The sequence below is a fragment of the Citrobacter sp. FDAARGOS_156 genome (assembly GCF_001559235.2).
GTDB classification, from domain to species: domain Bacteria; phylum Pseudomonadota; class Gammaproteobacteria; order Enterobacterales; family Enterobacteriaceae; genus Citrobacter; species Citrobacter youngae.
Genome location: NZ_CP014030.2, coordinates 57672 through 173014 on the forward strand (window position 1 = coordinate 57672; position 115343 = coordinate 173014).

117 protein-coding genes, 1 tRNA gene and 2 other RNA genes (2 of these 120 cut by a window edge) are annotated in these 115343 nt (G+C 51.7%); 62 read left to right on the forward strand and 58 right to left on the reverse strand.

Annotated elements, in window-relative coordinates:
• The 13 genes from AL515_RS00240 to AL515_RS00305 form a co-directional block, all read right to left on the reverse strand.
• Nucleotides 1–534: the beginning of a sigma-54 interaction domain-containing protein gene (locus AL515_RS00240; protein WP_061066785.1), read on the reverse strand. It extends 669 nt beyond the left edge of the window; the window shows 534 of its 1203 coding nt (coding positions 1–534); the start codon lies at nt 532–534; its stop codon lies off the left edge, out of view.
• A gap of 176 nt (nt 535–710) precedes the next feature.
• Nucleotides 711–1715, reverse strand: coding sequence for a dipeptide ABC transporter ATP-binding subunit DppF (gene dppF / locus AL515_RS00245; protein WP_048213649.1), 1005 nt, complete (start codon nt 1713–1715; stop codon nt 711–713).
• On the reverse strand, nt 1712–2695 hold the full coding sequence (gene dppD, locus AL515_RS00250) for a dipeptide ABC transporter ATP-binding protein (protein ID WP_005133837.1): 984 nt from the start codon (nt 2693–2695) through the stop codon (nt 1712–1714). The genes dppF and dppD overlap by 4 nt, the downstream gene beginning before the upstream one ends.
• Before the next feature lie 10 nt (nt 2696–2705).
• Entirely contained in the window at nt 2706–3608 is a 903-nt protein-coding gene (gene dppC / locus AL515_RS00255) for a dipeptide ABC transporter permease DppC (RefSeq protein WP_061066786.1), read from the reverse strand.
• 9 nt (nt 3609–3617) lie between these two features.
• Entirely contained in the window at nt 3618–4637 is a 1020-nt protein-coding gene (gene dppB / locus AL515_RS00260; protein WP_003837733.1) for a dipeptide ABC transporter permease DppB, read from the reverse strand.
• A gap of 166 nt (nt 4638–4803) precedes the next feature.
• Complete coding sequence (gene dppA / locus AL515_RS00270; RefSeq protein ID WP_048213650.1) at nt 4804–6411, reverse strand: dipeptide ABC transporter periplasmic-binding protein DppA; 1608 nt, start codon at nt 6409–6411, stop codon at nt 4804–4806.
• The gene (locus AL515_RS23585; protein ID WP_162873164.1) at nt 6326–6562 is read right to left on the reverse strand and encodes a hypothetical protein; all 237 of its coding nucleotides are present in this window, start codon (nt 6560–6562) and stop codon (nt 6326–6328) included. The genes dppA and AL515_RS23585 overlap by 86 nt, the downstream gene beginning before the upstream one ends.
• 591 nt (nt 6563–7153) lie before the next feature.
• Nucleotides 7154–7286: non-coding RNA, RtT sRNA (locus AL515_RS00280), on the reverse strand.
• Nucleotides 7287–7320: 34 nt separating this feature from the next.
• A non-coding RNA gene (locus tag AL515_RS00285) (RtT sRNA) lies at nt 7321–7453 on the reverse strand.
• A gap of 34 nt (nt 7454–7487) precedes the next feature.
• Nucleotides 7488–7564 (reverse strand) — tRNA-Pro (locus AL515_RS00290).
• Nucleotides 7565–7654: 90 nt separating this feature from the next.
• Complete coding sequence (eptB, locus tag AL515_RS00295) at nt 7655–9346, reverse strand: kdo(2)-lipid A phosphoethanolamine 7''-transferase (RefSeq protein ID WP_048213652.1); 1692 nt, start codon at nt 9344–9346, stop codon at nt 7655–7657.
• A 209-nt stretch (nt 9347–9555) separates the two neighbouring features.
• Nucleotides 9556–10758, reverse strand: a complete 1203-nt coding sequence (locus AL515_RS00300) for an L-lactate MFS transporter (protein WP_048213653.1) — start codon at nt 10756–10758, stop codon at nt 9556–9558.
• Between the two features lie 251 nt (nt 10759–11009).
• Nucleotides 11010–11711 (reverse strand): autotransporter outer membrane beta-barrel domain-containing protein, encoded by a 702-nt coding sequence (locus tag AL515_RS00305; protein ID WP_048213654.1) that lies wholly within the window; start codon nt 11709–11711, stop codon nt 11010–11012.
• Nucleotides 11712–11870: 159 nt separating this feature from the next.
• Here AL515_RS00305 and tag point away from each other — a divergent pair, with 159 nt between their 5' ends.
• Complete coding sequence (gene tag / locus AL515_RS00310; RefSeq protein WP_061066787.1) at nt 11871–12440, forward strand: DNA-3-methyladenine glycosylase I; 570 nt, start codon at nt 11871–11873, stop codon at nt 12438–12440.
• The gene (locus AL515_RS00315) at nt 12430–12870 is read left to right on the forward strand and encodes an N-acetyltransferase (RefSeq protein WP_048213656.1); all 441 of its coding nucleotides are present in this window, start codon (nt 12430–12432) and stop codon (nt 12868–12870) included. The genes tag and AL515_RS00315 overlap by 11 nt, the downstream gene beginning before the upstream one ends.
• Here the strand turns inward: AL515_RS00315 and AL515_RS00320 are convergent.
• Nucleotides 12839–15172, reverse strand: coding sequence for a molybdopterin guanine dinucleotide-containing S/N-oxide reductase (locus tag AL515_RS00320; RefSeq protein WP_105242123.1), 2334 nt, complete (start codon nt 15170–15172; stop codon nt 12839–12841). The genes AL515_RS00315 and AL515_RS00320 overlap by 32 nt on opposite strands.
• Before the next feature lie 159 nt (nt 15173–15331).
• Here AL515_RS00320 and AL515_RS00325 point away from each other — a divergent pair, with 159 nt between their 5' ends.
• The 6 genes from AL515_RS00325 to ghrB all read left to right on the forward strand — a co-directional run bounded on the left by AL515_RS00325 (nt 15332) and on the right by ghrB (nt 21292).
• On the forward strand, nt 15332–15994 hold the full coding sequence (locus AL515_RS00325) for an OmpA family lipoprotein (RefSeq protein ID WP_046670997.1): 663 nt from the start codon (nt 15332–15334) through the stop codon (nt 15992–15994).
• A 141-nt stretch (nt 15995–16135) separates the two neighbouring features.
• Nucleotides 16136–17152, forward strand: a complete 1017-nt coding sequence (locus AL515_RS00330; RefSeq protein WP_005133828.1) for a LacI family DNA-binding transcriptional regulator — start codon at nt 16136–16138, stop codon at nt 17150–17152.
• A gap of 100 nt (nt 17153–17252) precedes the next feature.
• A complete protein-coding gene (locus tag AL515_RS00335) occupies nt 17253–18002 on the forward strand; it encodes a sugar phosphate isomerase/epimerase family protein (protein ID WP_061066788.1) in 750 nt (249 codons plus the stop codon).
• Nucleotides 18003–18005: 3 nt separating this feature from the next.
• Nucleotides 18006–18944 (forward strand): sugar kinase, encoded by a 939-nt coding sequence (locus AL515_RS00340; RefSeq protein ID WP_061066789.1) that lies wholly within the window; start codon nt 18006–18008, stop codon nt 18942–18944.
• Nucleotides 18945–19014: 70 nt separating this feature from the next.
• On the forward strand, nt 19015–20295 hold the full coding sequence (locus AL515_RS00345) for an MFS transporter (RefSeq protein ID WP_040231622.1): 1281 nt from the start codon (nt 19015–19017) through the stop codon (nt 20293–20295).
• Between the two features lie 22 nt (nt 20296–20317).
• Nucleotides 20318–21292 (forward strand): glyoxylate/hydroxypyruvate reductase GhrB, encoded by a 975-nt coding sequence (gene ghrB, locus AL515_RS00350; RefSeq protein WP_048213662.1) that lies wholly within the window; start codon nt 20318–20320, stop codon nt 21290–21292.
• 61 nt (nt 21293–21353) lie between these two features.
• Here the strand turns inward: ghrB and AL515_RS00355 are convergent, their stop codons facing one another.
• Nucleotides 21354–22064, reverse strand: a complete 711-nt coding sequence (locus tag AL515_RS00355; protein ID WP_048213663.1) for a DUF3053 domain-containing protein — start codon at nt 22062–22064, stop codon at nt 21354–21356.
• Between the two features lie 380 nt (nt 22065–22444).
• Here AL515_RS00355 and AL515_RS00360 point away from each other — a divergent pair, with 380 nt between their 5' ends.
• The 3 genes from AL515_RS00360 (at nt 22445) to cueP (ending at nt 23953) form a co-directional block, all read left to right on the forward strand.
• Nucleotides 22445–22735, forward strand: coding sequence for an HTH-type transcriptional regulator (locus AL515_RS00360; protein ID WP_048213664.1), 291 nt, complete (start codon nt 22445–22447; stop codon nt 22733–22735).
• A 278-nt stretch (nt 22736–23013) separates the two neighbouring features.
• Complete coding sequence (gene cspE, locus AL515_RS00365) at nt 23014–23226, forward strand: transcription antiterminator/RNA stability regulator CspE (RefSeq protein ID WP_000014594.1); 213 nt, start codon at nt 23014–23016, stop codon at nt 23224–23226.
• A 187-nt stretch (nt 23227–23413) separates the two neighbouring features.
• Nucleotides 23414–23953, forward strand: coding sequence for a copper-binding periplasmic metallochaperone CueP (gene cueP / locus AL515_RS00370; RefSeq protein ID WP_061066790.1), 540 nt, complete (start codon nt 23414–23416; stop codon nt 23951–23953).
• Nucleotides 23954–24066: 113 nt separating this feature from the next.
• On the opposite strand, the gene glyS is transcribed toward cueP, so the two are convergent.
• From glyS to AL515_RS00385, 3 genes are all read right to left on the reverse strand, one after another.
• On the reverse strand, nt 24067–26136 hold the full coding sequence (gene glyS / locus AL515_RS00375; RefSeq protein ID WP_061066791.1) for a glycine--tRNA ligase subunit beta: 2070 nt from the start codon (nt 26134–26136) through the stop codon (nt 24067–24069).
• Between the two features lie 9 nt (nt 26137–26145).
• Nucleotides 26146–27057: a glycine--tRNA ligase subunit alpha gene (gene glyQ / locus AL515_RS00380; protein WP_001168551.1), complete on the reverse strand. Its 912-nt coding sequence runs from the start codon at nt 27055–27057 to the stop codon at nt 26146–26148.
• Nucleotides 27058–27152: 95 nt separating this feature from the next.
• Complete coding sequence (locus AL515_RS00385) at nt 27153–27461, reverse strand: YsaB family lipoprotein (RefSeq protein ID WP_061066792.1); 309 nt, start codon at nt 27459–27461, stop codon at nt 27153–27155.
• A gap of 171 nt (nt 27462–27632) precedes the next feature.
• Here AL515_RS00385 and AL515_RS00390 point away from each other — a divergent pair, with 171 nt between their 5' ends.
• Entirely contained in the window at nt 27633–28628 is a 996-nt protein-coding gene (locus AL515_RS00390) for an acyltransferase (RefSeq protein WP_061068777.1), read from the forward strand.
• Nucleotides 28629–28669: 41 nt separating this feature from the next.
• Here AL515_RS00390 and yiaA read toward each other — a convergent pair whose 3' ends face one another.
• The 4 genes from yiaA to xylA form a co-directional block, all read right to left on the reverse strand.
• Complete coding sequence (yiaA, locus tag AL515_RS00395; RefSeq protein WP_061066793.1) at nt 28670–29107, reverse strand: inner membrane protein YiaA; 438 nt, start codon at nt 29105–29107, stop codon at nt 28670–28672.
• Nucleotides 29108–29476, reverse strand: a complete 369-nt coding sequence (gene yiaB, locus AL515_RS00400; protein WP_061066794.1) for an inner membrane protein YiaB — start codon at nt 29474–29476, stop codon at nt 29108–29110.
• 167 nt (nt 29477–29643) lie between these two features.
• Entirely contained in the window at nt 29644–31098 is a 1455-nt protein-coding gene (gene xylB / locus AL515_RS00405) for a xylulokinase (protein ID WP_061066795.1), read from the reverse strand.
• Between the two features lie 72 nt (nt 31099–31170).
• A complete protein-coding gene (gene xylA, locus AL515_RS00410) occupies nt 31171–32493 on the reverse strand; it encodes a xylose isomerase (protein WP_048213670.1) in 1323 nt (440 codons plus the stop codon).
• 359 nt (nt 32494–32852) lie between these two features.
• On the opposite strand from xylA, the gene xylR reads away from it, so the two are divergent.
• On the forward strand, nt 32853–34031 hold the full coding sequence (xylR, locus tag AL515_RS00420; RefSeq protein ID WP_061066796.1) for a D-xylose utilization transcriptional activator XylR: 1179 nt from the start codon (nt 32853–32855) through the stop codon (nt 34029–34031).
• A gap of 90 nt (nt 34032–34121) precedes the next feature.
• On the opposite strand, the gene AL515_RS00425 is transcribed toward xylR, so the two are convergent.
• Complete coding sequence (locus AL515_RS00425; RefSeq protein WP_061066797.1) at nt 34122–34946, reverse strand: protein bax; 825 nt, start codon at nt 34944–34946, stop codon at nt 34122–34124.
• A 316-nt stretch (nt 34947–35262) separates the two neighbouring features.
• On the opposite strand from AL515_RS00425, the gene malS reads away from it, so the two are divergent.
• Nucleotides 35263–37293: an alpha-amylase gene (gene malS, locus AL515_RS00430; RefSeq protein ID WP_061066798.1), complete on the forward strand. Its 2031-nt coding sequence runs from the start codon at nt 35263–35265 to the stop codon at nt 37291–37293.
• Nucleotides 37294–37469: 176 nt separating this feature from the next.
• Entirely contained in the window at nt 37470–38720 is a 1251-nt protein-coding gene (gene avtA, locus AL515_RS00435) for a valine--pyruvate transaminase (protein ID WP_061066799.1), read from the forward strand.
• A gap of 35 nt (nt 38721–38755) precedes the next feature.
• On the opposite strand, the gene AL515_RS00440 is transcribed toward avtA, so the two are convergent.
• Nucleotides 38756–39229, reverse strand: coding sequence for a 4Fe-4S dicluster domain-containing protein (locus AL515_RS00440; RefSeq protein WP_061066800.1), 474 nt, complete (start codon nt 39227–39229; stop codon nt 38756–38758).
• A 117-nt stretch (nt 39230–39346) separates the two neighbouring features.
• On the reverse strand, nt 39347–40162 hold the full coding sequence (gene yiaJ / locus AL515_RS00445) for an IclR family transcriptional regulator YiaJ (RefSeq protein ID WP_048213806.1): 816 nt from the start codon (nt 40160–40162) through the stop codon (nt 39347–39349).
• 217 nt (nt 40163–40379) lie between these two features.
• On the opposite strand from yiaJ, the gene yiaK reads away from it, so the two are divergent.
• From yiaK to araD, 8 genes are all read left to right on the forward strand, one after another.
• Nucleotides 40380–41378 (forward strand): 3-dehydro-L-gulonate 2-dehydrogenase, encoded by a 999-nt coding sequence (gene yiaK, locus AL515_RS00450; protein WP_061066801.1) that lies wholly within the window; start codon nt 40380–40382, stop codon nt 41376–41378.
• An 11-nt stretch (nt 41379–41389) separates the two neighbouring features.
• Nucleotides 41390–41854: a YhcH/YjgK/YiaL family protein gene (locus AL515_RS00455; RefSeq protein ID WP_061066802.1), complete on the forward strand. Its 465-nt coding sequence runs from the start codon at nt 41390–41392 to the stop codon at nt 41852–41854.
• A 13-nt stretch (nt 41855–41867) separates the two neighbouring features.
• Nucleotides 41868–42800 carry a DUF4862 family protein gene (locus AL515_RS00460; RefSeq protein WP_061066803.1) on the forward strand — a complete coding sequence of 311 codons (933 nt, stop codon included), beginning with the start codon at nt 41868–41870 and terminating at the stop codon, nt 42798–42800.
• A 31-nt stretch (nt 42801–42831) separates the two neighbouring features.
• Nucleotides 42832–44151, forward strand: coding sequence for an MFS transporter (locus AL515_RS00465; protein ID WP_003837687.1), 1320 nt, complete (start codon nt 42832–42834; stop codon nt 44149–44151).
• A 97-nt stretch (nt 44152–44248) separates the two neighbouring features.
• Nucleotides 44249–45751 carry an FGGY-family carbohydrate kinase gene (locus tag AL515_RS00470; RefSeq protein WP_061066804.1) on the forward strand — a complete coding sequence of 501 codons (1503 nt, stop codon included), beginning with the start codon at nt 44249–44251 and terminating at the stop codon, nt 45749–45751.
• Complete coding sequence (gene ulaD / locus AL515_RS00475; protein ID WP_061066805.1) at nt 45751–46413, forward strand: 3-keto-L-gulonate-6-phosphate decarboxylase UlaD; 663 nt, start codon at nt 45751–45753, stop codon at nt 46411–46413. Before AL515_RS00470 ends, ulaD begins: the two co-directional genes overlap by 1 nt.
• Nucleotides 46406–47266 carry an L-ribulose-5-phosphate 3-epimerase gene (locus AL515_RS00480; RefSeq protein WP_061066806.1) on the forward strand — a complete coding sequence of 287 codons (861 nt, stop codon included), beginning with the start codon at nt 46406–46408 and terminating at the stop codon, nt 47264–47266. Before ulaD ends, AL515_RS00480 begins: the two co-directional genes overlap by 8 nt.
• Entirely contained in the window at nt 47260–47955 is a 696-nt protein-coding gene (gene araD, locus AL515_RS00485; protein ID WP_061066807.1) for an L-ribulose-5-phosphate 4-epimerase, read from the forward strand. Before AL515_RS00480 ends, araD begins: the two co-directional genes overlap by 7 nt.
• A 4-nt stretch (nt 47956–47959) precedes the next feature.
• On the opposite strand, the gene AL515_RS00490 is transcribed toward araD, so the two are convergent.
• A complete protein-coding gene (locus tag AL515_RS00490; RefSeq protein WP_061066808.1) occupies nt 47960–48775 on the reverse strand; it encodes a helix-turn-helix domain-containing protein in 816 nt (271 codons plus the stop codon).
• 251 nt (nt 48776–49026) lie between these two features.
• Between AL515_RS00490 and AL515_RS00495 the strand changes: the two genes are divergently transcribed.
• Nucleotides 49027–50427: an MFS transporter gene (locus tag AL515_RS00495; protein ID WP_061066809.1), complete on the forward strand. Its 1401-nt coding sequence runs from the start codon at nt 49027–49029 to the stop codon at nt 50425–50427.
• A 10-nt stretch (nt 50428–50437) separates the two neighbouring features.
• Nucleotides 50438–52393, forward strand: coding sequence for a glycoside hydrolase family 127 protein (locus tag AL515_RS00500; RefSeq protein WP_061066810.1), 1956 nt, complete (start codon nt 50438–50440; stop codon nt 52391–52393).
• A gap of 92 nt (nt 52394–52485) precedes the next feature.
• Here the strand turns inward: AL515_RS00500 and AL515_RS00505 are convergent, their stop codons facing one another.
• A complete protein-coding gene (locus AL515_RS00505; protein WP_061066811.1) occupies nt 52486–53226 on the reverse strand; it encodes a MipA/OmpV family protein in 741 nt (246 codons plus the stop codon).
• 121 nt (nt 53227–53347) lie between these two features.
• Here AL515_RS00505 and AL515_RS00510 point away from each other — a divergent pair, with 121 nt between their 5' ends.
• Complete coding sequence (locus AL515_RS00510) at nt 53348–54292, forward strand: LysR family transcriptional regulator (protein ID WP_048213686.1); 945 nt, start codon at nt 53348–53350, stop codon at nt 54290–54292.
• A gap of 25 nt (nt 54293–54317) precedes the next feature.
• Here the strand turns inward: AL515_RS00510 and AL515_RS00515 are convergent, their stop codons facing one another.
• The 9 genes from AL515_RS00515 to AL515_RS00555 form a co-directional block, all read right to left on the reverse strand.
• On the reverse strand, nt 54318–55454 hold the full coding sequence (locus AL515_RS00515; protein ID WP_061066812.1) for an HlyD family secretion protein: 1137 nt from the start codon (nt 55452–55454) through the stop codon (nt 54318–54320).
• Between the two features lie 5 nt (nt 55455–55459).
• Nucleotides 55460–55783 carry a DUF3302 domain-containing protein gene (locus tag AL515_RS00520; protein WP_061066813.1) on the reverse strand — a complete coding sequence of 108 codons (324 nt, stop codon included), beginning with the start codon at nt 55781–55783 and terminating at the stop codon, nt 55460–55462.
• A 184-nt stretch (nt 55784–55967) separates the two neighbouring features.
• The gene (aldB, locus tag AL515_RS00525; RefSeq protein WP_061066814.1) at nt 55968–57506 is read right to left on the reverse strand and encodes an aldehyde dehydrogenase AldB; all 1539 of its coding nucleotides are present in this window, start codon (nt 57504–57506) and stop codon (nt 55968–55970) included.
• A gap of 92 nt (nt 57507–57598) precedes the next feature.
• Nucleotides 57599–58750: an L-threonine dehydrogenase gene (yiaY, locus tag AL515_RS00530; protein ID WP_061066815.1), complete on the reverse strand. Its 1152-nt coding sequence runs from the start codon at nt 58748–58750 to the stop codon at nt 57599–57601.
• A gap of 188 nt (nt 58751–58938) precedes the next feature.
• On the reverse strand, nt 58939–60783 hold the full coding sequence (gene selB / locus AL515_RS00535) for a selenocysteine-specific translation elongation factor (protein WP_061066816.1): 1845 nt from the start codon (nt 60781–60783) through the stop codon (nt 58939–58941).
• On the reverse strand, nt 60780–62171 hold the full coding sequence (selA, locus tag AL515_RS00540) for an L-seryl-tRNA(Sec) selenium transferase (RefSeq protein ID WP_061066817.1): 1392 nt from the start codon (nt 62169–62171) through the stop codon (nt 60780–60782). Before selA ends, selB begins: the two co-directional genes overlap by 4 nt.
• A gap of 98 nt (nt 62172–62269) precedes the next feature.
• Entirely contained in the window at nt 62270–62878 is a 609-nt protein-coding gene (locus AL515_RS00545; protein WP_061066818.1) for a glutathione S-transferase, read from the reverse strand.
• A gap of 98 nt (nt 62879–62976) precedes the next feature.
• Nucleotides 62977–64113: an HlyD family secretion protein gene (locus tag AL515_RS00550; RefSeq protein ID WP_048213694.1), complete on the reverse strand. Its 1137-nt coding sequence runs from the start codon at nt 64111–64113 to the stop codon at nt 62977–62979.
• 2 nt (nt 64114–64115) lie between these two features.
• Nucleotides 64116–64478: a DUF3302 domain-containing protein gene (locus tag AL515_RS00555; RefSeq protein WP_061066819.1), complete on the reverse strand. Its 363-nt coding sequence runs from the start codon at nt 64476–64478 to the stop codon at nt 64116–64118.
• Nucleotides 64479–65011: 533 nt separating this feature from the next.
• On the opposite strand from AL515_RS00555, the gene mtlA reads away from it, so the two are divergent.
• The 3 genes from mtlA to mtlR all read left to right on the forward strand — a co-directional run bounded on the left by mtlA (nt 65012) and on the right by mtlR (nt 68884).
• Complete coding sequence (gene mtlA / locus AL515_RS00560) at nt 65012–66928, forward strand: PTS mannitol transporter subunit IICBA (protein WP_061066820.1); 1917 nt, start codon at nt 65012–65014, stop codon at nt 66926–66928.
• Between the two features lie 220 nt (nt 66929–67148).
• Nucleotides 67149–68297 (forward strand): mannitol-1-phosphate 5-dehydrogenase, encoded by a 1149-nt coding sequence (mtlD, locus tag AL515_RS00565; RefSeq protein ID WP_061066821.1) that lies wholly within the window; start codon nt 67149–67151, stop codon nt 68295–68297.
• Nucleotides 68294–68884 carry a mannitol operon repressor MtlR gene (gene mtlR / locus AL515_RS00570; protein ID WP_048213698.1) on the forward strand — a complete coding sequence of 197 codons (591 nt, stop codon included), beginning with the start codon at nt 68294–68296 and terminating at the stop codon, nt 68882–68884. The genes mtlD and mtlR overlap by 4 nt, the downstream gene beginning before the upstream one ends.
• 12 nt (nt 68885–68896) lie before the next feature.
• On the opposite strand, the gene AL515_RS00575 is transcribed toward mtlR, so the two are convergent.
• Entirely contained in the window at nt 68897–69103 is a 207-nt protein-coding gene (locus AL515_RS00575; RefSeq protein ID WP_048213699.1) for a hypothetical protein, read from the reverse strand.
• Between the two features lie 292 nt (nt 69104–69395).
• Between AL515_RS00575 and AL515_RS00580 the strand changes: the two genes are divergently transcribed.
• From AL515_RS00580 to trmL, 5 genes are all read left to right on the forward strand, one after another.
• On the forward strand, nt 69396–69758 hold the full coding sequence (locus AL515_RS00580; RefSeq protein WP_048213700.1) for a YibL family ribosome-associated protein: 363 nt from the start codon (nt 69396–69398) through the stop codon (nt 69756–69758).
• Between the two features lie 262 nt (nt 69759–70020).
• Nucleotides 70021–71676: an L-lactate permease gene (lldP, locus tag AL515_RS00585; protein WP_061066822.1), complete on the forward strand. Its 1656-nt coding sequence runs from the start codon at nt 70021–70023 to the stop codon at nt 71674–71676.
• Complete coding sequence (lldR, locus tag AL515_RS00590; protein WP_048213701.1) at nt 71673–72449, forward strand: transcriptional regulator LldR; 777 nt, start codon at nt 71673–71675, stop codon at nt 72447–72449. Before lldP ends, lldR begins: the two co-directional genes overlap by 4 nt.
• Complete coding sequence (lldD, locus tag AL515_RS00595; protein ID WP_061066823.1) at nt 72446–73636, forward strand: FMN-dependent L-lactate dehydrogenase LldD; 1191 nt, start codon at nt 72446–72448, stop codon at nt 73634–73636. Before lldR ends, lldD begins: the two co-directional genes overlap by 4 nt.
• Before the next feature lie 49 nt (nt 73637–73685).
• The gene (trmL, locus tag AL515_RS00600; RefSeq protein ID WP_048213704.1) at nt 73686–74159 is read left to right on the forward strand and encodes a tRNA (uridine(34)/cytosine(34)/5-carboxymethylaminomethyluridine(34)-2'-O)-methyltransferase TrmL; all 474 of its coding nucleotides are present in this window, start codon (nt 73686–73688) and stop codon (nt 74157–74159) included.
• A 181-nt stretch (nt 74160–74340) separates the two neighbouring features.
• On the opposite strand, the gene cysE is transcribed toward trmL, so the two are convergent.
• The 5 genes from cysE to AL515_RS00630 form a co-directional block, all read right to left on the reverse strand.
• On the reverse strand, nt 74341–75162 hold the full coding sequence (cysE, locus tag AL515_RS00610; RefSeq protein WP_003024160.1) for a serine O-acetyltransferase: 822 nt from the start codon (nt 75160–75162) through the stop codon (nt 74341–74343).
• 78 nt (nt 75163–75240) lie between these two features.
• A complete protein-coding gene (gpsA, locus tag AL515_RS00615; RefSeq protein ID WP_061066824.1) occupies nt 75241–76260 on the reverse strand; it encodes an NAD(P)H-dependent glycerol-3-phosphate dehydrogenase in 1020 nt (339 codons plus the stop codon).
• Nucleotides 76260–76727: a protein-export chaperone SecB gene (gene secB / locus AL515_RS00620; protein ID WP_003024155.1), complete on the reverse strand. Its 468-nt coding sequence runs from the start codon at nt 76725–76727 to the stop codon at nt 76260–76262. The genes gpsA and secB overlap by 1 nt, the downstream gene beginning before the upstream one ends.
• A 47-nt stretch (nt 76728–76774) precedes the next feature.
• Nucleotides 76775–77026 (reverse strand): glutaredoxin 3, encoded by a 252-nt coding sequence (grxC, locus tag AL515_RS00625; RefSeq protein WP_003024152.1) that lies wholly within the window; start codon nt 77024–77026, stop codon nt 76775–76777.
• Between the two features lie 51 nt (nt 77027–77077).
• Nucleotides 77078–77509, reverse strand: a complete 432-nt coding sequence (locus tag AL515_RS00630; RefSeq protein ID WP_005120473.1) for a rhodanese-like domain-containing protein — start codon at nt 77507–77509, stop codon at nt 77078–77080.
• Between the two features lie 249 nt (nt 77510–77758).
• On the opposite strand from AL515_RS00630, the gene gpmM reads away from it, so the two are divergent.
• Genes gpmM through AL515_RS00645 form a run of 3 tightly spaced genes read left to right on the forward strand, consistent with a single transcriptional unit; the run spans nt 77759 to nt 81571 of the window.
• Nucleotides 77759–79303: a 2,3-bisphosphoglycerate-independent phosphoglycerate mutase gene (gpmM, locus tag AL515_RS00635; protein ID WP_061068778.1), complete on the forward strand. Its 1545-nt coding sequence runs from the start codon at nt 77759–77761 to the stop codon at nt 79301–79303.
• Between the two features lie 33 nt (nt 79304–79336).
• Nucleotides 79337–80596, forward strand: coding sequence for a murein hydrolase activator EnvC (envC, locus tag AL515_RS00640; RefSeq protein ID WP_231591591.1), 1260 nt, complete (start codon nt 79337–79339; stop codon nt 80594–80596).
• Nucleotides 80597–80599: 3 nt separating this feature from the next.
• Nucleotides 80600–81571, forward strand: a complete 972-nt coding sequence (locus tag AL515_RS00645) for a divergent polysaccharide deacetylase family protein (protein ID WP_061066825.1) — start codon at nt 80600–80602, stop codon at nt 81569–81571.
• Here AL515_RS00645 and AL515_RS00650 read toward each other — a convergent pair.
• A complete protein-coding gene (locus AL515_RS00650) occupies nt 81558–82592 on the reverse strand; it encodes a glycosyltransferase (RefSeq protein ID WP_048213707.1) in 1035 nt (344 codons plus the stop codon). The two genes, AL515_RS00645 and AL515_RS00650, sit on opposite strands and share 14 nt — an antisense overlap.
• A gap of 251 nt (nt 82593–82843) precedes the next feature.
• Here AL515_RS00650 and rfaY point away from each other — a divergent pair, with 251 nt between their 5' ends.
• A complete protein-coding gene (rfaY, locus tag AL515_RS00655; protein ID WP_061066826.1) occupies nt 82844–83530 on the forward strand; it encodes a lipopolysaccharide core heptose(II) kinase RfaY in 687 nt (228 codons plus the stop codon).
• A 67-nt stretch (nt 83531–83597) separates the two neighbouring features.
• Here the strand turns inward: rfaY and tdh are convergent, their stop codons facing one another.
• From tdh to AL515_RS00670, 3 genes are all read right to left on the reverse strand, one after another.
• Nucleotides 83598–84623, reverse strand: coding sequence for an L-threonine 3-dehydrogenase (gene tdh / locus AL515_RS00660; RefSeq protein WP_005120462.1), 1026 nt, complete (start codon nt 84621–84623; stop codon nt 83598–83600).
• Between the two features lie 9 nt (nt 84624–84632).
• Entirely contained in the window at nt 84633–85829 is a 1197-nt protein-coding gene (kbl, locus tag AL515_RS00665; protein WP_061066827.1) for a glycine C-acetyltransferase, read from the reverse strand.
• Between the two features lie 153 nt (nt 85830–85982).
• Nucleotides 85983–87134, reverse strand: coding sequence for a glycosyltransferase (locus AL515_RS00670; RefSeq protein ID WP_061066828.1), 1152 nt, complete (start codon nt 87132–87134; stop codon nt 85983–85985).
• Nucleotides 87135–87437: 303 nt separating this feature from the next.
• On the opposite strand from AL515_RS00670, the gene rfaD reads away from it, so the two are divergent.
• Genes rfaD through rfaC form a run of 3 tightly spaced genes read left to right on the forward strand, consistent with a single transcriptional unit; the run spans nt 87438 to nt 90392 of the window.
• The gene (gene rfaD / locus AL515_RS00675) at nt 87438–88370 is read left to right on the forward strand and encodes an ADP-glyceromanno-heptose 6-epimerase (RefSeq protein ID WP_003827312.1); all 933 of its coding nucleotides are present in this window, start codon (nt 87438–87440) and stop codon (nt 88368–88370) included.
• Nucleotides 88371–88382: 12 nt separating this feature from the next.
• Entirely contained in the window at nt 88383–89429 is a 1047-nt protein-coding gene (rfaF, locus tag AL515_RS00680; protein WP_048213711.1) for an ADP-heptose--LPS heptosyltransferase RfaF, read from the forward strand.
• A 3-nt stretch (nt 89430–89432) separates the two neighbouring features.
• Nucleotides 89433–90392 carry a lipopolysaccharide heptosyltransferase RfaC gene (gene rfaC / locus AL515_RS00685; protein ID WP_061066829.1) on the forward strand — a complete coding sequence of 320 codons (960 nt, stop codon included), beginning with the start codon at nt 89433–89435 and terminating at the stop codon, nt 90390–90392.
• A gap of 128 nt (nt 90393–90520) precedes the next feature.
• Here rfaC and AL515_RS00690 read toward each other — a convergent pair whose 3' ends face one another.
• The 5 genes from AL515_RS00690 to AL515_RS00710 all read right to left on the reverse strand — a co-directional run bounded on the left by AL515_RS00690 (nt 90521) and on the right by AL515_RS00710 (nt 95890).
• Nucleotides 90521–91291, reverse strand: coding sequence for a glycosyltransferase family 25 protein (locus AL515_RS00690; RefSeq protein WP_048213713.1), 771 nt, complete (start codon nt 91289–91291; stop codon nt 90521–90523).
• 127 nt (nt 91292–91418) lie between these two features.
• On the reverse strand, nt 91419–92216 hold the full coding sequence (gene rfaP / locus AL515_RS00695; protein WP_048213714.1) for a lipopolysaccharide core heptose(I) kinase RfaP: 798 nt from the start codon (nt 92214–92216) through the stop codon (nt 91419–91421).
• Nucleotides 92209–93333: a glycosyltransferase family 4 protein gene (locus AL515_RS00700; RefSeq protein ID WP_061066830.1), complete on the reverse strand. Its 1125-nt coding sequence runs from the start codon at nt 93331–93333 to the stop codon at nt 92209–92211. Before AL515_RS00700 ends, rfaP begins: the two co-directional genes overlap by 8 nt.
• A 21-nt stretch (nt 93334–93354) precedes the next feature.
• Nucleotides 93355–94359, reverse strand: a complete 1005-nt coding sequence (rfaQ, locus tag AL515_RS00705) for a lipopolysaccharide core heptosyltransferase RfaQ (RefSeq protein ID WP_061068779.1) — start codon at nt 94357–94359, stop codon at nt 93355–93357.
• A gap of 280 nt (nt 94360–94639) precedes the next feature.
• The gene (locus AL515_RS00710) at nt 94640–95890 is read right to left on the reverse strand and encodes an O-antigen ligase family protein (protein WP_061066831.1); all 1251 of its coding nucleotides are present in this window, start codon (nt 95888–95890) and stop codon (nt 94640–94642) included.
• A gap of 310 nt (nt 95891–96200) precedes the next feature.
• Here AL515_RS00710 and AL515_RS00715 point away from each other — a divergent pair, with 310 nt between their 5' ends.
• From AL515_RS00715 to coaD, 3 genes are all read left to right on the forward strand, one after another.
• Entirely contained in the window at nt 96201–97190 is a 990-nt protein-coding gene (locus AL515_RS00715; protein WP_053065239.1) for a glycosyltransferase, read from the forward strand.
• A 245-nt stretch (nt 97191–97435) separates the two neighbouring features.
• Nucleotides 97436–98713, forward strand: coding sequence for a lipid IV(A) 3-deoxy-D-manno-octulosonic acid transferase (waaA, locus tag AL515_RS00720; protein WP_048213717.1), 1278 nt, complete (start codon nt 97436–97438; stop codon nt 98711–98713).
• Between the two features lie 8 nt (nt 98714–98721).
• Nucleotides 98722–99201, forward strand: coding sequence for a pantetheine-phosphate adenylyltransferase (gene coaD, locus AL515_RS00725; protein ID WP_048213718.1), 480 nt, complete (start codon nt 98722–98724; stop codon nt 99199–99201).
• A 49-nt stretch (nt 99202–99250) separates the two neighbouring features.
• Here the strand turns inward: coaD and mutM are convergent, their stop codons facing one another.
• The 4 genes from mutM to radC form a co-directional block, all read right to left on the reverse strand.
• Complete coding sequence (mutM, locus tag AL515_RS00730) at nt 99251–100060, reverse strand: bifunctional DNA-formamidopyrimidine glycosylase/DNA-(apurinic or apyrimidinic site) lyase (protein ID WP_061066832.1); 810 nt, start codon at nt 100058–100060, stop codon at nt 99251–99253.
• A gap of 98 nt (nt 100061–100158) precedes the next feature.
• Entirely contained in the window at nt 100159–100326 is a 168-nt protein-coding gene (rpmG, locus tag AL515_RS00735) for a 50S ribosomal protein L33 (protein ID WP_003024094.1), read from the reverse strand.
• A 22-nt stretch (nt 100327–100348) separates the two neighbouring features.
• Nucleotides 100349–100585 carry a 50S ribosomal protein L28 gene (gene rpmB / locus AL515_RS00740; RefSeq protein ID WP_002436699.1) on the reverse strand — a complete coding sequence of 79 codons (237 nt, stop codon included), beginning with the start codon at nt 100583–100585 and terminating at the stop codon, nt 100349–100351.
• 218 nt (nt 100586–100803) lie between these two features.
• The gene (radC, locus tag AL515_RS00745) at nt 100804–101469 is read right to left on the reverse strand and encodes a RadC family protein (RefSeq protein ID WP_061066833.1); all 666 of its coding nucleotides are present in this window, start codon (nt 101467–101469) and stop codon (nt 100804–100806) included.
• 171 nt (nt 101470–101640) lie between these two features.
• Here radC and coaBC point away from each other — a divergent pair, with 171 nt between their 5' ends.
• From coaBC to slmA, 3 genes are all read left to right on the forward strand, one after another.
• On the forward strand, nt 101641–102861 hold the full coding sequence (coaBC, locus tag AL515_RS00750; RefSeq protein WP_101742527.1) for a bifunctional phosphopantothenoylcysteine decarboxylase/phosphopantothenate--cysteine ligase CoaBC: 1221 nt from the start codon (nt 101641–101643) through the stop codon (nt 102859–102861).
• A complete protein-coding gene (gene dut, locus AL515_RS00755) occupies nt 102839–103297 on the forward strand; it encodes a dUTP diphosphatase (RefSeq protein ID WP_061066835.1) in 459 nt (152 codons plus the stop codon). The genes coaBC and dut overlap by 23 nt, the downstream gene beginning before the upstream one ends.
• A 116-nt stretch (nt 103298–103413) precedes the next feature.
• Nucleotides 103414–104010 carry a nucleoid occlusion factor SlmA gene (slmA, locus tag AL515_RS00765; RefSeq protein ID WP_048213722.1) on the forward strand — a complete coding sequence of 199 codons (597 nt, stop codon included), beginning with the start codon at nt 103414–103416 and terminating at the stop codon, nt 104008–104010.
• Nucleotides 104011–104092: 82 nt separating this feature from the next.
• Here the strand turns inward: slmA and pyrE are convergent, their stop codons facing one another.
• Complete coding sequence (gene pyrE / locus AL515_RS00770) at nt 104093–104734, reverse strand: orotate phosphoribosyltransferase (protein ID WP_061066836.1); 642 nt, start codon at nt 104732–104734, stop codon at nt 104093–104095.
• A 65-nt stretch (nt 104735–104799) separates the two neighbouring features.
• Nucleotides 104800–105516, reverse strand: a complete 717-nt coding sequence (rph, locus tag AL515_RS00775) for a ribonuclease PH (RefSeq protein ID WP_003024054.1) — start codon at nt 105514–105516, stop codon at nt 104800–104802.
• A 125-nt stretch (nt 105517–105641) separates the two neighbouring features.
• On the opposite strand from rph, the gene AL515_RS00785 reads away from it, so the two are divergent.
• The 7 genes from AL515_RS00785 to AL515_RS00815 all read left to right on the forward strand — a co-directional run bounded on the left by AL515_RS00785 (nt 105642) and on the right by AL515_RS00815 (nt 110770).
• Nucleotides 105642–106505 (forward strand): YicC/YloC family endoribonuclease, encoded by an 864-nt coding sequence (locus AL515_RS00785; RefSeq protein WP_003024052.1) that lies wholly within the window; start codon nt 105642–105644, stop codon nt 106503–106505.
• 189 nt (nt 106506–106694) lie between these two features.
• Complete coding sequence (locus AL515_RS00790) at nt 106695–107954, forward strand: tyrosine-type recombinase/integrase (protein WP_061068780.1); 1260 nt, start codon at nt 106695–106697, stop codon at nt 107952–107954.
• Nucleotides 107955–108048: 94 nt separating this feature from the next.
• The gene (locus tag AL515_RS00795) at nt 108049–109014 is read left to right on the forward strand and encodes a hypothetical protein (protein ID WP_061066837.1); all 966 of its coding nucleotides are present in this window, start codon (nt 108049–108051) and stop codon (nt 109012–109014) included.
• Between the two features lie 87 nt (nt 109015–109101).
• Entirely contained in the window at nt 109102–109308 is a 207-nt protein-coding gene (locus AL515_RS00800) for a helix-turn-helix transcriptional regulator (protein WP_061066838.1), read from the forward strand.
• Nucleotides 109308–109742, forward strand: a complete 435-nt coding sequence (locus tag AL515_RS00805) for a hypothetical protein (protein WP_061066839.1) — start codon at nt 109308–109310, stop codon at nt 109740–109742. Before AL515_RS00800 ends, AL515_RS00805 begins: the two co-directional genes overlap by 1 nt.
• A gap of 13 nt (nt 109743–109755) precedes the next feature.
• Nucleotides 109756–110598 carry an antA/AntB antirepressor family protein gene (locus AL515_RS00810; RefSeq protein ID WP_061066840.1) on the forward strand — a complete coding sequence of 281 codons (843 nt, stop codon included), beginning with the start codon at nt 109756–109758 and terminating at the stop codon, nt 110596–110598.
• Nucleotides 110591–110770, forward strand: a complete 180-nt coding sequence (locus AL515_RS00815; RefSeq protein WP_061066841.1) for a DUF4222 domain-containing protein — start codon at nt 110591–110593, stop codon at nt 110768–110770. Before AL515_RS00810 ends, AL515_RS00815 begins: the two co-directional genes overlap by 8 nt.
• A 427-nt stretch (nt 110771–111197) precedes the next feature.
• Here AL515_RS00815 and AL515_RS00825 read toward each other — a convergent pair whose 3' ends face one another.
• Nucleotides 111198–111380, reverse strand: coding sequence for a YlcI/YnfO family protein (locus tag AL515_RS00825; protein WP_071887300.1), 183 nt, complete (start codon nt 111378–111380; stop codon nt 111198–111200).
• Between the two features lie 151 nt (nt 111381–111531).
• Between AL515_RS00825 and AL515_RS00830 the strand changes: the two genes are divergently transcribed.
• The 8 genes in view from AL515_RS00830 to AL515_RS00865 are tightly spaced (at most 9 nt apart) and all read left to right on the forward strand, a layout consistent with a single transcriptional unit that may run on beyond the window.
• Nucleotides 111532–111747, forward strand: coding sequence for a host cell division inhibitor Icd-like protein (locus AL515_RS00830; protein WP_061068781.1), 216 nt, complete (start codon nt 111532–111534; stop codon nt 111745–111747).
• Entirely contained in the window at nt 111744–112010 is a 267-nt protein-coding gene (locus AL515_RS00835; protein ID WP_061066842.1) for a hypothetical protein, read from the forward strand. Before AL515_RS00830 ends, AL515_RS00835 begins: the two co-directional genes overlap by 4 nt.
• Nucleotides 112007–112207 (forward strand): hypothetical protein, encoded by a 201-nt coding sequence (locus tag AL515_RS00840; protein WP_061066843.1) that lies wholly within the window; start codon nt 112007–112009, stop codon nt 112205–112207. Before AL515_RS00835 ends, AL515_RS00840 begins: the two co-directional genes overlap by 4 nt.
• On the forward strand, nt 112204–112404 hold the full coding sequence (locus tag AL515_RS00845; RefSeq protein WP_061066844.1) for a hypothetical protein: 201 nt from the start codon (nt 112204–112206) through the stop codon (nt 112402–112404). The genes AL515_RS00840 and AL515_RS00845 overlap by 4 nt, the downstream gene beginning before the upstream one ends.
• A complete protein-coding gene (locus tag AL515_RS00850) occupies nt 112401–113012 on the forward strand; it encodes a hypothetical protein (RefSeq protein WP_061066845.1) in 612 nt (203 codons plus the stop codon). The genes AL515_RS00845 and AL515_RS00850 overlap by 4 nt, the downstream gene beginning before the upstream one ends.
• Entirely contained in the window at nt 113012–113614 is a 603-nt protein-coding gene (locus AL515_RS00855; RefSeq protein ID WP_061066846.1) for a hypothetical protein, read from the forward strand. Before AL515_RS00850 ends, AL515_RS00855 begins: the two co-directional genes overlap by 1 nt.
• A 9-nt stretch (nt 113615–113623) precedes the next feature.
• Nucleotides 113624–113968: a hypothetical protein gene (locus AL515_RS00860; protein WP_061066847.1), complete on the forward strand. Its 345-nt coding sequence runs from the start codon at nt 113624–113626 to the stop codon at nt 113966–113968.
• Nucleotides 113961–115343: the 5' end (the start) of a TOPRIM and DUF927 domain-containing protein gene (locus AL515_RS00865; protein ID WP_061066848.1), read on the forward strand. Its footprint extends 1431 nt past the window's final position; only the first 1383 of its 2814 coding nucleotides appear in the window; it begins with the start codon at nt 113961–113963; its stop codon lies beyond the right edge, outside the window. The genes AL515_RS00860 and AL515_RS00865 overlap by 8 nt, the downstream gene beginning before the upstream one ends.

Genomic DNA, 115343 nt, shown 5'->3' on the forward strand with positions numbered 1-115343 from the left:
TTTACCTTTACAGTCTGCGCCGCTAAAAGCCCCTTTCTCATAGCCAAAGAATTCACTCTCCATAAGCGACTCAGGTAGCGCAGAGCAGTTAACCGGAATAAACGGATAAAAACGCCGCTGACCGGAATTATGGATAGCCCGGGCCAGCAATTCTTTGCCAGTGCCCGTATCACCACGGATCAGAACGGTATATTTGCTGTCAGCAATTTTTATCGCCTTTTCGATAAGCGCGTGCATGCTCTGGCTGCTGCAAATAATGTCAGAGAAATAGCGCGGGCGTTCCGGCTCAGACATCGACAACTCGCTTATCTCTTCACACAGGTAAGCGACGTTAATAATATCGGCGCGTCGGCTTAAACAGGATTGCACGCAGGAAATATCCTGTAACTGGCGACACCAGGATTTAATCAGGATCCGTCCAGGTGTGACTTTCATGGAGATGATATTGATATCACAACAGGAAAATTCCTTCAGGACATCCTCAACCATCGACAGACGATCAATTGTTTTAATATCCCAGCGTATCGTGACCACATTTGCTCCTGGTAGTTAGCAACTGCGAAGTAGATATTTCTGTGCCGTCCAAAAATCTGACTATATTCTAGACACTATGGAATAATGTTCTGCCAATGGACTCACATTGTGGGAGTAAAAACGAATTATAAAAAAACCGGAGCACAAGGCTCCGGTTATCGGGTCATAACCCACGTTTATTGCTGTGGGTTTTCGTCCTGGTCAACGGCGAAACAGGCTACCAGTTGACCACCATAGTCTTTTAACTGTGGCTGAAGCTGAGTACACGGACCAAAGCGACGACGGCAACGGGCGTTGAACGCACAGCCCGGTGGCGGATTCAGCGGGCTTGGCAGCTCACCAGTCAGCTTGATACGCTCGCGGCGATCGTCCGGGTTCAGGCGCGGCGTTGCGGAAAGCAGCGCCTGAGTGTACGGATGACGTGGATTATTGAAGATCTGATCCTTGGTTCCTTTTTCCACGCAGCGGCCCAAATACATCACCATCACTTCATCAGCAATGTGCTCTACCACCGACAGGTCGTGCGAGATAAAGACGTAGGACAGCCCCAGTTCCTGCTGCAAGTCCATCATCAGGTTCAGCACCTGCGCACGTACGGAAACGTCCAGCGCCGAGACCGGTTCGTCGGCAATCACCACATCCGGGTCAAGCATCAAACCGCGGGCAATGGCGATACGCTGACGCTGACCGCCGGAGAACATATGCGGATAGCGGTCGTAGTGCTCGGTTTTCAGTCCCACTTTCGCCATCATCGCCAACGCTTTTTCACGACGCTCCTCTTTGCTGAGCGTCGAGTTGATCAGCAACGGCTCTTCCAGAATCTGCCCAACTTTCTTACGTGGGTTCAGGGAACCGTAGGGGTTCTGGAATACTATCTGGATTTTCTGCCGACGCAGCTTCTGCGCATGCGGGTCGTGCTTGAGTAAATCCTGTCCCTGGTAATACAGCTCACCGCCGGTCGGGATTTCAATCATCGTCAGCAGACGGCCAAGGGTGGATTTCCCACAGCCCGACTCACCGACCACCGCCAGCGTTTTACCGCGCTCCAGAGTAAAGGAAACACCATCCAGCGCTTTCACCAGGCGTTCCGGGGCGAACATGCCCTTTTTCACCGGGTAGTGTTTTTTCAGGTCAATGGCCTGCAACAGCGGCTGTTGCGCGGCGGCCTTTTGCGTACTCATAGCCCAGGCCTCCCGGCATCATCAAGTGGGTAGTGGCATTTCGACTGACGACCGCCTTCCAGCAGGTTCAGTTCAGGTTCTTCAGCGCGGCATTTGTCGGTCGCATAGGGGCAGCGCGGGTTCAACAGACAACCGTTCGGGCGGTCATATTTCCCTGGCACCACGCCCGGCAGTGAGGCCAGGCGCGCTTTATCCTGTGCAAACTCCGGCAACGCACGTAGCAATGCCTGGGTATACGGATGACGCGGCGCGCGGAAGATATCCTGTGCGGCCCCGGTTTCCACGACCTGCCCGGCGTACATCACGATGATTTTGTGCGCGGCTTCGGCCACCAGCGCCAGATCGTGGGTAATCAAGACCAGCGCCATGTTCTCTTTTTGCTGCAATTCCAGCAGTAGCTCGATGATCTGCGCCTGAATGGTCACATCCAGCGCCGTTGTCGGTTCATCGGCAATCAGCAGCTTCGGACGACAGGCAATCGCCATCGCGATCATCACGCGCTGGCTCATCCCACCGGACAACTGGTGCGGATAGACATCCAGGCGCGAGGCCGGATCGGGGATCCCCACCAGCGTCAGCAGGTCAATCGCCCGCTGAATACGCGTTTTTTTATTGCCGCCCTGGTGCACCTTGATGGCTTCCATAATCTGGTAGCCGACGGTGTAGCAGGGGTTAAGGCTGGTCATCGGGTCCTGGAAGATCATTGCCACTTCCGCACCCACCAGTTGGCGACGCTCTTTCTCAGAGATGCGCTTCAGGTCGCGACCATTAAACTCCAGATTTTCGGCCATAACGCGGCCTGGGTAGTCAATCAACCCCATAATCGCCAGCGAGCTGACGGACTTACCAGAACCAGATTCCCCAACAATGCCAACCACTTCACCCTGGTTCACACTGTAGCTAATGCGGTCCACGGCGCGGAATTCGGAACCTACGTCGCCGAAGTGCACCGATAATTTATCTACATTTAATAACGCCATCTCGAACCTCTTACTGCTTCAGTTTGGGATCGAGCGCGTCACGCAGACCGTCACCCATCAGGTTAAATGCCAGCACCGTCAACAGGATCGCCAGCCCCGGGAAGGTCACGACCCACCAGGCGCTTTGAGCGAACTGCAGCACGTCAGAGAGCATGGTGCCCCACTCTGGCGTCGGCGGCTGTGCGCCCATCCCCAGAAAGCCGAGGGCAGCCATATCGAGAATGGCGTTAGAGAAGCCAAGCGACGCCTGAACAATCAGCGGCGCAAGACAGTTAGGCAGAATATTGACGAACATCTGGCGCATCGCACCGGCTCCGGCCACGCGGGATGCGGTGACATAGTCGCGGTTCACCTCCACCAGTACGGCGGCACGCGTCAGACGCACATAGTGCGGCAATGCCACGAACGTCAGCGCCAGCGCGGCGTTGCCAATCGAGGGACCAAATACCGCCACCAGCACCAGCGCCAGTAACAGGCTCGGCAGCGCCAGCATGATATCAACCACGCGCATGATGACGTTATCGACAATCCCGCCAAAGTAACCGGCGATAAGCCCGAGAACCACGCCCATCAGCAGGGAAAGCACCACCACCAGACAGCCAACCAACAGCGACAGACGCGCCCCGTACATCAGGCGGGACAGCACATCGCGGCCCACATCATCAGTACCAAGCAGGTGCGCCATGGAACCGCCTTCCTGCCATGCCGGCGGAGCCAGCAGCGTATCGCGGAACTGGTCTGCCGGGTTGTACGGCGCGAGAACGTTGGCAAAGACCGCAATCAGGATCATCACCACCACGTACACCAGCCCAACGACCGCGCCTTTGTTGCGTTTAAAATAGTGCCAGAACTCCTGCAGCGGGGTCATGGGCACCGGTGCAGCAATAACTTTATTTTCAGTAACCTGTGACATGATGGCCCCTTACTTCTTATGCCGAATACGCGGGTTCACCACGCCGTACAGCAGGTCTACCAGCAGGTTGACGAGGATAATCATCGTCGCGACCAGCAGTACCCCACCCTGCACTACCGGATAATCACGGCGTTGCAGCGCATCTATCAGCCAGCGTCCCAGACCCGGCCACGAGAAGATAGTCTCGGTCAGGATCGCCCCTGCCAGCAGCGTGCCGACCTGCAGGCCGATAACGGTGACAACCGGCAGCATCGCGTTACGCAGAGCATGAATGATGATGACGCGCATGCGGGTCAAACCTTTAGCGCGCGCGGTGCGGATGTAATCCTCACCCAACACTTCCAGCATCGATGAACGGGTCATACGCACAATGACCGCCAGAGGTATAGTGCCCAGCACCATTGCCGGCAGAACCATATGCGCCAGCGCATCGATGAAGTTGCCCTCTTCACCCCAGATGGCGGTGTCGATCAGCATAAAACCGGTCAGCGGATTGGAATCATCAAGGAATACCATGTCGCTCACCCGCCCAGAAACTGGCGTCAGGTTCCACTGCACGGAAACCAGCATGATCAGCATCATGCCCCACCAGAAGATCGGCATGGAGTAACCGGTCAGCGCCAGGCCAACGGCGGTATGATCGAAAATGGAGCCGCGCTTAACGGCAGCAAGAACACCCACCGGGATACCTACTGCGACGGCGAAAATCATCGCGCAGACGCCGAGTTCCAGCGTCGCTTTGAAGCGAGGCACGAACTCTTCCCACACCGGTAAGCGGCTTTTCAGCGAGATACCTAAATCACCATGCATAACCCCCCAGATATAGTGGAGGTACTGCTGCCACATCGGCTTATCCAGACCGAGTTCAGCCAACAGTTGAGCATGACGCTCAGGGGAGATCCCACGTTCACCCGCCATGATCATAACCGGATCGCCGGGGATCATATGGACGAAGGCAAAGGTGAGAAGAGTGATACCGATAAACGTGGGGATGACGAGTCCCAAACGTCGGAGAATGAACTGCAACATAACCCGGATTCTCTCTAATGACGCACGGCCTGGAACCGTGAGTCTGTATTGCTCACAAATCTTATCCCACGCAAACTGCATCGTGGGTAAAGCATTACGCCGGATGGCGCTGCGCTTATCCGGCCTACACAATACCGGGGCGCAGCGCTTCCTTGATTGCTTTTAATTATTCGACAGAGACGTTTTCGAAGTGGTGTTTGCCTAATGGATCAACCACATAGCCTTTCACTTCTTTACGCACTGGTTCGTACACGGTGGAGTGAGCAACAATCAGAGCCGGAGCCTGGTCGTGCATAACAACCTGAGCTTGCTTGTACAGTTCAATACGTTTGTTGTGATCGTCGGTCGCACGCGCCGGTTGGATCAGGTCTTCAAACGGTTTGTAGCACCAGCGAGAGTAGTTAGAACCGTCTTTCGCTGCCGCACAGCTGAACAGGGTGGCGAAGAAGTTGTCCGGATCCCCGTTGTCACCGGTCCAACCCATCATCACCGCCTGATGCTCACCCGCTTTGGCGCGTTTCAGATACTCGCCCCACTCGTAGGTCACAATCTTGGCCTGAACGCCAATTTTCGCCCAGTCAGCCTGAACCATTTCCGCCATACGACGGGCGTTCGGGTTATATGGACGCTGTACCGGCATAGCCCACAGCTCAACGGTAAAGCCTTTGTCCTGACCGGCTTCCTTCAGCAGTGCTTTGGCTTTCTCAGGATCGTAGGTGTAATCTTTAATGTCGTCGTTATAGCCCCACATGGTCGGTGGGATCAGGTTTTTCGCGGCAACGCCAGCTCCCTGATAAACCGCTTTAATGATCGCGTCTTTGTTGACCGCGTAGGTCAGCGCCTGACGGACTTTCACGTCATCAAACGGTTTCTTCTCGGTGTTGAAAGAGAGGTAGCCAACGTTCAGACCGGCCTGCTCCATCAGATTGATGTTTTTATCCTGCTTCATGCGCGCGATGTCTGCCGGGTTCGGGTACGGCATCACCTGGCACTCGTTCTTCTGCAACTTGGCATAACGCACGGAAGCGTCAGGCGTAATGGAGAAGACCAGACGGTCGATCTGCGGCTTAGTGCCCCAGTAACCTTCGAATGCTTTATACAGAATACGGGAGTCTTTCTGGTACTGCTGCAGCTGGAACGGACCGGTACCGATTGGGTTCAGATCCACTTTCTCCGGGGAACCGGCTTTCAGCATGTTGTCCGCATATTCTTTGGAAAGAATAGAAGCGAAGTCCATCGCCAGGTCAGCCAGGAACGGTGCTTCCGGGCGAGTCAGCACGAACTGAACGGTTTTATCATCCACCTTTTTCACTTCGGAGATCAGATCCGGCAGGCCCATCCCTTCGAAGTATTCATAGCTGCCGCCAGAAACTTTGTGGTACGGGTTCTGGGCATTTTTCTGACGATCGAAAGAGAACACCACGTCATCGGCGTTGAAATCGCGCGTCGGTTTGAAATCTTTGTTGTCCTGCCACTTCACGCCAGGGCGAAGGTGGAAGGTATAGGTTTTACCGTCTTCGCTGATTTCCCACTTCTCAGCAAGTCCCGGGATCACTTCAGTTGTGCCGGTTTTGAACTCGACCAGGCGGTTATAGATCGGCACGGAGCTGGCATCATAGGTGGTACCAGAGGTGAAAAGCTGCGGGTTAAAGCCTTCAGGAGATCCTTCTGAACAATAAACCAGAGTTTTAGCCTGTACGCTTGCTGCGACGGTCATAGCCACCAGGCTCAGACCAAGCTTCAGCATCCCTGACTTCTTCAAGGAAATACTCATTCTTCTGCTCCAAATGTGATGTTTGTTGTTTTACCCTTTGCAGTGGGTTTGCACCGCCTGGCCTTTTTTGTTTTTTACCCGGCCGGGTCGGCGTTAAGAGGATGGGGATTCCGTTCACATAAGCGACTGAGTTGCAGCGCGGATTCTCCATGAAATGCCCCTCATGCCCTACAATCTGTCAACAGAATGTGAAAACGTCAATACAGGTAACCGCGATTTACACCAACGGTGAGAATTGGCAAACAAAGATTAAAAAAAGTGCAGGCGGGTATTTTCAGCAGGGAAATTTGTGCTACGCGCACTATGCCAGAATAAATATCTTCATATTCAGAAACATTTGGTGATTAACATTTATGCAAATTATGAAAATTTTCTCAACACATGCTGCATATCTGAGCGATTAATACCATGAACGTTAAAACGCACAGCGGAAAATGCTGGGTTCAGCCATAAGTAACGCAAAAAAAGATTCAAGCAAATATAAAAAAAGGCAATGGAATATGTCACAGAATCGTTAACAGTCAGTGGGAAGTGGTGCACAATTTTTGCAGATGAAATGAAGGTCAAAGGTGGGGTTGGAATAACACCATACACGCCGGGATGAAACTGAGCCTGTAGGCCGGATAAGGCGTCTGCGCCGCCATCCGGCGATGTCAAAATGCTGCAATGTTTTGCCTGATGGCCTGCGCTTATCAGGCCTACAAAGCAAAAAAAACCTGCTCGCTGAGCAGGGTTTTGAATTTGGTCGATGATAGAGGATTACTCGCCACTACGTGGCTCGCCCTACGGGCCGTTGCTGGCGCAACGTTCTCTCGCTACGCTCGAGTCGAACCTCTTACCCCCGGAGGTTCTCATCCTCGTGGATTCCGGAAAGCAAAAAGCCCGCTCAAAGAGCGGGCTTTTCTAATTTGGTCGGTGATAGAGGATTACTCGCCACTACGTGGCTCGCCCTACGGGCCGTTGCTGACGCAACGTTCTCTCGCTACGCTCGAGTCGAACCTCTTGCCCCCGGAGGTTCTCATCCTCGTGGATCCCGGAAAGCAAAAAGCCCGCTCAAAGAGCGGGCTTTTCTAATTTGGTCGGTGATAGAGGATTCGAACCTCCGACCCCTTCGTCCCGAACGAAGTGCGCTACCAGGCTGCGCCAATCACCGAATGCGGGGCGCATCTTACTGCTCAGCTGCGCGCCCGTCAATCCCTTAGTATCAAAATGCCATTCGATCGGCGAGAAAGTCAGCAGCCCATTACTGGGTTACAATCTTCTTGTCGTCCGGGACATGACACCAGTTGTTATTCTCATTTATACCGCCGTTTGGCGAGGTATATCCAAGGCAACCGAGAATGGTGTCGTACAGTTCAACATGGCGACGCGGAATCTTCATATCAGCCTCCTGCTTAAGGTGGGCGAAGGCTTTTGCATGATCGGGGTCTTCCAGATACTTATCAGACATCCACACCATCATAGGAACGCGGAACTGCTCTGGCGGTGCCATTTTACGTGGCGTACCGTGCAGATGCTCACGCTCGTTGATCGATTCACCGTGATCGGCAGCATAGAACACAATCGCTTTCTTATCGCGCAGCTGGTCAAACACTTTGGTGATAAAGTGGTCAACATAGGTTACCGAGTTATCAAATGAGTTAATCATCTGCGCTTTCGAACAACCGCTATCAACATTGACACACTCCGGCTTCCACTGGGCGTACTCACGGGTATAGCGCTGCGTGTAGTTAAAGTGCGAACCTTTGGTATGCAGGATAATCAGGTGTTTACCATTATCGTCCGGTTTGATTGATTGCTGCATCTCAGAGATCAGCAGCATATCGTCAACCGTTTTGCCACGGTTACGCGGCTCAGCGCCAATCTGCTCACGATAGGCAATGTTCTCCGCCATCGTGTTGCTGTAAAACCACATCTCACTTTGCATCGCGTAGAGATCGGTATTAAAACCTAGCTGGCTGAGTACGGAAAAGACGTTTTGTTCTTTCAGCGTACGCTGCGGGTTATCGCTCGCCCCACCTTCACGAACAAACATGCAGCGTAGCGAAAGTTTGGTTGCCGTATCACACGAATATCCGCGGAACGCGGCCAGGTTTTTTTCCTGAGCCAGCCTTGGCGTAGTATTTCTCTCGTAGCCAAAAATGCCCATATGATCCCAGCGGGTCGTTTCGCCGATAATAAACACGACGTAGGTATCATCAATATTCTTGGGGGCAACGTAGGTAAATTTCTTCGCCGGATTCATCAACGAATTGTTATCTGAAGATTCATCCACCTGCGCCCAGGCATACAGACCCAGCGCGGACAGCCAGTTTGAAGGCAAATATGAATTTGCCACTACGCCACCGTAGCTGGGCAAATCAATACCCGTTTCCCGTTCAACTGATTTTTGCTGTATTCCAAGTAAACGAATCGGCGCCCACACCATCAAGCCAGCCAGCAGAACAACGGCCACACTACGCCATCTCATACCTGGCGTACGTATTTGTTTTAGCAGGGTATAGCGGCAACGGTTACTCCAGATAAGCAGCAGCGGCAAAATGCTGACCGACACCAGCCACACGATAAAATGCCAGCCCACAACTTCCTTTGATAAATCAATATCGGTTGTCATGACCGAGGCAATAATGCCGTAGCCAATGACCACATTCAGGAAGGTCATGTAATAGCTGGCACCAGCGGAACACAGCACCACCAAGGTAGCCAGTACGCGCCAGGCCCGCCGACCAAACAGAGACAGAAGACGAAGTAAAAAGAAGGTAACCAGCACGGTGCCGGCCAATTCAACAACCGCAGAGATTCCTTTCAACGCGGTAAATTCCTGCACATAGCTGCCGAAGCGGCGATAAAAAACTGCGCAGTTCATAAACAGACCGATATAGATCGCAAGCAAGAAGCTAAGCTTTTGCTGCGTCATCGATTTAATGTATCTCATGCAAAAAAACCCTGGGAATCGGGATAAAAACACCCTGTGAAGTGGTCAATCGACCAAACAGGGGAAAATGCGACAACAGCAGAGATGAAATGTCTACGGGCGCGGCTAAGTAGACCACAGGAGGGGAGAAAAGTGCTTATGGTGAATGCAAACGGCGCATATATTTTTGTAAATATATGCGCCGGGTATTAATCAGACCGCTAATAGATTCAGGCGTGAGCCTCAGTAAATACGCTACGTTGCGGCTGGCGAATGGTGGTAGAAAGCGCCAGCGAGATGATTAACAGCGCAAAGATAACGCAGAAGGTGACATAGAACCCACCAAACAGTGAAGCGATAATCGAACCACAAATACTGCCGATACCAAAGCCAAGATAGATAACACCGTAGTTTTTCGCCAGGTTATTCAGGCCGAAGAACTCACTCACCAGTGACGGGAAGACCGTAATGGTGCCACCGAAGTTGAAGGCAACACAGGCAATGGCTGCGAAGAATGTCACTTCATTCAGCGGGGCAAAAAGCAGCGCCGCCATGCCCACCAGCGAAACAACCTGACCAATGGTGATAACGCGAATACGGGAAATTTTGTCGGACAGAATACCCAGAACCAGACGGCCTGACAGGTTCGCGATAGAAATAACGGTTACCGCATTCGCCGCTGTTGCCACATCCATTTTTGCCAGGCTTTGGGCGATATCTTTCGCGACACCAATCACGTAAAGCCCGCTCATGCACGCCGTCAGGAACATCACTGCCAGCATCCAGTACTGTGGTTTACGCATGGATTGTGCCAGCGTGTAGTCATTCTCTACCACGCCATTTACGGCTTTAACTTCCTGGTTTGGCGCATCTTTCATCAGCGTGGAGCCAAAGACAATCATCACCAGTACGATCGCGCCCCAAATCATAAAGGTCTTTTCCAGACCCACAGTGCTCAGCAGTTGGCTGTCGATAAATTTAAAACCAAGGCTACCCAGGCCGTAAGAACCGATCGCAAAGGCGGAAATCAGCCCTTTACGCTCAGGGAACCATTTTACACAGTTGGACAGGGTTAACAGGTAGCCTGCGCCATCCGCCAGACCAACCAACACACCGGCACTCAGCCACAGCATAATCAGGCTGTCAGAATGCGCGGTTAAGAAGAAGCCCACACCCAGTAAGATACCCGATGCCATGGTGACGCGTTTCACACCGAAACGTTCCTGAAGCTTCCCGGCGACGGAAGAAGAGATCGCCAGACCCAGACTCAGCAAACCAAAGGAAAATGCAACCTGACTCACCGGCGCATCAAGCTTAGAAGAGAGCGCACCGTTAAACAGGCTCCAGGTATAAACAGAACCTAATGCAAATTGGGTAATGATGGTGCCGATCAGTGTCAGCCACCGGGTACGCTGATAATCAGAAGTTTTCATGGCAGTCTTCCTGCATAAACAAAATGGGAAATTCTCTGCCGACAACCATACCGAAGTGCTTTTATGACCAGGAGAAAACGGCATGAAATGCCATCAGGACGGAATGAAATGCCTGGATTGCGGAATGAATGACGAGACAAAAAGTCGGGTTACTGAATTTTATTGCCGGAGTTAGTGCACGCTATCGCTGGAATGCGTGTGATTATTGATCCCGATATGTAACAGAGATGTTTTATCCCGGCTTTCTTTCGTTAAAATTTAGCGCTCACTCCCATGGTGTACAGATAATCGCTGTTATTCGTACTATTTTCTGCCTGAGAAAGTGCCGCATAGGCAGCCATATGCTGATTCAGCAGCATATCTGCACCGACAGTGACATCGACCCAGTTACCATCCTGACTCGCCGCCGCCATACGATTGAGACCCGATTGCGCCTTCCAGATATTCTCGCCAAACTGCTGGTTATAGCTGATTTGCGCCCATGACCGTACATCGCCAAACTGCGAGTCGACCCGCCAGCCCAGGGTACTGACGCTGGCATGCCACATCGGATCGGTCAGCGTTAGCGAAGTCACACTGTCGCCAAATTCGTTGTAGGTAGAGGTGGCTGAACCATCATAATGCAGGGCTGCGACGGGTCCCGTCGTCACCTTACGGGAAAGGGGAAAATTCCAGCCCACGCTCATACCGCTGGTCGCATCCAGAGCCGTTTGGTCCGCCAGATTCACCACCGGCCCCGCCACGTTCTGGGTGGAGCGAATGCGCTCTTCCAGAATGTCGTTATAACGTGGTTGGTGATCGCTGTCCCATGTATAGCGTTCCGACGTATGACCGGACAGCGCATCAACGATATATTCTTGTTGCCAGCCATATGCCGTATTGGCAAACAGCGCACAGACGATGACGTTCGCCAGAGTTAACCTCTGACGACCACTACTGTTTCTTATAATCATCAACGCGACTCCAGAAAAGAGCCGAATACGGCGATATTATTGTCATTGTTTAAAGGATATCGGGCACATGAGGCCCTGTATTAAATATTGTCTTTTTAGCGGGCGCGTCAAGGCGGGCCGAATGAAATTTTTACGCCAGTAAAAACAGCGAGGAAGAGTATGCAACGTTGCGGCTGGGTCAGTCAGGATCCACTATACATTGCCTATCATGACAAGGAATGGGGCGTCCCGGAAACCGATGGTAAAAAGCTGTTCGAAATGATCTGCCTTGAAGGCCAGCAGGCTGGGCTGTCGTGGATAACGGTGCTGAAAAAACGGGAAAACTATCGCCAGGCATTTCACCACTTCGATCCTGCCACCGTTGCGGCGATGACCGAAGAGGATGTAGAAAGGCTGGTACTGGATGCCGGTATTATCCGCCATCGGGGAAAGATTCAGGCCATTATCGGCAACGCCCGCGCCTGGCTGGCAATGGAGCAAAACGGTGAGCCGTTTAGCGAGTTCGTCTGGTCATTCGTCGATAACCAACCGCAGTTAACCCGTGCCGCCAGTCTGAGCGATATCCCTACTTCAACGCCCGCCTCTGACGCACTTTCTAAAGCGTTAAAAAAACGTGGATTTAAGTTTGTTGGCACCACTATCTGTTACTCCTTTATGCAGGCATGCGGTCTGGTCAACGACCATGTCACCGGCTGCATCTGTTACCCAGGAGAACAACATGATTCGTGAATCCAACGCTGACGATCTGGCACCAATTCTGGCACTGTGGATGGAAAGCACCATTTTTGCCCATCCTTTTATCGAAGAACGCTACTGGCGCGAGAGTGAGCCTATCGTACGTGATGTCTACCTGCCCGCTGCGCAAACCTGGGTGTGGGAAGAAAACGGTGTGCTCAAAGGTTTTGCCAGCGTGATGGAAGAGCGCTTTTTAGGCGCGCTGTTTGTCGCGCCTGCCGCCATCAGAAGCGGTATCGGTAAAGCACTGGTGCAACATGTGCAGCAGCGCTTTTCGTTGCTCAGCCTGGAGGTCTACCAGAAGAACCAATCAGCGGTAAACTTCTACCACGCACTGGGCTTTCGCATTGAAGACAGCGCATGGCAGGAAGAGACTCACCATCCAACCTGGATTATGGGCTGGCAGGCGGATCAAACGCGGTAAGTGTCAGCGTGGGCCCACTGTACTTCTCCAGCCACGCCAGCGCAGTATTGCCCGCACAGCCGTTCCCCAGCTTCGAGCTGGGGAGATCTTTGGTCAGCACGTTGACAGCACCATTTTTACAAATCCCGTCGGCGGCCGGGTCCAAATCAGGCCAAGCCCCCTCATGAATACAAATCACGCCAGGTTTGATCCCTGTCGTCACGACAGCACCCGCCAGGATATGCCCGCGGTGGTTCCACACTCTGACCGTATCGCCATCGGCAATCCCCCGCGCTTGCGCATCCTGCGGATGAATTGTTACCGGCTCCCGATCCGCCACCGCATACTGTTCGCGTAACGCACTGTAGTTGAGCTGGCTGTGCAAACGGTGAGCCGGATGGGCGGAGAGCACCTGCAGTTGGTCGGGTTCGGCATTGCCGAACCACTCATCCGGCTCCAGCCACATCGGGTGTCCTGCACAATCCGCATAGCCGTAACCTGCAATTTTTGCAGAATAGATTTCAATTTTTCCACTGTCCGTTTTCAGCGGATGCGCCTGTGGATCACGGCGAAAATCAGCAAAACGGATGAACTGCGCATTGGCGGCGTTTTCCGGCATTTCGATCAGTGCATTCTTTTGCCAGAACTCAGCGAATGGCGGCAGTGTAACCTGCTGGCTGGCACCACGCTGCGCGGCAATGTCGTAAAAAGTTTCCAGCCACGCCAGTTCGCTTTTACCTTCGGTGAATCGCTCGTAACCGCCCAGTTCCCAGCGCTCGCTAAGCTCGGCAAAAACATCAAAATCGTTGCGTGCTTCAGCCTGTGGCGGCACGACCTGCTTCATCGGCACCAGGTGCTGATTGCTGTAATCGCCGGTCATGGTCAAATCGTTACGTTCAAAAGAGGTTGTCGCAGGTAACACGATATCGGCATGCTTCGCCGCAGCGGTCCAGAAACACTCAGAGATAACCACCAACTCTGGCTTCTGCCAGGCGCGAATCAAACGATTGGTATCCTGGTGATGGGTGAAGTTGGCGCCGCCCGCCCACCACAGCATGCGGATGTCCGGGAAATGCCGATCCATACCGTTATGCTGATAGAAACCGCCGGGGTTTTCCAGCGCCTCAACGATACGCGCCACCGGGATTTTATCCACCGCGTCGGTACCGCCTTTGAGGCTCCCTTGCATCGAAGCCAGTACCGCTGCACGACGTGTCGGGTTCCCGCCGTTGGCAAAATGGTACGACAGCCCAAAGCCACCGCCGGGCGTGCCAATTTGACCGAGCATGGCGGCCAGCGTGACGATCATCCAGTGTTTTTGCTCGCCATACTGCTGACGCTGCATCCCCCAGCCGGCCATCAGCATGGTGGTATTTTGGTGAAATATTGCCGCAAGTTCGCGTATTTTCGCTGCCGGAATACCACAAATTTCAGCAGCCCATTCTGCCGTTTTCGCTATCCCATCGGATTCACCCAGTAGGTAGTCGGCGAACGAATCATATCCGGTTGTACAACGGGCGAGAAAATCCTCGTCGTGCCAGTCGTTTTCCACCAGCGTATGCGCGATACCCAGCATCAACGCTACATCGGTTCCCATATGCGGGGCGATCCATTCCATTTTGTCGCCAAAGAACGCCACACTTTCCGATCGCATTGGATCGATGCAGATCAATCGCTTACCGCTATCGCGCAGCGCTTCAAAGTAAGCAATACCCTGTTCGTCAGAAGCATTCCAGGCAATTTTCAGTGTATTCAGTGGATTAGCGCTCCACAGCACCACCACATCGCTATGCTCCAGCACCATCGGCCAACTGGTCTGCTGCTGGTAAACTTCGTTGCCCCCCACCACATACGGCATAATGGCCTGTGCAGCCCCCGTAGAATAATCCCCCAGGTGTCCGGTATACCCCCCCGCCAGCGCCATATAACGCTGTAGCAGGGTTGCCGCTTTGTGTAACACGCCATTAGATCGCCAGCCGTAGGAACCGGCAAAAATCGAGGCCGGGCCGTAGCTGTCACGGATGCGTTTATGCTGCGTATGGATAAGATTCAGCGCGTCGTCCCAACTAACGCGAACAAATTCATCCTGCCCACGCACGCCTTGCGGATTCTCCGGCGAGGCAAGGAATCCTTTACGCACCATGGGAAAACGTACCCGCGTTTTACTGTGAACCTGGTCGCGCACCACGGTTTGCAAGGAGTTGGGATGGGAAGTGGGCAGCGCGCCACGCGAGGAGAAAACCGTCTCACCATCGGTGTCGACGAGAATTGGTCCCCAGTGGGCAGCGGTTAACACCGGGTAATGTGCGGGTGAATTAGCCAAGATGGCGCTCCTGAATGCGATGTGACGGCTTATTTATTATGCCGTTCAATGTTACTTACAAATTTCAGAGTCTTCCCTGGAATTTTCTTCATGTTCACACGTCATAATCAACCGCCACGGTCGCTGTGGCAAAGAAGAAAAAGTCATTAAGGAATTAAGATGAAGAAACGTGTTTTTGTTATTGCTGCCATCGTGAGCGGCGCCCTGGCGGTTTCTGGCTGCACAACAAACCCTTACACCGGCGAACGCGAAGCAGGTAAATCCGGCATTGGCGCGGGTATTGGCTCTCTGGTCGGCGCGGGCATTGGCGCACTCTCTTCTTCGAAGAAAGATCGCGGTAAAGGCGCACTGATTGGCGCAGCGGCGGGTGCGGCCGTTGGCGGCGGTGTCGGTTATTACATGGACGTGCAGGAAGCCAAACTGCGCGACAAAATGCAGGGAACGGGCGTCAGCGTGACGCGTAGTGGCGATAACATCATTCTGAACATGCCAAACAATGTCACCTTCGACAGCAGCAGCGCCAACCTGAAACCGGCAGGCGCAAACACGCTGACCGGCGTGGCAATGGTACTGAAAGAGTACAATAAAACCGCCGTCAACGTGCTGGGCTTCACCGACAGCACCGGCAGCCAGGATCTGAATATGCGTCTGTCTCAACAACGCGCGGACTCCGTGGCCAGCGCCTTGATCACGCAAGGGGTTGCCGCTAATCGTATCCGCACTCAGGGCATGGGTCCGTCTAATCCGATCGCCAGCAATAGCACGGCGGAAGGTAAAGCGCAGAACCGTCGCGTAGAGATTACGTTGAGTCCTGTGCAGTAATCGTTGAGCCGGGTGGCAGCTTCGCCTTACCCGGCCTACGTTCGACATGTAGGCCCGGTAAGCGCAGCGCCACCGGGCAAATTACTTGCTTCGTCAGATTTTCCCGCTAAGGTATTCACACGAAATTCAGGGAAATCAGCGATGAGCAAATCAACACGGGCAACCATCAGCGATGTGGCGAAAGCCGCAAAAACCGGCAAGACCAGCATTTCACGCTACCTCAACGGTGAAAAGCACCTGCTTTCCGACGCGCTACTGGCCCGCATTGAACAAGCCATTGCCGATCTCGACTACCGTCCAAGCCTGATGGCCAGAGGCCTGAAACACGGTCGTACCCGCCTGATTGGCCTGATCATCGCCGATATTACCAATCCCTACTCCGTCAACGTGTTAAGCGGCATTGAAGCCGCCTGTCGCGATAAAGGCTTTACTCCACTGGTGTGCAACACCAACAACGAAGTGGATCAGGAACTGCATTATCTCGACCTGCTGCGCAGCTACCAGGTCGAAGGGATTGTGGTCAACGCCGTCGGGATGCGCGAAGAGGGGCTGAACCGCCTGCAACAGTCTGCGCTGCCGATGGTGCTGATTGACCGTAAAATTCCCGATTTCGCCTGTGATATGGTCGGGCTGGATAACACCCAGGCGGCAACGGTTGCCACGGAACATCTGGTCGAACAAGGTTTTGAAGCCATCCTGTTCCTCAGCGAACCACTCGGCATGGTGAATACCCGCCGCGAGCGCCTGAGCGCTTTTCGCGCCACCCTCGCACAGTACCCCGGCGTTATCGCGCAAAATGCCGAAGTCCCGCTCACGGACAATACGCAACTCGATGACACCCTGCGCCAGTTCCACCAGCAGCACCGGGGAATGCGCAAAGCCGTTATCTCAGCTAATGGCGCTCTCACACTGCAGGTTGCCCGCGCCCTGAAACGCATTGGCCTTAACTGGGGCAGCGATATCGGCCTGCTCGGTTTTGACGAACTGGAATGGGCCGAACTGGCGGGCGTTGGTATTACCACGTTGAAACAACCTACCTGGCAGATTGGCTATACCGCCGTTGAGCAGGTTGTACGCAGGATCGATGGCGGCTCTGCTGCCATTCAGGAACAGGTCTTCTCCGGCGAATTGATCGTTCGCGGCTCTACCGCCCGCTAAATTTCCTTCGTGATGGTGATCATAAATTCAACATCACAGCCTTTTCTTTGGAACCGGTTCCATCTAGCGTTATAGCAAGAACGCTAGTTTTGGAGTTTCCATGAAAAGAAAAATTATGGTGGTCACTGCCGCTTACGGCTACGACCAGGTACGCGCCGCAGGTGGGCAAACAGCCCTGCTGCCCATCATTGCCGAAGCCGGTGCTGACGGGGTTGAAATCCGTCGCGAGATGCTGACCGACGCCGAGCTAAAAACACTGCCAACCATGGCCTCTGCTATTGAAATTTTCGGTCTGCTGGCGTGCTACTCCGCTCCCGAACCGCTGTTCACCGAAGACGGGAATCTTAATCCACGCCTTCCGGAACTACTCCAGGAAGCGCAAGCCCTACAAGCACTGTGGTTAAAAGTTTCCCTCGGCCATTTTGCCCATGACGGACAGTTCGACGTATTGCGCGAATGGCTGGACAATAGCGGGATGGAGCTGGTTGTCGAAAACGATCAAACTTCCTGTGGACGCCTGCAACCAATGAAGCGCTTTAATGATGCCTGCCAGGCATTCAATCTGCCCATTTCTCTGACCTTCGATATGGGTAACTGGCTGTGGGTAGGCGACGTTCCGGAAGAGGCTGCACAGCAGTTGGGCTCAAGCGTTGGATACATCCATGTGAAAGCCGCCACATCACATCGCGACAGTTACCGTGCCGTGCCGCCTGATCACGCGGAACCACGCTGGCTGGCGCTGTTGGACACGTTGCCCGCAGATGTTCCACGCGGCATTGAGTTTCCCCTGGAAGGGCAGGATTTGGCGGCGGTTACCCGTCACTACGTCGCTCTGTTACGCAAGGAGTAACACATGAAAAATTCACTGGATGTGGTCACTATTGGTGAAGCGATGGCGATGTTTGTCGCCACGCAAACCGGCGAACTGGCGGATGTGGAGCAGTTTATCAAGCGCGTTGCTGGCGCTGAACTCAATGTAGCGACCGGTCTTGCCCGGCTGGGCCTGAAGGTCGGTTGGGTAAGCCGTGTAGGCAACGACAGTTTTGGCCGTTTTATCGTTAAGTCGCTGGAAAAAGAAGGGATTGATGCGCAGGGAGTCACCCAGGACGGGCGTTACGCTACCGGCTTTCAACTTAAATCTAAAGTCGAAAATGGAACCGATCCCATTGTGGAATACTTCCGCAAAGGTTCCGCTGCCAGCCACCTCAGCATTGAGGATTATCACGAAGCCTACTTCGCCAGCGCGCGCCACCTGCACCTGAGCGGCGTAGCGGCAGCGCTTTCTGCCAGTTCATATGAACTACTGGCGCATACCGCCCGTACCATGAAGGCCCAAGGGAAGACCATCTCGTTCGACCCGAATTTGCGCCCGGTGCTGTGGAAAAGCGAAGCCGAGATGGTGGAAAAACTCAACCGACTGGCATTCCAGGCCGACTGGGTTTTGCCTGGATTAAAAGAGGGCATGATTTTAACCGGTCAGCAGACACCAGAAGCCATTGCCGACTTTTATCTGCGCCATGGCGTGAAGGCCGTGATTATCAAAACCGGGGCTGATGGGGCCTGGTACAAAGCAGCGAGCGGCGAGCAAGGCTGCGTCGCACCGGTGAAAGTCGACAATGTGGTCGATACCGTCGGTGCGGGTGATGGCTTTGCCGTCGGCGTTATCAGCGCCCTGCTGGAAGGGCGCTCGCTGCATCAGGCGGTGACCCGGGGCAATAAAATTGGCGCTCTGGCCATTCAGGTCCAGGGCGACAGCGAAGGATTACCCACACGTGAACAATTAGGGGAATAAATTCCCGGCCAACTCTGTCTCTGTACCCTACATTCAGAGGCGGCGTATCAGCATAACCAGAGGGCAGTCTATGAATAGCTCAACCAATGCAGCAAAACGCTGGTGGTACATCATGCCAATCGTGTTTATCACGTACAGCCTGGCGTACCTTGATCGCGCGAACTTCAGCTTCGCTTCCGCAGCCGGCATCAACGAGGATCTCGGTATTACCAAAGGGATCTCTTCCCTGCTGGGGGCTCTGTTTTTTCTTGGCTATTTCTTCTTCCAGATCCCAGGCGCAATTTACGCCGAACGCCGCAGCGTACGTAAACTGATTTTTATCTGCCTGATTCTGTGGGGCGCCTGCGCGTCACTGACCGGGATGGTCAGCAACATTCCAATGCTTGCCGCCATCCGATTTATTCTTGGCGTCGTTGAAGCCGCGGTCATGCCCGCAATGCTGATTTATATCAGTAACTGGTTTACGAAGTCCGAGCGTTCGCGTGCTAATACCTTCCTGATCCTCGGTAACCCCGTCACCGTCCTATGGATGTCCGTCGTGTCCGGATACCTGATTCAGGCGCTGGGCTGGCGTGAAATGTTCATCATTGAAGGTTTTCCGGCCATCATCTGGGCGTTCTGCTGGTGGGTACTGGTAAAAGATAAACCGTCGCAGGTAGGCTGGTTGTCAGAATCCGAAAAAGCCGCGCTGCAGGCCCAGTTAGAAAAAGAACAGCAGGGTATCAAAGCCGTGCGTAACTACGGCGAAGCGTTCCGTTCACGTAACGTTATTCTGCTGTGCATGCAGTACTTTGCCTGGAGTATTGGCGTCTACGGTTTTGTTCTGTGGTTGCCGTCAATTATCCGCAGCGGCGGTGCCAACCTGGGTATGGTAGAGGTCGGCTGGCTTTCGTCCGTTCCGTATCTGGCCGCAACGGCGGCGATGATCCTGGTTTCATGGGCTTCCGATAAACTGCAAAACCGTAAGCTGTTTGTCTGGCCACTGCTGCTGATTGCCGCTTTCGCCTTTATTGGCTCCTGGGCCGTTGGCGCAGACCATTTCTGGATTTCTTACACACTGCTGGTTATCGCCGGTGCGGCCATGTACGCCCCTTATGGCCCCTTCTTCGCCATCATTCCTGAAATGTTGCCGCGCAACGTCGCCGGGGGAGCAATGGCATTAATCAACAGCATGGGCGCATTAGGCTCATTCTTTGGTTCCTGGTTTGTCGGCTACCTCAATGGCACCACCGGCAGCCCGTCCGCCTCATACATTTTTATGGGGGTAGCGCTTTTTGTCTCAGTATGGCTAACTCTGATCGTTAAGCCTGCTAATAATCAACAGCTACCTATTGGCGCACGCCACGCTTAAATTTTAACTTACGGAGATTCGCATGAAGCCGTCCATTATTCTCTATAAAGCGTTACCTGACGATTTACTGCATCGCCTGGAAGAGCATTTTACTGTCACTCAGGTGCCTAACCTGCGTTCAGAAACCGTAGCACAGCACGCCGAAGCCTTTGCCAGCGCGGAAGGCCTGCTGGGCTCCAGTGAAGCCGTCAATACCGCCCTGCTGGAGAAAATGCCGAAACTGCGCGCGACCTCCACCATTTCCGTAGGCTATGACAACTTCGATGTCGATGCCCTTAACGCACGTAAGGTGCTGCTGATGCACACGCCAACGGTGCTGACAGAAACCGTAGCAGACACGGTAATGGCGCTGGTGTTAAGCACCGCTCGCCGCGTGGTGGAAGTCGCCGAGCGCGTGAAGGCAGGCGAATGGACAAAAAGCATCGGAGCCGACTGGTTTGGTACCGATGTTCACCACAAGACGCTGGGCATTGTCGGCATGGGACGCATTGGGCTGGCGCTGGCGCAACGCGCGCATTTCGGCTTTAGCATGCCGATTCTCTACAACGCGCGTCGTCACCATCAGGAAGCGGAAGAACGTTTCAACGCGCGCTACTGCGACCTGGATACGCTGCTGCAGGAAGCGGATTTTGTTTGCCTGATTCTGCCGTTAACGGACGAAACCCACCATCTGTTCAGTACCGAACAGTTTGCCAAAATGAAGTCTTCTGCCATTTTCATTAACGCTGGGCGTGGCCCGGTGGTGGATGAAAACGCACTGATCGCCGCACTGCAAAGCGGGGAGATTCATGCCGCGGGCCTGGATGTGTTTGAACAAGAGCCGTTGCCGTCAGACTCACCGCTGCTGTCGTTGCCGAATGTGGTGGCGGTACCGCATATTGGTTCAGCCACGCATGAAACGCGCTATAACATGGCGGCTTGTGCTGTGGATAACTTAATTGACGCACTGCAGGGGAAAGTTGAGAAGAACTGCGTGAATCCGCAAGTGGCCAAATAACACAAAAGGCCGGGTAGCATTGATGCTCACCCGGCCTTTAATGTGTCTTACCGTACGACGATTACTGCGCGGCATTCACCGCAGCAGTCCATGCCTGATTAAATGCCTGATGCTGCGCCGCCAGCGGGCCAATCAGCGTATTGTACTGACTGGCCTGTTGTGAGGTTGGGAACTGGATGCCGTTGGCGACAAAGCTCACCTGCGTATCCTGCTGCGCGATAAAATCACCTACCTGCACCAACTGCTGCGTGAAAACTTGCGCGGCTGGGATCAGCGGCTGTAACGCCTCTGCCGGTGCGGTCACGACTTTGCTGTAAACCTGATCAAAGACAGGTTTCAGGTCATCACCCTGCTTCAGCGCGCCATGGGCAGCATCTGCCTGTAGCTTCGCATTCTGCAACTGTTGTCCTAACACACCCAGCGCGCCATTTGCCTGACGCAGCGGTTCACGTTGAGTCATATAATCCTGAGGAACACGGATTGCATTTACGCTATCAACAACCGGGCGCAGACCGGAGTCCATTGCCTGATTAACCTGCTGTGAATAGCCATAAAGAATCGCGTAATCGGACACAAACGGGCCAAACTGTTTTTTCTGATCGGCAGTCAGCGTCGGTAAACGCTCTCCGCTACGCATTGCAGTATTCTGCAGAAAATCGATAAACGCTTTGCGTTGATCGCCTTCTTTATCAAAACACCCACTCAGGCCAACTACCATTAAGAGCGCCAAAACAGGCGCAAACCAGCGAGAGCAGGACTTACCTGTCGCCATTTTAATACTCCTTTCACCCAAAAATGCGCACAACGACACCCGCGTGCCTGACGTTGACAAGGATAGTCCAGGTCAGCCCCGCAAGATACCCTTTCCGCGTAATCTTGTGGGGGAAAATAACGGTTTCCGCCGCCCTGTGTTTTGCTCAACAATGCTCCCTTCACATAGCGGCACTCTATTTTAGTCATCTTTACAATTGGAATGGTTCGATCGGAGATCCCGACCTTTATCAGTTCGTTAGCCAACTAAAGGTTGTCACCCGCGATTCGCTGAAACGAATCCACAACGCATACCTTAAATTCGCCTTCATTTTTTCCGACTACGCTTAATGAGCTTCGATGAAATTCACGATCCCGCTGTGTGATTTATAGGAGTTCTCAATGGAATACAAAGATCCTATGTTTGAACTGCTAAGCAGTCTGGAGCAGATTGTTTTTAAAGATGTATCGCAGACGGTTACCCAGACGCAAAAAACCAACCCTTTCGCTGAATTTGAACAACTACGACGAGGGACAGGTTTAAAAACAGATGATTTCGCCCGGGTGATGGGCGTAACGGTCGCGATGGTTCATGAATGGGAGTCTAAACGAGTGAAGCCATCCAGTACCGAATTGAAGTTGATGCGCCTGATTCAGGCAGACCCACGATTAAGTAAGCAGTTGATGGATTAAGTTATTTTCAAGTTTGACATAAGAGCGGTCCTGCAGAAGGGCCGTTCCTCCACTGGCAATATCCGCAAAAAAGAAAATAGTAGTTGCATCCACCTGCGTAAAATGAGTTAATGCCCTCAACGGTTTGACGTACAGACCATTACAGCAGTTAGTAAGGCAAGTCCCTTCAAGAGTTATCGTTGATACCCTCGTAGTGAGCATTTCCTTTACTGTTAAAAAATCTGTAAAGCACGCCATATCGCCGAAAGGCACACTTATTTTTTAAAAGGTAATACACTATGTCCGGTAAAATGACTGGTATCGTAAAATGGTTCAACGCTGACAAAGGCTTCGGCTTCATCACTCCTGACGATGGCTCTAAAGACGTGTTCGTACACTTCTCTGCTATCCAGAACGATGGCTACAAATCTCTGGACGAAGGTCAGAAAGTTTCCTTCACCATCGAAAGCGGCGCTAAAGGCCCGGCAGCTGGCAACGTAACCAGCCTGTAAGCTTAAAAAGCTCAAAATTCTGAATCCCTGCCCAACGGCGGGGATTTTTTTTATCTGTGCTTCGTAAGACTCCCCACCCAAACGCGTCTTTGCATTACTTTACCCGCCGCCCCTTTGACCTTTCCCTAAGGGCAAGCTTTATAGTGAGCCAGTCTGTATTCCACAACGTTCACAAGGAATTGAAGCTATGTCGAAATCCTCATTGCTGCTGGTTCTAGGTTTACTCGCCACCGGTAGCGCGTTCGCCGCCCCCCCTGAAGCCACTTTTTTGGCGGAACATGGGCTCAGCGGAAAATCCGTCGAGCAAATCGTCGAGGCCATTGACCAGTCTCCCCAGAGCCGCCCACTGCCCTACTCGGCATCCGTCACCAGTACCGAACTGAAGCTCTCTTCGGGCGATCAGATCTATACCCTGCCGCTCGGTGACAAGTTCTATCTGTCATTTGCCCCTTATGAATGGCAAACACATCCTTGCTTCAACCACAGCCTTTCCGGTTGCCAGGGCGAAATGCCGGAGAAGACATTCAATGTCAAAGTGACGGATAACAAGGGTGATGTAGTGCTACAAAAAGAGATGAAGAGCGGTCGAAATGGCTTCGTCGGGGTTTGGCTACCGCGCAATATGGCAGGCTCCATCGCAGTAAGCTACAACGGCAAAACAGCGGAGTATCCCATTAAAACCATGGAAGACAGCCAGACCTGTCTGACTAAATTACAGCTGCGCTAACAACATAAAAAAATGCCGGATGGCGCAATGCTTATCCGGCCTACTGGTGTTTATCTCGTAGGCCGGATAAGGCGAAGCCGCCATCCGGCATTTTCTAAGTCAGCTCATGACCGTTACTGCAGCAGCGAAATATCCGCCACGCGCAGGAACAGTTCACGCAGTTTTTCGAGCATAGACAGACGGTTAATACGCAGATCTTTATCTTCCACGTTGACCATCACTTTCTCGAAGAACGCATCGACCGGTTCACGTAGCGCAGATAGCTCAACCAGCGCTTCCTGGTAATGACCGGCAGCGAAGACAGGCTCCAGCTTATCGCGCAGCACCACAACCTGCATCGCCAGCGCAATTTCTTCCGGCTCTTTCAGCGTTGCCGCATTCACACGGTCATTCAGCGTTTCTTCAGACTTCGCCAGAATATTTGATACGCGCTTGTTCGCGGCAGCCAGTGCAGAAGCAGCTTCCAGCGTACGGAAGTGTGAAACCGCCTTCATACGTGCGTCGAAATCAGCCGGACGAGTCGGACGACGCGCCAGCACGGCCTGAATGGTATCGACGGTGTAACCTTCGTCCTGATACCAGGCGCGGAAGCGACCAAGCATAAAGTCGATAACGTCATCAACCACTTTCGCGTTGGTCAGCTTATCGCCATACAGACGAACAGCCTCTTCCGTCAGCGTTTGCAGATCCAGATTCAGGTTCTTCTCAACGATGATACGCAGCACGCCCAGCGCAGCACGACGCAGCGCAAACGGGTCTTTGTCGCCTTTCGGATGCTGACCAATACCGAAGATACCCGCCAGGGTGTCCATCTTGTCAGCAATCGCCACGGCACAAGCCACCGGGTTAGACGGCAGGTCATCACCGGCAAAGCGCGGCTGATACTGCTCGTTCAGCGCCACAGCAACATCTTCCGCTTCGCCATCGTGACGCGCGTAGTGCATACCCATCACGCCCTGGGTGTCGGTGAACTCGAAGACCATGTTGGTCATCAGGTCGCACTTGGACAGCAGGCCAGCACGCGTTGCGTGGTTAACGTCAGCGCCAATTTGACCAGCAATCCAGCCCGCCAGCGCCTGGATACGGTCAGTCTTATCGCGCAGCGTACCCAGCTGCTGTTGGAACAGCACGGTTTGCAGACGCGGCAGATGATCTTCCAGTCGTTTTTTACGGTCGGTATTGAAGAAGAATTCGGCATCCGCCAGACGCGGACGAACCACCTTCTCGTTACCGGAGATAATCTGGGTCGGATCTTTCGATTCGATGTTGGCCACGAAGATAAAGTTCGGCAGCAATTTGCCGTCGTTCGCGTAAACCGGGAAGTACTTCTGGTCACCTTTCATGGTGTGTACCAGCGCTTCAGACGGAACCGCGAGGAATTTCTCTTCGAACTTCGCGGTCAGCACGACCGGCCATTCTACCAGCGAGGTGACCTCTTCCAGCAGGCTTTCGCTCAGGTCAGCGTTGCCGCCAATCTTACGCGCCGCTTCTTCAGCATCGGCTTTGATTTTCGCTTTACGCTCGGCGTAATCGGCAATCACCTTGCCGCGCTCACGCAGGATTTCCGGGTACTGATCGGCAGTATCAATAGTAAATTCAGGCTCGCCCATAAAACGATGACCGCGGATCACGCGATCGGAGTGAATTCCCAGAATCGTTGCCGGAATGACTTTGTCGCCCAGCAGCAGGGTCACGGTGTGAACCGGACGCACGAAGTGAACGTCAGACGCGCCCCAGCGCATCAGTTTCGGGATCGGCAGCTTCGCCAGCGAAGTGGCGATCATGTTCGGCAGCAGCGTTTCAGCGCTTTCGCCTTTCACATGCGCGCGATACAGCAGCCACTCGCCTTTGTCGGTGGTCAGACGCTCAGCCTGATCAACCGTGATACCGCAACCGCGCGCCCAACCTTCTGCCGCTTTACTCGGTTTACCTTCAGCATCAAACGCCTGGGCAATGGCCGGCCCGCGTTTCTCAACTTCACGATCGGGTTGAGATTCTGCCAGGGCAGCGACTTTCAGCGCCAGACGACGTGGAGCGGCAAACCACTCAACATTGCCGTGCGCGAGGCCAGCGTTGTCCAGTTCCGCGGTAACGTTCGCAGCAAAGGACTCAGCCAGGCTGCGCAGTGCTTTTGGTGGCAGCTCTTCAGTGCCGATTTCCACCAGAAAAGTTTTCTCAGACATGGCCGCCTCTTATTTGTCTTTGTTGCACATCGGGAAGCCAAGGGCTTCACGGGAAGCGTAGTAAGCTTCTGCCACTGCTTTGGTCAGGGTGCGAATGCGCAGGATGTAGCGCTGACGCTCGGTGACGGAGATGGCTTTACGCGCATCCAGCAGGTTGAAGCTATGGGCGGCTTTCAGAATACGTTCATACGCAGGCAGCGGCAGCGGGTTTTCCAGCGCCAGCAGCTGCTGCGCTTCTTTCTCGTACTGCTCGAAGCAGGTGAACAGGAAGTCCACATCGGCGTATTCGAAGTTGTAGGTGGATTGCTCCACTTCGTTCTGATGGAACACGTCGCCGTAGGTTGTTTTGCCCAGCGGACCGTCGCTCCAGACCAGGTCGTAAACGCTGTCTACGCCCTGAATGTACATGGCCAGACGTTCCAGACCGTAGGTGATTTCCCCGGTAACTGGCTTACATTCCAGACCACCAACCTGCTGGAAGTAGGTGAACTGCGTGACTTCCATGCCGTTCAGCCACACTTCCCAACCCAGACCCCAGGCGCCCAGTGTTGGGTTTTCCCAGTTATCTTCCACGAAACGGATATCGTGAATGGTCGGGTCCATACCCAGCTCTTTCAGAGAACCCAGGTACAATTCCTGAATATTGTCCGGTGACGGCTTAATCACCACCTGGAACTGATAGTAGTGCTGTAAGCGGTTCGGGTTTTCGCCATAGCGCCCGTCGGTCGGACGACGAGAAGGCTGCACATAAGCAGTCGCCATCGGTTCCGGCCCCAGTGCACGCAGGCAGGTCATTGGGTGAGATGTCCCCGCGCCGACTTCCATGTCCAATGGTTGAACGATGGTGCAGCCCTGGCGAGCCCAGTAATCCTGTAAGGTCAGGATCAAGCCCTGGAAGGTCCTGGTATCAAACTTTTGCATATTATTTCGTGCTGGATACGTGTGGATTTAAAGGAAGCGATCAGTATACCCGCTGGCTGCAAGATATACAGTACGAAACGGGAAAAAGGGGGAACTTAGCGCATGGAAAGGTGCAAAAACTGCCCGTCTGCGTCAAATGAGCAGACAAAACTCTCTTTGCGGAAGGTAGAACCGCGCATCTCATAGCTACCCTGAAATTGCTCAAGACCGGTGATAGCAATTTTCTGGGCACCCGTATTATAAAGCTCCGATGCTTCACTTTTGCACAATGACTCCATATCCAGCGAACGCGTGGCAGTAATTTTGCCCTTTTGCGCTTTCTGCACGGGTGTTGACGATTGTGGATCGGCGCATCCCACCAGCAGCAGCGTGAGGATTGCGGGAAAGAAATACTTCATCATCATTTTATTACCGCCTGGTTTGCTGGTCAGTCTTATTATTAGTGTCTGGGAACGGATCCTATTGTGAGAATCTCCCCAGGCCATCACAAGCTTTAGCGTAATAACTCGGATTAATCCAGTGAGCGATGTTCGCAAATACTGGTCAGACTTTTTTTAATGAAAACAGAGGAACTGATGCAGCCCAAAATTTACTGGATTGATAATCTGCGCGGGATCGCCTGTTTAATGGTTGTGATGATTCACACCACGACCTGGTACATCACCAATGCGCAAAGCGTCAGCCCGGTAAATTGGGATCTGGCCAACGTGCTCAATTCCGCCTCTCGCGTCAGCGTCCCGCTGTTTTTTATGATCTCGGGTTATCTCTTTTTCGGCGAACGCAGCGCCAAACCGCGCCATTTCACGCGCATCGCGCTCTGCATTCTGTTTTACAGTAGCGTGGCGCTGGCCTACATCCTGCTGTTTACCTCGATCAACGCTGAGCTGTCGCTGAAGAACCTGCTGCAAAAGCCGGTGTTCTACCACCTATGGTTTTTCTTCGCTATTGCCGTTATCTACCTGGTATCCCCGCTTATTCAGGTGAAAAATGTCAGCGGAAAAATGCTGCTGGCATTGATGGTGGTGATAGGCGTGATTGCCAATCCCAATACCGTCTCGCAAAAAATTGGCGGCTTTGAGTGGCTTCCCATCAACCTGTACATCAGCGGCGATACGTTCTACTACATTCTATACGGCATGCTGGGCCGGGCAATTGGTATGATGGAGACACAAAAGCGCTCACTCACCTGGCTCTGCGCAGCGTTGTGTATTGTCGCCGTGTTTGTTATTTCCCGCGGGACACTGCATGAGCTCCAGTGGCGAGGCAATTTTGCCGATACCTGGTATCTCTACTGCGGACCAGCGGTATTTATCTGTGCCGCCTCACTTCTGACGCTGGTCAAAAATACGCTCAGCACGCGCACTTTGCCGGTACTGGGCCTTATTTCCCGCCACTCATTGGGCATCTATGGCTTTCATGCGCTGATCATTCACGCGCTGCGCACCAACGGCATAGAACTCAAGAACTGGCCGCCGCTGGATATATTGTGGATTTTTAGCGCCACGCTGGCAGGAAGTTTACTGTTGTCCATATTGTTGCAGCGCATCGATACGCGCAGGCTGGTAAGTTAAAATGAAAAACCCCCGCTCGTTACCGAACGGGGGGCTACCGATTATTCCGTAAACTCTTCTGCAATCGCCACAGTTTCTTTTGAACGTTCAAAACCACCATCGCGAATGTTTTTCTGCACGGCAACTGCGCCAAACAGACTCAAAAAGAAAGCCAGACCGTAAAACCCTTTCTCACTGAGTAACAGGGTGGCGTTCCACAAACCAACAACCAGTAATGCTACCGCGATAACAAACGCGGCCAGGCAGGTTACATAGTAAATCGGCGTCGTAGGGATACCTTCATATTTATCCCGTACCGTCTTTTGATACGACGCAGCAGAAAACAAACCAAGCACCAACACAGCAAAGTAATACCCCTTTTCATTCAACTGTATATCCGCATTCCACAGCCCCAGCAGATACGTCACAATGCCGCCGAAAAGCGCTATCCATGACACAATGCTAAATGCGGGAGAATACGTTGAAGTTCTGTTATCCATTCAGAGTTCCTGTCCTTTAGGTGTATTTTCTGATGAGCGCAACAATAAAATTTGCCCCCATAAACAAATAAAGAATGCCGCTGGGTACAGCGCCTTTTCAATGGGCGCTAATGGAGCGTTCCACACACCCACTAGTAGCAATCCTATCGTGATGAGTGCCACCATCTGACACACAGAGGCGAAGCGTTCGTCGCTCTGATTGAGATTTTCACCACGCTGATAAACATATGTCACAAACATTCCCGCCATCAGCACGCCGAAAAAATAGCCTTTGCCACTCAATAACGGGCATGCCTGCCAAAAGCCAATAACGTAAATCAGCGCGCCAGAGAAGAATAATATCCAGGGCAACAGCCTTGTCGTCTTCATTGGGATCTCCTTATCCATCATGGATACAATATGAATAACCCGCTAAAGACAACACAGAAAAATGCCACTACGCCGGACTTTCAGAATAAATTCATGCACGCCAATTATTTATTAGATTGAAATATATATTTGATAAATCCCCTCTGTTTACCAGAGGGGATTTAGGGTCAGGACATCAGTGGTTGTAATTGCTGATAGATTCGGCGGAAGGTTTCTCGACGCTGTTGGTAAAGCGCATGACGCCCGGCGTCAGGATAATGCGCCTGCTCCAGCGTAAGCTGAGGCAACAGGTCAGATAATGGCCGTTGCGGATTGATGGCAATTTGCGCCAGGCGCGCCGCACCGAGTGCAGGGCCAACATCACCGCCGGTACGGTAATCCAGTTGCAATCCGCTGATGTCAGACAGCATTTGACGCCAGTATTCACTGCGCGCCCCACCGCCAATCAGTGTAATGCTGGCGGGCTGCACGCCACAGGCATGTACCACATCCATACCATCGGCTAAGGCAAATCCCACACCTTCCAGTACCGCTCGCGCCAGTTCTGCCGGACCATGCTGATGCGTCAGACCAAAAAAGACACCCTTCGCTTGCGGGTTGTTGTGCGGCGTACGTTCACCTGAGAGATAGGGTAAAAACCAGACCGGTTCAGCCTGCTCATTTGCCTGCTGTGCGGCATCAATCAGCGCAGGTACGCTTGCCATCCCGGTTAGTTTTGCCGCCCAGTCCAGGCAGGATGCCGCACTTAGCATCACGGACATCAGGTGCCACCGTTCAGGTAGAGCATGGCAAAAGCTATGGACTGCGCTTTCCGGTTTGCTGAGAAAACCGTCGCTGACCGCAAAATAGACCCCGGAAGTCCCCAGCGAGAGCATAGCCTGACCGGCATTCATCATGCCGACGCCAACCGCCCCCGCCGCGTTATCACCGCCACCCGCCACTACGGGAATCTCTGACATGCCCCAGGATTGCGCGACACCAGGCAACAGCGTTCCAGTAATCGCACTGCCCTCGTACAAGGTCGGCATATGTGCGCGAGTCAGTTGACACGCAGACAACATGACGTCACTCCAGTCACGTTTCGCGACATCCAGCCACATCGTACCTGCGGCATCCGACATATCGCTGGCAAACTCTCCGGTCATACGCAGACGCAGGTAATCTTTCGGCAGCAGAACTTTATCAACCCGGCTGAAAATGTCCGGTTCGTGGCGCTGCACCCACAGCAATTTAGGGGCGGTAAAGCCAGGCATCATCAGGTTACCGGTGATGGCACGCGATTGCGGAACCCGCTCCTCAAGCATGACGCACTCTTCAGCACAGCGACCATCGTTCCACAGGATTGCCGGACGCAGAACCTTCTGTTGCTCATCCAGTAGCGTCGCACCGTGCATCTGTCCGGCAATCCCCAGCGCTTTCACCTCGCGAAGCGAATGTTGCTGACCCAACGTTTTCACAGCCCGATCCGTCGCCAGCCACCACTCTTCAGGATCCTGCTCCGACCATAACGGATGCGGGCGCGAGACGGTCAGTTTCTCCGTGTGCGAGGCCACCACATCGCCCTGCTCGTTGAGCAGAATGGCCTTTACGCCTGATGTACCAAGATCTATCCCGATATACATAGGGTATCGTTCCTTAAAGAAAGGCCCGGTAGCGAATCGCTATCCGGGCTTACGGACGTACTCAGCAGTCCGTTATTTGTCGAACAAATAATGGTTTACCAGATTTTCCAGCAATTCCTGATGACCGCTCTGGTGCACCGGTGCCAGGTTATGTTGTTCAGCGTACTGCGCAATTTCCGTCAGCGTCATCTGACCTTTCAGAATTTGCTGGCCCAGCTCACCATTCCAACCGGCATAACGTTTTGCCACGCGCTGATCCAGGCCACCGTCTTCAATCATACGGGCCGCAATTTTCAGCGACAGCGCCATGGTATCCATCGCACCAATATGACCATAGAACAGATCGTATTTATCAGTACTCTGACGACGGACTTTGGCATCAAAGTTCAGGCCACCAGTGGTAAAACCGCCCGCTTTCAGGATTTCGTACATGACCAGCGCATTCTCTTCTACGCTGTTCGGGAACTGGTCAGTGTCCCAGCCCAGTTGCGCGTCGCCACGGTTCGCATCGACGGAACCAAATAGCCCCAGAGCAATCGCCGTAGCGATTTCGTGGTGGAACGAATGGCCTGCCAGCGTGGCATGGTTTGCTTCAATATTCAGTTTGATCTCTTTTTCCAGACCGAACTGCTTCAGGAATCCGTAAACAGTCGCGGCATCGTAGTCATACTGATGTTTAGTGGGTTCTTGCGGCTTCGGTTCGATCAGTAAGGTGCCCTGAAAACCTGTTTTGTGTTTATGCTCGACCACCAGTTGCATAAAGCGGCCAATCTGCTCACGTTCCTGACGCAGGTCGGTATTAAGCAGCGTTTCATAACCTTCACGGCCGCCCCACAGGACGTAGTTTTCGCCACCTAACTTATGTGTGGCATCCATGGCAGTCACGACCTGCGTAGCCGCCCAGCTGAAGACTTCCGGATCCGGGTTAGTCGCCGCACCTGCGCCATAACGTGGGTTAGTAAAGCAGTTTGCCGTACCCCACAGCAGTTTCACGCCGCTCTGTTCCTGTTTTGCCGCCAGCACATCCACCATCTGGGCAAAGTTATTTTTATACTCTTTCAGTGACGCGCCTTCAGGCGAGACGTCAACATCATGGAAGCAGTAGTAAGGCACATTCAGCTTATGGAAAAACTCAAATGCCACATCCGCTTTACGTTTTGCCAGCGCCAATGCTTCACCCGGCTGTTGCCACGGACGGTCGAATGCCCCCATACCGAACATATCCGCGCCGTTCCAGCAGAAAGTGTGCCAGTAGCAGGCGGCAAAGCGCAGATGCTCTTCCATGCGCTTGCCCAGCACGATTTCATCAGGGTTGTAATGGCGAAATGCGAGTGGGTTAGTGGATTTTGTACCTTCAAAACGAACGCGATCGAGTTGGTCAAAATAAGCCTGCATAATAAGCTCCATAATCAGGTAATACGGCAAGTAAACTGCGATACAGTCATACTGGAATTTCCTGATTTATTGCTCAATTACGTTATTTCACACCGCCATTAAGAGAATACCCAAATGTGCGCTGGCTCCCAAAAATGCACACTGAATAAGCAATTAAAAAAGCGATCGCGATCGGCTCTTCATCAATAAACAAAAAACCGTAATACACAGATAAGAAATGACAATTGTCTTCCTGGTCGGGGTGTGTGAATTTTGCGTAGCGTTACGCAAATAAGAAATTTGTCACGCTTCATCAAGTAGTCGCACCTGCGGTTTTGGTAGTATTGACAGGCCACGTTAACCTTTCAGGACAGGCTCTTATGTTTGATAAACGACACCGCATCACCCTATTATTTAATGCTAATAAAGCCTATGACCGCCAGGTGGTAGAGGGCGTAGGTGAATATTTACAGGCATCGCAATCCGAGTGGGATATATTCATTGAGGAAGATTTCCGTGCCCGTATTGATAATATCAAAGACTGGTTAGGCGACGGTGTTATTGCTGATTATGACGATGATGACATTGCGCAATTACTTGCCGATGTCGATGTTCCGATCATCGGCGTTGGGGGTTCCTACCATCTTGAAAGCGATTATCCACCCGTCCATTACATTGCGACCGATAACCATGCACTGGTGGAAAGCGCTTTTTTGCATCTGAAAGAAAAAGGGGTCAACCGATTCGCATTTTATGGTCTGCCCTCTTCCAGCGGCAAGCGCTGGGCTGCCGAGCGTGAATATGCCTTTTGCCAGTTGGTCGCCAAAGAGAAGTACCGTGGTGTTGTCTATCAGGGGCTGGAAACCGCACCAGAAAACTGGCAACACGCCCAAAATCGACTGGCGGACTGGCTGCAAACTTTACCCCCGCAAACCGGTATTATCGCCGTGACCGACGCGCGTGCGCGGCATGTTCTGCAGGCCTGCGAGCATTTGCATATCCCGGTGCCGGAAAAACTGTGTGTTATTGGGATCGATAACGAAGAACTCACTCGTTACCTGTCCCGCGTCGCACTGTCATCCGTTGCTCAGGGCGCGCGACAAATGGGCTATCAGGCAGCAAAACTTCTGCACCGCTTACTGGCGAATGAAGAACTGCCGCTGCAACGTATTCTGGTGCCTCCGGTACGCGTCGTGAATCGTCGTTCAACCGACTATCGCTCACTGACCGATCCCGCTGTCATTCAGGCAATGCACTTTATCCGCAACCATGCCTGTAAAGGCATCAAAGTCGAGCAAGTGCTGGATGCAGTAGGGATTTCACGTTCGAACCTCGAGAAGCGCTTTAAAGACGAGGTCGGGGAAACCATCCACGCCGTGATTCATGCCGAAAAACTGGAAAAAGCGCGTAGCCTGTTGATCTCCACGACGCTCGCGATAAACGAAATTTCACAAATGTGCGGCTACCCGTCGTTGCAGTATTTCTATTCCGTTTTCAAGAAAGAATACGACACGACGCCAAAAGAGTATCGCGATGTGAACAGTGAAGTGTTGCTGTAGGGGGAATTGTGCCGGATGACGGTTTCGCCTTATCCGGCCTGCAGAGCGGCTCACAGGCCTGATAAGCGTCGTGCCATCAGGCCTGTGGAATTACATATGCGCGGCGATTAAACGCTGGTTATCCTGGTACATCGCGAACAGATAGTTATTGTAACTCTGTCCTTTGGTGGAGTACCCCTTCAGCTTATGGATCATCGCGGTCGCTGTCACTTCCTGATCGGCTTTACGCAACTGCGCGCGCGATTTACGGAAGGAAGAGTATGCCGGATGCGTGTTCAGGTTAATGACATAGGCATTCACCGACTCTTTTACCGATTCAAACTGTGAGTAGCCTTTCACCTTACCGGGTGCATTGTTGCAGCGGCCTTTGACACATTTCATGCCAAACAGGTTGTTATTGCTACGCGCCAGTTTCGATGTGCCCCAACCGCTTTCAGCCGCAGCCATAGTCGCCACCATACTGGTAGGAATGATGTCTACGCGTTCAAGCAGCGTATTCCATGGAATCTTACGCGTGTTGCCAGACCAGCTCACCTTGTAGCGTTTCGCGATGTCTTTCATACGCGTACGCTCAGTCGGTGACCAGCGATTCTGGTACTGCTTTGAGATCAGCCAGTTACGGTCCGCCGTAATGGCAGCATTTTGACTGGTAATATAAGGCATAACCGTCCGGAGAAACGCTTTTTTCCTTGGTGTTCCGGAAGGGTATTTTCGCAAATCAGGAAGTGAACTACTCTTTGCACTATTGCGAGAATACTCTTGTTTACTGCTTACCTGTGTATTACTTGCCTTGATTACCTGGGGCTTATGACTCGTTGTCGCCGTGTGTGTCTTTGCCAGCACCTCACCCGAAAATGCAATGGTGAGTAACATAAGAATCATTGCCCCATATCGTCGAATGGGAGTCAATATCATTAGGTCTCCTGGTCGGATTTAAACATTCCAACACCTTATATTTTTCACAAAAATGAGAGATGAATCTCAAATCATATCAAAAATAGCCGTCAAGAGCACCCAAAGGAATAGTCCAATTCTGAAACTATGTCACGTACAAACCGTTCCGGGTGCGGTTAATTCGAAGAAAATGTGGAGGTTATCGCAAAATTAGGTCGTTTTTTGCGCGTGATCGCTCACCCTCATCTCTCATCCGGGCGGAATCGACGCTAAGGATGAGTTTCCGCTCTGATTTCACTGGCAAACTGGCGTAAATCGCAGCATCAAGGACAGCATTATGAAACTTGCCGCCGTTGCGCTGGCGCTGATACCCGGCATTGCCATCGCCTCATCATGGACTTCTCCAGAACTTCCCACCTTCGAAGCGGAAGGTACGGGTAAATTCGTCAGCCATGCAGCGTTGACGAAGGGTACTCGCCCTTTAATCCTGAATTTTGACCAACAGTGCTGGCAGCCTGCTGATGCGATAAAACTCAACCAGATGCTGTCGCTAAAACCGTGTGAAGGCGCGCCGCCGCAGTGGCGTTTATTCAAAGACGGCGATTACACGCTGGAAGTCGATACCCGCTCCGGCACGCCGACCCTGATGCTCTCAGTCAAAAACGCCGCAGAGCCCGCCACCGTCCAGATTCGCCAGTGCCCGAAATGGGATGGTTCGCCGTTAACACTGGACGTGAGCCAGACTTTCCCGGAAGGCGCCGTGGTGCGCGATTTCTACAGTCAGCAAACGGCAACGGTGAAAAACGGGTCGATTACCTTACAGCCCGCCGCAACCAGTAACGGGCTATTGCTGCTGGAACGGGCAGAAACCGATGCCCCCGCCGCCTTCGACTGGCATAACGCCACGGTATATTTCGTCCTGACGGACCGCTTTGTGAATGGTAATCCGAGCAACGACCACAGCTACGGACGTCGCAACGATGGCATGCAGGAAATTGGCACTTTCCACGGTGGCGATTTGCGCGGGCTCACCAGTAAACTCGACTACCTGCAACAACTGGGCGTCAACGCCTTGTGGATCAGCGCACCGTTTGAGCAAATCCACGGCTGGGTTGGGGGTGGCGCCAAAGGCGATTTTCCCCACTACGCTTACCACGGCTACTACACCCAGGACTGGACAACGATTGATGCCAACATGGGTAACGAAGTGGATCTGCGTGCGCTGGTAGATGGCGCACACCAGCGCGGTATCCGTGTCCTGTTTGATGTGGTGATGAACCATACCGGCTACGCCACGTTGGCGGATATGCAGGAGTATCAGTTTGGGGCGCTGTACTTATCGGGCGATGAGCTGAAAAAAACGCTCGGTGAACGCTGGACGGACTGGAAACCCGCTGCCGGGCAGAGCTGGCACAGTTTTAATGATTACATCAATTTCAGTGATAAAGCCGGCTGGGAAAAATGGTGGGGGAAAAACTGGATCCGCACCGATATTGGCGATTACGACAATCCTGGCTTTGATGACCTGACCATGTCGCTGGCGTTCCTGCCCGATCTGAAAACCGAATCCGCCACACCTTCCGGACTGCCAAACTTTTATCAGCACAAGCCGGATACGCACGCCAAAGCCATTGCTGGTTACACGCCCCGGGATTATCTGACGCACTGGCTCAGTCAGTGGGTACGTGATTACGGGATTGACGGTTTTCGGGTCGATACCGCCAAACACGTCGAGCTTCCCGCCTGGCAGCAGCTAAAAACACAGGCCAGCGCGGCGTTAGTCGAATGGAAGAAAGCCAACCCGGATAAAGCGCTGGATGATAAACCCTTCTGGATGACCGGCGAAGCCTGGGGTCACGGCGTCATGCAAAGCGATTATTACCATCACGGCTTCGACGCGATGATCAATTTCGACTATCAGGAGCAGGCGGCAAAGGCCGTCGATTGTCTGGCAAATATGGATCTCACCTGGCAGCAGATGGCGGATAAACTGCAGGACTTCAACGTCCTGAGCTATCTCTCCTCGCACGATACGCGTTTGTTCCGCGAAGGTGGAGATAAAGCCGCCGAGCTATTGCTGCTGGCGCCGGGCGCGGTACAACTCTTTTATGGCGACGAGTCGGCACGACCTTTCGGCCCAACCGGCTCAGACCCGTTACAGGGTACACGCTCGCAGATGAACTGGCAGGACGTTAGCGGAAAATCTGCCGCCAGCGTCGCTCACTGGCAGCGCATCAGTCAGTTCCGAGCCAGACATCCCGCCATTGGCGCCGGTAAACAGACCACGCTGACATTGAAGCAGGGATACGGATTTATCCGCGAACATGGCGACGATAAAGCCATGGTGGTGTGGGCCGGTCAACCCTGATCCCAACAGGCTTCTCATGCTCAACGGCACGGGAAGCCAGATTCAATATAAAAAACTATCCAGAAAAAAATCTGCAGCACAAAACATCAATTCTGCTCCGTGGGCCTGATTTGCACCCCGCCATAGGTAGCGCTATGGTTAGCCACTTTAATACTGAGTTCGACAGATCACCTGCTATGACATTCTCACTTTTTGGCAACAAATTTACCCGCCATTCAGGCATCACACGCCTGATGGAGGACCTCAACGACGGCTTACGCACCCCAGGCGCTATCATGCTCGGTGGCGGTAATCCGGCGCAAATACCAGAGATGCAAAATTACTTTCAGTCTCTGCTGGCAGAAATGCTGGAAAACGGCAAAGCCACTGATGCGCTTTGTAATTATGACGGTCCACAAGGTAAAACCGAGCTACTGTCTGAGCTGGCGAAATTACTACGTGAGAAGCAGGGCTGGGATATCGAACCACAAAATATTGCACTGACAAATGGCAGTCAGAGCGCGTTTTTCTACTTATTCAACCTCTTCGCCGGACGTCGCGCCGATGGAACCACCCGAAAAGTGTTGTTCCCGTTGGCCCCGGAATATATTGGCTATGCCGATTCCGGCCTGGAAGAAGATCTCTTTGTCTCAGCACGCCCAAACATCGAACTGTTACCGGAAGGTCAGTTTAAGTATCACGTTGATTTTGAACACCTGCACATCGGTGAAGAGACGGGCATGATCTGCGTGTCACGTCCGACCAACCCAACCGGCAATGTGATCACCGATGAAGAGCTGATGAAGCTGGACCGGTTGGCCAACCAGCATGGGATCCCGTTGGTGATTGATAATGCCTATGGCGTACCGTTCCCCGGCATCATCTTTAGCGAAGCACGCCCGTTGTGGAACCCTAACATTGTACTGTGCATGAGCCTTTCCAAGCTGGGACTGCCGGGCTCCCGCTGCGGCATCATTATTGCGAATGAAAAAATCATCACCGCCATCACCAATATGAACGGCATTATCAGCCTTGCACCTGGCGGAATGGGTCCGGCAATCATGTGCGAAATGATTAAGCGCAACGACCTGCTGCGTCTGTCTGAGACGGTTATCAAACCGTTTTATTATCAGCGTGTTCAGCAGACTATTGCGATCATTCGCCGCTATTTATCTGAAGATCGCTGCCTGATCCATAAACCAGAGGGCGCGATTTTCCTGTGGCTGTGGTTCAAAGATTTGCCCATCACTACTGAACTACTGTATCAGCGCCTGAAAGCACGCGGCGTGCTGATGGTTCCCGGTGATTACTTCTTCCCAGGGCTGGATAAACCCTGGCCGCATACGCATCAGTGCATGCGGATGAATTACGTACCGGAACCGGAAAAAATCGAGGCTGGCGTGAAGATTCTGGCTGAAGAGATCGAACGCGCCTGGCTGGAAGGCTGATGATAAACCCGACCCAGACACGGGTCGGGCTATTTTCACAGCGGCTGGGAGCGTAGACGTTGTTTCTGGACGCTGACCGCATCTATACACTGCAACGCGCTGGTCGGGCAGGCTTCGACACACGCGGGTCCCGCCTCACGGTGCCAGCACAGATCGCATTTTATCGCCTGCACTCTAGACGAGCGGGCGACGACATTCATCGCCCCAAACGGGCAAGCCAGCATACAGCTTTTACAGCCAATACAACGCGCCTGTTCAACGAAGATATGCCCATGTTCACGACGAATGGCGTGCGTTGGGCAAACATTCGCGCAGGGAGCATCTTCGCATTGATGACAGGCGACCGCCGTCGTAAAGGCGTCATCTTTGATTACGCGGATCCGCGGAGTAAACGCAGCAGAAGAGACCGACGCGCAGTCCTGGTTTTGCTGGTGCGCGACGACACAGGCCACTTCGCAGGTACGACACCCAATACATTTTGCCGCATCCGCCATAATAAACGCGTTCATTGCCCCCTCCCTCTGCGTGAAAACCACAGAGTGCCAGAGAGATTCCCCCCGTCGCTTTGATCGGACAGGGGAAACGGTTAAATAGTGTCAGGTGCCTGAACGACGTCAGGCATGCGCCTAATCGCGAACGGTAAAGCCCAGCTCATTGGAAATGGCCTGCGCGGTTTCGCGCAGCGGCTTGAGTAAATTCTTTTCTCCGACCTGCTTGAGGCGCGAGGTAGAAAGTGAAATCGATACCGAGTACGGCACCCGCCCATGAATATCAAACACCGGCACGGCGATGCAGGAAACACCCAGCTCGTTCTCTTCCCGATCCATTGCCATGCTGCTTTCGCGGATCTGCGCCAACTCATCGTACATGGCCGGTAAACCAGTAATCGTATTGCGGGTCAGCGGCTGAATCAGATCCTGATGGCTCTGCCAGTAAGATTCCACATAGTCCGGATGACCAAACGCCATATAAATTTTGCCCATCGCCGAGCAATACAGCGGCATATGCTGACCGATATAAGCGCGGGTACGCAGCATGCCCGTCGTCGGCTCCAGCTTATAAATCAAAATCGCATGGTCGTCTTCACGACTGGAGAAGTTGATGGTTTCACCGGTGGCGATATTCAGCGCTTCAAGGTGCGGCGCAGCAACATGGATGATGTTCAGTGACGACAACGCCTTCTGACCCACGGCAATAAATTTGGTGGTCAGGCGATAACTCCCTGCCGCGGGCGCGGGGGTGACATATCCGCAGGATTGCAGCCCTTGCAGCAGTCGATGCACGGTACTTTTGTTCAGCCCTGCCAGTTCAGACAAATGCGCCAACGGGCACCCATTCGGATAGTTACTCAGAATCTCAATCAACATCAAACCACGGAACAGGCTCTGACTTCCGGCTGGCCTCTCTTTGTCTTGCGTCATTTCACTCTCTTTTGTGCCCATCGCTTCCGCTCCCCTTTTCGTCGCGCTCTGATGGTAGCGCAAAGTGTGTTTCAGTTCACGATCTGAACCGAAAAAACACAACTATTTGATTTTGATGATTTTAAAAAATAGACCACCCCGTTGATCTGTCAAAATTTGATCGCTATATTTGAAATCAGATTTCGCATAGTGAAATTTAGAGATAAAAAAGCGATCAAATTTAAACAAGGAAACAGGAATGAAAGTCACTTTTGAGCAGTTGAAAGATGCGTTCAATCGGGTACTGCTGGCACGCGGTATTGCCGTTGAAACCGCCGATGCCTGTGCCGAAATGTTTGCACGCACCACCGAGTCCGGCGTTTATTCGCACGGCGTGAATCGTTTTCCCCGTTTCATTCAGCAATTGGATAACGGCGACATCATTCCTGAGGCCAAACCGCAACGCATTACTAGCCTGGGGGCGATTGAACAATGGGATGCCCAACGTTCGATCGGCAATTTGACGGCGAAAAAGATGATGGACCGTGCCATCGAACTGGCCTCCGATCACGGTATTGGCCTGGTCGCGCTGCGTAACGCCAACCACTGGATGCGCGGCGGCAGCTATGGCTGGCAGGCGGCGGAGAAAGGCTACATCGGTATCTGCTGGACCAACTCCATTGCCGTGATGCCTGCATGGGGTTCTAAAGAGTGCTGCATTGGTACTAACCCGTTGATCGTCGCGATCCCCTCATCGCCAATCACCATGGTTGATATGTCGATGTCGATGTTCTCCTACGGCATGCTGGAAGTGAATCGCCTGGCCGGTCGCGAACTGCCGGTGGACGGCGGGTTCGACGATGAAGGTAACCTCACCAGAGAACCTGGCGTTATCGAGAAAAATCGCCGCATTTTACCAATGGGTTACTGGAAAGGTTCAGGTCTGTCGATTGTGCTGGATATGATCGCCACCCTGCTTTCAGACGGTTCTTCCGTGGCCGAGGTCACCCAGGACAACAGCGATGAATATGGCGTTTCACAGATTTTTATCGCCATTGAAGTGGATAAGCTGATCGATGGCGCCACCCGTGATGCCAAGCTACAGCGGATTATGGATTTCATCACCACCGCCGAACGCGCAGATGAAAACACGCCTGTCCGTCTACCGGGCCACGAGTTTACAAAGCTTCTGGAAGAAAATCGCCGCAACGGTATCACCGTTGATGACAGCGTCTGGGCCAAAATTCAGGCGTTGTAAGGAGTCAGAATATGATCTTTGGACATATCGCTCAGCCTAACCCATGTCGTTTACCCGCGGCGATTGAAAGGGCGCTCGACTTTCTGCGCACCACAGATTTTCGCAAACTGGAGCCGGGCGTGGTGGAGATCGACGGTAAAAATATCTTCGCGCAGGTTATTGATTTAACCACGCGTGACGTTGCCGAAAATCGCCCGGAAGTGCATCGCCGCTATCTGGATATTCAATTTCTGGCCTGGGGTGAAGAAAAAATCGGTATCGCCATTGATACCGGGAATAACCAAATCAGTGAATCGTTATTAGAACAGCGCGATATTATTTTTTATCACGCCAGCGAACATGAATCGTTTATTGAAATGATTCCGGGAAGCTACGCCATATTTTTCCCGCAGGATGTTCACCGCCCTGCATGTCATAAAACTGTCGCCACGCCGATCCGCAAAATAGTCGTGAAGGTCGCTATTTCAGTTTTATAAAAAGGAGCACAACATGAGCGTTAATAATGCCGGTTATATTATCGGTGCGTACCCCTGTGCACCCTCATTTCACCAAAAGAGTGAAGAGGAAGAGAAGGAATTCTGGCGACAGCTCGCCGATACCCCGGATATTCGCGGTCTGGAGCAGCCCTGCCTTGAACATCTTCACCCGTTAGGCGACGAATGGTTATTGCGCCATACGCCGGGCGACTGGCAAATCGTGGTCACCGCCATTATGGAAACCATGCGCCGTCGCGGCGCAAACAGCGCTTTTGGGCTGGCTTCCAGCGACGAAGAACAACGTCAAGCCTGCGTTGCGTATTACCGTCATCTGCAGCAGAAAATCAACCATACCAATGCGGCCCACGCCGGAAAAGTGATTGCGCTGGAGCTGCATGCCGCACCCAATGCCAGCAATCCAAATGTTGCGCAGGCCACCGACGCGTTTGCTCGTTCGCTGAAAGAGATTACCTCCTGGGACTGGTCCTGCGATCTGGTGCTGGAACATTGCGATGCCATGACCGGCATTGCGCCGCGCAAAGGCTTTCTGCCGTTAGACAATGTGCTGGAGGTCATTGCCGGATATGACATCAGCGTGTGCATTAACTGGGCGCGATCGGCCATTGAAGGACAGAACCCCGCCCTGGCGCTAACCCACACGCAGCAGGTCAAACGGGCTGGAAAACTGGGCGCGCTGATGTTCTCCGGTACTACTATCACAGGAGACTACGGCGAGTGGCAGGACTTACACGCCCCGTTTGCCCCATTCTGCCCACAAAGCCTGATGACCACCGACCATGCCCGCGAATTATTCGCCTGCGCAGAAGCCGAACCATTGCAATTTGCCGGTATTAAATTGCTGGAAATAAACGCCAATGCAGATGTGAACCATCGCGTAGCAATATTGCGCGACGGTATCGCCGCATTAAATAAAGCAAAACTATAAAAATAAAATACTACTCTACGAGAATATTAATATGAACATGACCTCTCGCCCTACACTCAAAGATATACCCCGTCAGCGCTGGCTGCGGATTATTCCACCTATTCTCATCGCCTGTATTATTTCTTATATGGACCGCGTCAATATCGCTTTCGCGATGCCGGGCGGAATGGATGAGGAATTAGGTATTTCCGCCACCATGGCAGGACTGGCTGGCGGTATTTTCTTTATCGGTTATCTGTTTTTACAGGTTCCCGGCGGAAAAATTGCCGTTCACGGCAGCGGCAAGAAATTTATCGGCTGGTCGCTGGTTGCCTGGGCGGTTATTTCCGTCCTCACGGGGTTAATCACTAATCAATATCAACTGCTGGTTCTGCGCTTTTTACTCGGCGTTGCCGAAGGCGGCATGCTGCCGGTGGTGCTGACAATGATCAGTAACTGGTTCCCCGACGCCGAGCGTGGTCGCGCCAATGCGATCGTGATTATGTTTGTGCCGATTGCCGGGATCATTACCGCTCCGCTCTCGGGCTGGATTATCACCGTTCTCGACTGGCGCTGGCTGTTCATCATTGAAGGTTTGCTTTCCGTCGTTGTACTGGTGTTGTGGGCCTATACCGTTTACGACCGTCCGCAGGAGGCGCGCTGGATCTCTGAGGCCGAGAAAAATTACCTGGTCGAAACGCTGGCCGCCGAGCAAAAAGCCATTGCCGGAACGGAAGTCAAAAATGCCTCTCTGGGCGCTGTGCTTTCCGATAAAACCATGTGGCAGCTCATCGCGTTGAACTTCTTCTATCAGACCGGGATTTACGGTTACACCCTGTGGCTGCCGACCATCCTCAAAGAGTTGACGCACAGCAGCATGGGACAGGTCGGTATGCTCGCCATTCTGCCGTACGTCGGGGCCATTGCCGGGATGTTCCTGTTCTCTTCTCTCTCTGACCGCACCGGCAAACGCAAGCTGTTCGTCTGCCTGCCGTTGATTGGCTTTGCCCTGTGTATGTTCCTTTCCGTGGCGCTGAAAAATAACGTCTGGCTGGCTTATGCCGCGCTGGTCGGCTGCGGCTTCTTCCTGCAATCGGCAGCGGGCGTGTTCTGGACCATTCCGGCGCGTTTGTTCAGTGCGGAAATGGCCGGTGGCGCGCGTGGGGTCATCAACGCGCTGGGCAACCTCGGCGGCTTCTGCGGTCCTTATGCGGTCGGCGTACTCATCACCCTGTACAGCAAAGATGCGGGGGTTTACTGCCTGGCTATCTCACTGGCTCTGGCCGCGCTGATGGCGCTGTTGCTGCCAGCCAAATGCGATGCCGGTGCCGCTCCGCTAAAGACACTGAATCCACATAAACGTACAGCGTAAAACAATGCCCGGTGGCGCTTCGCTTACCAGGCCTACAGGTAGCAACCGTCGTAGGCCGGATAAGCGCAGCACCATCCGGCAAAAATGAGATAACAAGATGAGTGAGAAAGAGACCTTCTGGCTGGGTATTGATTGTGGCGGTACGTATCTGAAAGCCGGGTTGTATGACGCCAAAGGTCATGAGCATGGCATTAACCGGCAATCGTTGCAGACCGCATCGCCATTGCCCGGTTACGCCGAACGCGATATGCACCAGTTGTGGCAACAGTGTGTAGCCACGATCGCCGGGCTGTTAGCGCGCACCGGCGTCTGCGGCGATCAAATCAAAGGCGTCGGTATTTCCGCTCAGGGCAAAGGCCTGTTCCTTCTCGATAAGCAGGATAAACCGCTGGGCAATGCCATCCTCTCTTCCGACCGTCGGGCGATGGACATCGTTCAGCGCTGGCAGCAGGATGGGATCCCCGAGCAGCTCTACCCGGTTACCCGCCAGACGTTGTGGACCGGGCATCCAGCATCATTGCTGCGCTGGGTGAAAGAGAATCAACCCCAACGTTACGCGCAAATTGGCTGCGTCATGATGGGCCACGACTATCTGCGCTGGTGCTTAACCGGCGTCAAAGGCTGCGAAGAAAGCAATATCTCCGAGTCGAACCTCTACAACATGACTACGGGTCAGTACGACTCGCGCCTGACCCAGTGGCTGGGCATCAGTGAAATCGACAATGCGCTACCACCGATTGTCGGTTCAGCAGAAATATGCGGGGAAATCACCGCTCAGACAGCCGCCATAACCGGTCTGGCGGCGGGCACACCCGTCGTCGGTGGACTGTTTGATGTGGTTTCCACCGCACTCTGTGCCGGTATCGAAGATGAATACACCCTCAACGCGGTGATGGGAACCTGGGCCGTCACCAGCGGGATCGCTCACGGCCTGCGCGACCACGAGGCCCATCCCTATGTCTATGGGCGCTATGTCAACGACGGGCAGTACATCGTTCACGAAGCCAGCCCGACCTCTTCCGGCAACCTGGAATGGTTTACCGCCCAGTGGGGCGAACTCTCTTTTACTGAGATCAATCAGGCCGTGGCCAGCTTACCGAAAGCCGGTAGCGAGCTTTTCTTCCTGCCTTTTTTGTACGGCAGCAACGCCGGGCTGGAGATGACCAGCGGCTTTTATGGCATGCAGGCGATACACACTCGCGCCCACTTATTGCAGTCCATCTACGAAGGCGTGGTTTTCAGCCACATGACCCACCTCAACCGCATGCGCGAACGTTTTACGCAGGCGCATACCCTGCGCGTCACCGGCGGCCCGGCGCACTCCGACATCTGGATGCAAATGCTGGCAGACGTCAGCGGTTTACGTATCGAATTGCCGCAGATTGAAGAGACCGGTTGCTTTGGCGCTGCGCTCGCCGCCCGCGTCGGCACCGGCGTTTATTCCAACTTCAGCGACGCCCAACGCAGCCTACAGCATCCGGTGCGCACGCTGTTGCCGGACGCCGCCGCGCAGGCGAGCTACCAGCGTAAATACCGCCAATACCTGGATTTAATTACCGCACTACAGGGCTACCACGCCCGCATTAAGGAGCACGAATAATGAGTCGACCATTACTGCAACTGGCGCTCGACCACACCAGCCTTGAAGCCGCACAACACGACGTCGCGCTGCTACAAGAGAGCGTCGATATCGTTGAGGCGGGGACGATTCTCTGCTTAACCGAAGGGCTGAGCGCCGTGAAAGCCCTGCGCGCTCAGTGCCCGAATAAAATCATCGTCGCCGACTGGAAAGTGGCCGATGCGGGCGAAACCCTCGCGCAGCAAGCCTTTGGAGCTGGTGCCAACTGGATGACCATCATCTGCGCCGCGCCGCTGGCGACGGTAGAGAAAGGCTATGGCGTCGCGCAGTCCTGCGGTGGCGAAATTCAGATGGAGCTGTTTGGTAACTGGACGCTGGATGATGCCCGCGACTGGTATCGCGTTGGCGTTCGCCAGGCGATTTACCATCGTGGCCGCGATGCGCAGGCCAGCGGACAACAGTGGGGTGAAGCAGACCTGGCGCGCATGAAGGCGCTTTCTGATATTGGTCTGGAACTGTCGATTACCGGTGGGATCACCCCCGCCGATCTGCCGTTGTTCCGCGATATTAACGTCAAAGCTTTTATTGCCGGGCGCGCGCTGGCGGGAGCGCAAAACCCAGCGCAGGTTGCTAGCGAATTCCATGCGCAAATCGATGCCATCTGGGGAACACAGCATGCGTAATCATCCATTAGGTATCTATGAAAAAGCGCTGGCGAAAGACCTCAGTTGGCCAGAACGGCTGGTGCTGGCAAAAAGCTGCGGTTTTGATTTCGTCGAGATGTCGGTGGATGAAACCGATGAACGTCTTTCGCGTCTCGAGTGGAGTCCTGCTCAGCGTGCATCGCTGGTGAGTGCGATGCTGGAAACCGGCGTGGCAATCCCGTCAATGTGCCTGTCGGCACATCGACGCTTCCCGTTCGGTAGCCGCGATGAAACGGTGCGTGAGCGAGCACGCGACATCATGACCAAAGCCATTCGTCTGGCGCGCGATCTGGGTATCCGCACCATTCAACTGGCTGGTTACGACGTCTATTACGAAGAACATGACGCAGGTACGCAGCAGCGCTTTGCCGAAGGGCTGGCATGGGCAGTCGAGCAAGCCGCTGCCGCGCAGGTGATGCTGGCGGTAGAAATCATGGATACCGCGTTTATGAACTCGATCAGCAAGTGGAAAAAGTGGGATGAAATGCTGTCATCGCCGTGGTTCACCGTTTATCCGGACGTGGGCAACCTCAGCGCCTGGGGGAATGACGTCACTGCCGAATTGACGCTGGGCATTGACCGTATCGCTGCTATCCACCTGAAAGACACGCTGCCAGTGACCGAAACCCATCCGGGCCAGTTTCGCGATGTGCCGTTTGGCGAAGGGTGCGTGGACTTTGTTGGCATCTTCAAAACGCTGCATCAGCTGAACTACCGCGGGTCGTTTCTGATTGAAATGTGGACTGAAAAAGCGAAAGAGCCGGTACTGGAAATTATCCAGGCACGGCGCTGGATAGAAGCACGCATGCAGGAAGGAGGATTTCCATGTTAGAACAACTGAAAGCCGAGGTGCTGGCGGCCAATCTGGCGCTCCCGGCTCATGGCTTAGTGACCTTTACCTGGGGCAACGTCAGCGCAGTGGATGAAACACGTAAACTGATGGTGATTAAGCCATCCGGCGTGGAGTATGAGGTGATGACCGCCGACGACATGGTGGTAGTGGATATTGCCAGCGGCAACGTGGTGGAAGGCAGTAAAAAACCGTCGTCCGACACGCCAACCCATCTGGCGCTGTATCGTCGTTATCCCCAGATCGGCGGGATCGTCCATACCCATTCTCGCCACGCGACGATCTGGTCGCAGGCGGGTTTGGATCTCCCGGCATGGGGCACCACCCATGCCGATTATTTCTATGGTTCTATTCCGTGTACGCGTCTGATGACCGCTGAAGAGATCAACGGCGAATATGAATATCAAACCGGAGAGGTGATCGTTCAGACCTTCGAGCAGCGCGATCTCAATCCGCTGCAGGTTCCGGCGGTATTGGTGCACTCCCACGGACCGTTCGCCTGGGGTAAAGACGCGGCAGACGCGGTGCATAACGCCGTGGTGCTTGAAGAGTGCGCCTACATGGGGTTGTTCTCTCGCCAGTTAGCCCCGCAGTTGCCGGATATGCAGTCTGAGCTGCTGGATAAACATTATCTGCGTAAACACGGAGCGAATGCCTATTACGGGCAATAACGGGTCAGGCGCTATTGATATGTTCTTTGCAATAGCGCCGTTTCCACGCCGCGGGCGTCAGGCTGGTGTGCTTGTGGAATATTTTGCGAAAATAACCCACGTCATTAAAACCACATTTCATTGCCACCTCGGTTAGCGACAGCGAATCGCTGATTAACAGTTTTTCTGCCGCCCTTACCCGCTGACGGTGCAACGCTTCGGTTAGCGTCAGCCGGAAAGCGCCACGGAAAACGCGCCCCAGATAGTCCGCATTGCAATGCAGTTCTTTCGCCAACGTTGAGGCGGAAATCGGCAGGTGAAACTGAGTATGTATAATTTGTTGGGCCTTCCATGCCAGCGCATTCCCGGCGCTGTCCGCGGGTTGCTCGCTGGCAGCCGCAGAGATTTGCTGCAAAATCAGCAGCAGGATCAGTTCCAGCGCGATACTGCGATGTATATTTTCCTGCTCGCGTAAGAACTGGCGAAACAGCGAAATAATATATTGTGGCTCGCTCACCCGGGTATGTTGAGGGATAGCAAGTAACGGTTCCGTTATTGATGCGTCGCTTTCTGCCGTCACCTCAAAATGCAGCCAGTAAAATTTCAAATCAGCCGGAAATTGCCCAACGCCAATATGCAAGCGCTGCGGCCACAGCAGCAAACTTTCCCCAGCATTCACGCAAAAAACCGTATGGTCTTCGCGAATCGTTAATGTCCCTTTTTCAACAAAGATAATCTCCCAGGAGTGCAATTGCCGCGCCGGATGGCTACCCACGCCTCGGGAAATAAATAACCCACCATTTTGCACTTTAATCGGAAGAGACATGGACAATTCGAGCATATATATTCAAATTCCCACTTTTCGTATTATTCAAAATACCTTTATCATTGATTATTAATCATAAAATTACTTTTCACCGGATCGAAATCACATTTTCATTATAAAGTCGGAATTGTCATCTTTTTATACTTTTCCCTTCCCTTGTTGCGCTAAACATTTCGTGCAGAATAAATAACGTACTTTGCAAATTACCACTAAAAAACCCGCAATGTAGCGGGACACTTTCTGAACATCCTCTCCAGGAGTTATTTATGACTTCGGCTCCGATTACGACAAGCGATTTAGCGCATCGTGCGCAAGACGATAAATTATCTCTGCGTGAAAAGATTGGTTATGGATTAGGCGATGCGGGTGGGACGGTCATTACCTGCCTGATCATGAACTTCCTGACATTTTTCTACACCGATGTCTTCGGGTTAACGCCTGCGCTGGTCGGCACATTATTTATTGCTTTGCGTGTATTTGACGCCATTTCCGACCCCATCATGGGCGTGCTGGCCGACCGTACGCAAAGCCGTTGGGGGCGCTTTCGCCCGTGGCAACTGTGGGTCGCGGTTCCCATTGGCATCATTGGCGTACTCACTTTTACCGTCCCGGACGCCAGCATGGGGGTCAAGATCGCCTGGGCATTCGGCACCTATCTCCTGCTCTCTGTCGGCTATACCGCCATCAACGTACCGTATTGTGCGCTGATCAACACCATGACGACTCGCCATAACGAGGTGATCGCCTGTCAGTCCTGGCGCTTTGTGCTGTGCGGCGTGGCGGGATTCCTGGTCTCTGTTGGCCTGCCGTGGATGGTGGATGCTCTCGGTCAGGGTAATGCCGCGCAGGGTTATCAGTTTGGCGTGGGCATCCTGTGTGCCATCGCGGTGGTGATGTTCCTGTGCTGCTTCTTCTGGGTACGCGAGCGTGTGCCACTGGCAATGATGGGAAAATTTACCCTGCGTGAGCACATTGGCGGGCTGCGCAAAAATGACCAGTTGCTGCTGATACTGGTGATGTCTTTCCTGCTGATTAACGTCTTCAATATTCGTGGCGGCGGGTACATGTATTTTATTACCTACGTGCTGGAAGGTAGCACCGCTTATACGTCGCTGTTTTTCACCATGGTGACCTTTGCGTCCATCATCGGTTCAGTGATCGTCAGCCCCCTGACCCGTCGCATCGATACCGTCAAACTCTATTACTACACCAACCTGGTACTGGCCGCGCTGGCGGTAATGATGTGGTTCCTGCCAACCGGCCCGGCTTATCAGACGCTGTGGCTGGCGGTGATCCTCGGTAATGGCATTATTTTAGGCTTCACGCTGCCGTTGCACTTCTCGCTGATGGCCTTCGCCGACGATTACGGCGAGTGGAAAACCGGCGTGCGTTCCTCCGGCATGAATTTCGCCTTTAACCTGTTTTTCATCAAGCTGGCCTGGGCCTCAAGTGCGGGGATCATCAGCCTGCTGTTTATTTTTGTCGCCTATCAGCCGGGCGCCGGTAATCAAACCGCCAGTTCGCTGCAAGGGATTACTGCGATGGAAACGCTGCTGCCCGCGCTGTTCCACCTGCTGCTGGCGCTATCTGTCCGCATCTGCAAACTCAATAACCCGATGATGTCGCGTATTTCCACCGATCTGCGTCAGCGTCATGTACAGCCTTAAGGAGCACGAAATGAACGTACTGGAAGTCGACCTGCATAAGCTCACCGTCAGCGATCCGTTCCTCGGACAATATCAGCAGTTGGTGCGCGATGTAGTGATCCCCTATCAGTGGGATGCGCTCAATGACCGCATTGCAGAGGCGGAACCCAGCCATGCGATAGAGAATTTCCGTATCGCCGCAGGTCTGCAGGATGGCGAGTTTTACGGCATGGTTTTTCAGGATAGCGACGTAGCAAAGTGGCTGGAGGCCGTTGCCTGGTCCCTGTGCCAGAAACCCGATGCGGAACTTGAAAAAACGGCCGATGACGTCATTGAACTGGTGGCGGCTGCGCAGTGTGAAGATGGCTATCTCAATACTTACTTCACGGTGAAAGCCCCGAATGAACGCTGGACCAACCTCGCCGAATGTCATGAACTTTACTGCGCCGGTCATTTAATTGAAGCGGGCGTCGCGTTCTTCCAGGCGACGGGAAAACGCCGTTTGTTAGAGGTGGTGTGTCGCCTGGCGGATCACATCGACAGCGTGTTTGGACTCGGGGAGAATCAACTGCGCGGCTACCCCGGACACCCGGAAATCGAGCTGGCGCTGATGCGCTTGTACGAAGTGACCCAGCAACCTCGCTATATGGCGCTGGTAAATTACTTTGTTGAGCAGCGCGGCGCACAGCCTCATTTCTACGACGAAGAGTACGAAAAACGCGGAAAAACCTCTTACTGGCACACCTACGGCCCGGCGTGGATGGTGAAGGACAAGCCCTACAGCCAGGCACATCAGCCTATTTCAGAACAGCAAACTGCTATCGGTCATGCGGTACGCTTTGTCTACTTGATGACCGGCGTGGCGCATCTGGCACGCTTAAGCCAGGACGAAGGCAAGCGTCAGGATTGCCTGCGTCTGTGGAAAAACATGGCCCAGCGCCAGTTGTATATTACCGGCGGGATCGGCTCGCAAAGCAGTGGGGAGGCATTTAGCAGCGATTACGATCTGCCCAACGACTCCGTGTACGCGGAAAGCTGCGCCTCAATCGGCCTGATGATGTTCGCCCGCAGAATGCTGGAAATGGAGGCCGACAGTCAGTATGCCGACGTGATGGAGCGCGCGCTGTACAATACGGTACTTGGCGGCATGGCACTCGACGGCAAGCATTTCTTCTACGTTAATCCGCTGGAAGTGCACCCTAAATCATTAAAATTTAATCATATTTATGACCACGTGAAACCCGTTCGTCAGCGTTGGTTCGGCTGCGCCTGCTGTCCACCGAATATCGCCCGTGTGTTAACCTCAATTGGTCATTACCTCTACACGCCACGTCAGGACGCGCTGTATATCAATATGTACGTGGGCAATAGCATGGAGGTCCCTGTTGCAAATGGCTCGCTTAAGCTACGTATTAGCGGGGATTACCCATGGCATGAACAGGTAAAAATCGCCATCGAATCACCGCAGTCGGTGTATCACACCCTCGCTCTGCGCCTGCCAGACTGGTGCTCCGCGCCACAGGTTTTGTTGAATGGTCAGCCGGTTGAGCAGGATATTCGCAAAGGCTACTTGCACATCAGCCGGACCTGGCAGGAAGGCGATACGCTCAGTCTGACCCTGCCGATGCCGGTGCGCCGGGTGTACGGAAATCCACTGGTGCGCCATGTGGCAGGGAAGGTCGCTATTCAACGTGGGCCGCTGGTGTATTGCCTGGAGCAGGCCGACAACGGCGAGGAGTTGCATAACTTGTGGCTACCAAAAGAGAGTGAGCTCAGAGTATTCGAGGGTAAGGGGCTGTTCAGCCATAAGATGTTAATTCAGGCTGAAGGCGTGAAGCAAAGTCGCGCCGACGCGACGCAGCAATCCTTATGGCACTATGATGTTTCACCGGCTTCGCGTCAGGCGCATACCCTGACGTTTATTCCGTGGTTTAGCTGGGCGAACCGTGGTGAAGGCGAAATGCGTATCTGGGTAAATGAGCGGTAAGTGAAAACGTGCCGGATGGCGACGCTTCACGTCTTATCCGGCCTGCAACACTGAAAAAATTGCCCTCCTCCCTGAGGACAAACGGGTGAGAATCAGAAGCGCCAGCTCACCCCTGACAGGAAAGTGAAGCTGTCGTCGCGATCGACCATCGGGCTATTTTTAATATCATCCGGCAACACGCTATAGTTAGCGCTGGCCAACAGCGTCAGGTTGCTGGTCAATGCATATTTAGCGGACAGGCCAACATACGGTGTCCAGCTATCGCCTGGGGAATAACTTGATAACCCGCTACGGCGGGATTCATTGCCAGAGATGCCGTAATAATATTGGTTAAAGTTTTCGTCATAGTAGAGCACGCCAACAGCCGGGGTCAGCGTCAGCTTGCCCATCGGCATTTGGCGGAACAGAGACGCTTCTCCTACCCAACCGTTGCTGTTGTCCAGCACATCTGCCGCCGCGGAGACTTTCACGCTGCCCCATTTTTCATGGTGATACCATGCTGCACCCGCCATCGCGGTAGCGTCACGCTTATCCAGCTTTTTCATCGCCTGGTCGTCGTTATCACCTGGATCAAACTCAAGCGGCATATATGAGGCAGTAATGCTAAATTCATTGCTTTCGTTTTTTGAAAGAATATAACCTAACGTTGTTTGCCTAAAATAAAATGATTCACTTTCATAACTGACAAGCGGTACTGCGTGAACATTATCATTATATCCACGATAAGGAGATTCATTATATACAGCGCCACCGCCAATAGAAAATTCTGCGGCTGTCGCACTCGCCATAAAAGAAAAGGCAAATAGTGCCACAATATTGCGTTTAATTAACATGCCAACATTCCATTTTAAAATAAGCTACAAAGCGCGTGCATAATAATGCTTACAATTTCATCGGTGCAACATCCATATTTATATAGTAATATATAAAAAATTATATATATCGGGCTTGGCGATGAATAAATTACAACTTAAACACCGGGAACTGAAGATTATTTCGGTAATCGCTGCCAGTGAAAACATCAGCCACGCAGCGACCATCCTCGGCATTGCACAAGCCAACGTCAGTAAGTATCTTGCTGATTTTGAATCAAAGGTTGGATTAAAGGTGTTTGACCGCACCACCCGACAGTTGACCCTCACGCCGTTTGGTACTGCGCTGCTCCCTTACATCAATGACATGCTAGACCGAAACGATCAGTTGAATAATTTCATTGCTGACTATAAGCACGAAAAACGCGGCCGGGTAACGGTATATGCGCCAACCGGGATTATTGCTTACCTGTCGCAACATGTTATCGCAAAAATTCAGAATATCGGCGACATTAGCCTCTCACTGAAAACATGTAATCTTGAACGGAAAGCATTTTATGAAGGCGTCGACTTTCCTGATGATTGTGATGTTTTAATCACCTATGCGCATCCCAAAGACGAATCATTGGTCGCCAGTTTTATTACTAAATATGCAGTAACGGCCTTTGCCAGCCCGGAATATATTAGCACTCATCCTATAAGCGGCCCTGAAGATCTTGAACAGCACTCTTGTATTCTGATTGATTCCATGATGATCGACGATGCCAATATTTGGCGATTTACCTCCACCGGTGGCAAAGAGATGCACGACTACCGCGTGACGGGAAATTACGTCTGCGACAACACACAGTCTGCACTGGCGCTGGCTCGAAACCATCTGGGCATTGTTTTTGCGCCGAATACGAGCGTGCAAAAGGATGTTCAGGTCGGGTTGCTGGTCCCGTGTTTTTCTGAACAACATGAATGGTGGCTGGATCTGGTAGCGATTTTCCGCAAGCGTGAGTATCAGCCCTGGCGGGTGCAGTATATTCTTGATGAGATGTTGGCTGAGATTCGCCGGCAGCTTACTCAGTCGCTGGAGCAGTAGACTGAGCAAGCAAAACAGCCTGGGTTTAATGATCGAGATACAGGTAATGCACCCAACTGGTCATTCGCAACAAGACTTTGCGCATGACTGACACATGTTCGAAGTGGTCAGAATATACGGCGACCTGCGCGTAAATCCCGTCAGGTAACGCGCTAACCTCCGCATTATCATTCAGCTCAATCGTGGCGATCACCCCTTCAGAACCGGGCGTAGAGTTTAAGGATTGCAGCGCCCCGTTCGACTGGTATGTACCACCCGGTACGGCCGGACTGATAGCAGCCAGTTTACCGCTAAATACTTTACCCGGCAGGGCGTTAAACACCACTTCCGCTTCATCGCCTGGCTCCAGTCGCAGCAGCGAGTTTTGACGGAACTGGGCGATAATTTGCCGTTTTTGATCCGGGATAAACACCATCACCGGGCGCATAGGCAGTGCGGCGGCATAGGTTCCCGGACGCATCAGCACCTGCGTCACATAGCCATCGCTGGGCGCGCGAACCACGGTCTGGTCCAGATTGAACTCCGCTTCTGCTAACTGTGCTTTCAGGCTGGCAATTTGTGAATTTTCCCCCAGCACCAGGCTGTCTAACTGACTCTGGATTTGCTGTTGTTCCGCAATGGAGGACTTCACCGATGCTTCCTGCGCCAGATAGTTTTGCCGCGCCGCGTCGATATCGCGTTCAGAAAAAGGATTCACCTTCGCCTGGCTTCCCTGCGCATAGCGCTGATAATCTTTCGCCAGCTTGTCACGGGTAGCCTTTGCCCGTTGCGTGTTGGCTTGCATTTCATCCAGTTGCGCAGCAAGAGCCTGCTCTTTATGCTGTGCGGTGACAATATCGGCTTTCAGACGATCGACCCGCGCCTGATAACGCCCCGGATTAAGTTTGAATAGCACCTCGCCTTTTTTGATCAGTGTATTCTTCTTATCTGTCACTTCCGTCACGACACCCGTTACCTGCGGCACTACGGGAATAGAAATTACCGCCTTTTGCGCCTTAAAGGTATACGGATGATTATAATTCATCAGTAATATCAGTCCGCACACAATAAATATACCGCCCAATGCTGCGGTAGGTACTGTCCATTTGTTGACAGGAATTTTAAAAATCTTAAATATTGACCATGCACACGCTACATAGGTCAGAACAATCAGTAAATCCATCGATATTACTCCGCCGCAGAGGTCTTCACCTCACCCAATTTTTTTTCCAGATCGGCAACCCTTGCCTGCAGCTGGATCAGGGAAGAATCCGCGCTCTGCATGCCCCATCCGCGCTCCGGGCGATAAAGCGTTGCCCAGATCCATAAAAAGGGCCAAATAACATGTAAGGTAAACAAACTCACCCAACCCGCAACATGTATTGCGTCGGCATGAGGATGATTACGTTTTTTTGCAATCAGATAGGGAATATCATGCAGAATAATAACCCCATAAAAAATGACCAGGAATACAAAAATAAGCACTCCTAATGCAAAATAATTAAGGAACATATTTGCCTCAGAGATTGAAATAACAAATAAGAATTCTATTTGGATTTAAAAATAGATTGGAGGATAGTAGATGAATATGTACATGGAGTGCAATTATCTTGTTTATATAACGACATATGGGTTTTTATATAACTGCAGAATAAAGATATGCCCGGCGCAAAACCGGGCAATAAGTGACGAGAAATTAAAACAGTCCCAGTGGTTTATCCGAGTAGCTCACCAGCAGGCACTTGGTTTGCTGATAATGCTCGAGCATCATTTTGTGTGTCTCGCGCCCGATGCCCGACTGTTTATAGCCGCCGAACGCCGCATGTGCCGGGTAAGCGTGGTAACAGTTGGTCCAGACACGGCCAGCCTGAATACCGCGTCCCATCTTGTATGCCAGATTACCGTTACGACTCCAGACGCCGGCGCCTAGCCCATATTGCGTGTCATTGGCGATTTCCAGCGCCTCATCCATGGTTTTAAAGGTAGTGACCGCCAGTACCGGGCCAAAGATCTCCTCCTGGAAAACCCGCATGTTGTTCTTACCAAACAGAATGGTTGGTTCGAGGTAATAACCCTCTTTTAACTCACCATCCAGGTGCTTGCGCCGCCCGCCGGTAAGAACATCTGCACCTTCTTTCTTACCAATGTCGATGTAATTCAGAATAGTTTCCAGTTGACCATGCGACACCTGCGCGCCCATCTGCGTCACGCTGTCTAACGGATTACCGCTACGAATACTCTCCACGCGGCGAATGGCCCTTTCCATAAAACGTTCGTAAATGGATTCCTGAACCAGCGCACGACTCGGACAGGTACACACTTCGCCCTGGTTGAAGGCAAACAATGCAAAACCTTCCAGCGCTTTGTCAAAGAACGCATCTTCTTCATCCATCACGTCCGCGAAGAAGATATTGGGTGATTTCCCGCCCAGTTCCAGCGTGACCGGGATGATGTTCTGCGTGGCGTACTGCATGATCTGCTGCCCAACTTCCGTCGAACCTGTAAACGCCACTTTCGCAATGCGTTTAGAGGTCGCCAGATACTCCCCGATTTCCCCACCCGCGCCGTTTACCACGTTCACCACGCCAGGCGGGAGCAGATCGCCGATAACTTCCATCAGCAGCAGTACGGACAGCGGCGTCAGGCGCGCAGGTTTAAGCACTACGCAGTTCCCCGCAGCCAGCGCGGGTGCCATCTTCCAGCTGGCCATCAGCAGGGGGAAGTTCCACGGGATAATTTGCCCTACCACGCCAAGAGGTTCATGGAAGTGATAAGCCACGGTTTCGCTATCAACCTCGCTGATTCCCCCTTCCTGCGCACGAATACAGGAAGCGAAATAGCGGAAATGGTCAATTGCCAGCGGCACATCTGCCGCACTGGTTTCACGGATAGGTTTACCGTTATCCCAGGTTTCAGCCGTCGCCAGCAGCTCCAGATTTTGCTCCATACGATCGGCAATTTTGAACAGAATCGCCGCCCTGTCCTGCACGGATGTCTGCGCCCACTTGTCTTTTACTTTGTGCGCGGCATCCAGTGCCAGATCGATATCCTTTTTGCCGGAAGAGGCCACTTCGCACAGTAATTGCCCGGTAACTGGCGTCAGGTTCTGGTAATACTCACCGTCCACTGGTGCAACCCAGTCGCCGCCGATAAAGTTATCGTATCGGGCCTTTAACTTCAGAGGGTAACCATACTCGCCGGGATAAATACGCGTTGAAGGGGGGTTGTTGGTCATGACCGTCTCCTTGCTGTAGGGGTATTACAAAGGTAGACGGGACTGGCGAATTATTCGCCAGCCTTTTACTGCTTTACGACAGATATCACGAATTACATTGCCGCGCGGTAGATCGCCATGATTTCTTCATGGGTCGCCTGGATCGGGTTAGTGAAACCACAGGCATCTTTCAGGGCGTTGGTCGCCAGAACAGCAAAATCTTCTTCCTTAACGTTCAGCTCACGCAAACCTGCCGGAATATTCACTTTCTGCGCCAGTTCGCGGATTGCCGCGATACAGGCTTCGGCTCCTTGCGCATCGTTCAATCCAGCCACGTCGACGCCCATTGCCGCAGCACAATCGCGCAGACGAGCTGCGGCCACCTTGCTATTGAAGACCTGAACGTGCGGCAGCAGTACCGCATTGCAGACACCGTGCGGCAGGTCGTAGAAACCACCCAACTGATGCGCCATCGCGTGAACGTAACCCAGAGAGGCGTTGTTGAATGCCATACCTGCGAGGAACTGTGCGTAAGCCATGGCTTCGCGCGCCTGAGCATTGGCGCCATCTTCCACGGCGATCGTCAGGTTCTCGGCAATCATCGTCACGGCTTTAAGCGCACATGCATCGGTGATCGGCGTTGCCGCAATCGACACGTAGGCTTCGATAGCGTGGGTCAGCGCATCCATACCGGTTGCCGCTGTCAGGGACTTCGGCATACCGACCATCAGCGAAGAATCATTGACGGACAGCAGCGGTGTAACGTGCTTATCGACAATCGCCATTTTGATGTGGCGTACTTCGTCGGTAATGATGCAAAAATGGGTCATTTCAGATGCCGTTCCCGCCGTCGTGTTAATGGCAATCATCGGCAACTGCGGTTTTGCAGAACGGTCGACGCCTTCGTAATCACTAATATCGCCGCCGTTAGCCGCCACCAGCGCAATCCCCTTCGCACAATCGTGTGGGGAACCGCCACCGAGGGAAATTACGCTATCACAGGCATTTTCTTTCAGCATTTGCAGACCTGCGGCAACGTTGCTGGTTGTCGGATTAGGATGCGTACCATCATAAATTACGCTGAAAATATCACGTTCCTGCAGCGCTTTTTGAATTTCACTCGCCATACCTAATTTCGCCAGCATGGCATCCGTGACAATTAACGTACGACGAAAACCATATTCCGCCATTGTATTCATTGCATCTTTTAATGAACCAGCGCCAATTACATTCACGGAAGGAATAAAAAATGTTGAAGCAGCCATTGTACGATCCTTAATTACTCAAAAGAGGCAGGAAGCATACGAGTGATAATCCCAACAAAATATGATCGTGGTTGTTATTTTAATAACATTGAAAATTAAAAAGCACATTAGGTTCATAATCTAATGTGCTTATTTCAATCAATATCTATTTTGTATTAATTCATTTAATTTTTGAATTAATTGTTTCATTACTTTTCGGGAAACAGTAATGCATCGCGTAATAAATGATCATTTCCCCGACGACGCGTAAAACCAATACGGTCAAAATATTCCAGAATCTGAATAGCCAATTTACGCCCGACGTTAAGCCTGTCGCGGAAATCGGCAGCGCAGGTCGATCCTCTCTCCTGATCCAGTTCGCGGATCAGATTGGCAAAGGCCACAATCCGATCGTTACGGTAATAACGATCTTTGACGATCGCCGTAATAATGCCCTGCTGCGCCGCCTGCCGTAGCGCCAGACGCATCGCCTGCTCGTCCGTAGCCGTGGTTTTCGCCAGATCCCGCACCCACCACGGCTCATCACCAAACAGAGGTTCTACTTTTTGCCAGATAGCCCGCTGCTCATCGCTAAAACCGGCCTTATGATCCGGCAAATGTAGCCAGCCATGATGGCTATCAATAGCGCCGCTATCGCGCATCTTTTCAATCAGCAGCAGGACCAGCGCTTCATCTTCCATCGGCAGGGCCATACGACGCAGGCGTTCACGTCCAGGTCCCGGCTCATCACGGTGCTGTTCATGGTAGGTCGCCAGCGTATCCAGAATCTTACGCTGCCAGCGTGCAGCAACGGGCGCATTCAACAGACTATACCCGGCGCGAATAAATCCATGTTGCTCAATCAACGGACGCATGCCGTCGCCATTGAGCTGGCGTGCCCATGCGAAATCGGGAATATTCACCGCCCCGCGCGTCAGATGCAATGCCAGCGCTTCGCCGTCATTCTGCGCATTTTCCAGCGCCGACAGCCACTGTAAATACTCCGGCTTACGCTTCCCACGACGCGGTGGATTCAGCGTCACGACACGTGCGCCTGCCAGCGTCGTACGGGCAGAAATATCACGCAGCACCAGCCTGTCGTTATCAGCCAGCCACAGCGGCGTATCAAATACCAGTTCCGCCAGCGTCCCTTCGAGCAGTGAGATACGTCCGGTCACGTGGCTGGCCGCGTGGTGGATATGCAGCGGCTGCCACTGCATCAGCGGAGCCGAGTGTTCTAAAGAGACAATGACGCGTGAGAAGGCCTCTGGCGGCGCATCTGCAAGCAGCCAGTCACCACGGTTAATCTCTTCTTTTTGCGCATCACCGACAATGTTCAGCGCAATTCGCTGTCCGGCGTGAGCGTATTCGGTCGGCTGATTTTGCGCATGCAGGCTACGTACGCGCATCGGTTTGTTGACGCCCGTAAGCCACAACGCATCCCCGACGTTCACTTCTCCGCTGAGCGCCGTTCCCGTTACGACCAGACCTGCGCCTTTTACCGTGAAAGCGCGGTCAATCGCCAGGCGGAAGGTGTGATCGCGGGCCAGTTCACGCGGCGTCAACTGCAGCAAGTGGTCACGCAGCGCTTCGATACCACGGCCTTCACCGGCGGCAGTTACGAACAGTATCGCATCGGCAAAACCATAGTTACCCAGCGTGGTTTGCACCTCGGCACGTACTTCGTCAATGCGTGCTTCATCGACGCGATCGGCTTTTGTGAGCGCCACGGTAAGCTGTGGGTTGCCCGTCAGTTGCAGGATTTGCAAGTGTTCACGCGTTTGCGCCATCACGCCGTCATCACACGCCACCACCAGCAGCGCGTGGTCGATACCACCGACACCCGCCAGCATGTTGGACAGAAACTTTTCGTGACCAGGGACATCGATAAATCCCAGTACCCGCCCGTCCGGCTGCGGCCAGTAGGCATAGCCGAGGTCGATAGTCATACCGCGCTTTTTTTCTTCCGGCAGCCGGTCGGCATTCACGCCGGTAATCGCCTGTAATAACGTTGTTTTTCCGTGGTCAACGTGTCCGGCGGTTGCAATAATCATTTCAGCATCATCTCCATAAACCGGGTCTCGTCTTCAAGGCAGCGCAGATCCAGCCACAAGCGGCCATCATAAATTCGCCCAATGACCGGCACGGGCAGCAAACGCCAGCGGGCGGCCAGCGCTTCGAGGCGGCTTCCACGCCCGTCATGGGGGGTAAAGGTTAATGCCGCGCTCGGCAGCCTATCAACTGGTAGCGAGCCGCTGCCAATCTGCGACAGGCAAGGCATCACATTCAGCGCAAACTCGGCACCATAATGTTCTGTCAATTGTGCTTGTAATCGTAGCGCCTGCGCGTGGACAGCCTCTTTCGTGCGGGTGAGCTGGCGTAACGTCGGCAACTTCTCCGCCAGCGCTTCCGGGTGCAGATAGAGCCGCAGCGTTGCTTCCAGCGCTGCCAGCGTCATTTTATCAGCCCGTAACGCGCGTTTCAGCGGATGGCTCTGTAAGCGGGCGATCATCTCTTTTTTACCGACGATAATCCCGGCCTGCGGCCCGCCCAACAGTTTGTCGCCAGAGAAACTCACCAGGCTCACACCTGCGGCAATGAGTTGCTGCGGCATCGGTTCCTGCGGCAAACCATACTGACTGAGATCGACCAGCGAGCCGCTACCCAGATCCGCCACTACCGGCACATCCAGTTCCTGACCAATGGCGGCCAGCTCAGCTTCATCAACCGAGCTGGTAAAGCCTTCAATGCTGTAATTACTGGTATGGACTTTCATCAGCAGACCGGTGTTTTCATTCACCGCCTGACGGTAATCTTTCGCATGGGTCCGGTTGGTGGTGCCAACCTCGCGCAGGATACATCCGGCCTGGCACATCACGTCGGGAATACGAAACGCGCCGCCAATTTCTACCAGCTCGCCGCGCGAAACGACCACCTCTTTGCCGTTGGCCGTGGCGGCCAGCATCAGTAGAACCGCAGCGGCATTATTATTGACAATACAGGCATCTTCCGCGCCGGTCAGGCGGCAGAGTAGATCCGCCAGCGCCCGATCCCGATGTCCACGTCCGGCATCATCCAGGTTGTATTCCAGCGTCACCGGCGTACGCATCGCCTGCACCACCGCAGCAATCGCCTCCTCAGCTTGTGATGCACGCCCAAGATTGGTATGCAGCACCGTTCCGGTCAGGTTAATCACCGGACGTAGCGCGCTTTGCGATTCTCGTTCCAGCCGGGCGCTGGCCTCTTGCGCCCAGTCTTCCCCCCATGCTGGAAGCGCCTGCGTGTCGCGAATCGCCTCTCTGGCTTCATCGAGCATATGACGCAGCAGATCCACCACGCGGGTATGACCGTGGGACTCACGTAAGACCTGGAAAGCGCTATCGCGCAGTAAACGATCGATAGCAGGAAGCTGGCTGTAGAGTGAACGCATGTCGGTTGTCATGAAAGGGCCTGGCTGTTGGTGGCCCTCTCCACCGTGGAGAGGGATATCGATATAGGAAGGATTGTACCGTGACTTTGCTCAGGCGGGTATTATCTGCATCAAGCCTTTGGCGGTTCCGTACGGGCAAAACTTTCGCGTTGAAAGAGTGTTTCCACCAGTTTGACCAGACGTGGACGGTCCACACACCAGCCAGGCGCAACCCGACGAAAATTGAGATAGCCCACGGCACAGGCAATCGCAATCGTTGCCAGATTAACCGTATCCGTTTTCAGCGTACCGTCCGCCAGATAACCTTCCAGCACATCCAGGCTGCGGGTAATTTTTTCGCGCTGGCGTAGCAATTCAGTTTCTGACTGCTGCACAGCGGGGCGAGCCTGCTCGCGCACCGAGACTAAACCCGCATCCATAATACCGTCGGCCAGCGCTTCCAGTTGACGAACTTTGAGTGCCGCCAGCGGCTCACGCGGCAGCATTGCGGGTGCAATATCCAACAACTCTATATATTCAGCAATGATCGGAGAATCAAACCAGTACTCTCCCTTATCGGTGACCAGCGCGGGCACTTTTCCCAATGGATTGTATCGCGCCACGCCGCTATCCGCGTTATAGGGGAGTTCATTAACGAATTCGAAGGTGATGCCCTTTTCCAGCAACAGAATAGAAATTTTACGCACAAAAGGGCTGGTATAGCTGCCAATGAGTTTCATGCCGTGTCCTTTTTGCCAACAAAAAAGCGATGTCCAACGAATATCTGGACACCGCTTAGTATGGCTCAGGCCACGACAAATGGCAGGTGATGCTGGTCTCAATGATCCAAATAAAGATAATGCATCCAACTGGTCATGCGCAGCAGCACTTTACGCATCACCGAAACGTGGGCGAAATGGTCGGAATAGACCGCCACCTGGGCATAGATACCGTCCGGTAGTGCATCCACATCTGCATTGGGAGCCAGTTCAATCGTCGCCAGCACGCCATCGGTACCCGGCACCACCGTCAGAGACTGCAATGCTCCCTGGGCCTGATAAGAACCGCCCGGTACAACCGGCAGAATGCTGGTGAGCTTGCCGGGGAATACCTGGCCTGGCAGCGCGTTGAAGACCACTTCCGCTTCATCACCCGGTTTAAGACGCAGCAACGAGTTCTGACGGAATTGCGCCACGATTTGCCGTTTTTGTTCCGGAATAAACACCATCACCGGGCGCAGAGGCAGCGCGGCGGCGTAGGTTCCGGGCCGAATAAGCACCTGCGTAACATAGCCGTTGCTGGGGGCTCGGACGATAGTCTGCTCAAGATTGTATTTGGCTTCAGCGAGCTGAGCGCGCAGGGACGCAACCTGAGATTGCTCCCCGTTGACCATACTGTCTAACTGAGTCTGAATCTGCGTCTGTTCGGCGACGGAGCCTTTTACCAGCGCGTCCTGTGCCAGATAGTTCTGCCGGGCGTTGTCGATATCGCTTTCAGAGAAGGGATTAACCTTCGCCTGGCTGCCCTTCAAATAGCGTTGATAATCTTTATACAGACGATCGCGTTCAGCGGAAACGCGGGTAGTATTGGCGACAGCTTCAGAAAGTTGGGCTTTCAGATTGTCGATATTGTGCGTGGCGGTCACCAGATCGGCTTGCAGTCGGTCCACTCGCGCCTGATAACGCACGGGATCGAGTTTAAATAACACCTCGCCTTTTTTAATCAGTTGATTATTTTTATCTGTCACTTCACTCACAATTCCAGTGACCTGCGGGGTAACAGGTATTGAAATAACCGCCTTTTGCGCCGTAAAGGTATACGGGTGGTTATAGTTCATTAATAAGATGAGTCCCGCCACAATAAACACCCCACCTAATGCGGCTGTGGCAAGCGTCCATTGGTTTACCGGAATACGGAATATTTTAAAGATGGCCCAGGCAAATGCCACGTAAGTCAGGACAATCAACAAATCCATGATCAAATCTCCGGAAAGGTGGAGTTATCGTCTTTTTTCTCCCCAGCCAGCCTTTTTTCTAACTGGGTAATGCGCGCTGCCAGCGCGGCAATTTCAGGGTCTTGTTCCTTTCCGGTCGGCGTAATGTGTGACTGCATCCCCCAGCCTCGTTCTGGCTGATAGAGCGTGGCCCAGATCCACAGAAACGGCCAGATAACGTGCAGCGTAAATAAGCTTACCCAACCCGCCGTATGGATGGCATCGGCATGGGGATGGTTGCGCTTCTTAGCCATGTTATAGGGAATATCATGGATGGCGATGATTCCGTAAAACAGAACCAGAAAAACGAAGATCAGCACACCTAACGCGAAATAGTTTAGAAACATACCCGCCTCGTATTCACGCTAATCAGAGCTTTCAATTGCAGGCAGCCGAAAGGAGTCATGGCTGGTAATTTGAACATAATTGCAGTTAGTCATTTCCGCCATACCACCAGGGTATAAATTTGCAGGTGAACGACTCGCGGGGTAGCAGCAAGAAATGGGAGATGAAACAGAATCCGCGTCAGATCACATCAGGAGAAATCCTGGCAAATATTTATTGCGAAGCAGATCACAAATACCCAACAAACAGCCAAAGCAAAAACGTGAACAACTTCACATTTAAGTGCCTTTTCCAGCCTATTTCCGCGTAATGATGTTTTTTTATACCGGTGTTTTGTGATCGAAATCACATTAAGTAATGCCGTAAACCCTATATTTACGTGACATTGATCACATTAAAAGTCATCGACTGGACAGTTGAACGATTCAGTGCCAGATTTCGCAGTATCTACAGGGTCCGGCTACCTCCTGCCGCTACATTAACAAACCTCGGGCTTTCAGCCTGCGCGATAGCAAACATAAGAAGGGGTGTTTTTATGTCATCCGATATTAAGATCAAGGTGCAAAGCTTTGGTCGATTCCTCAGCAACATGGTGATGCCAAATATCGGCGCGTTTATCGCGTGGGGTATTATCACCGCATTATTCATTCCGACAGGGTGGTTGCCGAACGAAACGCTGGCGAAGCTGGTCGGCCCGATGATCACCTATCTGCTGCCGCTGTTGATCGGTTATACCGGTGGTAAGCTGGTTGGCGGCGAACGCGGCGGCGTAGTGGGCGCGATTACCACCATGGGCGTGATCGTCGGTGCTGATATGCCGATGTTCCTCGGCGCGATGATCGCAGGTCCGCTGGGCGGCTGGGCTATCAAGCATTTCGACGGCTGGGTAGACGGTAAGATCAAGTCCGGTTTTGAGATGCTGGTGAATAACTTCTCCGCTGGCATCATCGGGATGATCCTCGCCATTCTGGCATTCCTTGGCATTGGCCCATTGGTTGAAGCACTGTCCAAAATCCTGGCGGCAGGCGTTAACTTCATGGTTGTCCATGACATGCTGCCGCTGGCGTCTATCTTCGTTGAACCGGCGAAAATCCTGTTCCTTAACAACGCCATCAACCACGGTATTTTCTCACCGCTGGGCATTCAGCAGTCCCATGAGATGGGTAAATCCATCTTCTTCCTGATTGAAGCTAACCCGGGTCCGGGTATGGGCGTTCTGCTGGCATACATGTTCTTCGGTCGCGGCAGCGCTAAGCAGTCTGCAGGCGGCGCGGCTATCATCCACTTCCTGGGTGGTATCCACGAAATTTACTTCCCGTACGTGCTGATGAACCCGCGTCTGATCCTGGCCGTTATCCTCGGCGGTATGACTGGCGTATTTACGCTGACTATCCTGAACGGTGGTCTGGTGTCTCCGGCCTCTCCGGGTTCTATCCTGGCCGTACTGGCAATGACGCCGAAGGGCGCTTACTTCGCCAACATCGCGGCAATTTGTGCGGCAATGGCGGTCTCCTTTGTGGTCTCGGCGATTCTGCTGAAAACCAGCAAAGTGAAAGAAGAAGATGACATTGAAGCCGCAACCCGTCGTATGAACGACATGAAAGCGGAATCCAAAGGCGCATCTCCGCTGGCAGCGGGCGATGTAACCAACGACCTGAGCCATGTGCGTAAAATCATCGTCGCCTGCGATGCCGGCATGGGTTCCAGTGCCATGGGTGCGGGCGTACTGCGTAAGAAAGTGCAGGATGCCGGTCTGTCTCAGATTTCCGTCACCAACAGCGCGATTAACAATCTGCCGCCGGATGTGGATCTGGTCATTACCCACCGTGACCTGACCGAACGCGCTATGCGCCAGGTTCCGCAGGCACAGCACATTTCGCTGACCAACTTCCTCGACAGCGGTCTGTACTCCAATCTGACCGAACGTCTGGTCGCTGCACAGCGCCACAACGTGAACGAAGAGAAAGTCCGCGACCACCTGAAAGACAGCTTTGAAGAGGGTGATACCCACCTGTTCAAACTGGGTGCGGAGAATATCTTCCTGGGCCGTAAAGCCACCAACAAAGAAGAAGCGATTCGCTTTGCCGGTGAGCAACTGGTGAAAGGCGGCTATGTTGAGCCAGAGTACGTCGAGGCGATGCTGGACCGCGAAAAACTGACCCCGACTTACCTCGGCGAGTCCATCGCTGTACCGCACGGTACGGTTGAAGCCAAAGACCGCGTGCTGAAAACCGGCGTCGTGTTCTGTCAGTATCCGCAAGGCGTACGCTTCGGCGAAGAAGAAGACGATATCGCCCGCCTGGTCATTGGTATCGCTGCACGTAACAACGAGCACATCCAGGTGATTACCAGCCTGACCAACGCGCTGGATGACGAATCCGTGATCGAACGTCTGGCCCATACCACCAGCGTGGATGAAGTTCTGGCGCTGCTGGCGGGTAAAAAAGCTTAACGGTTAAGTATCTCCAAAATAGTTCGAGCTGCAGGAAGGCGGCAACGCAGTGAATCCCCAGGAGCGTACATAAGTACGTGACTGGGGTGAGCGAGGAGAGCCAACGCATCTGCAGTTCGAAATATGAAGGCGATATCCTCTCCCTTGTGGAGAGGGTTAGGTTGAGGGAAAAGCCTCACCCCAGCCCTCTTGGGTAAAAACATTAATGAAGGTTAATACTATGAAAGCATTACATTTTGGCGCAGGTAATATCGGTCGTGGCTTTATCGGCAAACTGCTGGCGGACGCGGGGATACAGCTGACGTTCGCGGATGTAAACCAGGTCGTGCTCGATGCCCTGAATGCCCGTCATAGCTATCAGGTTCATGTGGTCGGTGAAAACGAGCAGGTTGATACCGTTTCCGGCGTCAACGCCGTGAGCAGCATCGGCGATGATGTCGTTGAACTGATTGCCTACGTAGATTTAGTCACCACCGCCGTTGGTCCGGTCGTGCTTGAGCGCATCGCACCTGCCATCGCTAAAGGGCTGGTTAAACGCAAGGCGCAGGGCATCGCGACTCCGCTGAATATCATCGCCTGTGAGAACATGGTGCGCGGCACGACCCAGTTGAAAGGCCACGTCATGAACGCGCTGGCAGATGAAGACAAAGCCTGGGTCGAAGAACACGTTGGTTTTGTCGATTCCGCCGTAGACCGCATCGTTCCCCCTTCCGCTTCTGCGACCAACGATCCGCTGGAAGTCACCGTCGAAACCTTCAGCGAGTGGATTGTCGACAAGACGCAATTCAAAGGCGAACTGCCAAACATCCCGGGAATGGAATTAACTGATAACCTGATGGCATTTGTCGAACGTAAACTCTTCACGCTGAACACCGGGCATGCTATAACCGCGTACCTCGGAAAATTGACCGGTCATCAGACCATCCGTGACGCGATTCTCGACGAGAAAATCCGCGCAGTGGTAAAAGGTGCGATGGAAGAGAGCGGCGCGGTACTGATCAAACGCTATGGCTTTGATGCGGCAAAACATGCAGCATATATTCAGAAAATCCTCGGTCGCTTTGAAAACCCGTATCTGAAAGATGACGTTGAGCGCGTTGGCCGTCAGCCACTGCGTAAACTGAGCGCGGGCGACCGTCTGATTAAACCGCTGCTGGGCACGCTGGAGTACGGCCTGCCGCACACGAATCTGGTTATCGGTATTGCGGCAGCAATGCACTATCGCAGCGAAGAAGATCCGCAGGCACAGGAACTGGCCGCGCTGATTGACGAAAAAGGTCCGCAGGCCGCGCTGGCGCAGGTTTCCGGTCTGGATGCCAATAGTGATGTGGTGGCGGAGGCGGTTAACGCATATAACGCGACCAAATGATTGAGAATGTGGCGCAGGTCTGCCTGCGCCCAAATGACAGATTGTCAGATATGCAGGCAATAATGGAACAAACGCAGGCCTTTGAAAATCGTGTGCTTGAGCGTCTGAATGCTGGCAAAACCGTACGCAGCTTCCTCATCACCGCCGTAGAACTGCTCACCGAGGCGGTGAATATCCTTGTGCTTCAGGTATTTCGCAAAGATGACTATGCGGTAAAATATGCCGTAGAACCGTTGCTCGACGGCGACGGTCCGCTGGGCGATCTTTCCGTTCGTCTCAAGCTCATCTACGGTCTGGGCGTACTCAGCCGCCCGGAGTATGAAGATGCGGAACTACTGATGGCGCTGCGGGAAGAGTTAAACCATGACGGCAATGAATACGCGTTCACCGACGATGAGATTCTTGGTCCGTTTGGCGAACTTCACTGCGTAGCAGCACTCCCGCCGCCACCGCAGTTTGATACCTCAGACTCAGGTCTGCACGCCATGCAAATCCAGCGCTACCAGCAAATGGTACGCTCCACGATGGTACTTTCCCTGACCGAGCTGATTTCTAAAATCAGCTTAAAAAAAGCCTTTCAAAAATAAGACCCTGCAGGCTTACTTCTCTTCCTGCTGCGGTCGATACAGTTGCCGATAGTACGCCAGACGTTGCAGATACAGCTGCGCGTTCTCCTGTGGTATTTCAGAAGGGACTACGTCGCGCGGCGGTGTTTTATTCAGATATTCGCGAAAAGCCTGGCTGGAAGCCATAAAATCGACCGTCTTATCAATCAGAACCGAAACGTTCTCACCTATTTTCGCCATAATCTTCCCTCCTCCATGTATTAACCGCGCTCAGCCTGTGCGGTTGCTCATTTAAGTTTAGGATCGGTTGGGCGATTATATTGAGGAAAACGTGCTTCGCTATAAACCCGCCAATAAAAAGCGCCATGGCCAATCTTATCGCTTAAAGTTCCTTATTAATCAAAAAAGTAGCATTACCATTAGCTTAATAATACTTGCGGCATTTGATTATTTATCTTCGATTAGTTGTGAATAATCCCGCTCTGCGCGCATACTATAGGATATTCATCCTATTTTTATCAGAAGCTATCCTATGAAAGAAGTCGAAAAAAACGAAATTAAACGCCTGAGCGATCGTCTTGACGCTATCCGCCACCAGCAGGCTGACCTGTCCCTGGTTGAAGCCGCCGACAAATATGCCGAGCTGGAGCAAGAGAAAGAAACTCTGGAAACTGAGATCGCACGACTGCGTGAAGTACACGGCCAGAAGCTGAGCAAAGAAGCACAAAAGCTCAGCAAACTCCCGTTCCGTCGTGCCATCACCAAAAAAGAACAGGCCGACATGGGCAAGCTGAAGAAGAGCGTGCGCGGCCTGATCGTCGTTCACCCGATGACCGAGCTTGGCCGTGAAATGGGCCTGAAAGAGATGACGGGCTTCGCGAAAAGCGAGTTCTAATCTGTCACCGGGCAACACTCGCTTGCCCGGTCCTTCGCTTCCCCTCGCAATTGGCCCTACCAATTTCAGTCAGATCCTACCAATACCTCACATTTCATTAAAATGTGCGTACAATACCGTTGCCAATAAATAACATTTGATTAACCATTCATTGTCATTACCCCTACACAACAATATTGGCAGGGCCACTTTTACACATAGTGTGACGAAGAGATGAGCACAGACTCATTGCATTATGTCAGCGGCCCCCAGGAGACCTGCAATGAATCTCTGGCAACAAAACTACGACCCGGCCGGTAACATCTGGCTTTCCAGTCTGATCGCATCGCTCCCCATCCTGTTCTTTTTCTTCGCCCTGATTAAGCTCAAGCTGAAAGGCTACGTTGCGGCGTCATGGACGGTGGTGATCGCTTTGTCGGTCGCCCTGCTGTTTTACAAAATGCCGGTCGATCACGCGCTGGCCTCCGTGGTGTACGGTTTCTTCTACGGTCTGTGGCCAATTGCCTGGATCATCATTGCAGCGGTGTTTGTCTATAAAATCTCGGTTAAAACCGGGCAGTTCGACATCATCCGCTCATCCATTCTCTCAATTACCCCTGACCAGCGTCTGCAAATGCTGATTGTCGGTTTCTCCTTTGGGGCATTCCTCGAAGGGGCGGCAGGCTTCGGTGCTCCGGTAGCGATTACCGCCGCACTGCTGGTTGGCCTTGGCTTTAACCCACTGTATGCAGCAGGTTTGTGCCTGATCGTAAACACCGCGCCAGTCGCTTTTGGGGCAATGGGAATTCCGATTCTGGTTGCCGGTCAGGTCACCGGGCTGGACAGCTTTGAGATTGGTCAGATGGTTGGCCGCCAACTACCGTTCCTGACGATTATCGTACTGTTCTGGATCATGGCGATTATGGACGGCTGGCGCGGCGTGAAAGAGACCTGGCCTGCGGTGATGGTCGCGGGCGGCTCGTTTGCTATCGCGCAGTACCTCAGCTCTAACTTTATCGGGCCGGAACTGCCGGACATCATCTCTTCTCTGGTTTCTCTGGTGTGTCTGACGCTGTTCCTGAAGCGCTGGCAGCCGGTACGCATCTTCCGTTTTGGCGATATGGGGGCTTCACAGGTCGATATGGACCTGTCGCGCACCCGCTACACCGCCGGGCAAATCATCCGCGCCTGGTCGCCGTTCCTGTTCCTGACCGCCACCGTCACACTGTGGAGCATCCCGCCGTTTAAAGCGCTGTTTGCCCCTGGCGGGGCGATGTACCACTGGGTGGTCAATATTCCGGTTCCGTTCCTCGACAAGCTGGTAGCCCGCATGCCGCCGGTGGTACACGAAGCCACAGCCTACGCGGCGGTGTACAAGTTCGACTGGTTCTCGGCAACCGGCACCGCCATCCTGTTTGCCGCGCTGCTGTCTATCGTCTGGCTGAAGATGAAACCCTCCGCCGCTCTGCAGACCTTTGGCTGTACGCTGAAAGATCTGGCGCTGCCTATTTACTCCATCGGAATGGTGCTGGCATTCGCATTTATCTCTAACTACTCCGGGCTGTCTTCAACGCTGGCGTTAGCACTGGCTCACACGGGCAGCGCGTTCACTTTCTTCTCGCCGTTCCTCGGCTGGCTGGGGGTATTCCTGACGGGCTCTGATACCTCGTCAAACGCCTTGTTCGCAGCGCTACAGGCAACGGCAGCGCAGCAAATCGGTGTTTCTGACGTATTGATGGTAGCGGCAAATACCACCGGCGGCGTAACCGGCAAGATGATCTCTCCGCAGTCTATCGCCATCGCCTGTGCGGCAGTGGGACTGGTTGGCAAAGAGTCTGATCTGTTCCGCTTCACCGTCAAACACAGCCTGATTTTCACCTGCATGGTGGGTGTGATTACCACGCTGCAGGCCTATGTCTTAACCTGGATGATTCCATGATTGTGATGCCCAGACGCCTGTCAGACGAGGTCGCATCTCGTGTGCGGGCGCTGATTGAAGAACAACAGCTGGAAGCGGGCATGAAGTTGCCCGCCGAGCGCCAGCTGGCCGTACAGCTCGGCGTGTCGCGCAATTCGCTGCGCGAGGCGCTGGCAAAGCTGGTAAGTGAAGGCGTGCTGATTAGCCGTCGTGGTGGTGGGACGTTTATCCGCTGGCAGCATGAAGCGTGGTCCGAACAAAACATCGTTCAGCCGCTGAAAAGCCTGATGGCGGACGACCCTGATTACAGCTTCGATATTCTCGAAGCCCGCCACGCCATTGAGGCCAGCACCGCCTGGCACGCCGCCATGCGCGCCACAGCCGCCGACAAAGAGAAAATCAGGCTCTGTTTCGAGGCCACACAAAGTGAAGATCCGGATCTCGCTTCACAAGCAGACGTTCGCTTTCACCTTGCCATCGCTGAAGCCTCGCACAACGTGGTGCTGCTACAGACCATGCGCGGTTTCTTCGACGTATTGCAGTCTTCGGTAAAACAGAGTCGCCAGCGTATGTACCTGGTGCCACCGGTATTTTCACAGCTCACAGAACAACACCTTGCTGTGCTGGACGCGATTGTCGCCGGGGATGCCGATGGCGCGCGTAAGGCGATGATGGCGCACCTCAGTTTTGTCCACACCACTATTAAACGCTTTGATGAAGACCAGGCCCGCCAGGCGCGTATCACTCGTCTGCCCGGTGACCATAATGAAATTAGCAGGGAGAACAACACATGATTATTTCAGCAGCCAGCGATTATCGCGCCGCAGCCCAGCGCATTCTGCCCCCTTTCCTGTTCCACTACATTGACGGTGGCGCGTACGCGGAGCATACCCTGCGCCGTAACGTGGAAGATTTATCAGAGGTGGCACTCCGCCAGCGCGTGCTGAAGAACATGTCAGATCTCAGTCTGGAAACCACCCTGTTTAATGAAAAACTGTCAATGCCGGTGGCCCTCGCGCCTGTCGGTTTATGCGGCATGTATGCACGCCGGGGCGAAGTTCAGGCCGCCGCCGCCGCTGATGCCAAAGGCATTCCGTTTACGCTTTCGACGGTATCCGTCTGCCCAATTGAAGAAGTCGCCCCGACCATCAGGCGTCCAATGTGGTTCCAGCTGTATGTCCTGCGCGATCGCGGCTTTATGCGTAACGCCCTGGAGCGAGCCAAAGCGGCGGGCTGCTCCACGCTGGTCTTTACCGTCGATATGCCCACGCCCGGCGCACGTTACCGTGACGCGCATTCCGGTATGAGCGGTCCAAATGCGGCACTGCGTCGCTACTGGCAGGCAGTCACCCATCCACAATGGGCATGGGACGTTGGCCTGAACGGTCGGCCGCATGATTTAGGCAATATTTCGACGTATCTTGGCAAACCCACCGGCCTTGAGGATTACATCGGTTGGCTGGCGAATAACTTCGATCCGTCCATCTCCTGGAAAGACCTCGAGTGGATCCGCGAATTCTGGGAGGGTCCGATGGTGATCAAAGGGATCCTCGATCCAGAAGATGCCCGCGACGCCGTACGCTTTGGCGCAGATGGCATTGTTGTTTCTAACCACGGTGGACGCCAGTTAGATGGCGTGCTGTCTTCAGCTCGCGCACTGCCCGCCATTGCCGATGCGGTGAAGGGCGATATCACTATTCTGGCCGACAGCGGGATCCGTAACGGCCTGGACGTGGTGCGCATGATTGCACTGGGTGCCGATAGCGTGCTGCTGGGCCGTGCTTATCTGTACGCGCTGGCAACACACGGACAGGCTGGTGTGGCGAATCTGCTGAACCTGATCGAGAAAGAGATGAAGGTGGCAATGACCCTGACCGGTGCAAAAACCATTAGCGAAATCAGCCGCGATTCGCTGGTACAGGAACTGGGCAAGAGCCTGCCTGCCGCATTGGCTCCTCTGGCCCAGGGTGATGCCGCGTGAGGGTGAATTAAATATCTGTTATTCTGCCCCCCGTTATTAAGGGGGCAGTATGCTTAACATCGTTTTATTCGAACCAGAAATCCCGCCAAATACCGGCAATATTATCCGTCTTTGCGCCAACACCGGCTTTCGTCTGCATATTATTGAGCCAATGGGCTTTACCTGGGACGACAAGCGCCTGCGTCGCGCAGGGCTGGATTACCATGAATTTACCGCCGTGCTGCGCCACCCTGATTACGCCGCCTTTGCGGCCGCAGAAAATCCGCAACGTCTGTTTGCCCTGACCACCAAAGGTACGCCAGCGCATAGTGCGGTAAGCTATCAGGACGGGGATTATCTGATGTTTGGCCCGGAAACTCGCGGTCTGCCTGCCAGTATTCTCGACGCGTTGCCTGCCGAACAAAAAATTCGTATTCCGATGATGCCGGACAGCCGCAGCATGAATCTGTCTAACGCGGTGTCAGTAGTGGTGTATGAGGCCTGGCGCCAGTTAGGTTATCCTGGCGCGGTATTACGCAGTTGATTTATGTCGGATGGCGGCTGACGCCTTATCCGACCTACGGAAGAATTTACCGTTTATTTTCGAGCGTTATCGGCGCAGTCAGGTTGGACACGGACCGCGCTTGCCGACCTGTGCATACACGCAGTACGTGAGGATGGCGAGCACAGCCCGGGTTCAAGATGACAAGTAAGATAGCTCGAAATCAGATGCCATCGCCATACTCGAACGTATGATGAATCCCGTTGAAATGCTGATCCATATCCATAGATGGCTTATCGCTGTCAGGCTTGCCGACGATGCGCGCCGGAACGCCTGCGGCGGTTGTATGCGGGGGTACCGGCTGTAAAACGACGGAACCTGCGCCAATCTTCGCGCCACGCCCGACTTCAATGTTGCCGAGGATTTTCGCGCCAGCGCCAATCATCACGCCTTCACGAATTTTCGGATGACGGTCGCCGCCTGCTTTACCGGTTCCGCCAAGCGTGACGGATTGCAAAATAGAGACGTCGTTTTCAATGACCGCCGTTTCGCCCACCACAATACCGGTGGCGTGATCGAGCATAATACCGCGACCAATTTTTGCCGCCGGGTGGATGTCCACCTGGAAGGTAACAGAGACCTGATTTTGCAGGAAGATCGCCAGTGCCTGACGCCCCTGATGCCATAGCCAGTGGCCGATGCGGTAGGCCTGCAGCGCATGGAAGCCTTTCAGGTACAGAAGTGGGGTGGAATATTTATCGACTGCCGGGTCACGCGTACGTACCGCCTGGATATCGCAAGCCGCCGAGGCAATCATTTCAGGATCGGCCGCGTAGGCCTCTTCCACGACTTCGCGAATCGCAATAGCAGGCATGATCGGAGAGGCGAGTTTATTCGCCAGCATATAGCTCAGCGCACTGCCGAGGTTTTCATGCTTGAGCAGCGTTGCGTGGTAAAAACTGGCCAGCATTGGCTCACATTCCGCCAGTGCCCGGGCTTCCGCTTTAATGTTTTTCCAGACGATATCCAGTTCTTCACACGGCATTGCGTACTCCAGAAGGTAGCAAAACGACCGACCCGTTCTTCGCGGGTCGGGTCGTTAGATTGAAACGGTTCCTTACGGCTAGTGGCTGCTTCGCTCGTCCTTGCGCGCACGACCTAATAACGTCAATGCTGCCTCGCGCGCATTTTTTCCGCAATACAATACTTGATAAATTTCCTCGGTTATTGGCATCTCGACACCAAAACGGTGCGCCAATTCACGAACTTCTTTCGTATTGCGGTAGCCTTCAACCACCTGACCAATCTTGTCCTGCGCGCCCTGCACGTCCATACCCTGGCCGAGCATCATGCCAAAACGACGGTTACGCGACTGGTTGTCGGTACAGGTCAGCACCAGATCGCCTAAACCCGCCATCCCCATAAAGGTGGCAGGATCGGCACCCAGCGCCGCGCCAAGGCGAGACATTTCGGTAAGCCCACGGGTGATCAATGCCGTTCGTGCGTTTGCACCAAATCCGATGCCGTCAGACATCCCCGCGCCAATCGCAATCACGTTTTTCACCGCGCCGCCAAGCTGCACGCCAATGAAATCCGGGTTGCTGTAGACGCGGAAGCTTTTGCCGCAGTGCAGCAACTGCTGGAGATCGTCAGCAAAGGCGTCGTCCGTCGAGGCCAGAGAAATCGCCGTTGGCATGCCCGCCGCCAGCTCTTTGGCGAACGTCGGACCGGAGATGACTGCCAGCGGGATAGAATCACCCAGAGCTTCGCGCGCGACGTCCTGCAGCAGACGCCCTGTTTCCGCTTCCAGACCTTTTGTCGCCCAGACCAGCCGCGCGTCAGGACGCATCAGCGGTTTGATATTACGCAGCACTTCGCCAAAGACATGGCTCGGCACCACCACCAGAATATTACGACTGGCGGCCAGCGCAGTGGCTAAATCACTTTCCAGGCGCAGCGTTTCGGGAAAAGGCACATCAGGGAGGAACGCGACGTTGCAGCGATCGCGCTCAAGGGTCGCGATATGTTTCGGATCATGGCCCCACAGGACAACCTGGTGGCCGTTTCTTGCCAGGGTGATAGCAAGAGCGGTGCCGTACGAGCCGGCACCAATCACAGTCATTGAAGCATTACTTTGGTTCATCAGGCATCCTGATGTTCTTCAGTACCTTCGCCAGCCTGCTGCTGTAAATAGTTCATGAACAGCGCATCAAAGTTGACCGGCGCAAGGTTCAGTTGCGGGAATGTACCGCGTGAAACCAGGCTGGTGATGCATTCGCGGGCATACGGGAACAGAATGTTCGGGCAGTATGCGCCAAGGCAATGCGCCATCTGAGTCCCTTCAATACCACTGATGGAGAAAATACCGCCCTGCTGAACTTCGCACAGAAACGCAGTTTCTTCACCCAAAGAAGCCGTTACGGTGACACGCAGCACTACTTCATACACATCATCTGCCAGTTGGGTAGATGCGGTATCTAGATCCAGTTTAACCTCTGGCTGCCAATCTTTCTGGAAAACATGCGGTGCATTTGGCGCTTCGAAAGACACATCCTTGGTATAAATACGTTGGATCTGGAAAGCCATTTCAGTGTTATTTTGTTCTGACATGTTGAGAAAACCCTTTAGTGTTGTCCTTTAAATACTATCCGTACGCCTTAACGCAGCAGGGGATCCAGTCCACCACGCGCATCCAACGCATACAAGTCGTCACAACCACCAATGTGCTGTGCATCAATAAAAATCTGCGGAACCGTTGTACGGCCACTGCGCTTGATCATCTCTTCACGCTTCACGGCATCGCCGTCAATCGGAAGTTCCTGGAAACTCACACCCTTACTGTTCAACAGCGCCTTTGCGCGATGGCAAAACGGGCAGGTTGCTTTGGTATAGATCTCAATATTGGCCATGACTTATCTCCAGTGTTCTTTTACCCAGCGGTACGAAAGAAGACGGGTAAATTACTTGCCGCGAACCAGTGGCAGATTCTCGCCACTCCAGCCCGCTACGCCGTCTTTCAGTACAGATACCTGCTCAAAACCGGCTTTAATCAGCGCAGTTGCTGAATCCTGGCACTGCATACCAGAGCCATCAACCACAATAACAGGTTTGTTTTTGTGTTTTTCCAGCTCGCCAAAATTGTTGGCTTTGATTTCGCTCGGCAGCAGGTTCGTGGAGCCTGCGATATGACCTTTGCGGAAGTCGTCGCGCTGACGTAAATCAACAATCACCGCATCTTCTTTATTGATGAGACGTGTCGCTTCGCCGCGTGTAATTACCTTCACTTTTGAGGTCAGGCTCTTAAACGTGGTAAACAATACCGCCGCCAGTAACGCAATCCAGGCGATACTCAAGACAGGGTGGCGGCTAACAAATTGCATAATTTCTTGCATGGGGGGTAACAACTCCCGACTCAGTGATTAAAAAAACCAGGAAAGGAGTATACCTGCGCGTTGGCGCAAATACAGCCAGAGCGTGCATTGGATTGCATTTTTGCGGGGCGCTACGGAAAAAAAAATGTAAATCAGTGTTCCCCCTGGCACGCGATCCCTCATTATTTGATCTTCTGGGGCTACTTTATCGATTCAGCTGTAGTAAAATTACGCAATTATTTTTTATCTATTAAGTGTGAGGTTGTCGCAATGTCGGTTTCTAAAAAGCCTATGGTACTGGTGATTCTGGATGGCTACGGCTATCGTGAAGACAGCCAGGATAACGCTATTTTTAATGCCAAAACCCCGGTAATGGATGCGCTGTGGGCAAAACGTCCGCATACCCTGATTGATGCGTCTGGCCTGGAAGTCGGCCTGCCCGATCGCCAGATGGGCAACTCCGAAGTGGGTCACGTCAACCTGGGCGCGGGCCGTATCGTGTATCAGGATCTGACCCGTCTGGATGTGGAAATTAAAGAACGTACTTTCTTCGCTAACCCGGTGCTGACCGCCGCAGTTGATCAGGCAAAAAATAGCGGCAAAGCGGTACACATCATGGGTCTGCTGTCTGCCGGTGGCGTACACAGCCACGAAGATCACATCATGGCGATGGTAGAAATGGCAGCTGAACGCGGTGCTGAGAAAATCTATCTGCACGCTTTCCTTGATGGTCGTGATACCCCGCCGCGCAGCGCTGAACATTCACTGCAGAAATTCGAAGAGAAATTTGCCGCGCTGGGCAAAGGCCGCGTAGCGTCCATTATCGGTCGTTACTACGCTATGGACCGCGACAACCGTTGGGATCGCGTGGAACAGGCTTACGATCTGATGACGCTGGCGAAGGGCGAGTTCCAGTTCGCTACGGCGGTTGAAGGCCTGCAGGCTGCTTATGCCCGCGATGAAAACGACGAATTCGTCAAAGCGACCGTGATCCGTGCCGAAGGTCAGGCAGATGCAGCTATGGAAGATGGTGATACGCTGATTTTCATGAACTTCCGTGCTGACCGTGCGCGTGAAATTACCCGTGCGTTTGTTAACGCTGACTTCGACGGCTTCGCCCGTAAGAAAGTCGTTAACCTCAACTTTGTGATGCTGACCGAATACGCGGCAGACATCAAAACTGCGGTGGCTTACCCACCTGCGTCTCTGGCCAACACCCTTGGCGAGTGGATGGCGAAGAATGACAAAACGCAGTTGCGTATTTCCGAAACCGAAAAATACGCGCACGTAACCTTCTTCTTTAACGGCGGCGTAGAAGAGCCGTTCAAAGGCGAAGACCGTATTCTGATCAACTCGCCAAAAGTCGCCACCTACGATCTGCAGCCGGAAATGAGCTCCGCAGAGCTGACCGAAAAACTGGTTGCGGCGATTGAGAGCGGGAAATACGACACCATCATTTGTAACTACCCGAACGGCGACATGGTCGGCCATACCGGGGTGATGGAAGCAGCGGTTAAAGCGGTTGAAGCGCTGGATCACTGCGTTGAGCAGGTGGCTAAAGCGGTTGAATCCGTTGGCGGCCAGCTGCTGATCACCGCTGACCACGGGAACGCAGAGCAAATGCGCGATCCGTCCACCGGTCAGGCGCATACCGCGCACACCAACCTGCCGGTTCCACTGATTTATGTCGGTGGTAAAAACGTCAAAGCAGTTGAAGGTGGCAAACTTTCTGATATCGCCCCGACCATGCTGACGCTGATGGGTATGGAAATCCCGCAAGAGATGACTGGTAAGCCGCTGTTCATCGTGGAATAATCCCTCCCCATGAGGGGAAAGGCGATTAATACCATCACTCGGGCCGTGAAACTGCGTAAGTTTTCAGTCAGGCCCTTGTTCTACGCCAGCGCGCTTAGCGCTGGCGTATTGTTGTGCGCCTTTTCCGCCCATGCGGACGAGCGCGATCAGCTCAAATCCATTCAGGCCGATATCGCGGCAAAAGAACGCGCGGTACGCCAACAGCAACAACAACGCGCCACCCTCCTTGCTCAGCTTAAAGCTCAGGAACAGGCTATCGCCGTTGCCGCAAGGCAGCTACGCGAAACGCAAAACTCCCTGGCACAGCTGAATGCGCAAATCGCTGAGATGAATGCCGCACTCGCGAAGCTGGAAAAGCAGCGGGCAGCGCAAGAGCGCAGTCTGGCAGCTCAGTTGGATGCTGCGTTTCGCCAGGGTGAACATACTGGTATTCAGCTCATCCTCAGCGGTGAAGAGACTCAGCGCGGGCAACGCCTGCAGGCCTATTTCGGCTATCTGAACCAGGCGCGCCAGGAGACTATCGCACAGCTGAAGCAAACCCGCGAAGAGGTCGACTCGCAGAAAGCCGAGCTGGAAGATAAGCAAAGCGAACAGCAGACGCTGCTGTACGAACAGCGTGCACAGCAGGCGAAACTGGAGCAGGCGCGTAATGAACGCCAGAAAACGCTCGCGGGTCTGGAGTCGTCGATTCAACAAGGTCAGCAGCAGTTAGGCGAGATGCGCGCCAACGAATCCCGCCTGCGCAACAGTATTGCTCGCGCCGAAGCCGCCGCGAAAGCCCGTGCAGAGCGTGAAGCACGTGAGGCGCAGGCTGTACGTGATAAGCAACAGGAAGCATCACGCAAAGGCTCGACCTATAAGCCAACCGAAAGCGAGAAATCACTGATGTCTCGTACCGGCGGGTTAGGTTCACCACGCGGTCAGGCGTTCTGGCCCGTTCGTGGTCCAACGCTGCATCGCTATGGCGAACAGCTGCAAGGTGAGCTACGTTGGAAAGGGATGGTTATTGGCGCATCCGAAGGTACCGAAGTCAAAGCCATCGCCGATGGTCGCGTCATTCTGGCGGACTGGCTGCAGGGCTATGGCCTGGTGGTCGTCGTTGAGCACGGTAAAGGCGATATGAGCCTCTACGGTTATAACCAGAGCGCGCTGGTCAGCGTCGGTACGCAGGTTCGCGCCGGGCAGCCTATTGCACTTGTGGGTAGCAGCGGCGGTCAGGGCAGGCCGGCGCTCTATTTCGAAATTCGTCGCCAGGGTCAGGCGGTCAATCCACAGCCGTGGTTGGGAAGATAAGTTTTGCCTCAGTTTCGTCGTACTTTGCTCTCACTCGCCAGCCTGCTGGCATTCGCAATACCTGTTTTCGCCGGCAAACTTGCTATCGTCATTGATGATTTCGGCTACCGTCCGCACACAGAAAATCAGGTGCTGGCAATGCCTTCCACTGTCTCTGTTGCCGTTCTGCCAAACGCGCCACATGCGCGTGAAATGGCGACTAAAGCGCATAACAGTGGACATGAAGTGTTGATCCATCTGCCGATGGCTCCACTGAGCAAGCAACCGCTGGAAAAAGACACGTTACGCCCGGAGATGAGCAGCGAAGAAATTGAACGGATTATTCGCGACGCGGTAAGCAAAGTGCCGTATGCAGTGGGACTGAATAATCACATGGGGAGTGCGATGACGTCCAGCCTGTTCGGCATGCAGAAGGTGATGCAAGCTCTGGAACGCTACGACCTCTACTTCCTCGACAGTATGACCATCGGCAACAGCCAGGCCATGCGCGCGGCGGCAGGAACCGGAGTGAAGGTCATCAAACGCAAAGTCTTCCTCGACGATACACAAAACGAAGCCGATATTCGCCGTCAGTTTAATCGTGCAGTCGATCTTGCTCGCCGTAACGGGTCAGCGATTGCCATCGGGCACCCCCACCCTTCTACGGTACGAGTGTTGCAGCAGATGCTGTATAGCCTGCCAGCCGATATTACGCTGGTTCGTCCGAGCAGCCTGCTTAATGAGCCGCAGGTAGATACTTCCAGACCTAATCTCACTCCACCGAGAAACGGTACGCCAGATGCGCCGCGTAATCCTTTCCGCGGGGTGAAATTATGCAAGCCGAAGAAGCCGTTAGAGCCGGTTTACGCCAGCCGATTCTTTAGCGTGCTAGGAGAAAGCATCACACAAAGCACGCTGGTGCAGTATATGAGACTGCAGTGGCAAGGCTGGGGGAACACATCTTCACCCAGCACCATGAACGCTAACGTAGATTAAGCGCTTTTCGGGCAATACGCGAAGGCGTTGATTTTTTATCGCGCCATTTCCATAGACGGAATGACCATAGCAGTGCCTGGTACAATACTTTGGCACTGCGGACGTTAGTTATCATGCGCTTATACATACCAGAGACAAAAATCTCTGCGATCATACGCTGACGAATATGCACATCCTGTTCTTTACGGACTGCATGGCATACGCGCAATGCTTCATAGGTAACTTGCTGATGAAATTCCGGATAAATAGTAATCCGATCGGCATATTCACGATTCAACCTATCCAATAACCGCGTAATTTTAATATAGTGCCGCTGGTAGTTGAGATTTTTTAAACCTTGTCGTTTAAGACGGCTGATTGATTGATCATGTAAGAAGTATTTATATAAAGATTGCTCGGTATATCGCACTCGTACAGCGTTAAACATAAACTCCGTCGTCCAGACAATATCCTGGTGATGTAACCCCGGAATAAATGTTATTTTATTTTTCTCAATAACATCCCGGCGATAAATTCCCATCCAGACCACATGTGTCCAGCGGCGTGAAGCCAACGCCATACGTAACCAGTCAGGGCCGGTCAACACCCCCGTAGACCGAAGACGATCCGTCGGTATTGATTGCCAGGTGTGCCCCGTTTCAAGAATGCACCAGTCGGAATTACACTGAGCTAAATCCAGGTCATCCTGAATTGCCATGGTCATCAGGGTTTCGTACATATTGGGATAAACCAGGTCATCGGCATCGACAAATGCAACATAATCCCCTTTGGCCGCTTCCAGGCCACGGTTACGCGCTACGGATGCCCCTGCGTTAGCCTGATGCAACAACCGTACATGGGGATAGTTATCCGCATAATGTTGTGCAATATCAACAGAGTTATCCGTTGAACCATCATTCACAATGATGATCTCTAGCGCAGTCCATGTCTGTGCGATCAAAGATTCCATGCAATCCCGAAAACTATCACCCACGTTATATAACGGAATAATAACACTCAACATATTTGTGCAGTTTCTCATCAGCTAACTAACCCAGGTTTGTCATTACGCTGATGACTTTTACTACAGTTTCATTAAGGAATTATTAAGGTTAGAACGTATTTATGGGCAGAAACGCTGCAGCGAAAGCGTCCGGTTTGAGAAAGATGCCCTGCTACACCTGCGTTCAGCAGGTTGATGATAGCTCAGATCGTCTACATATTGAGGTACACAACCTGTATACTCTATCCCTATGAATTAACGTACTCTATAGGCTGATATTGAGGGAAAAGATGGCCATCAGTAAGACACACGAAAAAGGTTTTACGGTCTATTGCAAAGAGACCAGAAAAGACCTTAAGTCACTGATGAATAAATACATCAAAAAAGAAATCAGTGGCAAACCGCTGAGCAGTGGTAACGCATTGCGCAGCGTGGAGTTGGTCGAGTACAACTCACAAAAATTTATCATCAAAAACGACCGTGAAGTTGATCCACGATTTGAGAAAAAATTACAGAACTTTACCTCCGGCCCTTTCTATTCCCGACTGATCAGGAAGCTGGACAGGCTCCCGCCGGAAATGCGCATCTGTACTGCCGATCTCTACTATGCTGCTGAGAAAACACGTTTTCGCCAGTGCCATGATGTTTATACTATTCATGAATATATTGAAGGGGTTCCTTTAAGGGAAATTAACCAGCAGAATGCTGACGAGGTAAAGCAATGCGTACTGCGTCTTCACAAGGCCGGACTGGCATCAAATGACATTCACCCAGGGAATTTCATTCGCACACCAACGGGTGAGTTAAGGATTATTGACCTGTCCTGTAAGGGAAATATGAAGGTCTGCCAGGCAAATGACATTCTGGCATTACAACGAAAATATAATATTAACGTTAAAGGCAGAGGGTTAATTTATAAACTCATCCTGCTTAAAGAAAATATAAGATCGTTATCCAGAAAGATCCGCGGAAAATAAAATCTATGGTTTATACGGCCAGATAGCGATATCTGGCCGTAATTAACATTGAATGCACCTTGCGCATTCAATCCCAGCTCAGGATCACTTTCCCTGACTGGCCTGAACGCATCGCGTCAAAGCCCTGCTGGAATTCATCGATGGAGAATCGATGGGTGATGATCGGCGACAAATCCAGACCAGACTGGATCAGTGCAGCCATTTTGTACCATGTCTCAAACATCTCACGACCGTAGATACCTTTAATAAACAGTCCTTTAAAGATAACTTTCGTCCAGTCGATGGACATATCAGATGGCGGAATACCCAGCATAGCAATACGGCCACCGTGATTCATGGTGTCCAGCATGGTGCGGAACGCTGGCGGCGCCCCAGACATTTCCAGACCCACATCGAACCCTTCGGTCATCCCCAGCTCGGCCATCACGTCGGTCAGGTTCTCTTTCGAGACGTTGACTGCGCGGGTAATGCCCATTTTACGCGCCAGCTCCAGACGGTACTCATTAACATCTGTAATCACTACGTGGCGAGCACCAACGTGCTTCGCTACCGCTGCAGCCATAATGCCAATCGGACCCGCACCGGAAACCAGCACATCTTCGCCAACCAAATCAAACGACAGCGCCGTGTGTACCGCGTTACCGAATGGATCGAAGATGGAAGCTAAATCATCGGAGATATTGTCCGGGATTTTAAAGGCGTTAAACGCCGGGATCACCAGATATTGTGCAAAACAGCCTGGACGGTTTACGCCGACACCGGTGGTATTGCGGCACAGGTGAGTACGGCCACCGCGGCAGTTACGGCAATGTCCGCAGGTAATGTGGCCTTCACCGGAAACGCGATCGCCGATTTTGAAGCCTTTAACTTCCTGGCCGATGCCAACAACTTCACCGACATATTCATGCCCTACAACCATTGGAACCGGGATGGTTTTTTGCGACCATTCATCCCAGTTATAAATGTGAACGTCAGTCCCGCAGATGGCTGTTTTACGGATTTTAATCAGCAAATCGTTATGGCCGACTTCCGGTTCAGGAACGTCGGTCATCCAAATGCCTTCTTCCGCTTTCAGTTTGGATAACGCTTTCATTTCACATCCTCAGGCAATAACGCCCAGTTGTTTACCAATGCGTGTGAACGCGTCGACTGCACGCGTAATCTGCTCAGGGGTATGTGCCGCAGACATCTGGGTACGAATACGCGCCTGGCCTTTTGGAACCACTGGATAAAAGAATCCAGTAACGTAAATCCCCTCTTTTTGCAGTTCGCGGGCAAACGCCTGCGCAACAACCGCATCACCCAGCATTACCGGAATAATCGCGTGATCGGCCCCTGCCAGCGTGAAGCCTGCTGCGGACATTTGCTCACGGAATTGACGCGCATTCGCCCACAGACGATCGCGCAGGTCGCTACCCGCCTCAACCATCTCCAGCACCTTAATGGAAGCAGCAACAATTGCCGGAGCCAGTGAGTTAGAGAACAAATACGGACGGGAACGTTGACGCAGCCACTCAACAACTTCTTTACGTGCCGCAGTGTAACCACCAGATGCGCCGCCGAGTGCTTTGCCCAGCGTGCCGGTGATGATGTCCACACGACCCATCACGTCACAGTATTCATGGGAGCCACGACCATTTTCACCGACAAAACCGACGGCATGGGAATCATCAACCATGACCAGCGCATCATATTTGTCTGCCAGATCGCATACGCCTTTCAGGTTAGCGATAACGCCGTCCATAGAGAACACGCCATCGGTGGCGATCAATACGTGGCGGGCGCCTGCTTCACGCGCTTCTTTCAGACGCGCTTCCAGTTCCTGCATATCGTTGTTGGCGTAGCGGAAACGCTTCGCTTTACAAAGACGAACGCCATCAATGATAGAAGCGTGGTTCAGAGCATCAGAGATAATGGCATCTTCTGCGCCCAACAGCGTTTCAAACAGGCCGCCGTTGGCATCAAAACAGGAAGAGTAAAGAATGGCATCTTCCATACCCAGGAATGCCGCCAGTTTTTGCTCCAGTTGCTTATGGGTGTCCTGAGTGCCACAAATAAAGCGCACCGAGGCCATACCAAATCCGTGAGAATCCATACCCGCTTTTGCCGCTGCAATCAGTTCCGGGTGGTTAGCCAGCCCTAAGTAGTTGTTCGCACAAAAGTTAATAACATGGCTTCCGTCAGCCACGGTGATATCAGCCTGCTGAGCAGACGTAATAATGCGCTCTTCTTTAAACAACCCCTCCGCGCGTGCGGTTTCCAGATCGTTCGTTAACTGCTTATAAAAATTCCCACGCATTGCAATTCTCCAGACTGGGCAAATTTCAGCACATATTACCCAATGCTATTGGTTTGTACGAGATGACTCATCATGACTTGTCTAAAATGCAGCATAAATCACGTGTACCCACATAACCTTTCAGGAATGACAGACCTGGCATCACAACCTGACTTACGTTGTCGCGTCATCAATGGTCTGAGACGCTGATGACGGTGCCAGAGTAAATCCTGCCATAGCAAAGGCCTTATTAACCTTAATGATATAGTTATCTTCGTAGAATTCCTCAATCGCCTGCTGAATCTGTTCGCCGGCAGGCAACGCTTTTCCATCAACAATCCCTTGTAGCAAGGAAACAAATTTTTCCGGTTCATCAGTAGGGTATAAATTACCGTTTATCCCTTCTTTGATAATGTCTGCAGGCCCCGTTTCGCAATCAGAGCTAATGGCATAAACACCGTGAGCGCTGGCTTCAGCCAAAACCATACCAAAACCTTCAAAGTGGGAAGTTAATAGTAAACAGGTAATATTTTTTAGCGTATTTTGAATATATTCCCACGGTGATTTCTGCCAACCATGCCAGTGAATGTTATCGCTAATCCCCAGTGTTTTTGCCAGTGCAACTAGTGTCTCAACATCCTGGCCGGTGCCGATAACGTCCAGAGACCATGCTCCTTGCAGCTCCGCCAATCCATTGAAAAGTCCTCGAACATTCTTTTGACCATCGGCAACAACCCTACCTACATAGACAAAGCGGGCATGATTCTTAGGTGTAGGAATACTGACATCATGCCGAGTAACAGGATTGAATATCGTCGCGATACGCTGTCTGTCTATGCCCATTTCAACAAGTTGTCGGGTTATTCCAGAGCTGATGGAAAGATAATAATCAGCTTTATTTATATATTTTATTTTCTTCTTGTAATTATTTTTATAAAAATCAAATATTGAAAAATGAAACCATGAAAATATCTTAACCTGCTTGTGAGAATATTTTCTTGCAACGTGGCAGATATAGCATGAAAGTGTATCCAGAGATATAATTATATCAGGAGATTCCCGATTGATGATTTTTCGTAAGGAATAAGCAAAACTCAACCGTCTTAATTTCGTTATTTTTATATTAGAAGAAAGACGACAATAGCGCTGCCCTGCAAGCCACTCATCATTGACATGACCGCCATTATTTTTCTTAAGAAAAACAAAAGAGATATCGATATCGGGGCTTTGCATTCGCAGCAGCTTCACCAAATTAAGGCAAACGGTCTCTGTCCCTCCAAGTCCACTGATCTCGTAACCTGTAATAATAATTTTTTTTAGTTGCATATATGATTTTCATTCCAGCGACTATTGTCAGTCCCAACACAGTGCTCTACCTTGCTTATTGATTCGTTGATGGCTCCGAAAAAGCCGACACCGCGCACTTGAACACTCATTCACGACGTGAATCATACACCACTCTGCCTAAACCATTTCAATCAAGAATGTAAACAATGAAAGCAATAACCAACACAAATTCCGCACGCCACATGACGCGACGTACTGCTGAAGCCGAAGCCATGTAGTGATATGATTAGAGGTATTCGTGTCTGAGATTGTCTCTGACTCCATAATTCGAAGGTTACATTTATGATCATCGTTACCGGCGGCGCGGGCTTTATCGGCAGCAACATCGTTAAGTCCCTGAATGACAAAGGCATCACCGATATTCTGGTGGTGGACAACCTGAAAGACGGCACCAAGTTTGTGAATCTGGTGGATCTGAATATTGCTGACTATATGGACAAGGAAGACTTCCTGATCCAGATTATGGCCGGGGAAGATTTTGGCGATATCGAAGCGATTTTCCACGAAGGCGCATGCTCTTCCACCACCGAGTGGGATGGCAAGTATATGATGGACAACAACTATCAATACTCCAAAGAGCTGCTGCACTACTGTCTGGAGCGTGAAATTCCTTTCCTGTATGCCTCTTCTGCAGCAACGTACGGCGGTCGTACCTCTGACTTCATCGAATCTCGTGAATATGAGAAGCCGCTGAACGTCTATGGCTACTCAAAATTCCTGTTCGACGAATATGTACGCCAGATCCTGCCAGAAGCAAATTCTCAGATCGTTGGCTTCCGTTATTTCAACGTCTACGGACCGCGCGAAGGTCACAAAGGCAGCATGGCGAGCGTCGCTTTCCATCTCAATACTCAGCTCAATAACGGCGAAACACCCAAGCTGTTCGAAGGAAGTGAAAACTTCAAACGTGATTTCGTCTATGTCGGCGATGTTGCAGCAGTAAACCTGTGGTTCCTGGAAAACGGGGTTTCCGGCATCTTTAACCTCGGTACTGGTCGCGCAGAGTCTTTCCAGGCCGTCGCGGATGCCACGCTGGCATACCACAAAAAAGGCAGCATTGAGTACATTCCGTTCCCGGAAAAACTGAAGGGCCGCTATCAGGCATTTACTCAGGCGGATCTGACTAACCTGCGCGCTGCGGGCTATGACAAGCCGTTTAAGACCGTTGCTGAAGGCGTAACGGAATATATGGCCTGGCTGAACCGCGACGCTTAAGGCAGGCAATCTATGAGGATTCTGGTGGTTGGCCCGTCCTGGGTGGGCGACATGATGATGTCGCAAAGTCTCTATCGCACGCTCAAGGCGCGCTATCCCCAGGCCATAATCGACGTGATGGCACCTGCATGGTGCCGTCCGCTGCTGTCGCGTATGCCTGAAGTCAACGACGCCATCGCCATGCCGCTGGGACACGGCGCGCTGGAGATTGGCGAGCGCCGCAAACTGGGCCACAGTTTGCGTGATAAACGCTACGATCGCGCGTATGTCCTGCCGAACTCGTTTAAATCCGCACTGGTACCCTTCTTCGCGGGTATTCCTCATCGTACCGGTTGGCGTGGCGAAATGCGCTATGGTCTGCTGAACGATGCGCGTGTGCTGGATAAAGATGCATGGCCGCTGATGGTCGAACGCTATGTGGCCCTGGCCTACGATAAAGGCGTGATGCTGTCGGCTAAAGATTTGCCGCAGCCTCTGCTGTGGCCACAATTGCAGGTCAGTGAAGGTGAAAAGTCTCTGACCTGTAGTCAGTTCTCCCTTTCTGCCGAACGCCCCATCATCGGTTTTTGCCCTGGTGCGGAATTTGGTCCGGCGAAACGCTGGCCACACTACCATTATGCTGAACTGGCAAAACAGCTGATCGACGAAGGTCATCAGATTGTGCTGTTTGGCTCGGCAAAAGATCATGAAGCCGGAAATGAAATCCTGGCAACGTTAAGCGTTGAGCAGCAGGCCTGGTGTCGTAATCTGGCGGGCGAAACGCAGCTGGAGCAGGCCGTTATTCTGCTCGCCGCCTGCAAAGCCGTGGTCACCAATGACTCCGGTTTGATGCACGTGGCTGCCGCACTAAATCGTCCGCTGGTCGCTCTGTATGGCCCTAGTAGCCCGGATTTCACTCCACCACTCTCCCACAAAGCTCGCGTGATTCGCCTGATTACGGGCTATCATAAAGTGCGTAAGGGGGATGCTGCACAAGGGTATCACCAGAGCCTGATTGACATCACACCTCAGCGCGTACTGGAAGAACTGAATGACCTGTTGTTACAAGAGGAAGTCTGACGGATGCGGGTTCTGATCGTTAAAACATCGTCAATGGGCGATGTACTGCATACGTTGCCCGCATTAACAGATGCGCAGCAGGCCATTGCGGATATTCAGTTTGATTGGGTAGTGGAAGAAGGGTTTGCTCAAATCCCCTCCTGGCATCCGACCGTTGACCGTGTGATCCCGGTGGCGATTCGCCGCTGGCGTAAAGCCTGGTTTTCCGCCCCCATTAAAGCTGAGCGCAAAGCTTTTCGCGAGGCGGTGCGTTTACAGAACTATGACGTGGTTATCGATGCGCAGGGGCTGGTAAAAAGCGCCGCGCTGGTCACACGTCTGGCGCATGGCATTAAGCATGGTATGGACTGGAGTACCGCGCGCGAACCGCTGGCGAGTCTGTTTTATAACCGTAAGCATCATATCGCCAAACAACAGCATGCTGTTGAACGTACTCGTGAGCTGTTCGCGAAAAGTCTGGGATATACCAAATCCCAGTCGCAGGGGGATTACGCTATTGCGCAGCATTTTCTGAATGAACGCAATGCCGATGCAGGGCAGTATGCCGTCTTCCTGCACGCCACCACTCGTGATGACAAGCACTGGCCGGAAGCGAAGTGGCGGGAGCTCATTGGCTTATTAAATCACTCAGAAATACGTATTAAGCTCCCCTGGGGGGCTCCGCATGAAGAAGCGCGAGCCAGACGACTGGCAGAAGGATTTGATTACGTAGATGTTTTACCGCGAATGAGTCTTGGGGATGTAGCCCGGATATTAGCCGGCGCTAAATTTGTGGTATCCGTTGATACCGGATTAAGCCACTTGACCGCCGCACTGGATCGGCCGAATGTTACGCTATATGGCCCTACGGACCCGGGGTTGATTGGGGGATACGGGAAGAATCAGGTCACATGTCGTGCCCCGGAAGGAAAGCTTGCTTTGCTTGAACCCACTCAAGTTTATTCTCACATAGCGCTGCTGTAATTATTCAGGTATCGCAGATATGTTAAATTCGTTCTTATACAGTCGCTTTGCTATTTAACATATCTGCAGCTGACTAAAACTATGCACTATATCGTATTTCATCCACGATTAAGCATTATTGCGTTCATCTACTTCCACCAACATAACCCAAGAATAATTCGTCGGGCATGCCAGTATGAGGATGAAATTTTACGTCTGAAAAGTGATTTCTGCTTTTTCTTGTGACTCTTTATCTCTTTACGTTCTTTCTCTAACCAGCTCCCGGACAACTCTTCAGGATGATGGACAAAGTTTGCCAGGTATATATCAGAAAAATATCCCTGACGCATCAGATATGCCCATTCATCTATGATGAAAAAGTTATTTTCAAAACGGGAAACAAGTTTTTGAGCAGTTACCGAATTCATCAAATAACCGCAGGCTCGCAAAACATATCCATGACCAAATATGACTTTGCCGAAGGTCTGGCCACCAATTTTTTTGAGTTTAAGCAAATTTAAGACAACTTTATTCTTATACCTTAAACCATCTTGCCCACCAAGTAGGTATAACGCATCTTTATTGAGAACACTTTCATCAATTGTCGATATAAATTCCTTAAAATTCTGATCGATTATTGCGTCATCCTCAAGAATACAAACCCAATCTTGTCCACTCTGCCCAAACTGTTTAAATGCCTTCATATGGCTTAGTGAGCAACCCAGTTCACCATCAGTAGGCGTATGGTTTTCCCTGTGCTGAAAGTCAGTTAACGGTATCTTGCGCTTTTCTTCGGCAGACAAATTTTTCCCATAGATAGCATCAACGAACGAATACTCGATATTTAATTCATTCATTATATCTGATACGCGTTTTCGTCGGGCATCGTCAAAAGGAAGCGAAATGACCAGCACGTACATGAGTTCAAACCCTCTAATATAATTAAGCCAGCACAGTCATCGTGAAATAAAGGTTAACAATTGCTGGCCAGCTGAATAAACTTAATTAACTATTCTATGTAGCTATACAAAGTCTATTATTTCATATTTATAGTTTATTCTTTGATGTATGATTAATAATTTTATCAGTTTTTTTTGCATAGGTTGCAAAGAGATCAGACTCATCACGAATAATTTTATTAATGTCTTTTTCAAAGTATATCTTCAAAAATCTGAAGTAGTCTCTTTGCGTTAACCCGATGTTCAACGAGGAGAAGTACAAACCAATCAGATCTTTATTGCGCCAACGAACAGGAACCGCATTTCTTATCTGAGCTCGGTGCAGATCAATAACCGACAGTTTGAACGTATTATCCTCAAAATTGGCCGGTTGATGCAATAAGAAGTGGCAGAGATAGCAATCACGGTGATTAACGCCTCCCTGATGCATTCTTCTGACCATAATGGCAAGACGCTCAATTAATGCCATTTTAATTTTCCGCGAAGGTGGATTCACCAACCAATCTGCACAATAGTCTTCCAGGCTAACCGCCGGGCTCAGATCTTCAGTTATAATAAATGAGATACGGTTGAGCGGATTTATACCTTGTTGCCCGAAACCAACACCGTGCATTGTATCAACATCCAGTTCCTGCAAACGGTGTATAGCATTCCATTCTCTATCAGCTCCGAGTACCGGCAAACGTAAAGAGAACAAGTTTTTGATAACTTCCTTCAGTTTAGTTCCCTGGTGCCATTTCAGGAAATAGCTTTTACCTGCAATCTCAAACCTTATCGTTCTACGCGTTTCGAGCTGTCTAAATGTTTCTCCCTGCAGCTTCTGCACTTCAGAAAAAGCATCTTTCCCTTTCCACAAGGATAAAAATGGTTCTTTTAATTCAACCATGGGCACCACCTATAATAATATCAGCTGCTTTCTCAGGTAGACTATAAAGGTCTTGAGTATCAGCAAAGTGTCGTGCATTCTTTTTCCATGCATTTCTCTGCTCTGAGTCAGTTAAAGAAAAATAAACAGCTTCATTTAATAATTTTTGTTCAAACGGTTCATCAATAACAATGCCGCACTCAGCATCTTTAATATAATGAGCATATCCGCAAACTGCCGTTGTTATGACAGGTAAACCTGCTGCAATTGCTTCAACCAGCACGATCCCTGCGGCTTCCTGGTATGCCGGATGAATCAATAGATCGGCCGCTGCCATTAACTCTGAGACATCATTACGGCCAGGGAAGAACTTGATATTGTCAGCAACACCATACTCTGTTGCCAGCTTTATATAGCGATCAGGCTTATCCTGACCCACAACAAATAGAATCGTTTGTTTGCGGACAGCTTCCGGTAAGGAAGCAATCGCCTTGATAGTTCTGTCGACACCTTTACGGGTAAAATCAGAACCGATTTGTATAATTAAATACTGGGAATCACTGATATCATTTTCTTTCCTGAAGCTAGCTCTGCAATTTGCTGCCTGAGAGCTGTATTTTCTGTCAGGATAAATCCCCGGCGGAAGGATATGGAAACGCGTTGACTCAGTATGATAGTGCTTCTGAAAATCCGCAATTTGCTTATCTGTTAGCATCAACAGCTGTGTTGATTTTCCCTCAGCAAATGTTGCTTTCTCAAAGGCGGCATAATGTCGGTATCGTGGTGTCAGACGATAGAGCAAACCTTTTTCTTGCGCGACTTTTTCTGCGTAGCAGACATCAGCAGCATAATAAACATCTAATCCAGGCATTTTATTGAACCCAACAACCCGATCTGCTGGATTACTCTCAAGATGTTTACTTACCCACCGATGATACTCAGCATTTTTCCCGTTGTTGGAGCATGACCTCACAGGAACAATGATGATCTCCAGGCTGTCTGGAATATTTCCTTGCCATGATTGTGTGTAAACCCGAACATGATGTCCACGTGATGCGACTGTCGACGCTATACGCAAAAAATCACGCTGTAACCCACCAAAAGGGAAATATTTATACAAACAGAAAGCAATAACCATTTTATATATCCGGATGCTTTATTAGTCGAGTTTAGGTAACCGTGACGCTATGGCTGCAATCACGTCTTCCGCAGGTATAGCAGATAAATATTTCTTACTTCGATCAAGTTTTTCACGCACTGGCATTGGTTGGTAATCACCAGCCCAAAATTGAACCACATCATCAGACCATGGTCGCCAGGCGATATGATCGGTGGCGCCGAAAAGGCAAATGATGGGGGTTTTAACAGCTGCAGCAATATGCATCGGGGCAGAGTCGACACCAATAAAAAGTACAGCATGATCAATTAATGCAGCAAGCTCAGGGAATGTTGTCTTCCCGGCAATTTCAGTTAAAGGTTTGGTTTCACATGCCCTGGCAATCTCATCGACGCAGGCAATATCGCTGGCACCGGGTCCAGAAGTCAGTACAACCTGATACCCCAAATGATGTATCGCATCAATAACCAGGGAGAATCTATCATTCTCCCACGACTTGAATTCTTGTCTCGCCGTAGGCTGTATAACGACATACTTCTGGGTATCAACCTGAGGAAGTTTTTTCCGAACAGATTGCCAGACTTGCTCACCATAAACCATTTTCAGTACCGGGACTGATTCTTTTAAATTTAATGGCATCAACACAGACAAATTGCGTTCAACCCAATGCTCGCCACTTAGAGGAACGTGATGAGTAAAACTGTCGCGCCAGAATTTTTTATTTCTGTGCGAGAAATCATGTGTCAACTTTATTGGGCAATCCAAACAACGACACAATAAAGCAACTATCCACTGATCGGTAAGATTGACCACTAAATCATAATGATTGCCACGTAGTACCTTGATCAGCGCTAAGAAATTTTTTGCTTTCTCAAAAGCAGAGCTCTTTTTATTTTTTATGCCATACAAAGCATGGATATCGGGGTTTTCAGATAAAATAGGAATGGTATCTTCGTAGAGTAGAACATCAATATCAGCATCAGGATAATTTTTTTTAAGCGTGCTGATGACCGGTGTGGTTAGCAACATATCGCCGTGAAAGCGCATTTTTATTACCAGGATCTTTTTCACACTATACCCTTTCAGGTTATTGTTAATTTTCAAATCACGCTACCGCCCCAGGCTCAACAGCTACCTGTGTACTGCAGATCACACCATCTTATTTTATCGCTTATATTATACCACTATTCACTTGACAATTCGATATCTATGGAAATTTTCTATGTGAATTAGAGGAAAATTAATATTTACAATATATGAGACTATTTATCATATTATGAAAATTGAGCCTATATTCTCAACGACATCACATAGGCTCATTTTGATGTTAATTTGTTATTTTTCCTGGCTCATTTTTGCCATACAACATCAGGATGGCTATGCTGTATAATAAAAAGACATTTATGAACATCTTTTCAAATAAACAATATACCAGAATATAGCCAACAAGAGAGCACAGTAATGAAATGCTAAAAATATCTTTTTGGCTTCTGGCTCGGATATATATGTCTTTAAATGTAATGAAAAAAGCCGCAGTAAATAAGAAGAGACCAATAGCCCCAACATTATAAAGAATTATCATAAAAAACGGTTCATCTATATTATAGCCGTTATTTCGCTCAGAATATACCCCGCCATTTTTCGGCGCATTATGGTCCTCTAAATACTGATTGTATGTAGAATTCCCATATCCAATACCAAAGATGGCATTGTTGATATTCTCCATTACTAAAGGGAAACGGTCTAAGATGATTTCATCACGACTGGATGTGACGTTATTCATTTGCAGAGTTTGATCGACTTTCATTTTTACCTGACCCACTGTGTTGTAGGCCCCGATAAGCAAAGCAGCCATTATAAATAGCAAACCACAGGTAGCAGCCATAAATCTCTTGATGGTTTTACTCACCAGAAATGAAATCAGGAAAATCTCTACAACAACTGCCAAGATCCCTGCGCGGCTCCCGGTGTATGATAAAAAGACGAATGCAAGCGCAGAAATGATATATAATACTGTTTTCAGGAAGTGATTCTTGAATAAAATCGCTCCTGTTAATACAAAAGGAAATAGCATAACAACATAGAATGCGAAACCATAGCGAAGCTGTAGATACAGTTCCTGCGGGTTATTTTTTATAATTCTTAAAATCGGCACTACTAAGACAACATAGGATAGAGTAAGTATCGCCCCAATGACAAAGACCTGTCTCAGTGAGGTTATATGCTTACTGAATGCTCCAAAAAATAACATCATCACTAACGGGTAACGCCAGTCTTTTATCAATATGATAAAGGCATCAAGAGATTTATCTTCATAGGTGAAAAATACAATGCAAAAAACACACCACAACGTGAAGAGTAACAATAGTTTTCTCTTCTGCATGAGATCGAGCACAATGTTTTTAATATCTATTTTATTGGCTTTAATATAGTAAATAGATAAAACTACAGCGAGCAAAGAGGTCATATTTAGCACCCCTTGATTATCTATCGTAAATAACCCAAAAATCATTAAAACCAATACAACTTTGCTTAAAATCAAGATATTACCATTTTGACTGTATCTTACTTGATTCATAAAATTCAAATCTCACTTCTTCAAATTGCCTTGTTAATCAACGACAAACACTCGCTAGCACGATTTATGGGGCATATCTTATTATATAACATCGTAAAAATCCCCCATTAATTTTAGTCTCTTCCTCTCACTGTGTACCCTCAATCTAATCACAAAAATATTTTCACATAACATAATGATTAATAAAGAAATTTAATCACCAAGTATCTCTTTCCTTCCTTTACAGTTTGTTCTATTCTATGCCGACAGGAGCGCCATTTTGTCTTACATAAACACGCGTGCACTCTGAAAGAATCAAAAGGAAAAAGATGTGAAAGAAAATATAATAAAATATATTAAGAATGCACATATTGAAAATGACGATAAAAAAAACACATGTATCAATATTACCTATGGCGCTGACAGACCCTTTCTTTACGGTACGGGCGTTTCAATTACATCGGTACTTTTAAATAATCGGGACCTGAACTTCCATTTCCATATTTTCACTAATTATCTTGACGAACATCAACTTCATCTTTTTTCTGTCCTGGCAAGCCAATATAATACCCGCATTACGTTTTATGTACTGGATGATAATGAATTAAAAAATCTACCTACTGCATCTAAGGCATGGAATTATTCAATCTATTTCAGACTTATTGCAATCGATTACTTTGCCGATAAGCTCAGCAGCATCATATATCTTGACTCTGATATTATATGTAAAGGAAGCCTTGCCTCGTTACTCACGGAAGAATTTAATGGCAATGTATTAATGGCTGTCCATGATAGCTTTGTCGATACATCTGCTGTTGCCGGCATAAATCCAGGCCGGTACTTCAACTCAGGCTTCATGTATTTTAACCTTCCAGAATTAAAAGATACTAATTTGACGCTGCAAGTCATTTCAAAGGTTAATGAAAACCGTTTCTCACATCCCGATCAGGATGCGTTGAACGTCCTCTTCAATGATCACGTAAAAATCCTGGACCATAAATTCAATTCATTCTTTAACATCGATACGTTAGCCAGGAAAGGGGGTGATGCCTTTAAAATCACATCACAAACGGTATTCATTCACTATGTCGGCGTCACTAAACCCTGGCATGACTGGGCACAATATTATGCTGAAGTCGAATACTTCAAAATAGCCAGAGAGAATTCGCCGTGGAAAGATATTCCTTTATTGGCACCCACTACGTATAAACAGCTATCACGAAAAAGCACACATTTAAAACACAATGGGCAACTCTTCGGTGCTTTTATTTTCTATGTAAAGTATTTAGTTAAGAAATACCAAACACAGAAAAAACGCTAATGCATTGATATTATTGTCTTTTAGGAATGGTTATGTTTCTGGCATATTCCATAAAAAGATCGGTTTTTATGACCATAACCATTCCGTTTTTAGCCTTCCACTGCTGAGATTACCAAGCGGGACAACACAACTCAGGCCCCCTTTCTCTTGATCCGTACAGTTTCCTCAAAAAATCAGCAAAAATGATGGTAAAGCCATAGTTAAATACATAGAATCCCCAGCACATCCATAAGCCAGCTACTATTATGCTAGAATTGCTTTACACCGCCCTTTTCTACCTTATTCAGCCTTTGATCTGGATACGGCTTTGGGTGCGCGGACGTAAAGCTCCGGCGTACCGTAAACGCTGGGGTGAACGCTACGGTTTTTATCGCCGCCCACTGAAACCAGGCGGTATCATGCTCCATTCAGTTTCCGTGGGTGAAACGCTGGCAGCAATCCCATTAGTCCGCGCTCTGCGACATCGTTACCCGGATTTGCCGATCACGGTAACCACCATGACGCCAACCGGTTCAGAGCGCGTGCAATCTGCTTTTGGCACAGACGTTCAACATATTTATCTTCCCTATGATTTACCGGATGCGTTGAACCGTTTCCTGAATAAAGTTGACCCCAAACTGGTGTTAATTATGGAAACCGAGCTCTGGCCAAATCTGATCGCTGCACTGCATAAGCGCCATATCCCGCTGGTCATCGCCAACGCGCGCCTTTCCGCGCGTTCAGCCGCTGGCTACGCTAAATTAGGAAAATTTGTTAGCAGGCTATTACGCCGCATTACGCTGATTGCTGCGCAAAACGAAGAGGATGGCGCTCGCTTCATTACATTGGGTGCCAAAAGCAATCAGGTCACCGTCACCGGTAGCCTGAAGTTTGATATTTCTGTCACCCCACAGCTGGCCGCTAAAGCAGTTACGTTGCGACGCCAGTGGGCGCCGCATCGCCCGGTATGGATTGCGACCAGCACGCATGACGGGGAAGAAAGCATCATCATCGCTGCTCATCAGGCGCTGTTACACCAGTTCCCGAATCTTTTATTGATTCTGGTTCCCAGACACCCTGAGCGCTTCCCGGATGCCATTAACCTCGTACGCCAGGCTGGTCTAAGCTTTACCACACGTTCTTCAGGCGAAGTGCCGTCCTCAAGTACCCAGGTGGTTATTGGCGACACGATGGGTGAGCTGATGCTACTGTACGGAATTGCCGATCTTGCTTTTGTCGGTGGCTCTCTGGTTGAGCGTGGTGGACACAACCCACTGGAAGCAGCGGCACATGCCATTCCCGTATTGATGGGCCCGCATACCTTTAACTTCAAAGACATTTGCGCCCGACTGGAACAGGCAAGTGGGTTGATCACCGTCACTGACGTCACCACGCTGGTGAAAGAGGTTTCGTCCCTTCTGACCGATGAAGATTATCGTAATTTTTATGGTCGCCATGCTGTTGAAGTACTGTACCAAAATCAGGGCGCGCTACAGCGTCTGCTGCAGCTGCTGGAACCTTACCTGCCACCCAAAACGCATTGAGGGCTGTCATGCAAAAACGGGCGATTTATCCAGGAACCTTCGATCCCATAACTAACGGCCATCTTGATATCGTGACACGTGCGACGAGCATGTTTGATCACGTGATCCTGGCAATTGCCGCAAGCCCCAGTAAAAAACCGATGTTCACGCTGGAAGAACGCGTTCAGCTGGCACAGCAGGCAACGGCGCATCTGGGTAATATAGAAGTCATGGGATTTAGCGATTTAATGGCAAACTTTGCCCGCGATAATCAGGCTAATATTCTGATTCGTGGCCTGCGTGCCGTGGCTGATTTTGAGTATGAAATGCAGTTGGCGCACATGAACCGCCACTTAATGCCTCAACTGGAAAGCGTCTTTTTGATGCCATCTAAAGAGTGGTCTTTTATTTCATCATCGCTGGTTAAAGAAGTCGCCCGCCACCAGGGTGACGTGACCCACTTCCTGCCGAAAAATGTTCACCAGGCGCTAATGGATAAGTTGAAGTAGCGCATTTAGCCGGGTAAGCCGACAAGGTTTATCCGGCCTGCAATGAATATTATTTCTGACAGCGACGGCAGTAGAACGTTGTACGCTGAGCGTGTTTTGTCGCAATGACTGACGCTCCGCATACGCGACAGGGTTCGCCTTCTCTCCCATAGACCTGCAGCTCCTGAGCAAAATAGCCTGGCTTACCGTCACTTTGCAGAAAATCCTTCAGCGTCGTTCCACCCTGCTCGATAGAGCGCAGCAATACAGCCTTAATAACGCGTACCAGCAGCTCACACTCATCTTTCGACAGCGATGATGCCAGGCGGTCAGGATGAATGCCAGCCGCAAAGAGAGACTCACTGGCGTAGATATTTCCCACCCCCACCACCAGCTTGTTATCCATCAGCCAGGGTTTTATCGCCGTTTTCTTCTTTGCGCATTTCTGCTGGAGATAAGCAGTGTTGAAATCGTCGCTCAGCGGCTCTGGGCCAAGATGAGCGAGCACATTATGTCCATCCAGTTCTTTTGTCCACAGCCAGGCGCCAAAACGCCGAGGATCGGTATACCGCAGAACTTTGCCATTACTCATCACTAAGTCGACGTGATCATGCTTTTCTGCGGGAAGTTCTTCAGGAAGAATACGCAGACTACCCGACATCCCCAGATGAATGATAATCCAGCCATCCGTCAGCTCCAGCAGCAGGTATTTCGCACGGCGCTGTACGCTCAGGACAGGTTTATCGCTCAGGCGATAGATTTCCTCGGATACCGGCCAGCGCAAACGACCATTACGCACAGTGGCGTGTAAAATCTTCGCCCCTACCAGATGCGGCTCAATACCACGGCGACTGGTTTCGACTTCAGGTAATTCAGGCATAGCATCTCCGGCGCTGTATCAGGTCTCATTAATATGGGGACGGCCAGAAAACAAAAAACCCCGCCGAGGCAGGGTTTTTCTTTACATCAAAACGAAAATTATTTGATTTTCGCTTCTTTGTACAGTACGTGCTGGCGTACAACTGGATCGAATTTTTTCAGTTCCAGTTTTTCCGGCTTAGTACGTTTGTTCTTCGTGGTGGTGTAGAAGTGACCTGTACCAGCAGAAGAAACCAGCTTGATTTTCTCGCGAATACCTTTAGCCATGATTTATTTCCTCTTTAAGTACTTAGTACTTTTCGCCACGGGCACGCAGTTCAGACAGAACTGTATCGATGCCTTTCTTATCGATTACACGCATACCTTTAGCAGATACGCGCAGGGTGACAAAACGCTTCTCGCTCTCAACCCAGAAACGGTGAGAGTGCAGGTTCGGCAGGAAACGGCGTTTAGTCGCGTTCAGTGCGTGGGAACGGTTGTTACCGGTCACCGGACGCTTGCCAGTAACTTGGCAGACTCGGGACATGTCTATTCTCCAAAAATCAAATTAGCTCGAGCTTCGTATGGGGTATCGGCGCCTCGTCAGGCTTTACAGCCCGGTCATCGCATAGTTCTAAGTGAACTCTCGATTGCCAGGCCCAAATGCCAAACCCGAGATTCTCAAAGGTGGCGTAGTATACGCTGACCCGGCGTTATGCTCAAGTCCCGAACAGACAAAGATCCCGATGGATCGCGTAAAGTGCGTTAAATCCAACCGCGTTCCGCAAAAGAAACGTACTCTCCGCGCCCAATTATCAGATGATCAAGCACCCGGATATCCATGAACTGACAGCATTTCACAACACGCTCGGTGATGAGTTTATCTGCTTTGCTCGGCTCTGCACACCCCGAAGGGTGATTATGCGCAAGGATCACCGCGGAAGCATTCATTTTTATCGCTGCGCGGACAATTTCTCGCGGATGTACCTCGACGTGGCTTAGTGTCCCGGAAAAAAGTTTGCTGTGTTTTATCACTCGATGTTGTGAATCCATGAAGATCACCAAAAAGATCTCGCGCTCTTCTTGTGACAGCTGACTTTGCAGAAACTCACGTGCCATTTCCGGGCTAAGTATCGACCTTTCTTCTATCACCCGCACGTCGTAGTAACGTCTTGCCAACTCAGCAATTCCCTTAAGCTGAGCGTACTTCGCAAGGCCAATGCCCTGGACCAGGCTAAAATCCATGTAGTCAGCCGACAACAGGCCGTAAAGCGAATCAAATTGTTGTAGCATTTCTTTCGCCAGCGTCAGGACATCTTTACCCAGCATCCCGGTGCGTAAAAAAAGCGCCAGCAGCTCAACGTCGGTCAGCGAGCTTGCCCCCTGTGCCAACAGCTTTTCCCGAGGCATTATACGTCCTGTATTTTCCATGCTTTCCCCTCCTTTCGCATCCGCATGGTGGCATAACACCAGCGGCAGATCGACGTTCTGTTCTCCATTCCTCGTGGCGCTTCGCAAAGTGGATCACGGTCAAAAGCACGATAAATGATGGAGTGTGATAAAATATCCGCCTTCTGGTGTAACCCAACAGGAAAGATCATGATGAGCCTGGCCGGTAAAAAAATCGTACTTGGCGTCAGTGGCGGTATTGCTGCGTACAAAACCCCTGAGCTGGTGCGTCGTTTACGGGAACGCGGCGCAGACGTCCGCGTGGCGATGACCGAAGCGGCAAAAGCCTTTATTACTCCCCTGAGCTTACAGGCAGTTTCGGGCTATCCGGTATCTGACAGCCTGCTCGACCCCGCTGCCGAAGCCGCGATGGGCCATATTGAGCTGGGGAAATGGGCCGATTTGGTTATTCTGGCTCCCGCGACGGCAGACCTGATTGCCCGCGTTGCCGCCGGTATGGCTAACGATCTGGTGTCTACGATTTGTCTGGCAACACCCGCGCCTGTTGCCGTGCTGCCGGCCATGAACCAGCAGATGTATCGCGCTGCCGCGACCCAGCACAATCTGGGCATTCTTGCTTCGCGCGGTTTGCTCATTTGGGGCCCTGACAGCGGTAGCCAGGCATGTGGTGATATCGGTCCTGGACGTATGCTGGATCCGTTAACGATTGTGGATATGGCGGCAGAACATTTTTCACCTGTCAACTCCCTGCAACATCTCAACATCATGATTACGGCGGGCCCGACGCGTGAACCGCTTGATCCCGTGCGGTATATTTCCAACCACAGCTCCGGGAAAATGGGATTTGCTATCGCGGCCGCGGCCGCAAAGCGCGGAGCAAACGTCACGCTGGTGTCGGGTCCGGTTTCGTTACCCACACCGCCATTTGTCCAGCGCGTTGATGTGGTGACCGCACTGGAAATGGAAGCCGCCGTGCAATCTGCGGTGCAACAACAGCATATTTTTATCGGCTGCGCCGCAGTCGCGGATTACCGCGCTGAAACTGTCGCCCACGAAAAAATCAAAAAACAGGCGACGCAGGGCGATGAATTAACAGTAAAAATGGTCAAGAACCCGGATATTATTGCCGGCGTTGCCGCACTGGATGCTAACCGTCCCTTTGTCGTTGGGTTTGCCGCCGAAACAAATAATGTGGAAGAATATGCCCGGCAAAAACGCCTCCGCAAAAACCTTGATGTGATCTGTGCAAACGATGTTTCGCTTTCTACTCAAGGATTTAACAGCGATAGCAACGCATTACACCTTTTTTGGCAGGATGGAGATAAAGTCTTACCGCTTGAGCGCAAAGAACTCCTGGGCCAATTATTACTCGACGAGATCGTGACCCGTTATGATGAAAAAAATCGACGTTAAAATTCTGGACCCGCGCGTAGGGAAACAATTTCCGCTCCCGACGTACGCCACCTCTGGTTCTGCCGGACTTGACCTGCGTGCCTGTCTTGATGACGCCGTAGAACTGGCGCCTGGCGCAACGACGCTGGTGCCAACTGGGTTAGCCATCCATATCGCCGATCCCTCACTGGCCGCGGTGATGTTGCCACGCTCTGGTCTGGGTCATAAGCACGGTATCGTACTGGGTAACCTGGTCGGTTTGATTGATTCCGACTATCAGGGTCAGCTGATGGTATCCATCTGGAACCGTGGCCAGGATAGCTTCACCATTGAACCAGGTGAACGTATTGCACAGATGGTCTTTGTACCGGTTGTGCAGGCTGAATTTAATCTGGTGGAAGAGTTTGAAGCCACCGATCGTGGCGAAGGCGGCTTCGGCCATTCCGGGCGCAAGTAACCCGTAAAGAAGCATCCCGTAGCGTAATAACGCAATAACATACCGCAAACAGTCGTTTGCGGTCGCTGTGTGGATGCCTGCCTGGCAAGTGCTTATTTTCAGGGGTATTTTGTAACATGGTAGAAAAGCAAACTGCGAAAAGGAATCGTCGCGAAGAAATACTTCAGTCGCTGGCGCTGATGCTGGAATCCAGTGATGGAAGCCAGCGTATCACGACAGCAAAACTGGCAGCCTCTGTGGGCGTTTCCGAAGCGGCATTATATCGCCATTTTCCCAGCAAGACCCGCATGTTCGATAGCCTGATTGAGTTTATCGAAGATAGTCTGATTACCCGTATCAATCTGATCTTAAAAGATGAAAAGGACACCGGCGCACGTCTGCGTCTGATCGTTCTGCTGATTTTAGGGTTCGGTGAACGTAACCCCGGTCTTACGCGCATTCTGACCGGGCATGCGCTCATGTTTGAACAGGATCGTCTGCAAGGCCGTATTAACCAGCTTTTTGAACGTATTGAGGCACAGTTGCGCCAGGTTCTGCGAGAAAAAAGAATGCGTGAAGGCGAAGGTTACGCCGTAGATGAAACGCTGCTGGCCAGTCAGTTACTGGCTTTCTGTGAAGGTATGTTATCTCGTTTCGTGCGCAGCGAATTTAAATACCGTCCAACGGATGACTTTGACACCCGCTGGCCGTTGGTTGCCGCACAGTTGCAGTAACGACTTCGTTTTATCCGGCCTACGTAAGCCGTAGGCCCGGTAAGTGCGTAGGCCGGATAAGCGCAGCGCCATCCGGCAGTTCTTATACCCCAAACTCTTCGCGATACGCCCGTACTGCGGCCAGGTGTTCTGCCATTTCAGGTTTTTCTTCCAGATAAGCAATCAGATCTTTCAGGGTAATGATAGAAATCACCTTGCAACCATAATCGCGTTCCACTTCCTGAATCGCTGAAATCTCGCCGCGGCCGCGTTCCTGACGATCAAGAGAAATGAGTACCCCTGCCAACGTCGCGCCATTTGCCTGGATTATCTCCATGGATTCACGAATCGCAGTACCGGCAGTGATCACGTCATCCACCAGCATGACACGCCCCTCAAGTGCGCTACCGACCAGATTGCCACCTTCACCGTGGGTCTTCGCCTCTTTACGGTTAAAGCAGTACGGCAAATCTTTATCGTGGTGTTCAGCCAGCGCAACGGCCGTTGTAGTCGCAATCGGAATACCTTTGTACGCTGGGCCAAACAGCAAATCGAACTCAATACCGGAATCCACCAGCGCTTCGGCGTAAAAACGGCCTAACAGAGCCAGGTCGCGCCCGGTATTAAACAGTCCGGCGTTGAAGAAATAGGGGCTTTTACGCCCGGATTTCAGCGTAAACTCGCCAAACTTTAGTACCTGCTTGCTAAGCGCAAACTCAATAAACTGGCGCTGATACGGTTTCATGGATTCGCTCCTCATCTCACTTTATTACAGACAAAAAAAAGGCGACTCATCAGTCGCCTTTAAAATCAATTTTCTAACGCCGCCTTCTGCGTCGCTACAATGGATTCGATTCCCCCTCGGGCCAACGCCAGTAGGGTGAGAAGTTCTTCATGGCTGAATGGCTCGCCTTCCGCCGTGCCTTGTACTTCAATAATACGGCCGTCTTCAGTCATCACCACGTTCATGTCGGTTTCTGCGGCAGAATCTTCAACGTACTCGAGGTCACAGAGCGCTTCACCGTTAACAATCCCCACGGAAACCGCTGCAACCATCCCTTTCATCGGGTTAGTTTTCAGTTTACCGCTCGCGACCAGCTTGTTCAGCGCATCAGCTAACGCAACACATGCACCGGTAATTGATGCGGTGCGCGTACCGCCATCTGCCTGGATAACATCGCAGTCCAGAGTAATGGTGAACTCGCCAAGGGTTTTCAGGTCAACTGCGGCACGCAGCGCACGCGCAATAAGACGCTGGATTTCCATGGTACGACCGCCCTGCTTACCTTTTGCCGCTTCACGGGCGTTACGGGTGTGCGTGGCGCGTGGCAGCATGCCATATTCTGCGGTGATCCAACCCTGGCCCTGACCTTTCAGAAAACGCGGTACGCCTTCATCAATCGAGGCGGTACACAGCACTTTGGTATCACCAAATTCGACCAGCACGGAGCCTTCAGCGTGTTTTGTATAATTACGGGTCAGGGTGACGGGACGCACCTGATTGGCACTACGACCTGCTGGACGCATGATAAAATCTCCGGCTTGAAACGAATGTGGCTGCGCATTATACGGACTTCCGACTGTTATTCCTATCCTGACAAGACATGGATGGCTATAATCCTCCCATCTCATCTTTAAAAACAGGAACGTCTATGATCCGCAGCATGACCGCCTACGCCCGGCGTGAAATCAAGGGTGAATGGGGTAGCGCTACCTGGGAAATGCGCTCGGTAAACCAGCGTTATCTGGAAACTTATTTTCGCCTGCCGGAGCAGTTCCGTAGTCTTGAACCCGTAGTTCGCGAACGTATTCGCACGCGTCTGACGCGCGGTAAGGTCGAATGTACCCTGCGTTTTGAGCCTGATGCCAGCGCTCAGGGCGAGCTGATTCTGAATGAAAAGCTCGCTAAACAGCTCGTTAGCGCTGCTAACTGGGTCAAAATGCAGAGCGATGAAGGTGAAATCAACCCGGTTGATATCTTGCGCTGGCCAGGAGTAATGGCTGCCCAGGAGCAGGATCTGGACGCCATTGCCGCCGAAATCCTCGCCGCACTTGACGGTACGCTGGATGACTTCATCGTCGCACGTGAAACTGAAGGTCAGGCGCTGAAAGCGCTGATCGAGCAGCGTCTGGAAGGCGTCAGCGCTGAAGTGACGAAGGTACGTGCGCATATGCCGGAAATCCTGCAATGGCAGCGTGAGCGTCTGGTAGCCAAACTGGAAGATGCTCAGGTGCAACTGGAAAATAATCGTCTTGAGCAAGAGCTGGTGCTGATGGCGCAGCGTATCGACGTGGCTGAGGAACTGGATCGCCTGGAAGCCCACGTCAAAGAAACCTACAACATTCTGAAGAAAAAAGAGGCGGTTGGCCGTCGTCTTGACTTCATGATGCAGGAATTCAACCGTGAGTCAAACACTCTGGCATCAAAGTCTATCAATGCCGAAGTGACTAATTCCGCGATTGAACTGAAGGTATTGATCGAGCAAATGCGCGAACAGATTCAGAATATCGAGTAAATATTTAAGAACTATCACAAAGACGCAAAGAACCAGCAAAGCCCGCATTTAGCCGGGCTTTTTGTTATTATGGGCTATCATAAAGACGCAACAAAGCGCATAGTTAAGGTGTACCCAAAGGTGTACCCAACGAGTTTTGTGTACATCACTTTGGGTACACCCTCTATTCAAAGTTTGGATATTCGCAAAATGCCAAAACTGACAGACATGCAGATCCGTGCGTGGATAAAAGCCGGAGAACGCTTCGAAGGACGCGCAGATGGTGGCGGTCTATACCTCCGATACCGACAGGTAGACCAATCCCCAAGCTGGCGATTCCGCTATAAGTTCTCTGGTAAGCAACGGGCTATGGTTATTGGCTCCTATGCCGAGCTATCACTATCTAAAGCCAGAGAGACCGCCAAAGAACTAGCCGCCCGCGTTGCGCTTGGTTATGACGTGGCAGGAGAAAAACAGGAACGGAAAGCCAAGGCCCTGGCGAAGATGGAAGCAGAAAAAAACGCCATGCGCGTTTCAGATCTTGCCGCCGAATACTTTGAACGCCAAATACTGCCTCGCTGGAAGCATCCAGACATACTACGCCGCCGGATCGACAAGGATATTAATCCCCATATTGGACGCATGAAGGTGGAGGACGTAAAGCCACGGCACATTGATGACATGCTTAAAGCTATTGTTGACCGTGGAGCACCGACCATAGCGACAGACGTTCTACGCTGGACACGCCGCATATTCGACTACGGAATCAAACGGCACGCACTGGAGATTAACCCATGTTCCGCATTTGAGGTTTCGGACGCTGGTGGGAAGGAGGTTAGCCGTGACCGCTGGTTAACCCGTGATGAGTTAATCCAGCTATTTAGGGCCATGCGCACCGCAAAGGGATTCAGTCGACAGAATGAGATCACTTTCAAACTATTGTTAGCCCTATGCGTTCGTAAAATGGAGTTATGCGCCGCCCGCTGGGAAGAGTTCGACCTGGACAAAGGCATTTGGCACTTACCAGAAGAACGCAGCAAAAATGGTGACGCAATAGATATTCCGCTGGCACCACCAGCAGTTGAATGGCTAAGAGAGCTTTACACGTTCTCATGCAACAGCGCATGGGTATTGCCAGCCAGAAAGATGCAAAACAGGATGATTCCACACATTCAGGAAAGCACTCTGCCCGTGGCGCTGGCAAAGGTACGCGCAGAAATGCCGGACGTGCCGAACTTCACCATTCATGACTTCCGCCGTACAGCTCGTACACATTTAGCGGCATTGGGAGTTGACCCGGTAGTCGCAGAAAGATGTCTAAATCACCGTATCAAAGGCGTAGAGGGTATCTATAACCGGCACCAGTATTTTGATGAACGCAAAGCAGCGCTGGCACAATGGGCCGATCTGCTGGTGGCGCTGGAGAGCGGTGAAGATTACAACGTAACACCAATAAGAATAGTGAAGTAAGCGGACAGATTGAGCCTAGCCCGACGGGGCGAAAAGCGGAAGCCTTGCCGTCTGACTCAATCGCTCATTAAGGCATAGCGTGAAAGGTGACGCGATGACAAAGAAAAACGATAAACAAAATGATATGAATGTATGGAAACGTAACAACATTCCTGCATTAGAATTTTGTTCTCTGCCAAGGGCAGCAGAACTGCTTAACTGCCATCTAAATGATTTAATTCATTTTATTCAAGTTGGCGCCATTGAAATTTGTTTAGCCCTGCATGATTTTGAAGCAGCATTATTTACACTTGGCGCTTGGGAAGAATCAAATGAATGGGAGGAGAAATTCCCTCCTAAACTGATGACAAAGTACACAAACAAATCACCTTTAAGCCTGTTTATGCCAAAAGCTGAATTTGATATGAATCCGACAGCGACTGCGCGAGTTAGACGGCTTTATCAAAATAAGGACATTCCCGGACTAAAGAAACCAATCTTGAATCTTTCCGGATTATGGGCGCTATCATTAAGTCACCTACCTCACTCATTCTTCAACGCATTAAAAAATAATGAAGAAATTTCATTCACCTCTTTTAACCTTTCCTTTAAAGAGGCAGACGTTCCGTTAAATCTCGATAATTATGATGATTATGTGATTATGGCCCAACCTTTAACAGAGCATCTCTACGCATCTGGATTGCTAAACGAAGCAGATGTTAAGCCAATTGCGACTATCACAGTAAAAGATATTTTTATTACCAGATGTCAAATTGAAAAAATATACAGCTACATTGGGCAAGATATACCAAATTTCATCAATGGAGGAGTTCGCCAGTCACAACCAAATGAATTGATGATAGAAAAAAGCGTTCCAGAAGTGAACACTAATAAGGTTGGCGAGTTCTTGGAGATGTTAATCAGGTGTGTACCAGAATTGGGGGATGACGTCATGAAGGCGACTGCTAACAAGCGCCACAGCATACTAAGCGCATTTCTTGAAAGGCAGCAGAAGGAGGGTAAATTTAACAATATGAAAATGCCAGCCTCAGCAACCATTGAAAAATACTTCAAAATTTGAAACTGACCGTTTTAAATTTGCAACATTGCTCACTGATATTGCCATTTAATACCCGTAACAACCGCTATCAACAGGAGTTACGGGGAAATGACAAAGCAATCAACCATTCCTACTACTGGATACATCCGCCGGTATAGATTGCCGGAAATGTTGGGTGTATCTATGCCAACTATCGACCGCTGGGTTAAGAATGGTACGCTGCCACGACCAGTAAAACTCACCGACAACGTAACCGCATTTGACGCGGTAGAGATTCATAATTGGCTGGCAGAACGCCGCGGGAAGGTGGCGTAATGGAAAAGAAAAACCGCCCAGTACAGCAGGCGGCTAACTCAGATATTCGCGGATCCGATGTTACGCCACCAGCCCACTCTATTCAACAGATGAAGCGTACGCCGAAAAAGCATCGTGCCCGCGTCTATATGCTGCGCACTGGCGTAGAGGGATGGACAGAGAACGATATTCTTCGCTACTGCCGTCTTTCGTCTGGCCGCAACTATGCATCTGAAATAGAACGCCGCCTCGATATTCAGCTTGAGCGTATCGACGAGAAAAACCCGGATGGCATTGGCTCACACCTACGCTACCGCCTTGTAAGCCGTGGTGACGTGATGCGAGTCATCCAGTTGGTTAACAGCAATGCTGTTACGGGTGGTTATCAGGGGCTTACTCAGTCTGAAATAACCGACATTCTCAACCTATACCCGGACGCATTTACCGCCGCATAACGGAGTCTGAAATATGAAACTCGAAAAAAGCCGATTCACTTCGGAGGCCGCCCCACAATCTAACGTAGGCCAGAGCGTAATTATCAATAACGACTTTGCCGCTATTGTGCCGGTTAATTCAGGTCTGATTGGCGGGCGTGAAGCCAATATTGTGAGCGCTAAGGCGTTGCATAAAGTGCTGGGAGTGGGGCGTGACTACTCAACGTGGCTTTCTGACCGTATCAAGGATTACGGCTTCGAGCAGGGCGTTGATTACGTGGTGTTTGATTCCCCCATTTTGGGGAACCAAAGCGCAGAAAATAACCAGCTCGACGGCGGCTGGGTAACGAAACGCGGAGGGGATCGGCGTAGCAAAGATACCGGGCTTTCTCTTGGTATGGCAAAAGAGATGGCTATGGTTGAGCGCAACGAGCAGGGCCGAGCCGTTCGACGTTACTTCATCCAGTGTGAGGAAGAACTACAGCGCAGCGTACCGGAGATTGCCGCCCGGTATCGCCAGCATCTTAAAGCCCGCATCAATGCGGCTGGTCGTTTCACCGCTATGTGTGAAGCGCTTGAATTGGCACGAATGGAGCAAGGTAAAACCACACAGCGCCATCACTACACCAATGAGAGCAACATGCTGTCTCGCATTGTTCTTGGTGGTCTGACTGCTAAGCAATGGGCGCAGGCAAATGGTGTGGAGGGTGAGCCACGCGACAGCATGAACGCTGAGCAACTTGAGCACTTTGCTTACCTTGAGAATACCAACATCACGCTGATCGATATGGGCATGGAGTTTGATCAGCGCAAAGCAGAATTAACCCGCCTGTCACAGCGCTGGATGGCAAAGCATCAGGAGGTTGCTCATGACTAAGACCACCAGCATCCCACGACCGCAGCAGCGCTTTAAGGACGCGCACGGCGCTATGGTGACGGTTGAAAGCGTTACATCCAATCGCGTGACGTTCTACCGTGACGGATATCATTCACCATGCGTACAACCACTAGAACGCTTTACTAAGGAATTCCGGGAGGTGGCGCAATGATGGCTACCGTCCAGAGCAAGGGATTCCCCCTGGCTGGCCTGTTAACAAATGTTAACCCTCAGAACCTTATAAAACCTAAGGTCGTGAACGATTACCTGTTATCAATTGTTATGGCTAAGGGCTTAGCAAAACTTAGCCTGAACCTCACAAAACCTGACATCCACGCACGGGGGATGACGACAAATGATGACATTTTAAACCAAGAAAAAATCACCTCAAAAAAGCTGACTGTGGGGAATAAAATCCTCCTGCTAACTGGTAGCGTGAACTGGCGTGCTACCGTTATGGGTCGTGTTACATCGGCTTTTGCGAGCAGTACGCACGCACCAGAAGATTTTTTAGGGGTCGTTACGCGAGAAGGTGAGTATTCGGAGTCCATAAAAAAGGGCAGCCATAAGGCCACCCTTTGCAATGTTGCTGAAAAAAATCAAGCCTTAGGTTTGATTCCTTCTTTCCGCAGCCTATCGCGGCATGAGTCTTTAACCCAAGAACTGAAATTGCCTTGTCCAGCAACAGCGTTGATTTGCTCAAGTAGTTCATCCTCAAAGCGAATGTGCTTCATGGTGCTCCCCTTGCGATCGAACGCTTTTTTCTGCTTATCATCTTGCATTGGTAGTTACCAGTATTATAATGGCAATACAGATGGTAACTACCAACTTGCGGTAATTCAATACCGATCTGTAAAAACGGCAAAGCCCGAGGGTGCGCTAACACCAATCGGGCTTCTAACCACCACCGATAGTAATAGTATCGAGGTAGCTATGAGCAATCGTACCACACACCCGCAAGGGCGGGATTCTTACACCCTTAAAAAATTCACTTGGCGTTTCCTCGCCATCAACCACCACGACAAAAAGGCGAAACCTTGCCGTCTGTCTGTTGAGGCTGAAACTGAGCGTGAGGCACGTCGCATCTTGGCACCGCATTTCATTCTCTCTTTGTCTGCCCGCCTTCATGTTCTGGAGATTTCAGCATGAATCAAATCGAGCAAGCAAAGGTAATCGGCGACCGCATCAGATCTGTTATCGGCAATGAGGAAGCCCCTACTCCGAACACCTCCGAGAATATTTCACGCAACCGCCTTTTGCGTGTGAAGACGGGACTTTGTCATGTTCTGACTGAGGTTATTCCTGCAATACCTCACTGCGACGCACGGGATGAGCTGGTGGCCTGGATCTTCGAGATACACACAATCGCAGCAGCAGAAGAATGCCAGATGAAAACCGAGGTGACAGCATGAGCCACGAAATAACTCTTGAGCAGGCAGCAGCGAGCGCGCATCAGTCTGAAATCATTTGCCGCCTGATTGAAGAATGCCCTCGGCATCTTACAGGAGGAGATATATCGACGATTGCCGCGTTGCTGAAGCGACTGAATGGTGATGTAACCGCGTGGCTCATCGAAGAAATGGCAGAGCGGGAGGAGGCGAAAAAATGAATATGTATCGCGTGTTATCCAACTGCTTAGACCGTGCCGGGCTGCCGTTGCCTGTCACATGGTATGGCGAGGCAATCAGCCCGAAGCAGGCAGTGGAAAAGATGGAGACTGAAGCAAAGCGTAACGGCTGGTCTGACATAGAAATTATTCGTATCTACGAACGTAAACAGATTAACGACATGGGAGTTGCGGCATGAGCAAATCAAATATTAAAAGCGCTGGCGTTAGTGTTCCAGCCGCGACCAATGAGTTAAAAGCCACGCCTGATGGAGTGATGATTAACGGTACGCTGCAAACCTACTCATACATCATCAACCTGTTCGAGAACGGCACTTATGATTCTCTCTCTGCTGATGCCTATCAGGCGCTGCATGTAATACATGATGCCAACCAAAGCGGCTGGGTTGAGCCTGACCTGAACCAGCAGATCGCTATGTGGCGCTGGCTGGTAGCAAGCATGTTTATCCGTGAACTTGAAAAAAACGGTTGCGAGGCTGAAGGCATCACACCGGGTGAGGATAAATATTACACCTATGCCGGGGGCGGGATCCCCATCCCACTGAGAATGATGAATGTCCGCAATGCGCTTATGTGCCTGGTCGAAACGCAGCTTTTGCAGGTTTTAGGTGGCGACGAGGGCAAGGTTGCCAGCGTGGAAGCCTATCGGACAATGGTGACAAATTCCCCTGAGGATGGTGGCTTGATTTTGTCTGCCGAGGGCATGAGACAAATCACCGGCTTTTTGGATGCTTTTGTCACTATGGCTGTTACCGGCGCGTTCCCTGATAACCGGGCTATTCACTGATGGAGAGGACTATGAACTATCGCGCAGAAGCCACTCCGGAAGGAGTGAACATCATGACCCGCAATGATGCCGGGATTTCTGAACATGTTGAGTTGATCAGCTATGAGTGCGCCGTGGCGCGTCTGGTAGTGGGCGAATACGACAACAATCTGGATAAGGGTTTCGCGATACATCTTGCTGTAGCAGAAGGTGGCAACGTTGGATGGTTCGACTACACCGCACAGCACAATCTGGAGATGTGGCGCTGGCTGATTGCTGCCGCATTCATTGCTGAAATGAAGCACGAGAACGGCACAACCATTGTGACTGATTTAGACGGTACAACCTCATGGGCAGCTCTTTATTCCAATGGAGATACAACAATTCCGCTATATCCCTCAGCTGAAAGACTGGCGATGGCAAACAACATCGAGGGAGCCATGCTCGAGCGTTACGGTATTGAGCAAGGGACGGAGAATATAATTATTTTCTATCACTCCATGCTGGATGTTGAGCTGGGCGAGCTAACGCCGTTCGGGCGTGAAGTACTGGCAGAGCTACACGATCACTTTATTAACGATCTGGAAGTAAACGGCTGGCCTGAAACGCCAGTGACGCACTGAGGAGAGAGTATGATTACTAAAAACTTTCGACTGAATGCGCTGGCTAACCAGTATGCGGCGGCGCTGTATGACCATATTACAGCGACCAGCGGCGGTGATTATTTCATGATTGACGCAAATGGTGAGGCTGTTCGCGTGGAGGTTATCGGCGGTATCAAAGGGATACGTGACCTTGTTGATGGTTACGCACTGGAAGCACTCAAAGAGCATTATCCGGCAGCACAATGGGAAAGTATCGGGATCGCGTATCTGTCCCGGTACGTTGATGCTGAGGGAATTACGGATGACGGGATCAGCGCATGGACAAGCATGACTGCCGACATGGGCGCAACGGTAGGGGGAAATAATGCGTAATATCGACCTTATTCGTGAAGTGACCAGCGCCGCAGCGAACAACTGGCCTCATGTGCTGGCTGGCCTGAATATCGATGTTCCCGACTCGCCTCACCGCCACGCAGGATGTCCCGCATGCGGCGGGACGGATCGCTTCCGGTTCGACGACAACGGGCGCGGCGCTCACATCTGCAACCAGTGCGGTGCGGGCGACGGCCTGGACCTGATTAAGAAGGTGAACAACTGCGACACCACAGAAGCGGCGAAGCTTGCCGCTGGTGTGCTGGGTATTGATTCCCGGGCAGAGGAACAGGACGAAGTGAAAGCCAGCCAGAGGCGGAAGCAACTGGAGACTGAGAGCCAACGACGTGAGCAGGAGCGCCAGCAGCGGGCAGAAAATGACGCAACGCAGCGCCGGGCGACATTTACCCGTCTGTTTGATGGGATGCGTCAGAATGCCGCGCAGGGCGAATCTGAGTACCTTATTGCTAAGGGGCTGAGTGGATTCACCCTCCCCATTCTTACCGATGGATCAATCTTATTGCCGCTGGTGGACGAATCCGGCTTTGTAACTGCCGCACAGACCATTACGCCAAAGGGAGAAAAGCGACTCCTGACCGGTTCTGCAAAGCGCGGTGCATATCACGCCGTAAACGCACCAGAATCGCCGCAGAGCGTTTTAATTGCCGAAGGGCTGGCAACGGCATTGTCTGTTCACCTGATGCGACCTGACGCGCTGACAGTGGCAGCAATCGACGCTGGCAACCTACTCCCCGTAGCGGAAGTGATGCGCCGGAAACTCCCGGACGCAGAAATCATTATCGCTGCAGATAACGACCACCACGAAGACGGTCAACCCAATACAGGGAGGGAGGCTGCAGAAAAAGCGGCCTTATCAGTAACGGGATCGGTATCGCTGCCTCCGACAAGCAATAAAGCCGACTGGAATGACTACCATCAGCAAAACGGGCTGGAAGCGTCTGTATTAGCTTTTAAAGAATCTGCATATCAGCCGCAGGCGGAAACTCAGGACAACAAGATCACAACAAGAAATTGTCCCGACAACGGCAAGATTACGGCAATGGATTTACCTGATGACGGTAAGAACACGGTAAGTGAACCGGGTGATAAAGACCCATTAAAACCCCGAATTGAAAGCCGGGATGATGGCGTTTTCTACGTATCTCCAAAGGTGGATAAAGACAGCGGGGAGATTATCAACAATGAAAGCTGGTTGTGCTCACCGCTGGAAGTTATCGGCACCGGGCGAGACGACAAAGATCAGTACCTGATTATTCGCTGGCTGGCCTTTGGCGCAGATATCCCGACTACCGCAGCAATCCCCCTGGCCGATATTGGTGAGCGTGAAGGCTGGCGCACCCTGAAAGCTGGAGGG

Bases quoted from the DNA above. Each gene is read 5' to 3' on its own strand.
- dppF (WP_048213649.1), bottom strand. From the start codon at position 1,715: ATGAGTACGCAAAAGGCCGCCGCGCAACAGCCGCTGTTGCAGGCCATT.
- dppD (WP_005133837.1), bottom strand. From the start codon at position 2,695: ATGGCGTTATTAAATGTAGATAAATTATCGGTGCACTTCGGCGACGTA.
- dppC (WP_061066786.1), bottom strand. From the start codon at position 3,608: ATGTCACAGGTTACTGAAAATAAAGTTATTGCTGCACCGGTGCCCATG.
- dppB (WP_003837733.1), bottom strand. From the start codon at position 4,637: ATGTTGCAGTTCATTCTCCGACGTTTGGGACTCGTCATCCCCACGTTT.
- dppA (WP_048213650.1), bottom strand. From the start codon at position 6,411: ATGAGTATTTCCTTGAAGAAGTCAGGGATGCTGAAGCTTGGTCTGAGC.
- AL515_RS23585 (WP_162873164.1), bottom strand. From the start codon at position 6,562: ATGGAGAATCCGCGCTGCAACTCAGTCGCTTATGTGAACGGAATCCCC.
- eptB (WP_048213652.1), bottom strand. From the start codon at position 9,346: ATGAGATACATTAAATCGATGACGCAGCAAAAGCTTAGCTTCTTGCTT.
- AL515_RS00300 (WP_048213653.1), bottom strand. From the start codon at position 10,758: ATGAAAACTTCTGATTATCAGCGTACCCGGTGGCTGACACTGATCGGC.
- AL515_RS00305 (WP_048213654.1), bottom strand. From the start codon at position 11,711: ATGATTATAAGAAACAGTAGTGGTCGTCAGAGGTTAACTCTGGCGAAC.
- tag (WP_061066787.1), top strand. From the start codon at position 11,871: ATGCAACGTTGCGGCTGGGTCAGTCAGGATCCACTATACATTGCCTAT.
- AL515_RS00315 (WP_048213656.1), top strand. From the start codon at position 12,430: ATGATTCGTGAATCCAACGCTGACGATCTGGCACCAATTCTGGCACTG.
- AL515_RS00325 (WP_046670997.1), top strand. From the start codon at position 15,332: ATGAAGAAACGTGTTTTTGTTATTGCTGCCATCGTGAGCGGCGCCCTG.
- AL515_RS00330 (WP_005133828.1), top strand. From the start codon at position 16,136: ATGAGCAAATCAACACGGGCAACCATCAGCGATGTGGCGAAAGCCGCA.
- AL515_RS00335 (WP_061066788.1), top strand. From the start codon at position 17,253: ATGAAAAGAAAAATTATGGTGGTCACTGCCGCTTACGGCTACGACCAG.
- AL515_RS00340 (WP_061066789.1), top strand. From the start codon at position 18,006: ATGAAAAATTCACTGGATGTGGTCACTATTGGTGAAGCGATGGCGATG.
- AL515_RS00345 (WP_040231622.1), top strand. From the start codon at position 19,015: ATGAATAGCTCAACCAATGCAGCAAAACGCTGGTGGTACATCATGCCA.
- ghrB (WP_048213662.1), top strand. From the start codon at position 20,318: ATGAAGCCGTCCATTATTCTCTATAAAGCGTTACCTGACGATTTACTG.
- AL515_RS00355 (WP_048213663.1), bottom strand. From the start codon at position 22,064: ATGGCGACAGGTAAGTCCTGCTCTCGCTGGTTTGCGCCTGTTTTGGCG.
- AL515_RS00360 (WP_048213664.1), top strand. From the start codon at position 22,445: ATGGAATACAAAGATCCTATGTTTGAACTGCTAAGCAGTCTGGAGCAG.
- cspE (WP_000014594.1), top strand. From the start codon at position 23,014: ATGTCCGGTAAAATGACTGGTATCGTAAAATGGTTCAACGCTGACAAA.
- cueP (WP_061066790.1), top strand. From the start codon at position 23,414: ATGTCGAAATCCTCATTGCTGCTGGTTCTAGGTTTACTCGCCACCGGT.
- glyS (WP_061066791.1), bottom strand. From the start codon at position 26,136: ATGTCTGAGAAAACTTTTCTGGTGGAAATCGGCACTGAAGAGCTGCCA.
- glyQ (WP_001168551.1), bottom strand. From the start codon at position 27,057: ATGCAAAAGTTTGATACCAGGACCTTCCAGGGCTTGATCCTGACCTTA.
- AL515_RS00385 (WP_061066792.1), bottom strand. From the start codon at position 27,461: ATGATGATGAAGTATTTCTTTCCCGCAATCCTCACGCTGCTGCTGGTG.
- AL515_RS00390 (WP_061068777.1), top strand. From the start codon at position 27,633: ATGCAGCCCAAAATTTACTGGATTGATAATCTGCGCGGGATCGCCTGT.
- yiaA (WP_061066793.1), bottom strand. From the start codon at position 29,107: ATGGATAACAGAACTTCAACGTATTCTCCCGCATTTAGCATTGTGTCA.
- yiaB (WP_061066794.1), bottom strand. From the start codon at position 29,476: ATGAAGACGACAAGGCTGTTGCCCTGGATATTATTCTTCTCTGGCGCG.
- xylB (WP_061066795.1), bottom strand. From the start codon at position 31,098: ATGTATATCGGGATAGATCTTGGTACATCAGGCGTAAAGGCCATTCTG.
- xylA (WP_048213670.1), bottom strand. From the start codon at position 32,493: ATGCAGGCTTATTTTGACCAACTCGATCGCGTTCGTTTTGAAGGTACA.
- xylR (WP_061066796.1), top strand. From the start codon at position 32,853: ATGTTTGATAAACGACACCGCATCACCCTATTATTTAATGCTAATAAA.
- AL515_RS00425 (WP_061066797.1), bottom strand. From the start codon at position 34,946: ATGATATTGACTCCCATTCGACGATATGGGGCAATGATTCTTATGTTA.
- malS (WP_061066798.1), top strand. From the start codon at position 35,263: ATGAAACTTGCCGCCGTTGCGCTGGCGCTGATACCCGGCATTGCCATC.
- avtA (WP_061066799.1), top strand. From the start codon at position 37,470: ATGACATTCTCACTTTTTGGCAACAAATTTACCCGCCATTCAGGCATC.
- AL515_RS00440 (WP_061066800.1), bottom strand. From the start codon at position 39,229: ATGAACGCGTTTATTATGGCGGATGCGGCAAAATGTATTGGGTGTCGT.
- yiaJ (WP_048213806.1), bottom strand. From the start codon at position 40,162: ATGGGCACAAAAGAGAGTGAAATGACGCAAGACAAAGAGAGGCCAGCC.
- yiaK (WP_061066801.1), top strand. From the start codon at position 40,380: ATGAAAGTCACTTTTGAGCAGTTGAAAGATGCGTTCAATCGGGTACTG.
- AL515_RS00455 (WP_061066802.1), top strand. From the start codon at position 41,390: ATGATCTTTGGACATATCGCTCAGCCTAACCCATGTCGTTTACCCGCG.
- AL515_RS00460 (WP_061066803.1), top strand. From the start codon at position 41,868: ATGAGCGTTAATAATGCCGGTTATATTATCGGTGCGTACCCCTGTGCA.
- AL515_RS00465 (WP_003837687.1), top strand. From the start codon at position 42,832: ATGAACATGACCTCTCGCCCTACACTCAAAGATATACCCCGTCAGCGC.
- AL515_RS00470 (WP_061066804.1), top strand. From the start codon at position 44,249: ATGAGTGAGAAAGAGACCTTCTGGCTGGGTATTGATTGTGGCGGTACG.
- ulaD (WP_061066805.1), top strand. From the start codon at position 45,751: ATGAGTCGACCATTACTGCAACTGGCGCTCGACCACACCAGCCTTGAA.
- AL515_RS00480 (WP_061066806.1), top strand. From the start codon at position 46,406: ATGCGTAATCATCCATTAGGTATCTATGAAAAAGCGCTGGCGAAAGAC.
- araD (WP_061066807.1), top strand. From the start codon at position 47,260: ATGTTAGAACAACTGAAAGCCGAGGTGCTGGCGGCCAATCTGGCGCTC.
- AL515_RS00490 (WP_061066808.1), bottom strand. From the start codon at position 48,775: ATGCTCGAATTGTCCATGTCTCTTCCGATTAAAGTGCAAAATGGTGGG.
- AL515_RS00495 (WP_061066809.1), top strand. From the start codon at position 49,027: ATGACTTCGGCTCCGATTACGACAAGCGATTTAGCGCATCGTGCGCAA.
- AL515_RS00500 (WP_061066810.1), top strand. From the start codon at position 50,438: ATGAACGTACTGGAAGTCGACCTGCATAAGCTCACCGTCAGCGATCCG.
- AL515_RS00505 (WP_061066811.1), bottom strand. From the start codon at position 53,226: ATGTTAATTAAACGCAATATTGTGGCACTATTTGCCTTTTCTTTTATG.
- AL515_RS00510 (WP_048213686.1), top strand. From the start codon at position 53,348: ATGAATAAATTACAACTTAAACACCGGGAACTGAAGATTATTTCGGTA.
- AL515_RS00515 (WP_061066812.1), bottom strand. From the start codon at position 55,454: ATGGATTTACTGATTGTTCTGACCTATGTAGCGTGTGCATGGTCAATA.
- AL515_RS00520 (WP_061066813.1), bottom strand. From the start codon at position 55,783: ATGTTCCTTAATTATTTTGCATTAGGAGTGCTTATTTTTGTATTCCTG.
- aldB (WP_061066814.1), bottom strand. From the start codon at position 57,506: ATGACCAACAACCCCCCTTCAACGCGTATTTATCCCGGCGAGTATGGT.
- yiaY (WP_061066815.1), bottom strand. From the start codon at position 58,750: ATGGCTGCTTCAACATTTTTTATTCCTTCCGTGAATGTAATTGGCGCT.
- selB (WP_061066816.1), bottom strand. From the start codon at position 60,783: ATGATTATTGCAACCGCCGGACACGTTGACCACGGAAAAACAACGTTA.
- selA (WP_061066817.1), bottom strand. From the start codon at position 62,171: ATGACAACCGACATGCGTTCACTCTACAGCCAGCTTCCTGCTATCGAT.
- AL515_RS00545 (WP_061066818.1), bottom strand. From the start codon at position 62,878: ATGAAACTCATTGGCAGCTATACCAGCCCTTTTGTGCGTAAAATTTCT.
- AL515_RS00550 (WP_048213694.1), bottom strand. From the start codon at position 64,113: ATGGATTTGTTGATTGTCCTGACTTACGTGGCATTTGCCTGGGCCATC.
- AL515_RS00555 (WP_061066819.1), bottom strand. From the start codon at position 64,478: ATGTTTCTAAACTATTTCGCGTTAGGTGTGCTGATCTTCGTTTTTCTG.
- mtlA (WP_061066820.1), top strand. From the start codon at position 65,012: ATGTCATCCGATATTAAGATCAAGGTGCAAAGCTTTGGTCGATTCCTC.
- mtlD (WP_061066821.1), top strand. From the start codon at position 67,149: ATGAAAGCATTACATTTTGGCGCAGGTAATATCGGTCGTGGCTTTATC.
- mtlR (WP_048213698.1), top strand. From the start codon at position 68,294: ATGATTGAGAATGTGGCGCAGGTCTGCCTGCGCCCAAATGACAGATTG.
- AL515_RS00575 (WP_048213699.1), bottom strand. From the start codon at position 69,103: ATGGCGAAAATAGGTGAGAACGTTTCGGTTCTGATTGATAAGACGGTC.
- AL515_RS00580 (WP_048213700.1), top strand. From the start codon at position 69,396: ATGAAAGAAGTCGAAAAAAACGAAATTAAACGCCTGAGCGATCGTCTT.
- lldP (WP_061066822.1), top strand. From the start codon at position 70,021: ATGAATCTCTGGCAACAAAACTACGACCCGGCCGGTAACATCTGGCTT.
- lldR (WP_048213701.1), top strand. From the start codon at position 71,673: ATGATTGTGATGCCCAGACGCCTGTCAGACGAGGTCGCATCTCGTGTG.
- lldD (WP_061066823.1), top strand. From the start codon at position 72,446: ATGATTATTTCAGCAGCCAGCGATTATCGCGCCGCAGCCCAGCGCATT.
- trmL (WP_048213704.1), top strand. From the start codon at position 73,686: ATGCTTAACATCGTTTTATTCGAACCAGAAATCCCGCCAAATACCGGC.
- cysE (WP_003024160.1), bottom strand. From the start codon at position 75,162: ATGCCGTGTGAAGAACTGGATATCGTCTGGAAAAACATTAAAGCGGAA.
- gpsA (WP_061066824.1), bottom strand. From the start codon at position 76,260: ATGAACCAAAGTAATGCTTCAATGACTGTGATTGGTGCCGGCTCGTAC.
- secB (WP_003024155.1), bottom strand. From the start codon at position 76,727: ATGTCAGAACAAAATAACACTGAAATGGCTTTCCAGATCCAACGTATT.
- grxC (WP_003024152.1), bottom strand. From the start codon at position 77,026: ATGGCCAATATTGAGATCTATACCAAAGCAACCTGCCCGTTTTGCCAT.
- AL515_RS00630 (WP_005120473.1), bottom strand. From the start codon at position 77,509: ATGCAAGAAATTATGCAATTTGTTAGCCGCCACCCTGTCTTGAGTATC.
- gpmM (WP_061068778.1), top strand. From the start codon at position 77,759: ATGTCGGTTTCTAAAAAGCCTATGGTACTGGTGATTCTGGATGGCTAC.
- AL515_RS00650 (WP_048213707.1), bottom strand. From the start codon at position 82,592: ATGAGAAACTGCACAAATATGTTGAGTGTTATTATTCCGTTATATAAC.
- rfaY (WP_061066826.1), top strand. From the start codon at position 82,844: ATGGCCATCAGTAAGACACACGAAAAAGGTTTTACGGTCTATTGCAAA.
- tdh (WP_005120462.1), bottom strand. From the start codon at position 84,623: ATGAAAGCGTTATCCAAACTGAAAGCGGAAGAAGGCATTTGGATGACC.
- kbl (WP_061066827.1), bottom strand. From the start codon at position 85,829: ATGCGTGGGAATTTTTATAAGCAGTTAACGAACGATCTGGAAACCGCA.
- AL515_RS00670 (WP_061066828.1), bottom strand. From the start codon at position 87,134: ATGCAACTAAAAAAAATTATTATTACAGGTTACGAGATCAGTGGACTT.
- rfaD (WP_003827312.1), top strand. From the start codon at position 87,438: ATGATCATCGTTACCGGCGGCGCGGGCTTTATCGGCAGCAACATCGTT.
- rfaF (WP_048213711.1), top strand. From the start codon at position 88,383: ATGAGGATTCTGGTGGTTGGCCCGTCCTGGGTGGGCGACATGATGATG.
- rfaC (WP_061066829.1), top strand. From the start codon at position 89,433: ATGCGGGTTCTGATCGTTAAAACATCGTCAATGGGCGATGTACTGCAT.
- AL515_RS00690 (WP_048213713.1), bottom strand. From the start codon at position 91,291: ATGTACGTGCTGGTCATTTCGCTTCCTTTTGACGATGCCCGACGAAAA.
- rfaP (WP_048213714.1), bottom strand. From the start codon at position 92,216: ATGGTTGAATTAAAAGAACCATTTTTATCCTTGTGGAAAGGGAAAGAT.
- AL515_RS00700 (WP_061066830.1), bottom strand. From the start codon at position 93,333: ATGGTTATTGCTTTCTGTTTGTATAAATATTTCCCTTTTGGTGGGTTA.
- rfaQ (WP_061068779.1), bottom strand. From the start codon at position 94,359: ATGCGCTTTCACGGCGATATGTTGCTAACCACACCGGTCATCAGCACG.
- AL515_RS00710 (WP_061066831.1), bottom strand. From the start codon at position 95,890: ATGAATCAAGTAAGATACAGTCAAAATGGTAATATCTTGATTTTAAGC.
- waaA (WP_048213717.1), top strand. From the start codon at position 97,436: ATGCTAGAATTGCTTTACACCGCCCTTTTCTACCTTATTCAGCCTTTG.
- coaD (WP_048213718.1), top strand. From the start codon at position 98,722: ATGCAAAAACGGGCGATTTATCCAGGAACCTTCGATCCCATAACTAAC.
- mutM (WP_061066832.1), bottom strand. From the start codon at position 100,060: ATGCCTGAATTACCTGAAGTCGAAACCAGTCGCCGTGGTATTGAGCCG.
- rpmG (WP_003024094.1), bottom strand. From the start codon at position 100,326: ATGGCTAAAGGTATTCGCGAGAAAATCAAGCTGGTTTCTTCTGCTGGT.
- rpmB (WP_002436699.1), bottom strand. From the start codon at position 100,585: ATGTCCCGAGTCTGCCAAGTTACTGGCAAGCGTCCGGTGACCGGTAAC.
- radC (WP_061066833.1), bottom strand. From the start codon at position 101,469: ATGGAAAATACAGGACGTATAATGCCTCGGGAAAAGCTGTTGGCACAG.
- coaBC (WP_101742527.1), top strand. From the start codon at position 101,641: ATGAGCCTGGCCGGTAAAAAAATCGTACTTGGCGTCAGTGGCGGTATT.
- dut (WP_061066835.1), top strand. From the start codon at position 102,839: ATGATGAAAAAAATCGACGTTAAAATTCTGGACCCGCGCGTAGGGAAA.
- slmA (WP_048213722.1), top strand. From the start codon at position 103,414: ATGGTAGAAAAGCAAACTGCGAAAAGGAATCGTCGCGAAGAAATACTT.
- pyrE (WP_061066836.1), bottom strand. From the start codon at position 104,734: ATGAAACCGTATCAGCGCCAGTTTATTGAGTTTGCGCTTAGCAAGCAG.
- rph (WP_003024054.1), bottom strand. From the start codon at position 105,516: ATGCGTCCAGCAGGTCGTAGTGCCAATCAGGTGCGTCCCGTCACCCTG.
- AL515_RS00785 (WP_003024052.1), top strand. From the start codon at position 105,642: ATGATCCGCAGCATGACCGCCTACGCCCGGCGTGAAATCAAGGGTGAA.
- AL515_RS00790 (WP_061068780.1), top strand. From the start codon at position 106,695: ATGCCAAAACTGACAGACATGCAGATCCGTGCGTGGATAAAAGCCGGA.
- AL515_RS00795 (WP_061066837.1), top strand. From the start codon at position 108,049: ATGACAAAGAAAAACGATAAACAAAATGATATGAATGTATGGAAACGT.
- AL515_RS00800 (WP_061066838.1), top strand. From the start codon at position 109,102: ATGACAAAGCAATCAACCATTCCTACTACTGGATACATCCGCCGGTAT.
- AL515_RS00805 (WP_061066839.1), top strand. From the start codon at position 109,308: ATGGAAAAGAAAAACCGCCCAGTACAGCAGGCGGCTAACTCAGATATT.
- AL515_RS00810 (WP_061066840.1), top strand. From the start codon at position 109,756: ATGAAACTCGAAAAAAGCCGATTCACTTCGGAGGCCGCCCCACAATCT.
- AL515_RS00815 (WP_061066841.1), top strand. From the start codon at position 110,591: ATGACTAAGACCACCAGCATCCCACGACCGCAGCAGCGCTTTAAGGAC.
- AL515_RS00825 (WP_071887300.1), bottom strand. From the start codon at position 111,380: ATGCAAGATGATAAGCAGAAAAAAGCGTTCGATCGCAAGGGGAGCACC.
- AL515_RS00830 (WP_061068781.1), top strand. From the start codon at position 111,532: ATGAGCAATCGTACCACACACCCGCAAGGGCGGGATTCTTACACCCTT.
- AL515_RS00835 (WP_061066842.1), top strand. From the start codon at position 111,744: ATGAATCAAATCGAGCAAGCAAAGGTAATCGGCGACCGCATCAGATCT.
- AL515_RS00840 (WP_061066843.1), top strand. From the start codon at position 112,007: ATGAGCCACGAAATAACTCTTGAGCAGGCAGCAGCGAGCGCGCATCAG.
- AL515_RS00845 (WP_061066844.1), top strand. From the start codon at position 112,204: ATGAATATGTATCGCGTGTTATCCAACTGCTTAGACCGTGCCGGGCTG.
- AL515_RS00850 (WP_061066845.1), top strand. From the start codon at position 112,401: ATGAGCAAATCAAATATTAAAAGCGCTGGCGTTAGTGTTCCAGCCGCG.
- AL515_RS00855 (WP_061066846.1), top strand. From the start codon at position 113,012: ATGGAGAGGACTATGAACTATCGCGCAGAAGCCACTCCGGAAGGAGTG.
- AL515_RS00860 (WP_061066847.1), top strand. From the start codon at position 113,624: ATGATTACTAAAAACTTTCGACTGAATGCGCTGGCTAACCAGTATGCG.